Genomic DNA, 115,003 nt, shown 5'->3' on the forward strand with positions numbered 1-115,003 from the left:
TATCGTCAACAACCCCGTTCTCACTATCCCGATTGGGTTGCTGCTGGCTACGGCACTGGGCTCGGTTGTGACGGCTATCCTGTGCGCCCAGCCAGACGTAACGAGCTTTAAGTGGCTAAAGAAGAGCCCAGAAATTGCCACCAACCGGCGCGTCAATTTGCTCTTCTTCGGCAACTTCAGCAAACTCTCTCTCGACGACTTCCACTCGGGCATGAACCAAGTGATGAGCGAAAAAGATGCGCTGTACACTAACATGGTCACCGACATCTATTACCTCGGCGATGTACTTACGCGCAAGTATCGGTTGCTGCGCATCAGCTACACCATCTTCATGGTGGGCCTTATCCTGACTTCGCTTTCCTTTGGTATTGCATTGCTGTACAAAATGTAGGTATCCGCTAAGCAGGTGCGCAACAGGCTTTTTACATAAGCGCGTAACAGTATATGCGTAGCCGTTGCCTACTTGCCGCCTAGTTTTCTTCTCTTATACATTTCGCGCTACCTTTGTGCCACTTCACATTGGCCCCGTAGTTCAACGGATAGAATAAGGGTTTCCTAAACTTTAGATGTGAGTTCGATTCTCGCCGGGGCCACAACAAAGCCTCTCTACTACATGTAGAGAGGCTTTTTGCTTAAAAAGGGGGCACGTTAGGGAACAGAACACCAGAATAATCTTTAAAAGATCTTTAGGTCCTCCCTCACTCCTGTGGCAGTTAGCAAGGGAAGAGCCCATACATACAGTAAACAAGCAGTGGTCAAGTGAACCTGAAGTTTATAGCGACTAGACCATAATAACAGCTTCCACCTTCGGATGAAAAATATCGCCGACTATAAGAGTACGGCTAACGGCATATCCTGCAAGATGTATTATATTTTATTTTTATCTTTTACCGTCATTATATGATTAAATATATATTTCCTTCACTGCTTACTGCTAGCTTGCTCAGTTGTGCGTATCAGGCCTAGGCTCAAGCACCGGCCAAACAGTGGGACCGCACCTTCGGGGGCGATGGCAATGATCAGTTCTATGCTTTGCAGCAAACCAGTGGTGGAGTTTATATTCAAGGAGGGTATTCAGACTCCGATAGCAGGGGCGACAAGACGCAGCCAAATCTGGGCTATTATGATTACTAGCTGGTTAAGATTGATGCCAGCGGCACCAAGCAATGGGACCAAACGATTGGGGGCGATGGAAATGATTTCCTTCACACTATCCAACAAATCAGTGACGGGAGCTATATCCTTGGGGGCCGTTCTAAATCCGGAATTGGTAGTGATAAAACTCAAGCTAATCAAGGCGACAATGACTGTTGGATTGTCAAGATCGGCCCTGCTTCACTCGCTACTACCACCGCATCGCTTCAGCGCCTGCCCCTGACAGCATACCCCAACCCCGTCAACTCGGCCCTCACCCTATGCGGTCCCGCGGGCACACCCTACCAGTTGCTCAACCAACTCGGCCAAGTCGTGCGCACTGGTAAAGTGTCCGCCCAGCCGCTGGACGTGCAAACCCTGCCCGCCGGCCTGTATTTGCTGTACGATGCAATTAGTGGCCGCACCACTAAGCTTGTTAAAGAGTAACCTAGTAGCACGTTTCCTAGAAGCTAAGTGTACATGGTAGTAACCTGTCATCGTTATTGTCTGCGTATAGCTCATCATAGATCATGCCCACCACCCATTATGCCTTTCGGGCCTTGCCCTTCGAGCAGCAAATAGTACTGGTGTGGGACGAAAGGCAACATGTAGCAACCCGCTATGAGGAAGTAGATACCGTTGCTCCTTACTACATGGGCGGAGCCTCCTTTGTCGAGTTGTTCTACAATCCCATCTATAATGTGCTCCAAGACCGGTTGCGGACGTTTGTGAGCACGGCCTTGCTGGAACCCTATGCCTCTGTTGTTAATCTGGATGATTTAGCTCTGGAGTAGGGAGGCCTCATCCGTGTGTTATTAGTCAGCAGCAACAGTTACCTCTTGCTGCACCAGCACGTACATGTCGGCTACCACGAAGAAGTCGCTGCGGAACAGATGGGATTCCCGCTCGGCAATCGCCTCGTAGGCCGACTCGGCAATTTTCAGGTGCGCGACCTCGCCACTCGTGCCCTGCCCCCGGTCACCATGTACGCACAGCAGATGGTCGTACTAGTTAAGCGGTTTGTACTGAAAGATGCGGCTGAAGGCCTTACGCTCGGTATAGGCAGCTAAATCAGCGGGGATAGCAAGCTTCTTGGAACTCATGGTTGCACGGGAATACGCTCGAAGGTAGAGCCCCTTGCGCAAAATGCAGTAGCTATTGAGCGCAACAGCAATGATTGTAATTATTTTACTTACTTAGTACTTACTTGCAGGACTATCTCAAGCATTTATTCTATCACAAGGCGAGATACCGATGCCCCCATCCGGACCCAATACAAGCCCCGAACGAGACCCGTCAAGTCGAGTGGTATCGTCTTGCTTCCCTGCTCTAGTATAAACCAGCTTACCTGCCGACCCAGTCCGTCGAGCACCTGCACCACCTGACGGCCGGTAGTGAGTGGGCTCCGGGTGAGCACGGTACGTGTCAGAGCGGGGTTGGGAGCCAAGCTAAAGGGAGAAGCAGAACGCGGTGTATGGGTCGCTAGCCCCATATTCGTCAGGTGAGCGACAAACGCTCCGTCGCGTACACTCGACAGGGTTGTAGGACCAAAGGTAGCTGGGCTCGCATACAGACCTGCCACCACCGTTGTTCCTTTACTGACTAAAGCTGTTCCGAAATCGTCGCCTGGGCCGCCAGCACGCACGGCCTGCGTCCAGGAGCCGGTGGAGTTAAGCGTAGCGACTACAAGATCGCGTCCTCCAGCACTTGTTAAGCTAGTGGAACCAAAGAGCGCCGTGCCTGTGAAAAATCCGGTGATGACCACGTTCCCTTGCCCATCCAATGCTACCCCAAAAGCCGCATCTAATTCGGAGCCTCCGGCTTGAACGGCAAAACCCCACTCTCCGGAGGGATTTAAGCGAGCTACGAAAATATCCGCTGAGCCCATACTGGTTAAGGATGTGGCGCCAAAGCTGGCTGTGCCGCGGAAATACCCGGTGAGGGTAGCATTGCCAACATTATCGAGTACGACCTGGCCGCCATAATCACCATCGGTACCGCCAGCCCGCACCACCTGGATCCAATTTCCCGCGGCATCAACCCTTGCCACAAAGGCATCGTTGTTACCCGCACTGGTAAGCAGTGTAGTGCCAAAGGCCGCCGAACCACCGAAGTAGCCCGCGATAACGGCCGTACCGTTCCCCTCTAAAGCAAGAGAGGAAGAAGAATCAAACGCGGCTCCCCCCGCCCGCACCGCCTGGGTCCAAGTACCAGCTGCACTTAGCCTAGCCACAAAAACATCCGTACTTCCGGTACTTGTTAGATTAATCGTGCCAAAGGTTGCGGTATTGTCAAAAGTACCTGTTAGAACGGCACTGCCATTCGAATCTATGGCGATAGATTGCGCGTAATCGGGACCTGGCCCCCCGGCTCGTACCGCCTGGGTCCACTGCCCAGCTGCGTTCAGCCGTGCTACAAAAAGATCGGCATTGCCGGCGCTCGTTAGGGTGGTGGTGCCGAAGGTCGCGGTAGTAGAAGCCAGTCCTCCGCGCAGAACTCCAAAATAACCCGCCAACAACGCATTTCCTGTGGCATCCACTACTATATCATATATATAGTCGTCGCCCTCTCCCCCAGCCCGCACGGCTTGCGTCCATTCGCCGGAAGCATTCATACGAGCCACAAACACATCGGAATTGCCTGTGCTGGTGAGCACATAAGTACCTAAGGTTAGGGTAGTGGCAAAATTACCAGCCACAATGGTGTTACCAGCCCCATCAAGTGCGATTTGCACATTAGTGCCGCCAGCGCCTTCAACTTGACTGACCCTCTGCCATGTGGTTTGCGCCCATGCCGGAGCAGCACTCAGGATCAAAAAAACAACTGCCAATTGGCGTAGCGTATCGTGTAGCATATAACTGGATATATCCCCACAAAGATAACTCAACAGCAATTACAGCCCAACTTTCGCGTCTTCTAAATTGGAGAATAAGAAGTATATGAGTTACTGACAAGAACAAGACTGCGTCCGTAAGCCCTTCACTTTAGTCGCAGCGGTGCCCCACGGTTGGCAAGCCATTTGCAGTGATGATCACACCTACCCTTAATTATTATGCACGCCTCTATCACCCCCATTTATAGCGCCGATACCGAGCGCCGCCATCAAGCCTTTCTCGTCTGTGCCGTTGGCCTGGCTGAACGCCACAAGCTGTACTTGGAAGAAGAAGGCAAGAAGATTGCTGACTGCTACACGCTAGAGATTGGCAATCATAGCAGCCGCATTGAGATCCATCAGGATGTGCCGATGGACTTGTATGAGGAGATACACACGTGTTGGAAACACTGCTTCAATTGATACAAATAAAAAGCCCCGGCAACTGTCGGGGCTTTTTGGTAAGTGTGGTTGCAGATAGGATGTGACTAGAGCTTGTCAAATAGTGTACCAACACCGGATCAACTCCTGCTTCAGTGCATAATAAATCCAAGCAGGCCTGCACCTTCGTAAGTCGTCGCTATGACCAAGCGTTTTTCTTTGCCTCGTCTAGCCGAGCGCGCGCGCCGGCGCCACGCCTGCCGCACTCACTTTCCTTTGGCCAGCAGCTACTTCCCTTCTCTTTGGGACTGGTACTGCTGGTGTCAACACAGCGACATTACGGGACTCCCGGTGCTGGAAGCAAGCATAGAGCTAAGCGGCAGGTGATACCCGGCTGTGCCACGAATGGATAAAGATTTCCTGGTCTTTGCGGGCCTCGGCAATAGCTGGGCAGGTGGTCTATACAGTATGATCGGTACTGAACTACATCTTCTGTACATCTTCACGTGATGATCCAGATCTACAATGATGGGAAAGGGAAAACCGATTCTTGTGAGGCGACCTTAGCAGACCCTGAGACGTGGGGGCTACAACCGATCTATGGATTAGGAGCCTCGCGCCAGTAAGTTGCGGTAGCCCTGAAACAGGCCATCGAGCAGCACATTGCGAAGCTGCAAGCCCTCGATTATACGGCAGTCGTTTTTACAGAGTAGCTCACCTTCTGCTTGGCTGACTCCTAATCCGCTCGCGCACTCAATTGAGCCGACAGCACCTAACACTGAACCAGTACCAGAACAGGCTTCTTGCTTGCTAGAGGGGCAGTGCCTTCTATCTTGCGCCATGAGGAAAGCACTACTTACAGGAATCGTACTGGCCTCGGCCTTGTCCGCAGGCGCGTAATCGATGACCAAACGCGACCTACTGCAGAACATCGTTCATCTCTCGTTCCCTAAGACGTTTGGCAGCTATGGGGGTTCTGCTTTTCTGCTCGACAACGGCATTCTCGTCACCTGTGCCCATAACATGTATCGCAGTCCCAACCGCTACGTCAAGTGGCTAACCCTCTACGTACGGGAGGCGGTACCAAGCGCCACTCCGGAGTCACTGACCCTCTCAGCTGACTACATTAAGCGCAACACCGTCACCTCTAGCTTGTTCATCTACCCACAAGTAATTCGGCACAAAAAAGCGCGAATAAAGTATGATTACGCCTTCATTCGCATCAGCGAGACTGCTATGCAACGCTTGCGTCCAGGGCTACTACCGGCAACTATAGCAACGACTCCTCCTGTGCTCACTGACTCGCTATATCTGATAGGCTATCCAGACAGTAAGCTCACCAGTCTATCCTACGCCCCGGGGCGCTGGGCCGTCGCTCCCGAAGAGAATGACGCCACTTTAACCGATCTTACCCGAATGTGGTACGTTACTGATGCACTAACAGACGGCGCCAGTGGCAGCCCACTGCTGCAAATACGAGACGGAAAAGCTGTCTTAGTCGGGGTACACACGGACGGAGCAGCTGACCCACCTTACAAACCGGGTAACAAAACCGCCGGGGTAACGAACTGGACTAAATTTAACGAAGACTACTAAGCTGCCCTGCAAAAACCGGGACGTTAAACAGATACATTACCTAGCAGATAACTAAATCTATTGCACTTGCTCTCATCTGTTAGTTGCGCTGCTATCAACAAGGCTCATTCAATTCTCGCTCGAAAAGCCCCGCTCGTTTGGCGGGGCTTTTAGTAACTGGTACTTGTCTGCGGCTAAAGCGCACTCAACTGATAGCTCACCTGTGCTTGCAGAGTGCGATTGCGGATTCCTTCGGTCCGGCTGGTTGGGATAGTAGTAGCATAGTCGAGGGGCTGGCGAACTGACGTGAGGCCCGCGGCATAGCGCAGCTCGACACCAAAGCGAGTGGTTGCTTGATAGCCGATGCCGACGACGTAGCCCACTTCCCAGCGCTGATAATCGTTCGTCCCGCGTACGCTGGTTGCCTCGGGAAACACGAACGCGGGATCCGGTACGCCGCTAGCCAATTCCGCCCTAGAATGGCCCCGCCGCCGTGCCCCTACCAAATAGCTTAGCTGCGGCCCCGCGACGGCAAACCACTTCTCCCCGTGCACGCGCCCTAGGACCGGTAGCCCGATATAGTGCAACAAGCTTCTTTCCTGGTACGTGTACTTCACGTTCGTATCGGTGCCCCGGTACTCCTTTGTGTACGAGGTACGGGCACCGCGTTGCTCGAACAGCAATTCAGGCTGTACGTCCAGGTGGGTAAACAAGGGTAGGCGCGCCAGCACCCCCGCCATAGGCCCTAGTCGGAAACGGGGGTTCGCCACGTCGCCACCGTAGTAGGTGCTGGCATTGAGCCCGGCTTTGACGCCGAATCTAAGGTGTTGTGCCTGTAGCGTGTTAGTAGCTGCCAGCAACCCTAAGAGCGAAAGTGTAAAGTGACGGATCATAGCGTGTAATAATAAAGCGGTGAGTACTACACAGAGTAAGCTGACGCACAGAAGGTTGGCAGCTCAAGAAAGATAGAACGAACAGCTGGCAATCCCAAAGAGCCCATTCCCATAAGTGGGACTTCTTAAACGGGTATAGCGGTTTGATATACCCTTGGTGAGCCTGTCTCATTCCCAAAAGTCAATATCTCTTACGGGCCTCGCTTTATCACGGAAAAGTGGCTCGAAACTCCCGCGTCGACAGACTAGTTTTCGCTTTGAAGAGCTTGCTGAACGAGGGTACATGCTCAAATCCGAATTCGTAGGCAATTTCGCTCGCAGTGCTAGAGGTGGCCGACAACTTTTCCTTTGCTTTCGCAATCAAGTGGGCATGAATGTGCTGCTGAGTATTTTGCCCTGTCACGACGCGCATTAGGTTGCTCAAATACTTGGGGGAGAGCTGTAAGCAGTCGGCCACATAGTGCACCGCAGGCACACCTCGTTCCGGTAACTCAGGGCTGTTGAAGTGGCCGTTCATATGGCATTATCAGTACCGCCCACATCTCCTACTTGCGCCAGCTCCTTATTTACTCGTGCCACCTGCTCAGCAAGGTGTGCATTTATGCGAACTTGTTCTCACTCTAGATACGCCCACGGGCTTAACTACTGCTTCTCTCCGTCGGCTCCAATTCAGCATTTGAAGCCGATGAAAAGGGGCTTGTCGAGTCTGTTGCTAAGGCACGCGGTGTAATTGTATCTAGTTTAGTGCGCCTTTTAGCCTTCGATGAAGCTCGCCGTTTAGGTATACCATTACCTAGCAAGTCTTAAGTACCAGATAACGTACGGCTGTTCTATAAGAAGGAAGAAGCCCGGCCAATGACCGGGCTTTGTTGTGTAATGAGTAGATGAGTTTACATTGTAGACGGACATCATATAACGCGTAATACTTACTCAAATATGACTCCTACAGATATACTCTATTCTCATCATAAATAGGAAAGCTCCTTAGGTAGGGACTTTCTTATTTATGATGAGAATAGAGGCATCCAGTGAATTATACCCTTCAGGTATTTTTTTAAACCCGCCTGCTTACTCTTTCCGGAATAAGTAGCCATCAGAAAGTGTGCGTTATTGTAACGTTAGATACTATCCGCCATAAGCCGCTTGGTATGTACGCTCCCTTGCTCGCCCATATTGCTCGCTACGTAACCCTGACACCAACAGAAACCGACATACTGGTGAGCTACCTGCGTACCCAGACGGTTGCCCGCAAAGATTTTCTGCTGCGCGAAGGCCAGGTTTGCTCAGCCAGCTATTTCGTGCTTGGCGGCTGTCTGCGCACGTATTTCCTCTCCGATAAAGGCACCGAGCACATCATCCAGTTCAGCATCGAAAACTGGTGGGTGACAGATTATGCGAGCCTGAGCGCGCAGACGCCAACGCCCTTCACTGTGCAGGCCCTGGAGCCAACGGACGTGGTCGTCTTCGACCAGTCGGTGCAGGAGGAAGTGTTCCATCGCCTTCCCCAGTTGGAACGGTATTTCCGCCTGATTTTGCAGCGTACGGTCGCCGCGGCTCAGTACCGCAACCAGTTCCTGTTTGGCCTTTCCGGGGAAGAGCGGTACTATCATTTTGCCGCAGCCCAACCGGGGTTTGTACAGCGGGTGCCGCAATACATGCTCGCGTCCTACCTCGGCTTCACGCCCGAGTTTCTCAGTAAAGTCCGGGCGAAAGCCGGCCACTCTTAACACCGGCCGTACGCGCAACTGGCCGGCGTTTTCTTAACCTAGATTAAGGAGAAGCGGGGCACGGGGGTTCGACCTTTGACGCATCGTTCAACCCCTTATTAACCCCTGCTACCATGCGCGTTAACATTCAGCAAACCGAGCCCGAAGCCTTCAAAGCCGTCTATGAACTGGAGAAATACCTAAGCCAGTCCCGCCTCACGCCGATCCATGCCGAACTAATCAAGCTGCGGGCTTCGCAGCTCAACGGCTGCGGCTTTTGCATCAACCTGCACGTGAACGAAGCACGCCAGCACGGCGAAACCGACCAGCGCCTGCACTTGGTGGCCGTATGGCGCGAAGCCGGGGAACTGTTCACTCCGGAGGAAAAAGCCCTGCTAGCCCTTACGGAAGAAGTAACTCTTATCCACCAGCACCATGTGTCGGATGTGACCTACGACGCGGCTGCGGCCTTATTTGATGAGCAGTACTTAGCCCAGGTCATTATGGCTATTGCCACCATCAACGTCTGGAACCGCGTGGCTATCACGACTCATCTACCGGTGATAGTTTAGGGTGTCGCCTGTACGCGTTGCGTTCGTTTTACCTCTCCTTGTTACGTTACCTCTTATGCCCGAAACCTCCCCTTCCGCCCCTGTCGTGCCGCAGTCGCGTTTCACGCTGCACCTCGTCGAACCCCAGGCCTACGCCGGCTTGCTGCTGCTCGACCAGCATTTAACTCAATCAGCTCTTACCAAGGCTCACTGGGACTTAATCAAAGTCCGTACCTCGCAGGTGAATGGCTGCGCGTACTGCATTCAGTCGCATTCAACAGAAGCGTTGGCCCATGGTGAAACGGAGCAGCGCCTGCGCGCACTGCCCGCGTGGCGGGAGTCGCCTTACTTCACGGCGGAAGAGCGGGCCATCCTCGCCTTTACCGAGGAGCTAACGCTGCTTGTGCCGCACCACCTCTCCGACGCCACTTATGCCGAGGCCGTGCGTCTGTTGGGTGTGCCCTACGTGGCGCAGGTGCTGTTGGCCGTAACCAACATGAACGCTTGGAACCGGCTAGGCATCGCCGCTCGTTTAATACCTGCTTAACATCAGCAATATACATAATACCATATCCAGCGCAACGCTTCCAACGTTACGCTCGACACGCTACGTAATGTGTTTGCCCCGATGTTGCCGATGGGTGCGGCCGTTGCTCTTTAGTCGGTACGCCCGCCTGCACCGTTAGAACATGGGAAACAGCCCTAGCACAGTTGCGACGGATTGTACTGGCTAGCGGCCTGCGTGAGGAGTTGAAATGAAGTATGCCCTATTACACGTTTCAGAAAAAGAATGTCGTCCTGCTGCACGCGTTCAAGACCTATTGCGCGCTCAATTCTTTCAACGGCGCCCTGCTCCAAGATGCGCACGGTCTGCTGGTCCAGCAAAAGGAAAACATGCAAGCCGTGCGACAACTGCGATTAACGAGTGTGCAGGAAATACTCGCCCAGGAACACCTGATCACAGCGTGCCTCGACGAGGCTATTGCCGTGGAAAAGTCCGGCTTGAAGGTGGACTACAAGAAAACCGAAGAACTCGCGCTTCCACAGGAATTCCTCGCTAAGCTGCAAACCATACCTGGGCTCAACACGGCATTCTATGCCCTAACGCCGGGGCGGCAACGAGGCTACCTTCTGCATTTTGCGGAACCCAAGCAAACGACCACTCGGCTGGCACGAGTGGAGAAATATCTGCAGCACATTCTTCTGGGCAAGGGGTTGCAAGACGAGTGTAGCCCTTACTCGCTACGCTAGCTGCTTTACCTCTGCTCCGATTGACCGAGAGTGACTACGCTTCTTTGACACAAAGCTGAACTTTAACACCTTTCATAATCGTACGAAAACATACATTTACGAAGCCACCTTCCAGCAAGCACAGTGCCCACACAACCACAAAGAGTGTTCATTCCAACGGGCACCCTTTGTGGTTGTCATAGCACCTAAGAATAAGAAAGCCTGACCACCGGCCAGGCTTCCGTGTAGTTCAATAGATCACCTGCTCTTTACTTCTCTGCCAGCAACGGGGCTTTATGCAGAAACGCGTTGCTGGCCAGAGCGTCTACCATAAACTTGGCTAACTGCTGGCGGCTGAGGGCAAATGGCGAAGGTGTTTGCTCGTAGCGCACCACTAATTCTTGGCGCGGTGCGTTGTTGTTGAGTGCCACGGGACGGGCAATCACCCACTCCAGGGTAGACTGCCGCAACAGGGTTTCCTGTTGGTTGTGGTCGGCAAACACCAGCTTGAAGTTGGTGAGCCGAATAATCAGGCGCATGTACCATGGCGCGTAGGGTCGCGAGTCGCCCGCCCCGATGGAGGAGAGCGTGACGATGCGCTGCAGACCCTGTTCTTCCATCACCTGAATCGTGTGGCGCATGGTCGTTGCCAACGTGTGAGGCGGCACTATTCTCTTGCGCAAGAACGACTCGGACTCGCTTAAGGCGCTCAAGGCACTAAGCACGGCATCACAGCCCGGCATAGCCCGGCGCACATCGGCCAGGTTTGTGGGCGAGCCTTGGATAACGGTTAAGTGCGGAGAAGTAATAGCGAGTTTGTCGAGGTTGCGCACGAGTACCGTCACGGCATAGCCTTGTTGCAGGGCATACTCGGCAATCAAGCGGCCGGTGCGGCCGGTGGCCCCGTAGAGCAGGATTCTTTTCATGAAGTGGTAGCGGGAATTGTTCCCTGCTTGCGGATGCAAAACTACCTGCCGGGGGTAGTAGCTTTGGGGTGCGTTACCTGTTTGATACCGGTTACCAAAACAATACCCCTATGCTCGTCTGCCCCGGCTCCGAAGCCAAGAGCCAACACCAAGCCGTGCACGATACGCTGGACGTCGTCAGCGGCAAATGGAAACTCATCATCCTGGCCGTGTTGCTTGTGCGTCCGTACCGGTTCAAAGAACTCAGCCGCGAACTAGGCGTCTCCCCGCGTATTCTGTCGAAGGAGTTACAGGAAATGGAAGGGCACCACTTAGTTACGCGCACCGTGTGTAACACCCGGCCCGTGAGCGTCGAGTACGCCTGCACGGCCCATAGTCGTACGCTGCTGCCCGTGGTGCAAGCCATGGCCGATTGGGGTTACCTGCACTATGAGGCGGTTGTCGGCAGCAAGCGGCCGGACGACCCTACCCCTCGCCGCCATACAGACCGGGATTAAGATTCAGCTGGTACCGCCAGCATAAGCCGGAAGCCCCACCAGTGGCCGGGCGTCGAGGCAGGATGGCAAAAGAGTTGATTGGCTTCTCTCAGCGCTTTTATGAGCAAGCCAGTCTATACCAAGGGTTGACGCCGGTGCAGGAAGCGTTGCTTGAGCCAAAGGAAGGGAGCGCCCAGTGCTAGGATGAAGCCCCAGTCGGCACCAAACCGCTCTAAGCCCTCCACCGCTAGGTCTACCCGCCCGACGGCAAGCCCAGCTCCTACCAATGCCGCTGCGGGAATAAAAGCCATGGCAATCAGCGGACCAGCTTGAAAGCTGCGCCGAAACGCCGCCAGAATGACTATGCCGGACAGGGCTCCGGCGGCGGCCATAAGCAGTTCCAGGAGTTTCGGATGCGCTAAGTGCTGGACTTCGCCATTCGCCGCCAAGGCGTCCGCGCTGGTTTCGCCGGCCGCCACCAAGGCTAGCATGGTCAGGGCCGCTGCCCCAACCAGTACGGCGTAACCGGCCAGTACCGAAACCAGCCCCCGGCCCACCAGCGGCCAGTGTCGCAATACCAAGCCCAGGGGCACTTTGGTCATGGGGTCGAAGCCGGGAGCAATGATAGCCGAGGCGACAAAAGCCACGGCCTGCGGCACCGGTTCCGACACAAGGCCGATGGCCGCCACCACCCCACCCAGAGCCATTAGAAGCAGATAATTGGTGGTGATGCGCCCCTGATGGCGCAAACCGCTTTCCATTTCCTCCCAGATGGCTTCGTCCCGGTCGTCATCTACGGCGTGGTGGCTGGCTGGCGAAATGAAGCTGGTCGCCTCGCTGGTCACGATGCTTAAGGCCTGGTGGTCCGTCACGGCGGCGCGGGCCCGACGCAGTACCTCATTGGCCCCACGGTTGAGCACGTGCACAATCAGCACATCGCCGGCTGGTTTGAGCGAAGCTCCTCGTTGGAGGGTCAGGCCAATGACTTCATCCAAGGAGATAAGTTCGGTTTGCAGAGAAGCAGTTACGTCGGGCGGAACGGCCAGTTCAATCGTACGGTGCATACAGGCGACGGAGGATATTCCTGCTGCAACGAACAAGGAGCTTCAGGGTTACTCTATTACCTATATATACGATAGACAGCCTACGTTTGATACCCTCACGTAGCGGTGACTACCAGCGCTATGAGTAAGGCGATTGTCAACTGAAAAACCACACGTCAACCAGTAGGCACAGACTTAGAAGCAAGCAAAGAAGTAGAATCCGTCTCAAGCACAAGAGGCGTCGAATCCGGGCACGAGTATGCTTCATTGAACACACACTAGAGGCTAGTACCATTACACCAAAGCAAGCTCGGCCAGCAAGGCCAAGGCAGATACTATACACAAGAGCGTAGAGGCCCCTAATTCCTCGGTAAAACGATATGGAGTAGAGTCTTTTAGCATGTAAAACGAAGAAAGGATTATAAACTATGTACAAACATATTTACATAGTGCAAATACATTGCCAGACTTTTTCTATTCTTGGGCTAGGAGCCACGCGACAGCTAGGTCTTCTCGATCGAAATGCTGATAAACGACACCTGAGTGCTGCATTGCCTGCAGGCTTATACTGTGCACCGCGAGGCGCGCAAACAAGTGGGTGGAGTTAAGGATGGCGCCGTAGCGGTAGCCTTGTTGGGCCGCCCGCGGCAACCAGTCGAGCATGTACCACGCTGCGTCTTCGTCAGCGGGCGGGTCTGCTAGGCGTTGGTCGGTGAGTACTTTATGGCACCCCCAAGTGCGCAGCTCGAGCAGGACGCGCTCTAAGACGGCGCGCGTAGCTGCGCTCGAGATGGGTCCTGCTAGCCACGTCACGTGCAAAAAGCCGGCGGGGTGGAACACGATACTGGCAGCAGGTGCCGTCGAAAAAGCCATCAGGACCAGGGAAAGAACAGGTACATTGGCGCCTCGCTCGTTGCGGTCACCCCATGTTGTACTAGTATACGAGAGACCACAAAAAAACGCTCGCTAGGGCAGAGCTACGCTACGTGTGGTTGCGTTCTCAGCCACGCGCGGGCCTCCTCTTCGCTCACGCCCGTGTAATAGCGGGGCCAAGGCGCGGTCTGATCGTGCAGGATGTCGACCAGCGCCATATGCGAGAGCAGATCCGGCGGCTGCACTAAAGCACAGTACCGGTAGCCCGCTCGTAGAGCCCGGGGCCGCCAATCGAGTTGCAACCAGACTTGCATCTCCACGGAGAAGGGGAGCTCGGCCTGCTGGGAGACCAGCAGCTTTTGCCAGTGATGGGTTTGCAAGGCCCCCAGCACTTGCTCCATTACGTGCTGCAGGGCAGTATCCGTGTGCAGACCGGGCCCCCAGTGTAGGTGCAGGTAGTCAGCTCCGGAGTGCAGCGTGATGCGCGCGACGCGATTGTGGAAGTACACCATCGGCTTCTATACGGTCAGGCTGCTTTTGCGTAGTGGCCCCCGGTAAAACCCGTAGTTATGCGGAGTCAATTGTTCACGTGGCCTGCGTATACCTACTATGAAGAATTCCGACCTACTACGGCGGCAGAAAGCCGTCGCGTGGGTCTTGACCCTCACCGAGAACACCCGCTTTACTCCGCACCCCTACGAGCAGCACTTACTTGAACGCTTTGCCCAAGGCGAGATTGCACTCGACGACATCCCGTCTTTATTTGCGGCGCGTGTACACCACATTCTTTACCGTAGCCGAGCTACCCACCCGTTTACGCAGGAACAGCTCACGGACTTGGTTGCGCATTCGCGTCCCTACAACACGTATAGCGACATCACCGGCTTACTCTGTTACTGCGATGGGACCTTTGTGCAGTTACTCGAAGGGCCGGAAGCGTCGGTACTCGAACTCTACGCCGCCATCTGCCAAGACCCGCGGCATGAACAGATCGAGACTCTAAGCGACGCGGCCGGCTCTACCCGGTGGTTTGCCGACTGGCGCATGGCCCTGACTACTCCACCACCAACAACTTTCTACTGGTTGATCTCACACCTGGAAGCGCGTGAGCAGGCACTTGTGCAGCCTCAGTTTCCCATAACTGATCCGCACCTACTGACCTTGCTGCAAGCGTTCAGCAGGCTGTAAACGTAGATGGAATGTTGCCTAGTAGCGCCAGTAACGGGGTACTTATGAGCTCAGACTGTCTGCTTAGAATGCAGCCGTTTTCTTCTCGAGTCCTCATGTGTCGAGCAACACGCAATACAAGCAGCGTTTGCGCCCGACGCCCTGGCCAACGAGGCGTTCGGCTGGTGGAATACTACCCCTATCGGACAATCCGGTTAGATTATGTCATACTAACTCCAGGCTAATGCCTGGAGCCCTGGCATGGAAAGAGAGAATGTACTTTGCTGGCATGGTGGGGTATGTACGGCGACGGGACCAAAAGACGGCGAAGTGCCCACGCTGATTGCCTGTCTACAGCTTGTACATCTGACACACGTGCGGACTTGTCTGCTCTAGCTCTTTGTCACAAATAGCCAAACTCTTAGACTAGTGCACTACGAAAAAAAGCCTTCTAAGCTGAACAGGAGATGATTGATGGTGCTATATACTTGTGAAAGCATACTATACTAAGGATAACACCAGTCACAGTAGCGCACGAGGTGTCCTGTTGGTCGGCTAGTAGGTGAAGTAGCTTTGCAGTACTACAAAGCTTCCTCGCGCTTCTATCCACTCACACTTACCTTGCCTACTTCTATACCTTCGTGTTCTGCTCCCTTACCCATTGCGTCTCACTTGTTTACGCTCAGCGCCCTGGACGTCGCGCCGGGTTACGCTACCATTGACGGCGAGTATATTGCCCAAGAAGACGGCGAAGAAGCCTTGCGCACTGGCCGGGCTATGTTAGTTGGTGGCCTGTTCGTTGGGTTAGAGTAACGTCGAGTAAGCGCATCCGTATTCCCTACATAGATAGCCCCTGCGAGCAATCACGCGAGGTGCCTTCTCGTTCCAGACTAGCCACCGCATTGGTACGCATGCGACGGTGTTCCCACTCTTCTTCCAAGGTAGCGCCGATGGAGCGTTGCACCGTGTCAAGCACACGGTTGATCCTTTCAATGGTCTGCCAATCGAAGCAGTAACTAACCTGCATACCTACCCGTCCTGCTTCTAATGGCTGGATCTTCCACACATTAGCGCTGGCTTGTTCTAGGCCCGCCTGAATGCATCTGAATGCGTTCTGCTTGCTCTATTGAACTAGCCGTGCAGACTTCGCTGGAATTAAAGGTGGATACCGATCCTACGCAGTAAGTTGAATTCTTCACTGTTAATCATCCCGTAAGGCTGCGACGCAAGATAACTGCACAACAAGAAGCCCGGCCAGTGGCCAGGCTTTTCGCTTCTAAAACCGCAGCAGATTACATACCGCGGTAACTCACGCGCCAGATAACGCCGGCTCCGTCCTCGGCAATGAGCAGCGCCCCGTCACTAGCCACCGTGATGCCCACGGGCCGGCCCCACACCTGCGGGGCCGCGCGCTGGCCGTCATTGAGGTGCCAACCCGTAACGAAGTCCTCATAGCCCGCTCCGCGCCCATCTGCCCCGGCCGTTTCGGGTACGCCAGCCGCATTCATGCGGATGCGCACCACTTTGTAGCCACTGCCTTCGGCGCGGTTCCAAGAGCCGCGCATAGTCACGAACAAATCGCCGCGGGCATCAGCAGGAAAAGCGGTGCCATTGTAGAACGTCAGGCCCAGAGCAGCCGAGTGCGGCCGCAACAGCACTTCCGGCGTACGGGTGGTAGCGACCTCCGCCGGCACCGGGCCGGGCACTCGCGGGTCGCGGTTGGTAGGCGCCAAATACACCCAGGGATAACCGAAGAAGCCGCCGCGGGGCACCGCCGTCACGTAGTCCGGCACCAGATCGTCACCGAGCAAGTCCCGCTCGTTGGATACCGTCCAGATTTCCCCCGCTCGAGCCGGGTTCACGTCCATGCCCTGCGGGTTGCGCAGTCCCGAAGCGTAGGTGGCTTGGCCCGTGCCATCGAGGTTGAATTCCTGAATGGTGGTCCGACGGGGGTCCTGTTCTACCGTCGCGTTTTGCGACGAGCCGATGCCCACGTAGAGCTTGTTGTTATACAGCATCAGGGAGCGAGCCGGATGCTGCGCCCCACCCGGCAGGTCGGCCAACTTGGTCGGCGCCCCCGCGGCCTGGGTCTGACCGCTGGTGTACTCGTAGCGCAACAGCGCTCCGGAGCAGGCCACATAGAAACTGTTCCCGTTGAAGGCCATACCCATCGGCCGGTCGAGTACCCCCGCTGAGGCCCAGACGCTGCTGGTTTCAGCTCGGCCGTCTCCGTCGGCGTCGCGCAGCACTGTGATTTGGTTTTGCATCATCTGCGCGACAAACACGTCGCCGTTGGGCGCGATGGCCATCCAGCGGCCGGTGGGCACGTCCTCGCGAAAGATGTTGACGGCATATCCCTGCGGCACCCGTAGTTTGGCATCCGTGGGGCGCTCCATGAGCACCTGCGGGTAGTTGGTGGCGGACGGGGTCGCGTAGGGCGCCGGCAACTCGGCGAGCCGAATGGTCGTGGTGGCGGGCGTCAGCGTTTCCGTCGGGAAGTCGGCCACCTGCGGTTCGGTGTTGCTATCATCGTCGTTGTTGCAGGCATTCAAGCCCAGCAGCAGCGCTCCGGACAGTACGTAAATAGTAAGTTTCATAGCGAGTTGGTTGGCGTACAGAAGGCTATACGCAACCTCAACTAGGCCGTTATGGACCAGCTTTACCGAATGCTCCTGACGGATGACTTCACTCACTGCGCTCCGAAGGCGTAGCTTATTTGTGCTTGTAGACTGCTAGTGCGCACGTACCAGAGTTGTTGCGGCTAAAAGGGCGTATCATAGCATCATAGCGTAACTTCGAGGAAGGTTGGCGTAGCTTGGTGACCTCCGCCGCGTAGCGCAATGAGAAAGCCCTTGGCTAGAGTTAGCGTTTAGTGCCGAGCCAGTAACTAGACCAGCACAATGCGCTTACCCGGCCGCTCGGTTTCGTAGTCCTGTATTACCTGCCGCAGGATGCCCATATCCTTCGGGCAAGCTTGAGCAAATTCCTCCCAGTTCACCAGCACCAGCTGCTCGGGCAGTTCGACGATGGCGATGATGCAGTCCCAGAAGGCGTCCCAGCTCGCCCAGCCCACGCCGTACCAGTCGGGAAAGCCCAGCTGAATTTTGAAGAGCTCGTGCAGGGCAGCTTTGGTGGTGATGCCGCGTAGGTCTAGGGTCATGCGGTAAAGTAGGAAGAGTGCAGGGAATCCGGCATTTTGCCGAACTTATTTATAGCAATACTTCTATTCATGAAACAGGGTCGACTTGTTTAGGTGCTCTTTTTCTTGTCGTTGGTAGCCTCTGCACAGGTTCGCGACAGTGCTCGGGTCGACCAGACGGACACGCAGGAACAACTTCTCTCCTATCGCTACGTCAATGCTTCATCCTTAACCTTACGAGCGCTTCCCTCCGCTGCCGCACAAGCCTTAGCTCGCCTTGACGGAGCGAGCCGGCTACTGCTGGTAGAAGAGCGTGCCGATGGCTGGAGCCAAGTGCAGGTGCAAGACTATCTTGGCTATGTCAAGTCGGAATACCTCGTCGAAGAGCAGGACCAGGTTACGGCCGAAACAGTTGATTGGGAGATAGTGGAAGTTGCCGGCGGGCAGGCCTATACCAAGGTCAGCACTGTCGAATCGCCGCGGGTGGTGGCTGGGCACCCTGCCACCCGCCCAGTGTCTTCCAAGCACTCCAGGGGACCGAAAGCATACATCTGCAACAATGGCCGCACAGAAGTTTACCATAATAGTGAGGACTGCTCGGCTATGCGCCGCTGCACCTATCAAACCAAGATAGCCACCACCAGCGAGGCCAGAAACTCAGGCTTACGCGAGTGCATGAAATGCTTTTAACCACGCTCCGACTGCTTGGATAACACCTTTTTGCTGTAGTATGCTAACAAGCAAACCTCCCTTCTACCCAAACTATACTATTTGATGCACACATCTACTTCTTCTATCCTCCGTCACGTCTGCTCGCTGTTGGCCGTTCCGTTGCTGCATGTTGGCGCCTTGGCTCAATCTACACCTACCTGGCAAAATGCCCGTGCTGTAGGCACCAACCTGACTGTATCAGGCGCCGCCGCTGTTGATGCGAATGGCAACACCTATGAAGTGGGCTCGTTTTCGGGCACGGCTACTTTTGATGGCCTCTCTCTAACCAGCCAAGGCAACATCGATGGATACATAGCCAAATACACTCCAACGGGCACCATAGCGTGGGTGCGCCAATTGGGTTCGACAGGCCGAGATCTGGCGTTCAGTGTTGCGCTCGATGCGACTGGCAACACTTATGTTGCAGGAGATTTCACTAATTCGATTGCGCTGTCGGCCAGTGTCGTGCTCGATGGGGGTAGCACGACTACCTCTAAAGCCTTTGTAGTGCGCTTTTCGCCGCAAGGCACACCCGAGTAGGCGCAACAGAGCGTTCCGACACCTGACAATGCACCCACAGCTAGTGGGGTGGGTACCGACGCCCTCGGCCATGTGTATATAACCGGGGTTTTTTCCCGAACCATCACGATTGGTTCTACCACAGTTACGTTGCCTACTAATGTGAATAGCGTCTTTACGGCACGCTTATCAGCGGCTACTGGCACCATAGAGTCATTAGCATCTGCCTTTTATTACGCTACGTCTACCAGCCCAGGCACCTTTGATTACTTTTATCCGCAGCTGGCAGTCACCCCTACCGGTGAGATGTACATTCTGAATACGTTTAATCAGTCCCCTCTATTTAGCAATACGACCCTCACCAGTCGTGGCAGCAATGATGTGCTAATAGCAAAATATAATGCCCAAGGCAATTTCGAATGGGCACAACAGTTCGGCGGACCTAGTGAAGAGAACATGCGGGACGGAGTAGTTGATGCGGCTGGCAACCTATACGTAGTAGGCAGCTTCACTGGCCCGGCCACGTTCGGCAATACCACACTGTCTGGGGCTGGCAACTTCGATGGGTGCCTCGTAAAATACTCGCCGCAAGGCACGATGCAATGGGTGCAATCTGTAGGGGGACCCAACGTGGACGGACTAACCAGCGTGAGCCTGGATACCAGCGGCAATCCCTACGTAACAGGCTATTTCACGGGTACCGCTCAATTTGGTTCGGCTACGCTTACCAGCACCGGCAGCCGCGACATTATGGTGGCAGCCTATACGCCACAAGGGCAGCTACGGTGGGCGCAACAAGCTAGTGGCCCCGGCGCAGATACCGGCACTTATCTTGGCATTGATGCCACGGGGGAGGTATATGTACATGGGCTTTTTACGGGTAGTTGTAACTTCGGCCCGCTTTCTATAGCTAACTCTGCCACTGGCTATGAATCCTTTGTAGCCCGCCTTGGCAACCACACGTTCGCTACATCAGCCCGCCCTACTTTCTCGACAGGGCTTTATCCTAACCCTGCTACTACTTCCGTGCACCTTCCTTCTGTGCCCGTTGGTAATCAGGTGCAGTTACTGGATGCCGTAGGCCGCATAGCCCGCACCACCGTAGTAGCTCCCGGAGGTAGCGTGTCGTTACAGGGAGTAACCCCTGGCTTGTATGTGGTACGAGCCACCGATGCGCAGGGCCACCAGGTTAGTGGCCGGCTAGTCGTGGAGTAGACCTTATGCATTTAGATTTTCTGCTTCTTTATGTTCGTTACCCTTCTGCTGTTCATGGGTGATATCGGCGCTACCGAATTGCTCACCATTATGAGCCTGCTCCTGATTCTCATCTTGGCGGCTATTTGGCGATTGCTGCGACCAGCAAAACACACCGTCATCGTACAGCCGCCAACCGCTTCCTTCTCTGTTGCCGACGAACTGCAGAAGCTCGAACAGTTGCGGTAGCAGGGCGTGCTCACTGCCGAAGAGTTCGAAGCATAGAAGCAGCGGTTGCTACGCTAGAACCACTTCATCCTTACCGCATAGACTACGCCTCTAACTCGCACGAGGGTGTGAAATGCTAGTAAGCAGAAAACCCAGGTTACCTCTCCCTACCTCAGCGCATCAAGAGCACATTCTTTCCGACCCAATGAAGTTGCTGCTTTCTTTCCGCGAATCCCAGTATGGAATTCTCCTCCTGCTAAATAGCATTGGGTGGCGAGTAGTTCTATGGACTACAGAACAAGAGTAGGGCCTTCGCGTGGCGGAAGGATAGCGGTCCGAACTATGCTTTGTGACAGGATTGGATCTGCTTTCCGCCGTAGCTCCAGTCGTACAGGCTTCACTGGAATTAAAGGTGGATACCGATCCTACGCAGTAAGTTGAATTCTTCACTGTGTTAATCACCACGTAAGGCTGCGGCACAAGCTAATTGCACAACAACAAAGCCCGACCACTGGCCGGGCTTTATTATGCATAGGTGAATATACGTAATGCATTATATGCTTTAGTTCGTAAGCGTTACCACCACGGACTGTGCCTGTGTGCCACTCGTTAGGCGAAGCGTAGATGCGCTAAGCTCTTGAATGGAATGGGTCGTAGAGGAGCCAATACCGATTGTCCCTAGTGGCACGGGCTTGCGAAGCGTAATGGTCAACTCGAGTTGATTCCTCTCGAATTGCCACTTTCCACTCGCCGTCTGCGGGTCGGAGGGATTTTGCTTTAGCACCCCCTCATCGAACACGAGGCTATTATCGGCTTTGAACAGATAGGTGTCGTCTTTTCGATAAGCCGGCATGTTAGCCATCCAATCGTCTATCTGAGGTGGTTGCGTGTTTTCCGTAGTACTACCCGCTGCAATGTGCCACGGACGAGCAGTTAACTGGCTAGTTTTGGCATCAAGAATTGGAGCGGGGTTCGACTCCTTTTTGCAGGCCCCAATAGTACAGGCCAGCATACTCACGAGCACGCACCAATTAGCGGCAGAAACACTTATAAGGCAATTGGTGACGGGTGTACGGCTTTGTCTCATAGGCTAAACTTATTCATTTTTGGCCGCACCTGTGTATCTACAGAGCACTATTCCTTTGCTTTAAAAGCAGGATCTTCAACAGCCTGAAGTTTCGGGCCCGGCACAAAGCCAGTGGACTTAACACTATCAAACACAGTTGGACTCTGCTAGTAGGCAGCGTCTGCTACGGCTTGAACTTCATGCCGCGTGACCTGCAGGACACAGCTGGCGTGAGTGGGCAACAAGAGCGCGCACAGTTTTTTACCGGCTTTACTTTCAAGGTTACTCTAGGAAAATAGACTATTTCTACCTTTGCCCTGATAAACTGAACTTGAGTATAGACAAGTTATTTTTTGTCAGGATTACAACAATTTCTATCAAGAATTCTGAATAACAATATGTTACGCAAATACATAAATTCTATCTTATTATATCTCATACTCCTATTTCCATGTCTATCTGCACAGGCACAGTTGCCCGGCAACTGCGACTTATTCACTTTAGATGCCCCCGTCCCTAATACACGGGCCCTCTTTGGCTTCCGTGCGAGTATCAGTGAGCGATTTGCCGTTGTAGGGTCAAATTACGATGCATTCGGCACTGTGGCTGGTAAGGCCGATATCTATGAATACACAGGTGGTGTATGGGTCCACCGACAAACGCTTCGTGCTCCTGACACTGTCCCATTCGATGCCTACGCCAGCAATGTCTATATCGATGAAAATACTGCCCTGATCACGGCCAATAATTATACGCGCCCTGGCACGCCTGCTTTCGGACGAGGCGCTGTGTATGTGTACACTCGTCAAGGTACTCAATGGGTGCAAACCGGTTTTTTCACGAATCCTAGCAGCACCATTTCTGGCTTTGGCTTTTCCATAACTAAAAGTGGCACTGATGTAGCCGTTGGTAGCAACTATACGGGCACTCAAAATTTTGCGGTCTATGTGTTCCGGCAACCAGCCATTCCCAGTCAACCTTGGACCTTGGTTTCTACCCTTACTCCGCAAGGCAACAGCAATACTGGATACGACTATGGCAGTAGCTTGGCCATGGAAGGCGATAATTTAGTTGTTGGCGCACACGACCAATTCAACATAGGGCAGGCTGCCGCTCACTTCTACCGACGCACGCCATCGGGTGCGTGGGTATTCACGCAACTTGAGGTCTATCCTAATCGGAGTAAAGCAGGTATCAGTGTGGGGCTCCATGGCGATTACGCTGCCGTAAGCGCCGATGCCAACGGCGGCGTTCGTATCTATCGCCGTACGGCTACCACTTGGCAACTCACCCAAACCATTTACAAGCCCGACAACACCACTGGCCGTTTTGGCTTTGCCATCGCTTTGAATGGGGGCGTACTACTAGTGGGAGACCAACTGGATTCACGGCCGCCGGTTGGCGCTGGCACGGTATATAGGTATGCACTACGCGATGGAGTTTGGCGCTTCAACCGCCGCTACCGGGCTCCTCAACCGCAAACTTACGGCTATCTCAGTACGTGGGTAGCCTTAGACCGTAACACCAACAACTTCATTTTAGGTGCTCCGGGGCACAATTCCCTAGGATTGGTTGAAGCAGGCCAAGCCTTTGTGCAGTGGAGTCCTGCCATCGTCGCAGCCGGTCCCTTCTGTGACACTACGCCCGCTGTGCAACTCCAGGCTACCGCCGCCGGCGGCACCTGGTCCGGGCCTGGCGTTACTAACGGAACGTCTGGACTTTTCACCCCGTCCTTAGCCGGCGCTGGTACGCATCCGGTTACCTATACGCTGACTGCGGGAGGTTGTACCTTCCTCGACACAGTATTAATTACTGTCAATCCCCAATTGCGTATTACTCGCCCCAGCCTGCCCACGCTTACCTGTGCTCGCGATACCACCATCACTTTGTCCGCGAGTATAGCGGGTGGCACATGGTCTGGAACAGGTATCACGAACCCACAGACTGGCACCTTTCAGTCAGCAATAGCTGGGGCGGGCCGCCACGTCATTACTTATACTATCCCTGGCACTAACCCATGCGGCAATCAAGATACGATAAGTATCATCATTCGCCCTGCGATAGCACGTATCTTGTCTGCGCCGCCCCGCCTGACTTGCGGCCGCGACAGTACCTTAGCCCTTACGGCCTCTCCACGCGGCGGCACATGGCAGGGCCGTGGTATCATCAGCAGCGCGATGGGCACCTTCAGTTCAACTGCTGCTGGCCCGGGGCAACATGTATTAACTTACACGTTAGCAGGAAGTGGCTCGTGCAGCAGCCAAGATACGATCAGTATTGTAGTGGCCCCCCTCTCAGTGCGCATCCAATCGCCGGCGACTACTCTATGCCGCGCCGATACTGTCCTGCGGTTGGCAGCTACACCTGCCGGCGGGCTGTGGCGAGGAATTGGCATCACCAATGATCAGCAGGGTATTTTCACGGCAGCCACAGCGGGGCCGGGCCGGCATGTGTTGCGCTACGAATTGGGCAGCGGCGCATGTCGCGTTGTAGATTCTGTGACCGTAACCATAAGCCCAGTGCCCATGCCAGTACTCAGCCCAAATAGTCCCCTTGTTTTACGTTGTGGTCAGTCTTCCGAAATGTTGAGTATTGCCACTGCTAGGCCTGCTGGTGCCTCGTACAATTGGGAGTATGCCACCTCCGCAACCGGTTCTTGGCAAAGGCTGACTAATAGCAATGGGCAACCCACGTATGCCGCTACCCAGGCAGGGTATTATCGGGTACAGCTAGTGCAAGGTAGTTGCCGCGCTACCTCAGCGGCTACCGAAGTGCGTGTCGAGCCTATTCAGGCCGTATTCGTACCTAACATTTTTACTCCAAACGCAGACGGCTTCAACGACCTCTTCAAACTGGATCTGCAGCATCCGCGCACCTTCCAATTACGCATATTCAACCGCTGGGGCCGCGAAGTTTTTAGTACCAACCAGTATGGTGACTTCTGGACAGGTGCTGATGCAGCAGCAGGAGTATATTATTACCTATGGCGCTACTCTACTGACTGCGACCATGTTGAACATGTGGTCAAGGGAAACATTACTCTAGCTCGCTAGATAGTAGCAGGCGATGGTCAAGGCATCTCATACGCCTTGGCGAACTCCCGCTCAATGGCCGTCTCGGTGATGTTGACGTAGCGCTTAAAGGACTTCCAGTCCCGGTGGCCGGTAATCTTCATCACGAGCTCCGGCCGTAAGCCCCGCTCCAGACTCAGGGTAACGAACGTGCGCCGGCCGGAATGACACGCTAGTTTCTCCCACTTGGGCATGGTCTGGCTCTCGCGCTTACCGCCGCGGTATTGGATGACTTCGATCGGCTCCGTTATTCCTGCCTGCTGGCCCAGTTCCTTTATATAGTCGTTCAGCTTCTGATTGGAAACCGCTCTCACGCCGCCAGCCAGGATACGCTGCACAATAGGCAGCGCGCGGGCCTGCAGCGGGATGTATACTGTCTCCTTGGTTTTCTGGGTGGTCAGCCGCAACGTAGAGCCCCGTAGATGCTCGAGTCGAATACTCACTAGGTCGGAGTAGCGCAGGCCGGTGTAGCAGCTCAGCAGAAACAGCGAGCGGGCATTGTCCAGGTATCCTCCTTCGGGTAATTGCAACGCTTCCAACGCCTGCACCTCTTCGGCGGTGAGCGTCATGATATCCGGGTCCTGCCGCTTCCAAGTGAGGCGAGTATAGCCGACGTTCTGGTGGTAGCCCCGCTCAGCGGCCCACTTCATGAAGCGCTTGAGCCGGGTGACGTTCTTGTGAATCGTGTTGTCGGTCTGCCGAGCACTATGCAGTAGGTAGGCCGTGTATTTGTCCCCCCACACCGGCGTAATCAGATCAAAGTCAACGGCCGTACCACTTGCCTCCGAGAACTCGCGTAGGTGCCGGGCAGCTGTCGAGTACGTCTGGGCGGTTCGTACTTGCCCGGCGGCCCGCGTCAGCGCAATCCACTCGGCAAACCCATTCCAAAACGTACGCGATGCCGTCGGCTCTTCTGTAGTTTCTACCAGCGCAATAGACGCACGTAGCTGCTCGGCGGTGGGAAGGTTGCCTGCGCTAACACACGTAGCGTAGCAGTTCGTCAACTGCTCTTTGATCAGCTCCAACCGGTCATTAATGGCCCCGTTCTGTTTAAAGCCGCGCGTAAGCGCTTCCTGCTGTCCTTTTAACCACTGTCGTGGTTCAATCTTCAATCCAGTTGCTACCTTCACACGCTGGCCATAGAAAGCAACGAATGCGAAAATGGGCGTGGGCTTAGACGCGTTCGGTTCTTTGAGCAAAAAGGAGATGGCTATCATCAGATCAGAGCAGGCAAGTACGTGCGGCAGGAAAGATAGCAGTTTCCCCCTCGGGGGACGATCGGGGGACAGATTTTCCGATTACTTCCGACACCATCCGTCTTACTCCGATAAGTAATCCTGCTATAGACAGCGTAAAGTGCATAAAGCAACCAGTTGGCATCAGCAGGAATTGGCGTCAGTCGTAGGGTGTGATTCCCGCCGGGGCCACCAAGGCGCCATAAGCTACCTGCTTGTGGCGGCTTTTTTGTTGCCGAGCACATCAAGCAACCCACCATTGTGTTTTGCTAGAACTTCAATTGCCTACAGGGCGAAAACGACAATCTGAGAGGATAATAAGCAGCTTCATCTGTATAAATATTTCAATAATACGCAGCACTAATTGGGAAATATAAAAATTAATATAGACTTTGTAAGATCTAAAAAACCGCAGTTTTTCGAATTTCGTGAACTCGGTACGCCCTGATTGCCACTACAATACCTCTTGCAATTTTAGTTTTCCGTGATGGAGTCCCTTTTCCTCAGCCCAGCGCCCCAGGGTCGCCGGGTTTGCCTGTATGCGGTGCCCGATGGGGTGCCCCTATACTTCAAACATAATGAACTAATGCAGCAGCCCGGCTACCAGCCTCTGTGGCGCGGCAGTCCTGGTTCCATTTTAGAACACGAAGCGGCGCGGATGGTAGCGCAGATACCAACCCAGCATACCTCTTACCGCAATTACCAACAGCCGAACGAGCCATTAGCGGGTTTTGAGACAGCCAAGGAGTCTTTCTGCTCAGCTGTGCGGCGGCTCGGGCAGCAGCTTGAATACGCGCCAGGGACCTACCCGACGGAAGTACTAGTCGGAACGGTACCGGCGGCGTAGGGCTTACTCGCTGAGCAAGCCATTGGAAACAGCGTACTTGATTAGCGCAGCCGTGTTTTTAGCTTGCGTCTTCTCGATGATGTTCTGGCGATGCGTTTCGATGGTGCGTTTGCTGGTGAATAGCTTGTCCGCAATTTCAGCGTTGGTCATGCCCTCTGATATCAGCCGCAATACCTCTAGCTCCCGCTTCGACAATTCGCCGGATCTGGTGCGGGTGGTATCGGTAGGGAGCGTGGTGGTGCGCACTATTTTGTAGAGCATCTCCAGCCCTATCTCGGTGCACAGGAAGGGCCGGCCGGCGGCTACGGTCCGAATACCGTAGGTTATTTCGGCGATGTCGGCATTCTTGAGCACGTAGCCAGTGGCGCCGGCTTCTATCATGCGGTGCACGTAGTTTTCGTGGTTGAGCATAGACAGAACTAGCACCCGTACATCGGGATACTGTTCACGCAGATGCTCCATGGTAGCAAAGCCATCCATTACCGGCATGTTGATGTCCATCAGTACCACATCGGCGGAGGTAGTGGCCAGCAAGTCCAGCAATTCCTGCCCGTTGCCAGCTTCTCCTACCACTTCCAGATCGGGCTGCATGCTTAGCAGGGCCCGTATACCGTCGCGCAGAATGGTGTGGTCATCGGTTAATAGTACTCTGATCATGACGGCAAAACAAAGGTAAAAACAACAAAAAGCTCAGGCACCTCTGTAGTAGACAACACAACCCTGCGTGTCGTTCCTATACCAAGAGACGTAGCTGAAGCAATACAGCAGTGCGCTATCGTCTTACGTCAATCACCACCAGATTGATTCTGTTTGCGGATGAGAGAAGTATTCCCTTTGGCCCCAGGAGATTAATTAAGTAGTAATCCAAGGCGTTAAATCAGTATTTAACTCTATTTTCTTTGTTGTACAAACATAGTAGCTTTACAAAAGCGATGTGAGTATATCTCTGAAAGTGAGGTTATAATAGAGGAAGCGTTGGGGGTGCGAGTAGGAAATAGAACAGCGTTTCATACCACACGTACATTGCTTCGTTCTGCGTAACCATCCGCTGAGGGTTGGCTTTTAGCTTGGTTTATTGCCATGATGAACGTGTACCGTGAGATCCTGCCAGATAGCTATCTGTTGATTTTGACTGATAGTGAGCAGACGCTTGAGCCAGAGCCGCTACAGCGGGCTTTGCAACGAGCGAGTGGCAGCGGCAAAGCCAATGTTTGGATCGACTGCAGTGAGTTGCACCATCCATCAACCGCCATCATTCAGCTGCTAGGCGAATTTTACCTTCGGTTGCGTCATCAACACATTCAATTGGTGCTGTGCCATTTAGAAGAAGTAGTTCAGCAGGAGGTATTGCAGCTACCAGCTGCTTCGCAGCCCGTCATTGTAGCCACACTGCTTGATGCTTCGTTGTATTGCCGCAATCTGCGCACCAAACAACGGTCGGCGGCTTAGTGCGGCCAAGCTATAGACAGACAACAAGGCAAACAGCATAAGCTTTGGTCCTGTTGCCTTCACGGTGACTGTTAAGCACCAGAGCCGCTGCCAGCAGCGCAGCTCGTGCCTAGCTAGAGTATTCCTGCGAGGCCACTGATGGCAAGCGCCACTACTACGGTGTTGAAGCCGAAAGCCAACATGCCATGCAACAGCGCCAAACGCCGTAGCTGTTGGCCGGAAATGCTGACGTCGGCGGTTTGGGCCGTCATGCCAATCACAAAAGCAAAGTAGGCGAAGTCGAGGTAGTCGGGCTCGGCTTCACCGCCTGGAAACTCCAAGCCTCCTTCGGCGCGGCCAGTGCCCACGTAGTAGTAGAGGTGCGCATAACGGAGCGTGAACACCGTGTGGACTAGTAGCCAGCTTACAACAACATCTGCTATAGCCAAGCCTACGTGCAGGTAGCGCATAACTGCGGAAGTGACGTGCACCGACAACAACAAGTACAGCACGGCCAGTAAGCTGCTGCTGGCCATTAGCAGCACCAACGCAAACGACAGGCGCCGGCCTGGGTCTTCCCGGGCCACTATACGCCGGATGTGGCTGACTTCGGCTCCCGAAATAACAGCCCACGCCACCCCCAATGCCGTGAGCGAAAAAGCATCCCAGGCCGCTATTACCCGCGTAACAAGGTGCCAGGAAGCGGGAGCAATTCCCAAGACTGCTACGGCCGGAATAAGCCCAATGGCGAGGCGCACCCAGGTAGGCAGCAAGCCAAGGCGGTGCAGTAGCGGTAAGGCAGGCGGAGTAGCCGAAGAGGACATACAGCAACCGCCCGAGTGAAACGGCTGGCATAAGCTACGGTATTATCAAGAGCTCCGGCCCAGCAAAATCGTAATTCCTGCTTAAGCTTGAAGCTAGCATTGGCATCGTAGGGCGTACTAGTGTGGGTACATTCACCTGGGCCAGACAAGACAGAAGTAGTGCCGCTGTATCTCAGATATGGTTACTCCACGTACCTTGGGGCGTCCATTGTTGATCTGCCAATGAATCCTGCACCTCTTTCGGGCCTCTATGCGCCCTCCCTTAGCCTCGTCACCGACCTCTACCAGCTCACCATGGCCTACGGCTATTGGCAGCAAGGCATGCAAGACCGGGAGGCTGTGTTCCACCTCTACTTCCGGAAAGCGCCGTTTCAGGGTGGCTATGCCGTAGCAGCTGGCCTTGCGCTGGCCGTGGATTGGATGGAGAACTTCCACTTTTCAGAAGACGACCTTGGTTACCTTGGTAGCTTGCAAGGCAGCAAAGGCACGCCTATGTTTCCGGCGGCCTTTCTGCAATTCTTGCGCGAATTGAAGTTTACGTGCAGCGTAGAAGCCGTTGCTGAAGGCACTGTGGTATTTGGCAACGAGCCACTCATCCGGGTGCAGGGTCCGCTGTTGCAGGCGCAACTGCTGGAAACGGCGTTGCTTACGCTCGTCAACTTTCAAACCCTGATTGCCACTAAAGCCGCCCGCATCCGCGAGGCTGCTGGCCCCACCGATCAGGTACTGGAATTTGGATTGCGCCGCGCTCAAGGGTTCGACGGCGGCTTGGGAGCTAGCCGCGCGGCGTACCTGGGCGGGGTTGATGCTACGTCCAACGTGCTGGCGGGCCAGCGCTATGGCATTCCGGTGAAAGGCACCCACGCGCACAGCTGGGTCATGGCCTTCGAAGATGAGCCGACGGCCTTTGCCGCTTACGCCAAGGCTTTCCCCGACGACTCTGTATTCCTAGTAGATACTTACGACACGCTGGAAGGGGTGCGCCACGCCATCAGTGTAGCCCGCCAGATGCGCGCCGACGGCCACGAGCTAGGCGGTATTCGCCTCGATTCCGGCGACTTGGCCTACCTTAGCCGCGAAGCCCGCGCCCTCCTCGATGAAGCCGGCTTCCCCAAGACCCGTATTGTAGCCAGCAACGACCTCGAAGAAAACCTCATTACCAGCCTCAAGCTGCAAGGCGCCCGCATCGACACGTGGGGCGTTGGCACGCAGCTAGTTACGGCCTTCAACCAAGCCGCGCTTGGGGGAGTGTACAAGCTGGCGGCGCTACGCAACGCCGACAACTCGGCTTGGGACTTCACCCTGAAGCTTTCCGAGCAACTTGCCAAAACCAGCATCCCCGGCATCTTGCAAGTGCGCCGCTACCTCAATGACAAGGGCCACCCCCGCGCCGACATGCTCTACAACACCACGGAGCCCCTACCCGAGCAACTCACCATCATCGACCCGCTGGACCCCACGCGCCGCCGGCCTATCCGCTCCACCAATTTCCGGGAACTGCTAGAACCGGTGTTCCGCCAGGGCCGTCGCATACTCGACCTGCCTACCCTAGCCGAAAGCCGTGCCCACGCCCAACGCGAAGTGCAAAGCCTCGACCCCAGCATCCGCCGGTTCCTGAATCCGCATACCTACCCCGTAGGCCTTGAGGAAAACCTCAACACTTTCCGCACCAACCTGATTCTGGAAAAGCGCCCACAACGCCCAGCGTAAACAGCACAGCGCCCCGAGTGTATCCTAATCGGGGCGCTGTGCTTGTTAGGCCACGCCAAACTTCTTCCACAATTTCGGCAGTAGTTTGGGTAGTTGGTTTTCCGTCCAGTCCTCGCCCTTCGTGACGGAACCAGAATCGTAATCTAGTCCGCGGGCATAAGCTATACCCCGCGGAAATGTATCCTCATCGTCTTCTTCTTTCGTACCAGTACGCTTCTCGTACGCCATAGTAGCTACGTAGAGCAGTTCTTCGAAATCCTGATAAGGAGCTTGCACGACAGTCACCAGAGTATCGGGGTTGCTTAGCGCATTCATGAATACCGTTTCCCCCTGGCCAACTAGCCAGCACCGGAAATACAGGTAGGAGTCATCGGTTACGTACCCATTGAGAATTTTCTGAGCAGCCATGATGTTGAAATCATCGGCCTCAATTAGGTACTCACGCAGTATGCACTCGAATTCGACTATGTGTTGGGGCTCATGTTGAGCTAAGCTATTGATTAAGGCCTGCTCTTGCCGCGTTTGGTCACCTTTAGATACTTCTTTAGCAGCATCTATGAACTGCCAGAATTCTCTTTTATCCACTTTCTGTAGGTTATTGAACTGAAGTATACGTTGTAATGGCTGGCGGCGAAGTACACCAAAACTCTACACATCAGCAACCAAAGCGTATACCTGGTTGCACTGCCCTTGCCGCTACTTTTGCGTAGTTCTTTTGTTGAAAGTGTACTTCATATACCGCTGGCTGTATCTCGTGCAGTTAGCCTCAACCAGACCTTGATCATGCAAACCCTACAATTCAAAACCAGCATCAACTGCGCCAACTGCCTACGCGCCGTCACGCCTTTCCTCGACGCCGAAGCCAGCGTGAAGAAATGGAATGTGGATACCAACAACCCCGATAAAGTCTTGACCGTGGAAGGTGAAAACGTTATTCCTGAACTCGTGATGAAAGCCGTTGCGCAAGCCGGCTTCGACATAGAACCCGTAGCGAAATAAACCTTCACGCTTACTTTTGCGCGGTCTGATGGCTACTTCGGTAGTTATCAGACCGTTTTTCTTTAGTACGGTACTGTTGAGAAGTGCTTCCCTTCAGCGCCGTAAAGCGTCCAGCTTTCGGACACTGACTAACTCGTTAGCTGCACTTTACACCGGTAGCTCTGGCCAACTGTCTTATGGAAACCACTAGCTTTTTGTATACATCCGGCCTTGGTATTCGTAAAAAGATATAACTGCTCTACAATACAGTATATGCCCGCTCCCACCCTCTTTCCCTCTCTCACCCATGAAAGCGTATCTATTTTTCTTGCTGATGCTGCTAGGCAGCGCGGCAAGTGCCCAGGAAGCACCGTTCAACTTTTCGCCGCTTCCCTTAAATACAACAACGAATAGAGCCGTCTACACAGCCGTAATGCCCGTAGCGGACACAACCAAAGATCAATTATTTACGCGGGCCAAGCAGTGGGTTTCCCGAGTGGCACCCCATTACAAAGCTTCGGTTAGCCACATAGATCCGGAAACCGGCGCGCTGCATCTGCGGGGTAGCATCAAGAAAGGCCAAGAGTCGTTTGGGTTCCGGCTGGCGGTAGCAGTTGAGGATGGAAGCTATACGTACCAGCTCGACAACATCACGCACACCCAACCGCAAAACGCCCGCGAAGGCAAATACAGCTCACCCGATCCTCGGACCACTCCAATTGAGGCACTTGTGTATACCAGGCCTCGCAAGAGCCGAGACAAAAAGCTTTTGCAAGTTGATACGCATCTGCGAGCCGTACTTAGCAGCCTCGACGTAGCCATGCAAGGCAAGCCTACTAGCCTGACCACACAGCTGTAACCCTACCACCTCGATGCACAAAGCCAGCACTCCAAACGGAATGCTGGCTTTGTGTTGATAGCTAAGTTTGTTGTCGTTTGTAGAGTGAGCTAGGCTACACCAATTCCTTGCGGTATGTTTTCTCGAATTCTTCGTCCACGTGGTAGGTGGATTCCTCGTGCTGGCTCAGGTCGAGGCCTAGTTCTTCGTCGGCTTCTTTTACTCGCAGGCCAAACAGTGCGTCAGTCAACTTCAGAAGCACCCACGATACAACAGCGGTATAGCCAACCACGATAGCCAGGCCGAGCAGATGATAGTTGAAGACGGTTGCCGTGCCGTTCACCAGACCTACTTTGGCCGCAAACACACCCGTCAGCAACATCCCAACGATGCCGCCCAGGCCGTGGCACGGAAACACGTCTAGCGTGTCGTCGATGCTGGTGCGGTTGTTTTTCCAGTGCACCCCCATGAAGCTGATGCTAGAAGCTACCACCCCAATCAGGATGCTCTGGCCGTAATCCACATACCCAGCGGCGGGCGTAATGGCTACCAAGCCCACTACGGCCCCAATGCAAGCGCCCATTGCCGTGGGCTTGCCGCCGCGGGCCACTTCAATCAGCATCCAGGCCACCAATGCCGCCGCCGAGGCCAAGTTGGTGTTCACAAAAGAAAGCGAAGCCATTTCGTTGGCGCCAAGGGCCGAACCTGCGTTGAAACCAAACCAGCCAAACCACAGCAGGCCAGTGCCGAGCAGCACAAACGGCACGTTGGGCGTAGAGAAAGACTGCCCGCGGTGCGTTTTGCGCGGACCAAGCACCAACGCCCCAACCAATGCGGCTACTCCCGCCGAAATGTGCACTACCGTACCACCCGCAAAGTCGAGCACGCCCCACTTGCGCAGGAAACCCTCGGGGTGCCATGTCCAGTGCGCCAGCGGGCAGTAGATGAACAAGCAGAACAGGATGATGAACGCCAGATACCCCTTGAACCGCACCCGCTCGGCAAACGAACCGGTGATGAGGGCCGGCGTGATGATGGCAAACTTGAGCTGGAAGGCGAAGAACAGAATCAGCGGGATAGTTGGCGACAACGTGGGGTGCGTAGCCGTGCCTACGTCTTTGAGTAGCAGGAACGTGCGCGGGTCGCCGATGATGCCGCTAAACGAGTCGCCGTAGGCCAGCGAGAAGCCCACAAAATACCACACCAAGGAAATCACACCCAGTGCTACGAAGCTTTGCAGCATGGTGGAAATCAGGTTCTTGGGCCGCACCATACCGCCGTAGAAAAACGATAAGCCCGGTGTCATGAGCAGCACGAAGGCCGACGCCGTCAGCATCCAAGCCACGTCGGCGCCGTTGATGGTGTCGGGCGCTGCGGCCGGGTGTTCCACTTTCACAAACGCCGCTATGCACCCCAGAACGAATAAGACGATAAACGCCAGCGTCCCGTAATTGAATTTAGATGGTAATGACTTTTCCATGGTCCATGAATTGGGTAATGTACTACAGGCTTTTCAGAGGAAATGAACTGTGCTTAGGAGAGCCATGCCCGCTGCATTCGAGCACTATTCTGCGGGCTAACTAGAACTTGTAGACGGCCGCGAGCAAGGCACTCACCGTGGTTTGCTTGAGGCTGCCCGATTTATTGATAAATAAATCCGACTCTACATCGCCGTTATCGAGGCGCAATTCCGGGATGATGGTGAGGTTATCAATCTTGAAATTCGAGGAAAGCGTAGTTTCAAAAACGTTTCCATTGAAGCCTATGAGGGCCTTTTTGTCGCCGAAATACTCGCCTCGTAAGGTCATGCCGAACCAGGGCGCCGGGTCCAGATTCACATACAAGGCGCTGCCCCACCAAGAGTTGTAGTCGCCCCAGCCAGTTTCGCCGCGGAACTGCCGGTACTGCACGGTGCCGTTGTAGGAGAAGCTGAGCTGGCTAGACAGGGCGTAGGTCACCACTAAGTCGCCCTGCTGTACACGCAGCGAATCGTGTTGCGCCCCTCCTTGGTAGTTGAAATAGGCCTTTATCTTGTCGTCGGGCGTGCCGGTGGCCAGTTGCGCAATAAAGGTTTTGGGCATGCTGCTTGCGCTTTTCAGGTCGGTTGGGTTAGCTACGCCCACCATCAAATTCGTCTTCTCGCCGAGCCCGAAATCGGCCTTTATCCCCGTATGGAAGAAGGGACCATACGAGAACATATAGCTCATGCTGTAATTCCTATTCAGGTAAGGATCAACCGATTCGTACCCGATATGCGTGGCCCAGCTACCACCCGTTAGCTTGATTTTGGCCGTGGGCGAATAGGTGATAAACAGCTGCTTGATGGCAAAGCGCGTGTTGTCGTCGTTGTAAGAAAACTCTTCGGCCCGGCGCCCAAAGCCCAAATCCGCTACCAAACCTACTTTGCCAATGGTGTGCTCAGCTTTCACCGAAATCATGCCTAGCTCGAATGATTTGTGGCTATTCGTGAAGCTCGTCAGGTTGTTGTAGGGCGCCTCACCGGGGTTGTTGAAATTGTAGCGGTAGTACGCGTCGGCGTAGCCAGATATTTTGAAAGGCGAAGTCTTGACGGAATCTGGCGAGGTCTTAACAGAATCCTCCGGCGCGGAGGTAAGCGGTGCCATCAAAGCAAAGGCAGCGGTAAAAAGCAGCATACTATTCGGATTATGAGTGATTAATGGCAAAGTCTGGCGCGAATGGGCATACCGGCATAAGCCACTCATGCGTGCGGGTCACTTTTATCATTACTCCCCGAAAAAATAGGCTGAGACGTAGCAGTTGGCTGTTCTACTACCTTCCTATCTACATCGGGAAGCACACTTATTACTCTCCTTGAAAACGCTTTTGTGTTGACTCACTTAGGTGGGTAGTGAATCGGTGGCTGTCCTCTCTGGTAGTTGCTAGAAGTACCGACGCTGCTACTGTGCTTGCGTGGCTAGCTCTGTAAGGCAACTCAAACAACAGCAATCTGTACAACACATTCTGATATACCCCTTGATTCTTAAGGCCAATATATATAAATCTCGTATTAATTTCAGTACATGCCTATGAAATTTTAGGTCTATACTGGCATTTATTGAAATAAAAACTAAAAACACCCCTATCATTTAACCCCTCTTCCTAAATAATGCACCTACTATTACAGTCAATCCTATCTTGCCAAGCATGAGGTTCCAGACTATAGTACACCTCAACCCCAAACTGATTCACAGCCCAACTAGTACCCAAAAAGAGAAGCCCGACATCAATGAGATGCCGGGCTTCCTAGTTGCCTGCCTATTTCTGTAAGAGAACTAGCCTTTTACTTGCTGTGCTTGCGCTTCGTTCTTACTGAGCTCTTCTTAATTACGCTCACGCTTAATTTTCAAGCTTTTTTGCGCTTCTAGCTTGAATAGCTATCCTTCGTAGTTCAACTCGCCGGCTCCCACCCGCAAGCGGACACCCGGCTCGGCCGTGATGCGGCCAGCTACTTGGGCCTGGTAACCAACGGCCTGGAGTTGGGCAGCTACGGCAGCGGCTTGGTCTTCATCGGTTACGATAAGCATGCCATTGCCCATGTTCCAATAGAGGTAAGCTTCTGCAGGCGTGATACCGGCCAACTCGGCCAATTGCTGCATAGCGGGCAGCGGCTCAAACAAATTGGTTAGCTCAGCGCCTACACCATTCTTCAGTACGCGCTTGAAGTTGTCGGCAATGCCACCGCCGGTGATGTGCGCAGCGGCGTGCACTGGCAGCCCCGCATCCAGCACCGCTCCTACACCAGGCGAGAAAATAAGCGAGGGCGCCAGCATCACGTCACCCCAAGTCTGGCCCATTTCGGCGGCATCGGAGCCGGTGTAGAGAGCTGTGTGCCAAGCTTCACCGAAGGCTTTGGTGAGGGCACGGCGGGCCAAGGAGTAGCCATTGGAACGGAACGAAGGCGAGCGAAGCGCTACCACGGCCTGACCCGCCCGCACATTGGCCCCGCTTAGTGGGCGCTCCAAGCTAGGGTGCAACACCCCCACTGCCGTCGAGCACCAGTTGAAGTTCATGCGGGCGCCGGGGTAGCCACCGATGCGGTTGCCCAACTCAGCAATTTCACCGCCCGTTACGGCAATCTTACTGAACTGCGCCGCATCGTGTAGGCCGCGCATCAGTTCATCCACCACCTCGTAGTTGAGCGTGTTCACGTCGATGATATTCGACAGGTTGGTAGGAATGAAACCCGCCACCACCAAGTCGTCGGCCACCATGGCAATCAGGTCGTAACCGAGCGTGTCGTACCGGTCTGTGCGCTCGGCTACTTCAATCTTGGTCCCAATTCCGTCGGAGCCAATACCAAGCCGCTCACTGCCAAAACGGATTTCATTGGAGAAGCCCCCGGCCAAATCCTGAGCCGGCTCGCCTGGCTTACCAGCGCGGGTACTGAAGGTTTTCTGCGCCCAATGGTATGCATTTTTGGAAGCGGCATTGCCTTCTTCGATGGAGTAGCCGGCGGTTTCTTTGATAGTAGGTTCGGCAGACGTCTGGCTCATGGCAAAGGGAAAATCAAATAAAGCAACTGTCATCCTGAACAGGGCGGAGGGTTCATTGCGTCAGAACTAGCCTAGTTCAATAGGTATCCAGACCTACTAAGACCCTCCGCTCAACTCAAGATGACAGAGAATTTCAAGTTAGTGTTCGGTGGGTTCCGGAGCCTTCGCGCTTACCGAAGTTGTGGCTTCGTTTGGCTCTTTTTTGCGGTGGCTCTGGCGCTCTTCCTGAATGTGGCGCAGGTACTTCGTGACGTCGCCGGTGGGATAGTTACCGGTGAAGCACGCAAAGCAGCTGCCGCCGTGGCCTTTGTCTTCCGAAAACAGCTCCTGCAAATCGTCGAGCGACTGGTAGATAACCCGGTCGGCCTCGATGTATTGGCAGATTTCCTCCTCGGTATAGTTGGCCGCAATCAGCTCGGTGCTCATGGCCATATCGATGCCGTAGATGCAGGGGCTGACGATGGGCGGCGCGCTGGAAATGAAGTACACTTCTTTGGCGCCGGCTTCGCGCAGAATACGCACAATGCGCCGCGACGTAGTACCGCGTACAATGCTGTCGTCGACTACGGCTACCTTCTTGCCTTCTACAAACTCACGGATGGGGTTCAGCTTTTTCTTTACCACATCTTCGCGGCCAGCCTGGCTGCTCACGATGAAGGAACGCCCCATGTGGTTGTTCTTCACCAGCGCCCGCCGATATGGCACGCCTATAGCCTCCGCCAAACCCGACGCCGCAAAGTACCCCGACGAGGGCACGTCAATCACCATATCCGGCTGGATACCCGACTCTATCACCTTACGAGCCAGCATCTTACCTAGTCGCACCCGCTCCCGGGCCACCAGGCGGCCGTGGATAGTGGAGTCTTCGCGGGCAAAGTAGATGTGCTCAAAAACACAGAAATTCTTGGGCTGCTGATACGGGTTCTTATAGTGAACCTTGAAGTCGTTGTCGATAAACACGGCTTGCCCCGGCCCGACGTTCTTGATGAAGTCGAAGCCTAAATAGTCGAAGCAAGTGCTTTCGGAGGCGAAGGCATAAACCGGACCGCGTGGCGTTTCGCGACGGCCAAGTACCAGCGGCCGGATACCCAATGGGTCGTTGAAGGCCAGCAAGCCGTGGCCGGCAATGATGGTGATAGTGGCGTAGGCGCCTTTCACCAATTCTTGCGTGGTCTCTACGGCATCAAAAATATCTACCACCGACAGGCGGTCGAGATTCTTGAGGCGCAGCTCCGACGCAAAGGTGTACATGATGAGCTCCAGGTCGTTGCTGGTTTTGGGCAGCACGTGGTACTTCTCATGCAGGCGCTTGGCTACCTGCCGGAAGTTGATGACGTTGCCGTTGTGCACCATGCTCAGCCCGAACGGGTAGCTGGTGGTGAACGGCTGTGCCAACTCGGTGTCGTTGGAGCCTTGGGTGGTGTAGCGTGCGTGCCCGATGCCGATGTTGCCCTTCAGCTTCTTGAGCTGCTTAGGTTTGAACACGTCATTGATAAGCCCGTTGCCTTTATGTAAATGAAAGTTATCGTCGAAGGTGGCAATGCCCGCGGCATCTTGCCCCCGATGCTGGAGGGCGGTGAGGCCAATCACGATGTCCTGCACAACGTTATCGGGGCCGTAAAAACCTACTATTCCGCACATGGCGAGTTCAATTAGAAATTGAGAGTTAAAACTAAAAATTGAGGAAGCAAGAATGGCTCACTGAAGAGTAAGCCACGCGTTGCTAGTTAATTGTCATTAACTCTCAATTTTCAATTGCCCCTGAAGCAAGCGGACCAGCGTGTTGGCGTACAGTTCATGTTCCACCAACAGCCCGCGCCGCTCCACCTCCGACAACGTATCGGCTCCGCGCAAATCCACTGTGCGCTGAGCCAGGATGGGGCCCGTATCAAGGCCCTCATCAACCATATGTACCGTGATTTTGGTTTCCGAAAGTCTGTTATTAAATGCCCATTCGTAGGCGTGAAGTCCTTGGTGCTGATGCGTATCCGCAGGATGAATATTGAGGATGCGGCCCGCAAAAGCTTGAATGAACACTGGCGACAAAATCCGCATGTAACCGGCCAGCACTACATAGTCGGGCTGGTAGGTTTGCAGCAGTTTCACCACTTCGGCGTCGTATTCGGGGCGCTTGAGACCTTGGGAGGCGAGGCTGGCCGTTGAGCAGCCTAGTTCTGCCGCGGTGGCCAAGCCAGGAGCATCGGGCTTGTTGCTGAACACGACGGCTATTTCGGCCAGTCCGTGCAGTTCGCCTTGCTGCACCGCTTTCACCAAGGCCACCATGTTGGAGCCCCGGCCCGAAAGCAGGATGGCAAGGCGCTTGGGCGCGTCCGGCTGCCCGCCTTCTTTGGCGAGAAGGGAGCCGGGAGCCGACGTTTCGGTGGGGGCGCTATGATTCGGTAACTGGCTCAACGTACTTGATTGAAGGCAATTTCGGGAGCAGGCCGTTGGCCAATATCACTCCGAATATAAGCATCTTGGAAGTTAACTTTTCCTACTTCTTTGTAAACAAGCTGCACTGCCTCTTCCAATTCCTGTCCGTGAGCTACCAGCACCATCACCCGGCCGCCGCTGGTTACCAGTTGGCCGTCTTGCTGACGGGTGGCACCGTGGAAAGCGAGGATGTTGGGGTGCAGTTCATCGAGGCCAGTGATAGGGAAACCAGTAGGAAATTTTGCAGCCGGGTAGCCGCCTGAGGCCAGCACCACGCCTACATAGTAGCCGGGCCGCTGCCAAACGGTGGTTTGGGCCAGGTTGCCATCGAGCGTCGCTTCAATGAGTTCGAGCAAGCTGCTTTCTAGAGCGGGCAGCAGCACTTCTGCTTCCGGGTCGCCGAGGCGGACGTTGTATTCCAGCAGCTTCGGGCCTTGCGGCGAAAGCATAATACCGAAGTACAGGAAGCCCTTGAAATCGAATGGCTCACTTTGCAGACCAAGCAAGGTCGGGTCTACAATGTCGGTGCGGATAGCAGCCAGGATGTTGTCGTCGGCGAAGGGCACGGGGCAGTAGGCACCCATGCCGCCAGTGTTGGGGCCTTTGTCGCCGGCCAGCAGTTGCTTATGGTCTTGGGAAGGCGCCAGCAGCCGGATCCGGTTGCCGTCGGTGATACCAATAATGCTGATTTCGGGGCCACTCAACTTTTCTTCCAAGAGGAAGCTGAACCAGCCCGTGTGTTCGGCTTGCAAATCGGTGAGGGCCTGCTCGGCTTCCTCTATAGAAGAGCACACGTACACGCCTTTACCAGCAGCCAGACCGTCGTATTTTACCACCACTTGCCCGTCCAGCTCAGCAGCCTTGGCGCGGGCCTCATCCAGCTGGTCGCTCCGGTATTGCCACGACATGGCCGTAGCTACGCCGTGCCGCCGCATGAAGTTCTTGCTCCACACTTTAGAGCTTTCCAGCACTGCCCCGGCCCGGCTCGGTCCGAATACGCGGATATCAGAATCGGCGAAATAATCGACCACGCCCGCCGCCAATGGTGCCTCAGGCCCTACCACAATCAGCTTCACGCCATTCGCTTCGCAGAAGCTTTGCACAGCAGGAAAATCGGTGGCGCTAATTTCAGGGTGGCTGTTCGGGATGCCGCCGTTGCCGGGTAGCACGTGCACTGTGGCACCGTCGCGGGTCAGCTTCCACGCCATGGCGTGTTCACGGGCCCCGCCGCCGAGGAGAACTATGGTTTTAGGAGTTGCCAAGGTGTTTTGTACTTAAGATCTATCTTGAATTACCCCTTCTTCAATTTCAACCGAATCCGCAATTATGACCAGATTGTCTTCCGCATGAGGCTCTCCTGAGTTTCCGTAAGGATCTAGCGAGAGGTACCACGCATCGTTTTCCAACTTCTTGAAGACAATGTCAGAGTAAGAGTGAGAATCAAAGCTTTCCTTGATGACAACGCTCTGGACACTAGTAAAGCGAATCTGTAGTAGACAGGGTTCTAGTTTGTTTTTTTGCCAGCCGTTTACGAACCAATACTTCCACAGAAGCTTGCCGAACTAAGGAGTCGTTAACTGAAGTGTAATTAGCATTCAGCCTCAACGAGCGAAGTTCGCCATCATTCAGAGCGTATTTAGCTAGTAGTTCTTCCATCGGCTTCAACTGATGTCCTCGATGGAAAGAATCTTGCCGCCTTCCAACTCGAAAACCGACTTGCCCTGCATCTGCAAGGTGTCGCCAGGTTTCAAGCCGTTTGGGAATTCGATGGCTGCCACGCCGGTGTAGTCAATCAATGCTTCCACCCGGTTGCCGACTATTTGCCAATCGGTGACGCGCTGCTCCCGCTGAGAGAAATACTGCTTGGCCTGCTCGGCTTGCTGCCGGAAACTTTCCTTGCCGGTTGTCATCAGGTTCACTTCGCCGTTGGCAATGTTCTTGAACACTACCTCGTCATGCAGGTCCGCCACCATTCCGTCTACGTCGAAGCGGTTGTAGGCTTCAATGTAGGCTAGCACGATTTGCTTTGGAGTGGCGGCGGTTTCCATGACAACTAAAGAATTGGACTATTGCACCCGCAGTTCAGCGTTTGAGGGCATACTCATTGACGAGTTCAGGCATCTTTCATGATGCCAGCGCGCACTAGGTTGCTCACGAGGCGGGCCTGTACGTCGCCATCGGTGGTGGTTTTGTTGCCGGTTTGTAGTGGAGCCCCCGTGATACGCTCGTAGATATCGAGGTAGCGGCGGCTGGCTTCGGCCGATACTTCGGGCGTGAGGCCGCGGGGGTACTGGCCGTCCTGCTTGTTGGCAATCAGCCACTGACGCACGTATTCCTTGTCCATCTGTTCGGCCGTCTCCGGGTTCTTGGCGTAGTCTTCGGCGCTCCAGAACCGCGACGAATCCGGCGTGTGGATTTCGTCGATCAGAATCAGTTCCCCGTTCAGCAAACCGAACTCGTACTTGGTGTCCACTAGGATGATGCCGCGCTCGGCCATCCACTGCGAAGCGAAGTTGAACAGCTCCAGCGCCTTCACGCGCATCTTCTCGTACAGCTCTGCCGACACCCACCCCTCCGACACCAAGTTCTCGGGCGTGATTTCGCGGTCCGATTCCTCTTTGGTGGTAGGCGTTACAATCGGCTCGGGGAACTGCTGGTGCTTGGTCAATCCGTCAGGCACGGTTACGCCCGAGAATGTGCGCTGGCCATTCAGGTAGCCGCGCAGCATGGAACCCGTGAGGTAGTTGCGCACCACCATCTCCACCCGAATCGGCTCGGCTTCCTTGGCCAACGTTACGTTGGGGTCGAGCAGGCTGATAACGTGGTTGGGAATGATGTGCTGCGTCTTTTCGAACCAGAAAGCCGCCAGCCCGTTCAGCACCGCGCCTTTGTGCGCAATCGGCGTTTCCAGCACCGAATCGAAGGCCGACAAACGGTCGGTAACGACGATGAGCCGCTCGCCCGAGGGGGCCCGGTACGAATCACGGACTTTGCCACGGTGCAGGAGTTCGAGCTGCGGGGTATCGAAATGGTTGAGGGTGTCCATAGGTAAAGTGTCAGCCGGTCCGGAAGGCCGATGAACTGCGAGGGTGTCTTAAGATGAAAACTGGCTGGCTTCCTGTGGCGAAACGGCGGTCTGGCGCTGGCTCTGTACGTGCTCCACAATGTTGCGGAACAAACGCAGCCCGTCGCCTTCCTCACTCAAACCGGGGTTGAGGCGCTTGCGCCGGGCCCAATCGGGGTGGTTATACAAGGAGAGGAACGCCTCCGGGTGCGGCATCAGCCCAAATACCTGCCCGGTGGTATCGGTCAGGCCAGCGCAGTTGAGGTCGGCGCCGTTGGGGTTGTGCGGGTACACGTCGGTTGGCGAACCGTCGAAATCGGTGTAGGACAAGCAATTGAGCGCCTGCTCTTCGATGTGGGTCAGCGTGTCGGTGCCCGAGATGATGAGGCGGCCTTCGCCGTGGCGCACGGGCACTTCCATGGTGTCGAGGCCCCTGAGGAAAGGTGAGTTCGACTTCGGGTTGACTTTCAGGCGCACCCACCGGTCTTCGTAGCGGCCCGAGGCATTGTGCGTGAGCGTTACTTCGGGCGTCACGTTGCCGCTCAGGTTAGGCAGCAGTCCGAGCTTCACCAATACTTGGAAGCCGTTGCAGATGCCCATCACAAACTTGCCGTTGGCCACGAACTCCTTGATGTCGTCAAGCAGTGTGCGGCCTTCGGCGTTTTTGCGGTAGCGCAGCTTGTTGGCCAGTACCACACCGGAGCCCAAATCATCACCGAAGGAAAAGCCGCCGGGGAAGTTCAGGATGTCGTAGTCGTGGATGCTGACGTGGCCGTGCAACACTTGGTTGAGGTGCACGATGGTAGCCTCGGCACCTGCCAAGCGGTAGGCCGCGGCGTATTCTTCTTCGCAGTTGATGCCGAAGCCCGTGAGAATCAGGGCCTGGACTTTCTGGCTGGTATCGTTCATGTGTTGGTCGTTCATCGGGCGGCCTCCTCTCCTGCTGGCTGGCCGAAGCCAATGATGCGGTTCACCGGGCCGTTGGTCCACTCGTGGCGCAGCACGGCTGTGCTAGCGGCAACAACGGGCTGCCCCGCGTGGCGCACCGTCAGTTGGCTATCTGGCGTAACTACCCCGAGGCGCGTGGCGCGGGCTCCAAAGTGCTGCTCGAAAGCCACTACATCTTCGGGCGCTACCGTAGCCACAAATCGGGAGTGCGACTCCGAAAACAGCTGCACGTGCACCGGCAAGCCTTCCAACAAATCAACCGTGGCGCCGTAACCGTGGCCAAACGTGGCTTCCGCCAGCGCAACCGCCAAGCCGCCATCCGACAGGTCGTGGCAGGATTGGATGAGGTGCTGATCGTTGGCTTGGCCCATGAGGGTGTAGAGTTCCTTGGCCTTGTCGAAGCGCACTTGCGGCACGTTGGCACCTAGCTCGCCGAACAGCTGGTAGAACTCCGAGCCGCCAAGTTCGTCGTAGGTTTCCCCTAGTAGATAAATGACGTCGTCGGCCTGCTTGAAGTCGGAGGTGATGGTGTGGCGGACGTCTTCAATCTTGGCCGTCATCGAATACAGAACGGTAGGCGGCACGGAGATTTTCACGCCGTCGGCCTTGAAGTCGTTCTTCATCGAGTCCTTGCCGCTGGTGAGCGGGATGCAGTAAGCGGCCGTGGCGTCGCGCAGGGCTTCGCACATCCGTACCAGCTTGGCTAGCTTGAGCTTACCATCAGGGTTGGTGGTGGCATCGTACACCGAATCAGGTACGCAGAAGTTGTCGTTGACGGACCAGAAGTTGCCGTCGCCGTAGCTTAGGTTGGGCAACTTGCCGCCCACCGCTACAATCTGGCGCACCGCCTCATCAAAAGCACCAGCCGACATGTGGTAGGCGTCCAAATCACCGAAGCGAGGCAAGATTCCGTTGCTCACGGCCACGCCTTCCCAACTCTCGAAGTTGAAGCGCACCACGGCGGCGTCCTGCGGGGCTTGGCCCGTGGCCCCCATCAACGGCTTGATGATGGTGCGGCCCTTCACCTCATGGTCGTACTGCCGAATCACCGACTCGCGCGAGCAGATGTTGAGGCTGCCGAGCAGGCGAGTGAGAACATCGGTGTAATCGGAAGTGGCGGGCAAAGTCGGCTCCGAAGCTTGGGGCTTGCTCCACTCGGCTTCCAGCACCTTGCGCGGTACGCCGTTGTGCAGAAACTCCATGTTCAGGCGGGCCACCGAGTCGCCATCGAAGCGTACATCGAGGTAGCCATCGGCGGTGAAGTAGCCGATGTCGGTCAACTCCACTTCCATTTCGCGGCCCAACGCCAGCAACTCGTCCATCTTGGCGGGCTCCACGGCCAGCGAGAAACGCTCCTGCGACTCACTCACGAAAATCTCCCACGGCCGCAGCCCCGGATATTTCAGCGGTACTTTCTCCAGCTCCACCACGGCCCCGCCGCTGATAGTCGCCAGTTCGCCAATGCTGGAAGACAAGCCGCCCGCGCCGTTGTCGGTGCTGCACTTAATCAGGCCGCGGCGCGTAGCCAGTACCAGAAAATCCATGGCCAGCTTCTGCGTAATCGGCGAACCAATTTGCACGGCCGTAGCCGGCGAGGTTTCGTCTAACTCGATAGAAGAGAACGTCGCGCCGTGGATGCCGTCTTTGCCCACCCGGCCGCCGGCCATGATGATGCGGTCCTGCGCGTCAATCTTCTTCTCCCACGAGTCGAGGCCCGCTAGTTGCATCGGCATTACGGCACCAGTACCGCAGTACACCAGTGGCTTGCCCGCATACCGGTCGTCGAACACAATAGCGCCGTTCACCGTCGGTACGCCCGACTTGTTGCCGCCGTCCTCGATGCCCTTACGCACACCTTCGAAAATGCGGCGCGGGTGCAGCTGGTTGCTGAGCAGCGTACCGTTGAACTCAGGGTTGCCGAAGCACAGCACGTTGGTGTTGAACAGCAGCCGCGCGCCCCCGATACCAGTAGCCAGTGGGTCGCGGTTGTTACCCAAGATGCCCGTAATGGCCCCGCCGTACGGGTCAATAGCTGAGGGCGAATTGTGCGTTTCCACCTTCCACACAAACAACGACTCGGGGTTGATGCGCACCGCGCCGGCGTTGTCGGAGAATACCTTAATCAGCCAGTCGTTGCCGTTGGCCCGCAGTTGGCGGTCCACTTCCGACGTGGCATTTTTGATATAGGTTTTGAACAGGCCGTCGATTTCGTGCTCCTCGCCGGTGTCCGCGTCCTTGTACTTGATAACGGCACTAAACTCCTTGTGCTTGCAGTGCTCCGACCAGGTTTGGGCAATGATTTCCAGTTCGCAGTCAGTAGGATCAGCAGGCAGACCGGCAGCTTGGCGCTCGGGGGCAATGGCCACGTAATGGTCGCGCACGGCCCGCATTTCCTCTAGGTTGAGGGCGTAGAGGTTGTCCTTCGAGAGCTGCACCAACTCGCTGTCCGCCAAGTTGGTGAGCGGCACGAGGTTGGTAATGGATTCGGCCCCACCACCGGGCCGCGGCGTGTAGTCGCGGATGTCGGTTATGGGGCCGGTTTCGAAGCGGTTGATGAGCTTGTTGCCGAGCAGTTCTTCGGCCAAGCGGCGCAGGCTACTCTCAGGCAGTTCGTGCTCCAGGAAGTAGAGCCGTTTGCTGAAGATGTGCTGCGTGTGCGTGTCGAGGGGCTGGTTCAGGAAGTCGCCGAGGGCGTTCTGCGCCGATATGCCTTCGTCGTCGGTCACGCCGGGCAGCTTGGCTACCAGGATGTAGCTCTTGTACGCGGGCTCGTGGCGGAACTCATCGAGGGCGACATCGTGCAGCACCGGGTCTTGCAGGCAGTGGGTCGCGAAGTCGCGCAGCTGCTCGTCGGTTACGGGGTAACGCACCGTGTAGAGGGCGGTGCTTTGCACCCGGCCAGTCGTGAGGCCAAGGTGACGTTGGGCAACTTCTGCCACACGTTGGCCCTCGCCATCATGTTGGCCGGGCTTGAGCAGAAGCTGAATGGTTCTTTGGGTAGATTCCAAAAGGGAAGTGGGTTATCTATTTTTCGGTTTCCCACGCGCCGCAACTGGCAGCCGTGAGGAAGCATACCCGCGCAGAGTACGCCGAAAATGCCTTGCTCCTGCGCCGGTTGCGCCGAAGTAGGTTTAAGAAAACGCTTTTTCCGGCCGACTGCCGGGCTTCACCACCGGAATACCTGCCCGACACAGCGGGCAATCATCGGGTGCGTAGGTGGCCGCCGTTACCGACAGCAGTGCAAAGTTCGGAAAAGTTAGCTCAGCTTTCCCACCCGTCCGGTCAATTAAACTTGCCACGGCCAAAACTTTTGCGCCCAAGTGTTCCAACACGCGTGCTACTTCATTGGTGCTCTTGCCGGTAGTTACCACGTCTTCGGCAATAACAATTGTCTGCCCCGGCTCCACCGTGAAGCCCCGGCGCAAAGTCATTTGTCCGGAATCGTCGCGCTCCGTGAAGATGCCTGGCACCCCCAACTGGCGGGCCAACTCGTAGCCAATCACCACGCCGCCCATTGCCGGACCTACCACCACATCGGGCTGCAAGCCGGCGGCTCGCAACTGCTGAGCTAGCTCAGCCGCGGCCGGTCCAGCCAAATCGGGGCGCCGCAAGAAACGGGCGCACTGCACGTAGGTATCGGAATGCAAGCCGGAGGAAAGCCGGAAGTGGCCGCGCAACAGGGCGTCTTCCTGCACCAGTTGTTGCTCTAGCGTTTCGGGGGTAAGGGTGGTAGTCAAGAGGTGGTTAGTAGAACTTAGATGTGAGATTCAAGAAGTAAGAGTGACACGAGGCTCCGGCTGGCAGCCGGTGCTACACGCCTATTGGCCGCAGCTGGTTGATTTGAGCAGTTAGCTCTTTAGCTGCCGCCGCAGCATCCGAGGCCTGCCAGATAGCGCGCGAAGCGTTGATCAGAAGTCCCTGCCCGTCGGCGCGCAAGCCAGCGTTTAGCGTTGCCTCCAAGTCACCACCTTGAGCGCCGATGCCGGGCACCAAGAACCACTGCTGGGCGCTGATGCTCCGGATACGAGCCACGGCTTCGGCGTTGGTGGCGCCTACTACCAGCCCGATGTTGTGGTGTTGCTCGTTGAGTTCCTGTGCTACGCCGGTGGTATAGTCAGCTAAGGTGCCGCCTTGGGTGAGGGCTACGTCTTGCAAGGAATGAGCGGGTTTGTTAGACGTTTTGGCCAGCACGAACACCATCTTGCCTTCGCGGGCAAAGGGCACAATGGAATCGTCGCCCATGTAGGGGTTCACCGTCACCGAATCGGCCCCGATTACGTCGTAGGCAAAGCGGGCGTAATGGTCGGCGGTGTTGGCAATATCGCCGAACTTGCCGTCCAGAATCACCAGCGTCTCCGACGGAATCCGGCGTACTGTGCGCTGCAACAGCTCTACCCCACCCGGCCGGCTCAGAAAGAAGGCTAGGTTGGGCTTAAAGGCCGCGGCATATTTGGCAGTCTGCTCGATGACTTCGGCCAAGCGGCTTTCCACTTGCGCATCGTCACCGACGGGGTCGAGCCCCACGCAAAGCAGGGAGTTAACTTGCTGAACGCGGGCAGTAAGTTTGTTCATTGGGTGGTAACTGAGAAGGTGGCTGCTCTGAATGAGGCTTAGCGGTTTACCGTGTTCGAGTTGGGTATTACGTGAGCACACTCGTGCGCCAAGCGCGCCGAGAGGCCAGGCTCCAGCCATTCGCCACTGGCTATCTGCACAGCCGAAGCACCGCACCGCAAATAGTCAGTAACGTGGGCGGCCGTAAACACCCCACCCGTTCCGAAGATGGGCAGCGTAATCCGCTCATCGTGGGCCAGTTCCCATACGCACCGCAAGGCCACGGCCCGCAAGGCTTCGCCCGACAACCCACCTACCAGGGGCTCGGCCGTGGCATCATCGGAGAGGTGCAAACCTTTCAAAACGTTGGTAGCGGCCAGCGCGGTAGCACCGCCCTCCTGGGCTCCCACCGCGAGGCTACGGATATGCTCGGGCCACGGTGGCAGTTTCACTACTACGGCGGATTCTGGTCCTAACTCGTCGCGCACGGCTTGGGTGGCTTCGCGCACGAACTTGGCGGTTAGGTCTTGTCCGTTTGCTGTATCGGGGGCGGCTATGTATACTTCTACTCCGGCTATTTGGTCGGCTACTTCGCGGGCCAGATAGCGGGCAATCTTGCGGAAGCCCGGTACGCCTGGCGCCGTAATGCTCACGAACACGGGCACGCCAAATCGGCGCAAATGGGGTAGGTGTTCATTGGCCAGAATTTCTGCGCTTTCGGTGCGCATATTAGTGGCGTTGAGCAGGGTTTGCTCGGCTACCTGCCAGACACCTTCCTCATACAGCCCAGGCTTGGGCTCCATGGTGACGGTTCGGGTGAAAATGCCGCCTAACCGCTCATAGCCAAGTCCGTCGGGCAAGTGCCAGTTGGCCGCGGCCAGACAAACGGGATTCTGCAAAGTGAGGGAACCGAGTTGCATAGCGTAGAAACTAAAAAGCCCGTCGGGCTGCGAAGGACTTTATTTCAAATATTGTGGGAGTGAAAATCTGCTGGGGCCCGACCCAACCTAGGATGGTATAGTGGCGCAACCTGCAGCAAGCCATCTTAAGCAAACCATCTCGCCTTGCTACCGGCGTAGCGAGGTTGTTAGGTTATTACCGCCATCCGCTTGGACCGACATTCAGTTTGCAGTTGCTGGCGTAAGCTAAAGCGAGGGTGGCAGCAGCTACCTTGGGAACGATGGTGAGAGTATCCATTGAGACTGACTGGCAATGTAGGTTGAGGACTAGACAGGGCGGCAATAGGTGGTGTGTGCCGAACACTTAAAATGGGCTAAGCACAAAAAAACCGCTGCGGAAACCGGAGCGGCAAACGGGTTCAAAACCAGAAAAGCGAAAGAGTCAATGGAGGAAACGACCTTGCGGTTGTCTCGCAGGACAGCATTTTGCTCGGTCCCACGCTTCATCAAGCAAATTTTATTTAAGTGAAGCACGTCGCAAAAGTACCAAACCTTTTCCTGCTACCAAATATTCTAGTTATTTTTTTCGTAGCCTCAATGCAGTCACACGCTTACAGTAATATTGGCAAGGCAGGTAATTCAAAGTGCCAAAATCTTGCACATACTGCTGAATATCAATGTTTTTATTCATGATACTATTCTCCTCACTGCATTATTGCTTCTTTCTATAGTGTAAGAAAAATTTTGACACAGCGCAACACACATTTTGAAAGCCCAAAGCAGCCTATTAGATTTGTGCAATTTAAAATCACACTTACTATCACAGTATACTATAGAACATGACTAGAAGTGACTAAGGTGCAACTCCACCATGGAGCGCTATCAACTGAACTATTCATGGCGCATTAACAGAGTGATAACCGACTTCAATTAATTCAATGCGCTTGGTAGGCGGTAACTTTGCAGTTACAGTTTTGCGTCTTTTCGTTTTTTCTATGAAACATTCCTTACTCACTTTCTTACTTATTGGTGTGTTGCTTTTCTCGAAAGCAGCTTATGCACAAGACTCTGCCTCCGGTGGCCCCATCCAGTACAACGAAAAAGTGCTGGACGACGAGGCTGAAGCTTCTGTGCTCTACAAACGTGCTATAGAGTGGAGCGAAAGTCACTTTGCATACACTCCTAAAGCCACTCTGAAGGCTGATGCCATCAAAGGAGAGCTACGGATGACCGGCACAGTAAAAATAAAGACGGCTACTACCTCGGGCCAAGTGCAGGAGCATCCCGTTCTTTTCGAGTTTAATTTTCACGCGCTTCCCGACGGTGGCTATGACTATAGCGTAGGGTTCTTTCGAGTAATTCTGGATACGCGCAAGCCCGATGAGACAGTACCCGTTGAGGAGTACATCACACAGCTTGGCATGGATCGGAACAACAGCCGCACCCATAATGACCGCCGCGTAACAGCTCAATCTAGCTCACTTGTTAGCGAAATAGCTATGTCTTTTCGTTCCTACATGAACAGCCGCCCTGCCCCAGGCGCTATCGAGTAACCAAGCAGAACAGCCATTTTCGATAAGTTATACAGCCACCTCTCCTACGCCACATAGCCACTTAGTGTAAACTTGTGGCCGCCTGCTTCTTTTCTGCATCTCACCGCTCAAGTAAGCGATGCGTGCGGGCAGGTAGCTCGCGCGCATCTAGCAGCAAGAGGCCATCAAGTGCATTGCTGAAATTCGGATCAAGGTTGAAGCCAAGTAAGCGAGCGTTCTGTTTGAGGTATTGGCGCAACAGCACTGGGACCCCACTACCGCCGGGCTCCAGCCCACTAATAAATTGCTGTAAGTCTTGCAGATTGGACAGCCCAGTTTGAAGAAGATCTGGCGCTTCGCCGGTATTGAGTGGCTTGTATTGAAACTGCTTGCGTGGGCGCACATAAGCAGCTAATTCTACATCAAAGAAGTGACGAGACAGGTACTCTACCATCACCGCTTTGGAAGAGGCAGAAAACCGGTTGCTGATACTCACCGGTCCAATCAAATAACGATACTCGGGACGCTTCGCCAGATACTCGGCAATACCTTTCCAAAGCAGCGCCAATGGCATTGGCTGCCGCTGATATTCCACTCGTACAAAGGAGCGGCCTAGCTCTAATGACTGGCGCAACACCGGGTTCAGTTCCTTTTTCAGCCGAAACAGAGAGTGCAAGTAAAAACCTCGTCGGCCATATTGCCGCAGAATAGCTCGCCCAAGTCCTAGCCGGTACGCGCCTACTAGCAGCTTTTTTTCGCGGTCATAGAGAAACAAATGCCGGTAATACTCATCGTACGCATCGAGGTCAGTAGGTTGCTGAGTGCCTTCGCCTTCGCGCCGAAAGGTAAGTTCACGCAGGCGTCCTATCTCGCGCAACACATTCGGCAGCTCACACCGCTTGGCTACGTACACTTCCCATCGGCCGCTTATGAGTACGCACCGTCCCGGACGCAATGCCGTGATATCAGCCTCGATAAGCTCAGCTGCCGTTTCATTGATAACGGGAGGAACAGGCATAGGTGGCAGCATAGCTGCCAGATATCGCTCCGCAGAAGTCCCTAATGCGTAGACTCGCGCTCTGAGATAGGCTAGCCGGTCGTTGGCAGGAAGACGGTCAAGAACGGTCGGCGCCACAGGTAGCCCAATGCGGACCTGAATAGTTTGGCCGCGTTTGTTGAGCAGTTCAGCAGGAAGCCGAGCCGTGCGCAGCAATGGGTGCACCAAGCCTAAGAAACTGAAGCCGAGACTATTCTGCCCGCTCAGCCACACAGGTACCACTGGCACGCGAACTGCTCCCAACAACCGGCCAGCAGTAGGGTTCCAGGCAGAATCAATTGCTGGCCGGAATGGAATGGTGCTGTGGGCTACCTCACCGGCCGGAAAGAGCAGCAAAGGAATATCATTGTGTAAATGACGTAAGAGCCTCCGTACCCCTGGTACATTACGACCAGCCGCAGCCCGGTCTGGATCAACTAATACCACTTGCGCGGCCAGATGAGGTAATAGAGGAGCTAACAACTCGTTTGCGACTGCGCGCAGTTCTGGCCGCGCTTTGCCCAACACGTGCAGTAAGACCATGCCATCAATAAGCCCACACGGATGGTTGGCAACAGCCACAAAGGCCCCGGCTGGCAGCCGTTGCAGTTCCTTTGGGTCGTATTGCACAGTGATGTCTAGCTGTTGGAGTAGTGACTCCACGAAGGCAAGTCCGTTTTCGTGCTGGCACTGCTCGTAGAGCTGCTGCAAATCACGTAGCTGGGCAAACTGCTCCCACAGCGGCCGCAGCAACTTGCGTGAACGGCGCAATGCAGCTGGCAACGAGAGGTGATGAGAAGACGAAAACTCCATAAAGCTTGAGTAACATATTCCGGATATATACTAAATGGAATAGCTAACCAAACTTCAGAAAATTAGATTACTATCTTATTATGAGAGAGTTACTAGAATATTAAGATTTCTAGAAACGGGCAAGTTCCACTTCACTTATTCCTCAAAAGCAGAGAGCCGCGTTGCAGCGCGGCTCTCTGTTCTCTTCACTTTCTCATTCACTTCACTCGCCACAAAAGTACGACTTGAAGCGAGTATAAGTTGGGGTAAAAAATTGAATAATAAAACGTTAATATTCCCTGAGCTACTTAAATTGTTAAGACTGGGGTAACGGCCTTTCTATTTTCCTAAGACTCGCAAGTTACAGTAAAGCTAAAATTTTAAGAACCTACTTTACAGACTATTAACTAGTTGTGCTACTGACTTAAAGCACACTTCACACAAACACATGGCCGTTATAAGTAGACTATCATCAACATCAGTACCGACAGCCAACAGCTAGGCTTGTACCTGACGAGCTACTAGTTTAGAACAGTCAGCAACAACAGCTACAGCAATGCCAGCGGTGTGATACTTTTCAATTGGCAATTCCTCGTTAGAAGGAGCCATACGGCCGTAAGCTTCCCAAATGCGTAGTTATTTGAGCGAGGATCTATCTGTTTCAGCAATGCTTAGGTTGCCTGGCAGCGCTATTCTGCGTTTATATAAACGCAGTCCTATTTATCATCCATATTATTCTGTCTCTTATCCCGTAATAGTTAAGGTTATTATTGCGGCAAACAACATACCCGGGAGCAATATATCTGTTTCTCCCGCACTATTTTAGCCGCATTCTGCACTCTATTCACTAAAAGCAAACGCCCCCGTAACCAGCGTTACGGAGGCGTTTGCTTTTACTTCAGTGAGGTCACTTATTCTACTGTGGGGCTACCTGTAAGCGCGACAATTGGCTGGCCAATACCATACGAGCCATTGGTAGGCCTCCTGCCGTACTCTTTCTTTAAAGACTTAAGGTCAGATGCCGCTGTCAACAATTTAGCTTTGATTTCTTCTGCCATGCGGCTGTAAGGACTCCGCTTACCAGTCCACGTGGAAAACTGCTTTAATTCTTCTTCAGCGAACCGAAGCATAGTAGCAGCGTTTTGCAGGAATTCTTCTTCTACTTCCATAAAGTGAGCATGCTTGCGCGAGCAGCCGTTCGAGTTGAAAAAATACTATTAGCAAGAAAATAAACTAAAATCAAAAATCCTATTTTCTCATAAGTTATCTGTAGAGACAGTTATGTGAGATACTAGCGTTCAGCCACAACCAAACGCTGAGTTGATACACGCTGGCCTTGCGAGTCAGTTAGCACCAAATGATACAGGCCAGCAGGTAAGGCAGTTGCTGTCAGTTTTTGATGCTGTTCTGCAATTGGCATTTGACGTAGCAAAATGCCGCGCACATCATGAATCGATAGCATGGCGCCACTAACATTGGCACCGCGTAACCGTACTTGCACCTCCGACGATGTGGTAGCTGGGTTGGGATACACTTCTAAGGCCAACGTAGCGTGGTGGCCGAGTGTTACTACGGCTACCGGAGAGAAGTTTTCCTTACCATCAACATCTACCTGACGCAGGCGGTAATATAAAGTGGTGGCCGTAGTAGCCGCTTCGTCGCGGAAACTGTAAGTACGGCCCGTTGTGCTATTACCAGCACCTTCTACTTGGCCAATAGCGACAAACCCCTCCTTTGCATGCGCAGACCGTTCTACTACAAAATGGCTGTTGTTGCGCTCCGAGGCTGTCTGCCACGTTACGCTTACTGCTCCGCCTGCTACAGCAGCTTTAAATGCTTTGAGTGCTACCGGTAAAGGAGCCAGGGCGGGGTTAATAATAGTTGGAAAGCCCATGGGGCGGTCTTGAGCGAAAGCATAGTAAACCCGAGTCTGATCGAGGGCGCTAACGGCGTTGTTTACTTCGATTTCCACACGCTGAAAATTCTGCGTTGTCCGGAAGAATACCTCAGTGCGGCCATCCGGCAAGAGACCCTGTTGCAACAGACTAGCTCCACTGGCCGTCTCCAGCAATTGGTCACCATTAGGCCCTCCGTACGTCCGCAACGTGATGCCATTCAACAGCTGCGTGTTGAGCAAGCCAGCCCCTTGGCTAAGTACCATTCCTGCTGAATTTCCTGCCGTACCCGACCCATTTAAGTTCAAACGAAGTCCGGTGGAGGTGAGTGCGCCAACTAGTCCGGTACGCATCACGGCGTAGTCGTTGCTGCTCATGTTGCTGTCCGCCGCCTTTTCCGGATTCAGGACACTGGTGTTAGCGCATAGTGCACACAGCACCCCATTCGATGATACTGCAAACTGGTTGGCACCGCTAGAAAAATTTGACAGAATAGGAGTTTGGTCACGGAACACACTGGGCTCCAAACCGAAACCATAATACACGTTGAGGTCATTCAGGGCACTAGCGGCTGTTGAGCGGGTTACCTGCACCTCGTCGAAAGCCATAGTGGAAGGGAAACTTACTTGCTGCTTGCCATCCGGCAGAACGGTCAGTTGCAACAGTTGAGCACCCGTAGCCGTTTCCTGCGCCACGCCATTCTTATAAGTGGTAATGCGCATCGTGGACAACGCATTTACATCCAACAAGCTCTGCTGCCCTACTACAAACCCGGCATGATAGCCTGCTGGCGATGGTGACTCCAGTTTCACACGCAGAGTACTTGGGCAGCTTACCCCAGCTAATGTGGTGAATACAGCGTAGTTAGCAAGGTTTTGATCGACAGTCCGCTCTGGATTAAGCACTCCCGAGTTAGCACATATAGTTACGTTGTTGTCGACAACGGCAGTGCTGTAGTTCACTCCTTGCACAGACGTTGCAAAACGAGAAACTACACCAGTGGCAGTTTCTACCACGTTGGCATCAATGCCATAAGCGTAATACACTTTGACGTCGTAGCTTACATTGAGCAGCGAGTTAACTTCGATTTCAATCTTGTCGAATGATTCGGTTGCCAGGAATTCCACTCGACTAGGCTGCCCAGACCCGAGAGCAGCTAAAGCCAAGTTCGTAACATTCAGGGTTTGCTTGGGAGTGGTTCCCAAGTAAGTGTGCAGCATAACGGTTCCCACCGCGGATACACCTGTGTTGGCTCCTATTACAATACCAGCCCGGTGGTTCTTAGGTACAATCCCCGACATATCCATTTGCAATGAAACGGGACTTAACCCAAGCGTTAAGGTGGAAGGCCGCAACGTAGCAAATGTGCTGAAATCACTGTCTACCGCCCTTTCCTCATTGGCGATGCTACCACAGGCCAAGCCAAGTCCGCAGGCACGGGTGAATTTCGAACGACCTGTGCTAGAATAGTACGCTACGTTTGCTGGTTCTTGCGCCCACGTTTGGGACATTCCCAACAGGCACAAAGCAAATACGCTTAGTATGCGAGAGTAGAAATTGGGTATCATTGCAATAAGAGAAAGAGTTCGAGACGATGGGACCATCTCTTTCTTTAATACAACTGCATTGCCAAATTGCAAATATTAATTAATCCAACTGATAATCAGAATTTTACGTACATTCATAAAATACTATGTATTCCAGTTTATAGACTGAAGCTCCTAATTCGAGAAAAGGTGGCAAACACCGCTTTTCCCTCTTATACTCGCATCCCCTCCTCTTATTTCCACCACCACCCAGCTACCGAAAAATTCTGCAATCGTAACGGTCCTCAGCACTCACAAGGCTTGTCTGTCGGAACCACAGAGCCCCGATTGATTTCATCATAGCCGGTTAGGCATTTTATCTCCGCATGTCCGTTTCATCACCTATTCACATTTTTATAGTCGAGGACAACGCCTGGTATGGCGAACTACTCGAATATAAATTAGCGCAGAATCCCGACAACCAGATTCAGCGCTTCACTACCGCTCAAGCCTGTTTGGCGCACCTCAACGAGCAGCCCGATCTTATTACACTAGACTACAACCTACCCGACGGCAAAGGCGACGAAGTACTACGGCAAATCAAGGAGCGCTTACCAGATGTTGCCGTAATTGTGATTTCAGGTCAGGAAGATGTGCGCACAGCCATCGGCCTACTGCGCCAAGGAGCTTACGACTACCTAGTAAAAGACGAAGAAACCGCTGACCGTCTTTGGAACGTGGTAGGCAATGTGCGCAAGCAGTTGCAGCTCCGGCGCGAAAACGAGCGGCTACGAGAGCAAATTGGGCAGAAGTACGATCCAAGCCGAGCCATACTAGGCGAAAGCGTGCAAATGCGGCAACTAGCCTCGCTGATTGAGAAAGCCGCTCGAACCAACATTACGGTTTCCGTGAGTGGTGAAACTGGCACCGGCAAAGAATTGGTTGCCAAAGCCATTCACTACCAGTCGCCACGTCGCAACCGCGCGTTTGTGGCCGTGAACGTGGCTGCTATTCCGCATGAGCTGCTGGAAAGTGAGCTATTCGGACACGAGAAAGGAGCCTTTACGGGAGCTATCAGCCGGCGTATTGGGCGGTTCGAGGAGGCGCACCAAGGCACGCTCTTCCTCGACGAAATCGGCGAGTTGCCTCTGGACTTGCAGGCAAAACTATTGCGCGTTTTGCAGGAGCGCGAAGTACAGCGCGTGGGCGGCGGCCAACCTATTCCTTTCGATGCCCGCCTGATGGTAGCTACGCACCGCAACATGGCCGAAGAAGTGAAAGAAGGCCGCTTCCGGGAAGACTTGTATTACCGCTTACTGGGGCTACCTATCGTGCTGCCACCGCTCCGGGAACGAGGTCAAGACATATTGCTGCTGGCCGAATCCTTCTTGCGGGATTTTTGCGTTCAGAACAAAATGGCGCCTTGTGTTTTCTCACCGGAAGCTCAAGAGCTTATGTTGCATTACCCTTTTCCTGGCAACGTACGGGAACTGAAAGCAGTGGTGGAGCTAGCCGCTGTGCTGGCTGAAAACGACACAATTCAGCCCCAGGATCTTTCGCTCCGGGTTCAGAGCAATGCTTCCAATGGGACAGTTGGGTCCGTTTCGACCGGCAACGAGTCATTGCGGGTGCAAGTAGCAACCATTGTGCAGCGCTATCTTGACGCCCACCAGGGCAACATTCTGCAAGTGGCCGCCAAATTACAAATTGGGAAATCTACTATTTATCGGATGGCCCAAAACAACGAGGTTCGCTTGCGTTAAGATCTTTTTAGTGGTCTTCGGTATCCAAGCAACTACGAGCTACGTTGGGTTTGCAGCAGGTGGCAACGTATTTTTGCTACCTGCTGCTGCCTAAGAACAATTTATTTATGGGTGTTTGGCAGTGGGCTATTACTCCAAGCACGTCCCGTTATCGTATTATTAAGTGTTGATCTGATTACACTCTATTCTAAAGAAGTATGACCTCTATTGCATACCGTCAGCAGCAACGCCAACTGCGGCAGGCGCGAAGTATGCAGCGAGCCACTCAGCAGCAACTCCAAGAGCTGCAACTGCAGCTCCGGCAGCAAAGCGAGACCGCCGCTAGCCAGCTAAACGCCCTGCTCCAAACCATGAGCACAGGCGTGTTAGCCCAAGACGAGAATTTTCGAATTGTACTCGTTAATCAGCGTCTGTGCGACTTACTGAATTTGTCTGAATCAGCATCTGCCTACATAGGGCTGGAATCCAAAGACTTTTTCTCGCAGGGCTTCACGTTTCGTGATGCAGAGCAGGTACAAAAGCAAGCCCTACAGGCTATGCGAGGACAAGTTCGACTGACGGAACTGGTATCCTTAGCCAACGGCACTATCTTACAACGGGAGTACCTGCCGCTAACACAAGACGGACACACAGTCTTGCACCTGTGGAGCTACGAAGACGTAACGGAGCAGCAGAAGGTATTGGCCCGGGTGCGGGAACTGTCGCAGTTGGCGGAACAGAGCCCAGCTCCAATTATCTGTTTCGGCAACGATGGGCAGGCCCGCTACGCCAACCCTGCGGCCGAACATGTGCTGGAGGTCTTGGCATCTCCTAAATGGCACGCCACTTATGATTTCTTGCGCACTGCAGTGGCCGAAACACTGGCTACCAACACCCTCCGTTCCATAGAGCACCACCTCGACGAGCGGCATTACCTCTGGACCATAGTACCCCTAGCTGGCGAAGATGCCGCCAACGTATACCTCACCGACTTAACAGCTCGGCGAAACGCTGAGAAAGAACTGCGCCACAGCCAGCGTTTTGCTGCCCGTATCAACGACACCATTCCGGTTATTGTGCTGCTGTTCGACGTGCAGAAACGGCAGATAGTGTACATAAACCGACAGGTGGAGCGCGTAATGGGCTACACCGAGCAGCAGGTTCTGGAACTGGGCAGCGACGTTATTCCCGCTCTGCTCGATGCGGATGGCCAGCAGCAGCTGGCGAATCTGCCGCAGCAAATTGCCACTCTCACCGACGAGCAAACCATCAATTACGAGTTCTGGGTTCGGCATCAGAATGGAAGCTGGCGCTGGCTACATATTCAAGGTACCGCCTTCTTGCGCGACGCTAATGGCACAATTACGCAGCTAATTGGCAGCGCCGAAGACATGACCGAGCGGAAAGGAGCCGAAGAGTCGTTGCGCCGGATTAGGATTCGGCAAGAGCGAGTGGCGGACACTATTCCCAACCTGATTTACATATACGATTACGACAAGCGGCGCACGGTGTACTGCAACCGCTACATCGAAACCATTACGGGCTATACCGAGGCCGAAGTACTGGCCATGGGCAACGAGGCGTTTCTGAACTTGATGCCTGAAGGCGAGGCGCAAAGGCTGCGCCAGCACGTGCAGCAAATGGCAGAAGCCGCCGATGGTGAGATAGTAACCATGGAGTACCACCTAACTCACCTCAACGGCTCGGTGCGGTGGTTGCGCATCACAACCACGCCTTTTGTGCGCGATGCAACGGGCCGGCTACGTCAGCTGGTGGGTACAGCCGAGGACATCACGCGCTGGAAAGTAGCAGATGAACAACGCCGCACAGCCAACCGCCGCTTGGCCGAGCAAAACCGCTTGTTCCGCCAGGTAATTGACACAACGCCTCACCTGATTTACCTCAAAGACACGCAAGGCCACTACCTGCTAGCCAACCGAGCCACAGCGGAGCTATACGGCATGACTCCAGCGCAGGTGGTGAACACCCAGCTCGGCCAACGGCCAGTCAACCTGACGGATAGCCAGCGCTACCGCCGCCAAGACGAACAGGTAATTCGGACGGGCAAGGAGCTGGCACAGGAGGAAACGTTCACCAAGCCCGATGGTTCACTGCTTTGGTTTTACAGCATCAAGCGGCCGTTCGTGCTGGCCGACGGCAGTGTGCAGGTGCTGGGCATTGACAGCAACATTACCGAGCTGAAGCGGACCCAGATGGATTTGCGGGCAGCCAAAGAGGCGGCCGAGGAGAATGCACAGGCCAAGCAGAACTTCCTGGCTAATATGAGCCATGAAATCCGAACACCGCTCAACGGTATTCTGGGCATTGCCGGCTTGTTGGCCAAAACGCCGCTCGACGATCAGCAGAGTCAGTACCTGGGGCATATCCGTCATTCTGCCGACCACTTACTGGTGGTAATTAACGACGTACTGGCTATGGCGCAGCTCGGGGCCGGCAAAATCCGGACTGAAACCATTCCGTTTGATTTGCGCGACGTATTGCAAGCCAGCCAAGAGTCGTTGTTGCCGCGGGCGCAGGAGAAAGGCATTGCCCTTGCGCTGCAGCTTCCTCCTACGGAAGTGTCTACCACTGTGCTCGGCGACCCTTACCGGCTACGTCAGATTCTACTCAATTTACTTTCCAATGCTGTCAAGTTCACGGAGCGTGGGCAAGTAACACTCAGCTGTTCCCGGCTTAGCTTGGCCGGCGACAAGCCTTTCTTCAAGTTCTCGGTACGAGATACTGGCCCCGGCATTCCGGCTCATCAGCTGCAGGAAATGTTTGAGCCCTTCACGCAGGCGTCGGCTAGCACGGCCCGTGAGTACGGCGGCTCCGGTCTCGGACTAAGCATTTCGCGCGGGTTGGTGGAGTTGATGGGAGGCACCATAACCGCCGAAAGTGAGTTGCAGGAGGGCAGCACGTTCACGTTCACGTTGCCTTTCGGTTCCACCGACATTACGGTGTCTCCTGACTCGAACGCGCCCGCCCTCGACTATCGAAGCTTAGGCCCTCGCCGAGTGCTACTTGCCGAAGACAATGCCATCAATCAATTTCTGGTGGAATCGTTGCTCCGAAACTGGGGCTGGAGTGTGGACACGGCCAGCACTGGCCCGGAGGCCCTGACGTTGTTCAGCCGAAACCTCTACGATGTGGTGTTGATGGATATTCAGATGCCTGGCATGGATGGCATGACGGCCACGCGGCTGCTACGCCAGCACCCAGACTCTATTCGGGCTGCTACGCCTATTCTGGCCCTCACGGCGCATGCTTTACGCGGCGAAGCCGAACGGTATCTGGAATCCGGCTTTTCGGGCTACCTCTCTAAGCCATTTCGGGAAGAAGACTTGTTTCAAGCTATTGCCACTGTTTTGGGTCAACGCCCAGCCGTGCAAACCCCAGCCGCCGCCGTCAAAGACGAGCCTGCCAAGGAAGTTCCTGCGGCGGCAGCACCGCTCTATAGTTTGAGCGGCATCCGGCGCTTAGCACACGGCAACGAAGAATTTGTGCGGCGGTTGGCACAGCTTTTCATCCAAACCACGCCGCCCGCTGTGCATGGCATGGAGCAACACGCTGCCAACGGCGACTGTCAGCGCCTATCCGCTTCGGCGCACGACCTAAAAAGCTCGCTCGATGGCCTGCATATTCGCCAGTTGCATATGCCCATCCGGCGCCTGGAAGCCTGCCGCGATACTCCTCTACCCGCCGCCGAAATCCAACAGCTTATCACGCTGGTGCGAGACGTGACGCAACAGGTAATGGATGGCTTGCGCCAAGACTTTCCAGGGCTTTAAGCTGTTCTACCGTCAGTATCCTATTTGAATGACGGTAGAACAGCCATTTTCAACGACAAAGCCATATGGAAGGTAGCGTAGATACGCTGGTAATTGGAGCCGGGCAAGCCGGGCTAGCCGCTGCCTACTACCTGCAACAGCACGGAGTGGAATTTGTAGTGCTGGACGAGCGCGCCGCCCTTGGTGCGGTGTGGGCCACCCGCTTCGACGCGCTACACCTATTTTCACCGGCTTGGACAAGCAACTTACCGGGCTTTCCTTGGGCCGGTTCAGCGCTACGTTACCCTTCCAAAGACGAAGCGGCCACCTATTTGCACGACTATGCCCGGCACTTCAACTTTCCAGTGCACCTCAATCAGCGCGTGGTTGCGTTGAATAAAGACGCTGCTGGACTCGGCTACACCGTGGAAACAGCTGCTGGCACTACCTACCGCTCCCGGCGCGTTATTGTAAGCACGGGGGCTTATACGGCCCCTCATCGGCCTGCTTTTGCCACTGAGCTACCAACTCACGTGCAGCAGTTGCACAGCAGCCAGTACCAACGGCCAACCCAGCTACCCACTGCGGGGCCTGTGGCGGTGGTAGGCAGTGGCAACTCTGCCCTACAGATTGCCGCCGATTTAGCAGCAACTGGCCGACCTGTTTTTGTGGCCTTCGATGAGAAAACTGGGGCTTTGCCCAACAACCAGCTCATGTGGGTACTGCTCAAAGGAACTGGTATGCTCCGCTTGTCGCGCTACAACATGCTAGGACGCCGCATGATGCACAGCCCCGAGCCAGTGGTGAGTGGTGATTTGCGGCGTCTTCGTTCGTTTTCTAATGCTGAGTTTATAGGGCGCGCTGTAGGGGCCACGGCAGAAGGTGCCATCCAAGGCCGCCGCCAGGCCACTCCGCCCCTGGCTGCTGTTGTGTGGGCTACAGGCTTCCGGCCAGACTTTTCCTGGATCAAGTTGCCCATCTTCGACTCCATTGGTGTACCTGAGCACAAACGAGGCATCACTGAAGTGCCGGGGCTAGCTTTTCTGGGCTTGCCGTGGCTTAAAAGCAGGAGTTCGGCCCTAATGGGAGGAGCTGGCCCCGATGCCCGTCATGTAGTGCAGGTTTTACTGAAAAGCACATAATTATACTGCAACTACTTATCTGTGTTTGTGGTTAGCTTTACAATTGCCAACCACAGTGCTGCCGGATTTTGCAGACGAAGTTGGTTGTTGCATTTCTTTTTGTATCTAATTCCCGTTCTGTATGTCACTGTTGATCTTCTTGGGTATTGCTATTGCTACCGCCCTTCTTGCCCTCAATACCTTCGACCAGTTGAAAGCTTCGTTGAAGCCAGTTCCAGTACGCGCTAAAAACAACCGCTAAGCGCCCTGTTCGATACGTGCTGTTCTTCACTTGAAGGATGGCAACAAAAAGCCCCGTCTGAACACCAGGCGGGGCTTTTTGTTGTTATTGGAAGCGAGAACCTACCGGATAAGCAGCTTGCGCATTTGGCTGGCATTGTCACCTTCTAGCCGTACGTAGTAGAGGCCGCTGGCAAATTTGCTTAGGTCAAGCGTTTTGGTGAAACGGTCGTTGAGTTCGGTAATAGCTTCTTTGTAAATAACCGAACCGATAACGTTTAGCACGCGCAATTCTAGTTTCCGGCCTTCGAAGCCATTAATGGAAATATGAACAATACCGGTACTAGGGTTGGGGTATACCAGCAGGGTCCGCTCTTCAGTAGGTTTTCCACTAGGACGGTTTCCGGCAGGAATGGTAGCAGCAGCAAAGGCACTAGGCAAGCTGCTGCATAGAGGGCCAAAGGCCAGCAGAAGCGTTAAAACAAAGTAGCGTAAGAGTCTCATCATAAGGGGAATTAGAGCAGAAAAATCAGCGCGCTCGGATAGTAACATAAAACGTTGTCTATCCAAATTGGTTTGCAAAGATACCCGCTGATTTTTAATTAGACTTATAAAATATAACACTTCTTCTACCAATCACCGTTTATTCGCTACACACTCACCTCTTTTCTGGATAAAATAAGTTGGACGTTCTTGTTATCGGTGGCGGACTCGGCGGTTTGACCGCGGCACTCGACCTCACGGCCCGTGGCCACCGTGTGCTAGTGGTAGAGAAAAAGCAGTACCCGTTTCATCGGGTTTGTGGTGAGTACGTTTCAAACGAGGTGCTTCCGTATCTACGCCGCTTGCACGCCGACCCTGCCGAGTTGCATCCGGCCCGTATTACCCGTTTCCTGCTTTCGTCTCCGGCCGGACGCACGCTGGCGGCACCGCTGGATTTGGGTGGCTTTGGCGTTAGCCGTTTCGCGCTGGATCAGTACTTGTTCCAGCTTGCCGAGGCCCGTGGCGTTACGGTGCTACAACGGGCTACGGTGACGGCTGTGACCTACGACCCAGCCCAGGACCAGCACACCACCACCCTAGCCGATGGCCGCATTTTAACAAGCCGCGCGGTGCTGGGGGCTTATGGCAAGCGCAGTGCCCTAGACAGGCACCGCAGTTTTTTCCAGTCCCGCTCACCTTACTTGGGTGTAAAGCACCATTTGCGCCTCGATTATCCTGCCGATTTGATTGCGCTGCACAACTTCTCGGATGGCTACGCCGGCATCTCGGCAGTGGAAGACGGACGGTATTGCTTCTGCTACCTCACCACCCGGCAGAATCTCAAGCAACAAGGTACTATTGCGGCCTTAGAGCAGAATGTATTGGCGGCCAACCCGCTGTTGCGCCGCATCCTTACGGAAGCAGAGTTTCTATACCCGCAACCCGAGGTAATCAACGAAATTTCGTTTGCGCCCAAAAACTGCGTGGAAGACCATGCGCTGCTGTGTGGCGACGCGGCCGGCCTCATCACGCCCCTTTGTGGCAACGGCATGGCCATGGCATTGCATGGAGCCCAGCTAGCCAGCGCCCACCTCCACGACTTTCTGCACAACCGTATCAGCCGCGCCACCCTTGAAACCCGCTACCGCCGCGACTGGCACCTGCAGTTTGGCCAACGGTTGCGGGTAGGGCGGCTGGTGCAGGGCTTGTTTGGTAAGCCGCTGATGAGTGAAGCCGTGGTAGGAACGCTGCGCCATTGGCCTGGTGGCGTGCGGGCATTAATGCGCCGCACACATGGCCAAGAGTTTTAGGTGAGTTTGCTGTTATAGAAAACAGCGTCCTCTTTCAACCGATGAGACATATCCCAACGGTTGAGCTACCATTCATCGGCCACGGGCATAGTAAGAGAGTTAAGTGGCTTCGACAGCCCCTCGCTCAACTATTTCCGTATACTGCACTCAATGACCAGCTACCTCAGTGCTATTGGCACGGCAAACCCACCACACCGTCTTCCTCAAGCTCAAATCGGCGACTTCATGGCCCGCGCCCTGCAACTCGACGAAGCGGCCACCCGCAAGCTGCGTGCTTTGTACAGAGTTTCAGGCATTGGGCACCGCTATACCGTGCTACCTGACTACGGCCGTGCGAACGGAGAATTCACTTTTTTCCCGAACACACCTGACTTAGAGCCATTTCCGGCAGTAGGAACCCGGATGAAAGCGTACCGGCAGGAGGCACTGCCGTTGGCTACAGAGGCAGCGGAGAACTGCTTGCGCAATGCACCAGAAATACCAGCTGCGTCGCTCACCCACCTTATCTCGGTGAGTTGCACGGGTATGTACGCGCCGGGCTTGGACATTGAGTTGGTCAACCGGCTGGGGTTGCGGCCTAATGTGCAGCGCACCTGCGTCAATTTTATGGGGTGCTATGCAGCCTTCAATGCCCTGAAATTAGCCGACGCTATTTGCCGCGCCGATGCCGATGCGCGGGTGCTGGTGGTGTGCACCGAGTTGTGCACGCTGCATTTTCAGAAGCATCACGAAGAAGATCATCTGGTTTCAAATGCCCTGTTCGGCGACGGCGCATCGGCGGCTCTGGTGCTGGGCCGGCCGTCGGGCAGCAGGCCCCATTTGGCATTGGAAGCATTCCACTGCGGCTTAGAGCCTGATGGACACGCCGACATGGCGTGGCACGTCAATGATTTTGGGTTTGAGATGACGCTTTCCTCTTACGTACCCAAGCTGATTCAGCGCGGCATCCGGCGGCTCACCGACGATTTGTTGCGCAACCTGCCCGTCAAGCTCACGGACATAAACCATTTTGCTATTCATCCGGGCGGACGGCGCATCTTGGAGACCATTGAAAAAGAGCTGAGCCTAACCCGCCTCGATAACGCCCCCGCCTATAAGGTGTTGCGCGAGTATGGTAATATGTCGTCGGCGACGGTGCTGTTTGTGCTGCGAGAGTTGCTGAACGGCTTTACGGCCGCTGATGCCGGAGCGCCGGTGCTGAGCTTCGCTTTCGGGCCGGGCCTGACGCTGGAAGCTATGCTGCTGCGGGTAACGTTCAACGGCTAACCATTAACCGCCCTCTAGGCTACTTGCCGAATGCCTGACTTCACGCGCCGCGCCACGGAAGAAGAGTTGATGGACGACCATGCGTTGGCGACGGATGCCCTACGCCAAAACCTGGACGAGCTAGAAACCATCAATACGTGGCTTGGTGGCTATGCGCCCGTGCTGAATGCCCTGGAGCGTTTGCGCCCCCAATTCCCTACGGACCGCCCTTTGCGCCTAGCCGACCTGGGTAGCGGGGGCGGCGATACGCTTCGGCACGTAGCCCGCTGGGCCCGGCGCCGCCGCATTCCGGTGGAGCTGATTGGCATTGATATCAACCCTTTTATGCTGGAATATGCCGCCAGTAAAGCACGGGAATTCTCTGAAATTAGCTTTCGGCAAGAGGATATCTTCTCGCCTGCTTTCCAGGCGCAATCCTTCGACATCATTACGTGCAGCTTGTTCTGCCACCACTTCCCCAGCGAAACCCTGGCGCCCCTGCTAGCGCAATGCCACACTCAAGCCACAACGGCATTGGTTGTCAATGATTTGCACCGCCACCCATTGGCGTACTATAGCATCAAGTGGCTCACGCGCCTGTTTCGGGGGTCGCACTTGGTGCAGCATGATGCGCCTTTGTCGGTGGCGCGCTCTTTCAGCCGACAGGATTGGCAAAGTTTGCTGCAAGCTGCAAACATCAAGACCTACACGCTCCGCTGGCGGTGGGCTTTCCGCTGGCAGGTAGTCGCTTGGTGAGGTGGTGAAATGGTGAGTTTGACGTTCTGATGGTGCCGCTTGCGCAGTTAAAACATGAAAATCACTAGTTCACCACCTCATCAGTTCACTATCTCACCACAAGTCGGCGGCTATGCGGAAAGTGTTGGCGTGGGCTTCTATAATGTCGGCAATGCGGGGCGAGTAGCCTCCCCCCATGCATACCACCACGGGCAGGGCGTGACGATGGCAGAGGGCAAGAACAAACTCGTCGCGCTGGCGGCAGCCTTCCCGGCTGAGGCCTAGGTGACCGAGCTTGTCGGTGGCTAGTACATCAACGCCGCTGAGATAAAACACGAAATCCGGTTGTACGTCGTCGAGCAGGCGGGGCAAGGTGTGGTGCAGCAGCGCGAGGTAGGTGGCATCGTCGGTGCCATCAGCTAAGGGCAGGTCGAGGTCGGATTGCTCTTTGCGGTGCGGGTAGTTGCGGGCGCCGTGCATGGAAAATGTGAACACGCGCGGCTCGTGCTGAAAAATAGCTGCCGTCCCGTTGCCTTGGTGCACATCCAGATCCACAATCAGCACTTTACTGACGCCAAGTGCGGGATGAGCCAACAGGTAGTCGGCGGCAGCGGCTTGATCGTTGAGCAAGCAGAAGCCTTCGCCCCGGTCGCGGAAAGCATGATGGGTACCCCCCGCAATATTGAGCGCAATGCCGCTGTGCAGGGCCCTTCGAGCGCACTCCAGGGTACCACCCAGAATGGTTACTTCCCGCTCAATCAGCTGGGGGCTCCACGGAAATCCGGTGGCCCGCTCTTCCTGCCGCGTCAGGCCGCCCGTGCGCAGCCGCTCGAAATAGCTGCCGTCGTGGGTGCGCAGAATGTCGGCGGCGGGGGGTGGCACGGGGGCAAAGAAGGCGCTTTCCGGCACGGTACCTTCGCGGATGAGCTGCTCGGGCAGCAGCTCATACTTCAACATGGGAAAGCGGTGATTGTCGGGCAGCGGATGTGCGTAGAGCGGAGCCCAGGCAATAGAAAGCATTGACAAGAAGAGGTAGTTGAGCGTACAACCCGCCAACCAGTGAAATGGCTTCCGCCAAATAGAGTTAGCCGATTTCCTGCGTTTGTCTGCCGGCTAGAAGCTGCCCTTAGGTGCCCTACAAAACGATAATAACCGTCTGTGAAGACGGTTATTTCGGATTCGGTTCGATTTGCGTGGGGCGTACTGGGCTCGAACCAGTGACCCCTACCTTGTCGAGGTAGTGCTCTAAACCAACTGAGCTAACACCCCGCAAATCTGCTGGCGGCGGCCGTAAAGAGCCAAAGATAGTAACTGTTCTTAAAGATGCTAGCTTCTTCTGGCAAACTTTTATGTGATGAAAGTCGAGGCGACGCAACCTTCCGCAAGACACTTAGTATAGCGCCTTAGAGTACCACCTAAGCGCATAGGCGTATTCTTCACGCAGACACCTTACCACCCATGAAAAAACTACTTCTCTTACTTTCCATTTGCAGCCTCAGTCTTGGAGCCACTGCCCAACAAAGCGTTGACGGCGTACGCTCTTCCACTGACTACGCTCCTTCTACCAGCGACTCCCGCAACAACGGCTTCGGCATCAAGGGAGGGTTCAACCTGGCCGACCTGCGGGGTGGCGACAGAAGCACTTACGAAGACCGGCTGTCGAACCTGAAAACGTACCATGTGGGCGCTTACGCCCAGTTCGGCTTCAACGATAAAGTGTCTATCCAGCCCGAAATCCTGTTCTCCCGCAAAGGCTATGATGACCGGTTGGCTATACCCGTAGGCTCATCAGCCCCAGCCACCGTGCGTGAAACCCGCCTCGACTACATTCAGGTACCCGTGCTGTTTGTGTATAATTTCCTCGACAACGTGAGCGTGCACGTTGGACCGCAGGCTTCCTTGTTGGTGAGAGCCAAATACGCTGGCACCGACAAAAGCATTTCCGGCGCCGGACTTCATAGCCTAGACTATGGAGTAGTAGGTGGCCTCGAAGCGCGCATCGGCCCCGCCCGAGTAGGCGCCCGCTATGACATGGGCTTGGCAGACGTCTACAAAGACACCAGTGAGGCCAGCCGGTCCTTTTACAAAGATGTCAAGAATGGCACCTTCCAAGTGTACGTTGGCGTTGGCTTCACAAACTAAGCTCGGCACTAGCAACCACCAGACGAAAAAGGGAAGCCGCACGGCTTCCCTTTTTCGTCTGGTGGTTGTCTTGTAGGACCTACTCCGATGACGACCTTTCTTCTCGATGTATTGCCAGCCATCAACCAAGCCCGCGAGCTGCTGGCCGAGCGTGGCATGGCCGTGCTGGGCACTTGGGCGCTGCTCAATTTGCTAGTAAGCGGCTACCTCGTAAATGGCTCTGAGCCCCGCACGGAAACCGCCTATTTCCACCAGATGAACCTCGGTTGGAACTTGGTGAACGTAGCGCTGGCCGTCTGGGGCATGTTGCAGGCGCATCCCAACCAGGTGGCAGACCTTACGCTACCCGATAGCCTGGTGGCTCAGTTCAACGTCGAGAAGATGCTGTTGTTCAATGCCGGCCTCGATGTAGCGTATGTGTGCGTGGGAAGCTGGCTGCGGGCGCGGGCGGCCACCACACCTCGGCTCCCGCAGCGTCTGCTAGGGTTTGGACGCTCCCTGTGGCTGCAAGGAGGCTTCTTGCTGCTCTTCGATGTTGCTTTCTACTTCGTGTACCATACGCAGGCCGCACGGCTGTTGGCACTGGTACAATAGCCACGCAAAACGCCCCGCGTCCTGCATGCCCAAACAAGGCTGGCAGAACGCGGGGCGTTGTCGCTTACTGCGGAGGTTAACTCCGGGGAGCGTGGGCACCTTCAAGTATTTCCTCTACTATCTTTTTATTGAAGGCCGGAATATCATCGGGGTTGCGGCTAGTGATAAGGCCTTTATCAACTACCACTTCCGAATCTTCCCACTGAGCGCCTGCATTTTTGAGGTCGGTTTTGATGCTGGGGAAGCTGGTCATTTTCTTGCCGTGCACGAGGCCGGTTTCAATGAGCGTCCAGGGGCCGTGGCAGATGGCGGCCACTACTTTGCCGGAGCGCATGAACTCACCCACAAAATTGACAACACTTTGCTCGACGCGGAGCTTATCGGGGTTGATCTGGCCGCCGGGTAGTACGAGGGCGTCGTAGTCGGCTACGCGGACTTCCCCGATCAGCTTGTCAACGTCCACCTTGTCGCCCCAATCAGTTTTGTCCCAGCCCTTGATGGAGCCGCTTTTCAAGGAAATAACGTCCACTTCGGCGCCTTCACCTTCCAGGTATTTCTTGGGTTCGGTTAGCTCTACTTGCTCGAAACCGTCGGTGGCTACAATGGCTATTCTTTTGCCTTTAAGCTTGTCGCTGCTGAAAATACTCATGCTAAAAAGAAATTTAGAAGAAAGGGGCCACAGGGTTGTCCTCGGCCCTTTTCTTCTTACGCCGCTGCGTACAGCGGGTTCTTCTTTTGCTGCATTCAGCCCGAGTTCTGCACACCCGCTCGGCTACTCTCGGCGCAGCTGCTTGAACTCCTTACGCACCCGCTTCACTCGTTCGTCGAAACCGTCGGGGTCGTACTGCACGTCGGGCACATCCAGCTCTTCCAGCATATCCATCAGCGGCTCGGAATGCTCGATGCGGGTAGCCGTTTTTACGGCTACAAAGGCCATTTCCGACCATAATAGCGCTTTTAGGCGCTGCCCATCTTCGCTGAGCATCTGCATTTCCACTACCAGGTTGGAATTGTCGAAATGAATGAGTTGGGTGCGCACCACCACAGTCTCGCCGTGGTTGGCAGGGCGCAGGTAGCTGATGTGGTGCTTGGTGATAACCCAGGCTGCTCCCTGCTCGCGGCTAAGTTCGCCCAAGTTGAGCGCATAGTGTTGGATGGTGTGCTCTTCCCGCGCATTCAGAAAATAATCGAGGTAGCGGGCATTGTTAAGGTGCCCCATCATGTCGCAGTCCTGAAAATGGATACGATGCGTGGTTTCGGGCGTACGAAGCAAAGGCATAGCTAGGGCTGGAAATACAGAGTACGAGTGAAGACAAAGCACACGAATTGCCTGTCTGAAACGCTCAAAGGTAACGTTCCGCCACTTTTATGCGCCGCTACGGCCCCTACCAGCGCCCGACCAAGCCATACCGCCTCACCCCAAGCACCTTCTCCAACCTGCCCGATAGCAATGCAGTGCCTACAGCTTGTATGCGTCGGCTACTACCTGATGCGGGGCGGGTTTGCGGGCGTCGGTCGGACTATCGAACACAATAAGCACGTGCTCGTCGTCGAGGAGGGCCATGCCTTCGGCTTTGTCTTGGCCGGCGGTGGGCCCGAAGCCGTGCGGCACGTCAAACAGGCGCGTCAGCTTATCGGGCCCGATCAGGCTGTCTTGCTCGCACCGAAGCGCATCGGGCCAGCAATAGACGGCAATGGTGCCATCGAGGTCCATGGTGGGGCCGGCCAGCAGCAGCAGGTCGGAGCCCCGCTGGCGCAGTTCGCGCAGGCCCATGCCGCCCAGCGCCAGGAAGTGCTTTTTGTAGTATTTCTCGGTGGCGCCAGGCAACTCACCCAGCCGCAGGCGGCCGTGCTTGTCTTCGCGGGGCAGCAGTTCCAGCACCACCGCCCACCCACGCAGCACCGGGCCCCGCAACCCCACAAACAGCCGGCCATCGGGAGCCACGGCCAAGCCTTCAATGTCGAAGCCGTTGTCTTTACCGGGAATCTGCATGAAGGGCTTCAGGTGCGGGTCTTCGGCCAAGAGGTCCAGCAGTTCGTTGGAATCGTCGGAGCCGTGGAGTTGGGCGGCGCAGAGGGTGTGGCCCGGTTCGGTGGGGTGCGGGGCTTCGCGGTGCAGCTCGTAGTCGCCGGTGGTGGGGTTGAGCAACAGCGGCAGGCGCGCCAACAGGTAGCGGCTGGGTTCTTCTTTCACTTCGGCCAGCCGAGCAATTTGCTTGGCTACGTCTTCCTCGTTGGGTTTGGGCTGCTTGCGCTTGAGGCTGTGCGAACCAATCACCCACAGATAATGGTCGCTGGCGGCCAAGCCTTCGATGTCAATTTCCTCTGCCGCATCATCGCCCAAATCAAGCAGCTCCGATAGCTCGTAACGGCAATGCCCTTGCAACTCGTGCTTGCCGTTTAGGCGCAGGCGCTCAATGCTGGTTCGCTCGTCGCAGCTTACCCAGAGGTTGTCGCCGGTGCGCAACACCGTGGAGAGGCCGTCGCGGACGTGCTTGCCATCGGCATTGAGACTGAGTTTGGGGTTGAAATGCAGCAGATAAGGTTGAGGACGCACAGGCTGGGCAGTGAGTGAAGTGAGAGTGGTGTGCGAACGGCCCAGCATCTAAGAATGTTACGCCACCCGTAGCTGGCGCACTGCCGGTGCTAGGTGCTCCGGCGGCGGCGGTCAGGCGATGCTCGTGTTATGGCAGGTGGTTGTTTGCAACAACTATCTGGCATGCCACCTATAGGTTGTACCTTAAACACCTGTTATACTTTCACTTATCAGCCTATCACGTAGAAGCCACTGAAAGACAAAACACGTGGAAGCGTGCTACTCAGAAAGCACATTTCCCGTAACTGGTATTTCTTACGTGGCCCTAGTCGACTCACTGATCATGAACCGAACTACCTCGTTACGCAGCAGATACGTTGGCTTTTCTGGAGGCCGGGTGCTCTGGATACTTCTGAATATGTGCTGGCTGGTCAGTCTGCTTACCCTAGCTGCCTGCGACAAAACAGGATCCACTGGAGCGGGCAAGCCATACCGCTTGCTGGTAATCAAAGACCCCGGCAATCATACGCGCACCTATGCTGTACTGTCCAACCACCTTATGGGCATCTCAATGCGTCATTACCGCAGCCTCACACCCCAACAATTAACAAGAGAAAAAGCGTTGACTGATAGCCTGTTTAGGCGTCGTACGAGCCCCGAAGTCAGGAACCAGCTGGCGCGGCTCAAAGGCTTCAATAATGCGCTACATCAGGATACGCTAATACACCAGCTGCAATTGGCGAGGCAAGAAGTGTTGAAAACCAATCCTTCTTTCCTCGCCAAGTCTTTGCGGGCTCAAACGAAATGGCTGCTTCTAGCCCAGACCAGCAACAGAAAAAACACTACTTCACCGGAATAGGGTTGGATGTACGCTTTCAGGACATTGGCTTTGCTGCCGGCTTATTGCAAGTTACAGGAGTAACCTTCCAGGTTTGTTTGCGCGGCTTCTCACCAAAGCCATCGTGCAGTAGCTAGTGGCTGGCTAACAACTATACTATTACAAGGAGTGGAATTGAAAGCAGCCCTACCGGCTACCGGCGCGTCAGGACAATAACGCGCCGGTAGCCGGTAGCGGGCAGGGCTGCTCTTTCACTGTTCGATCAGCGCTTCAGATGCATGGAGACTGGCGCTGGAAGGCGGCTTACTGAGTGGGTCTGCGGCTTTGCGCCTGGGCTTGCTTTTGGCGCTGCTTGTTGATGAGCTGCTTGTATTGCTCGGGGGTCAGCACTTCTTGCAACTGCTTTTGAGAAGCGGTGTTGAGCCGTTTCAGCTCTGCCGTGAGAGCCGTCCGGTTGCTGCCGTACTGCTTTTGGGCGGCGTTGGCTTGCTCCGAAAAGCTGGTCAGGATGGCGCGCATCCGCTGTTGCTGGTCGGGGCGCAGCTTTAGCTCTTCGGTTACTTCGTCGGTGAAGTCGCGGGCGGCGGTGGGGGCTACAATGGGGGCGGGCGTGGCGGAAGCGGCGGCTGTGGACTTAGCAGTAGGGATATTCTTGTTGCGACGAGCACAACCCACAGTCAGAGTGGCCAATAGGCAGAGGGCAAGTAGGGAGCGGGACAGGAGCATGGTGCTGAAATAGGATGGAGGTGTGGACCCCATACGCGAAAACCGTACCTCTCGTCTATCTCAGCTGTGCTATATTCCGTGACTTGCTTTTCAGGAAGTGGCGGCCGCAAGTGGTGCCGTCCCTACTGAGGAGGCTGCTGGACCCACTACGCCGCTGGTTTTCAGGTGCTGTGCCGTGTGGTGCGCCAGCGCCATAATAGTCAGCATCGGATTGACGCCACTGCAGGCCGGAAAAGCCGAAGCATCCGCCACGAACAGGTTTTTCACCTCGTACGTTTCGCCGGTGGGGCCGATCGGGTGCGTGAACGAGTCGCCGCCCATCCGGCAGGTGCTCATTTGGTGGGCGCTGTACAGGCCGTACTGATTGGGTTTCCAGCTCAGGTGCGGCAACTGGTCGAGCACCTGCGGGTTCTGGATGTGGCTGTTCTGGATGTGCAAGGTCGGGAGTGAACCGTGTGGCAGGAAAACGGTGTGCGCGCCGGCCGCCGCATGAATTTCGGCGGCAGCCCGCGCGCCCGTGAGCATATTGCCCCGGTCATGCTCGCTCAGCGTGTAGTCGATTAGTGCCTGGCCGTGCTTGTCGATGCTCACGCGCCCGCCGTCCCGGTCACGGGTTAGCACGATGAACGAGCCCATGTGCGCGGCCTGCTGCATCAGTTGTTTGTGTTGTGCCCCCGATAGCCACGGCAGCACCATGCTCATCAGGCCGGTGTGGGCCGGCGGAGTTTCCAGTTTGGCGCCGTAGTTGGTGCCGTTCAGCATCGTGAAACAGTCATTTACCACCGACATACTCGGGCCAAACCACGGCTCCATGGCCTGCTGATACAACCCCGACACCACCACCGTGGGGTGCAGATTGAGGTGGCGGCCCAAGTGCGGGTGCCGCAAGCCGCTGCGCAACAGCAGGGCCGGCGTCTGGATGGCTCCTCCGGCTACCACCACCCGGCGGGCCCGCACCGTCACGCGAATGTGCTGGCCGCTGGCGGTAGTGTGCACCGCCTCGGCGCCGGTGGCTCGGCCACTGGCAACGGTTACGCGCTCCACGCGGGTGTCGGCCAGGAGGCGGGCGCCGTGCCGAAACGCCTGAAGCAGGTACGTGTTGAGTGTGCCTTGCTTGATGCCATACGCGTCGCCCATGGTGCTGTAGCCCAGGCCCCGGAAATGGGTTTCGGAATCGGTGAGGCCTTTCTCGTTGCGCGGAATCAGCTTCACTTCTTGGCCGAGCTTGGTGGAACCATCCCAGAGGGCTTGGTTCTGGCGGTTGTGGCGCGTGTAATCGATGTTCACGCTCAGCGCCCGGCTTACGGCGTCGAGGCTTTTCTTGAAATCAAGTGATGTAAAATGCGGCACCCTATGCTCGCGCGCCCACTCCTGCAGCACGTAGTCGGGGGTACGAAAAGCCCCGGCCCAGTTGACGGTGGTGCCCCCACCCAGGCACGAACCGGCCAGCACGCTGATGCTGCCGTCCTGCGTGCTTAGCGTGCCTTTGCCATCGTAGAGCTTGCCCAGCATGTCTACTTCGCGCTGCGTGAAGTCGCAGCCGTGGCAGTAGGGACCCTTTTCCAGCACCAGCACGTCGTGGCCCGCGGCGGCTAGCTCCCCGGCAACTACGCCCCCACCCGCACCGCTGCCAATCACCAGCACGTCGCACTCGTAGGTGACAGCCTGGGTGGGTTGCAGCGTTTGAATGGGCTTGGGCACGTCCACTACGGCGTCGGCTGGCATCGGCCCGGCGTAGCCAATGCTAGGCCATACAGGGTTGCCACCTTCCCTGGCCGAACCGCCATAGTACAGAAACACAAACAGCTTACGCAACGCATGAAAGCCCTTGCGCAGTTGCGGCAAGTTGCTCTGCGACCAGCTTTGCAGCAGCTTCTCGCGCTGCGCGGACTGCAGCCGGCTGAAAGGGCGCAACGGCCCAAACCACGTTATGCCCAAAGTAGGTGTATCGAGCAGGTTGAGCAGCTTACGGAACTCCGCCTGCGCGCTGGCGGGCTGTTCGGCCACCACTTCTGCTATCTGATTGATGTTCACTCCCTCAGAACCCCGGCGCTGCCAATACGCAGCATGCTCCGCCGGGCCATCCATGGCCGGAATGAACGTATCGGCAAGCGCAAGGAGCGTTTCGCGCTGGGCTTCGGTAAAGGTCATAGCACTGGAAAAGGCGGGGTGGGAACTATAGCGGATACAGCAGGTCAGTCTGACTGGAAAATATCGGAATTATTTAGCAGAAATACTCGGCTTGCATACAATTTAGCGCCACACTACAGTAGCGCTGCTAGGAGTGCAGCAGACTACCTATGTAGCTCGCGCCCTAGCACTTCCGACAACGCTTCTTCACTAACGCCTCGCTTTTTACTTTAACCTACAGCCAGCGCAGCAGCCAGCCAACCATGCGTTGCACCTTGGGCGTGTAAGGCGGATAGAAGCTTTTAATGCCCGTCACGCCAGTGCGCTGCTTGAGCACGGCTTTTTCATTGGAGAAGGCCAGGAAACCAGCGTAGCCGTGGGCCCGACCAATGCCGCTGTTGCCGGCCCCCCCAAAAGGCAGCTCGGGGTGGGCAAGCTGCAAGATGGTTTCGTTGACGGCCGCGCCGCCGGCCGGAATGTTGCGCAGCAGGTAGCGTTGGTTTTCCTTGTTTTGCGTGAAAATGTACAGAGCCAACGGCCGCGGCCGGGTGTTCACCTCGTTGGTGGCTTCCATGAGGGTGCGGAAGGTGCGCATGGGTAACAGCGGCCCGAAGATTTCCTCTTGCATCACGCGGCTATCCGTTGGCGCGTTGAGCAGCACGGTGGGCTCAATGAAGTGCTGGCTGGCGTCTACCTGGCCGCCCATTGCCACGGTGGCCCCTTGCAGCTGCGCATCTTCGAGCAGCCCGGCCACCCGCTCGAAATGGTGCTGGTTGACAATGCGCGCAAATGACTCGGAAGCCGCTACCCCCTGCCCGTTGGGGTTGTAGAAGCGCCGGACTACCAGCCGCATTTCCATAAGCAGCTTGTCTTGCACCGACTCGTGCACCAGCACGTAATCGGGCGCTACGCAGGTTTGGCCGGCGTTGATGCCTTTGCCCCACACGATTTTCTCGGCCGCATCGCGCAGGTCGGCGGTTTCGTCTACTATAGCCGGGCTTTTGCCGCCTAGCTCCAACGTAACGCTGGTTAGGTGCTCAGCAGCGGCTCGCATCACTACTTTGCCTACCTGCGGGCTTCCTGTAAAGAAGATGTGGTCGAAGGGCAGCTTGAGTAGTTCAGTGGCCACTTCTTTGTCGCCTTCCACCACGGTTACTTCTGCCGGGTCGAAGACCTCACGGGCCATCCGGCTCAGCAGTGCCGCGACGGCGGGCGTCATTTCGGAAGGCTTGATGATTACGCAGTTGCCGGCTGCCAACGCCGATATCAGCGGGTCGATGGCGAGGTAGAAGGGGTAGTTCCAGGGTGCAATGATCAAGCACACACCTTTAGGCTCGGCCTGCATCCAGCCACGAGCCCCCATAAGCGCCAGCGGCGTATCGACGGGCCGCAAGGCAGTCCATTTTTTGAGGTGTTTGAGCGTGTGCTTTAGCTCAGTTTGCGAGGGCCACACTTCCGTAACGTCGGTTTCGGTGGCGGGCTTGCGGAAGTCGGCGTACAAGGCGTCCTGAATGGCGGTGCGGTTGTCGGCTATCCAAGCGCCTAGCTTGTGCAGACGGTTGGCCCGCGGGTCGGTTGTTTCGCGGCGCAACGCTTCGGAACGAGCCTTTTGCTGCTCGAATACATGTTGCAACGCCCCTGCTTCGGGCGGAGAGGAAACGGGGGCAGCAAGGGTGGACATAAGGCGCTAAGAAAGAAGATGAAAGCAAGGTAACGCTGGTACGTAAGGTCGGCAGCGTTGCCTGCATTGGCAATGCTGCGCGGCTGGTCTGTGTGCCCTCGCCGTACGTTACCTCTCCTACAATACTGGCTGGGTGGCGTTTGGTTGGGGCTACAAACCCTCTATCTAACCGCTGTGCTGGCCGTTTGTGCTTTTTGACTGGCTGGTACTTTGCAGGCCCAGACACTTTTTAACCATCTGGTTCGTTAAGGCAGCTTGTTTGTTCTTTTCCGAATTCCTGTTTTGTCTTTACGCTTCCTTATTGCCCTGCGCCAGCTACCGTTGCTGGCATCGTTGCTTTTAGCTCCCCTTTCCTTGCTTGCTGGCCCACTGCCCAGCGTTAAGCTAGAGCCACTGCACCTCCAGGTGCGCCCTATTGCGCCCGATGTATATGTGCACACGTCGTATCGGCGCTATCCTGGCAACCCTGTTCCGGTGCCATCCAATGGCTTGATTATCAAAACCAAAACTGGCGCCTTGGTAATCGACACTGCCTGGGACGCCGATCAGACGCTAGAGCTTTTGCGCTACATTGCCGACAGCCTGCACCAACGAGTGCGCCTCGTGGTTGTCACCCACGCACACGAAGACCGGCTCGGTGGCTTGCCGGTTTTGCAAGCCAATAATATAAAGGTGTACAGCACGCCCCTTACGGCCCAGCGCGCCGCCACCATGGACTTTGGTGTTCCTACAGCGGCCATCAAGCCCTATACCGTTATCCGGGCCGGACGCACGCGGCTAGAACTGTTTTACCCCGGCCCTGGCCATGCGCCTGATAACCTGGTGGCTTGGCTGCCCGGCCAGCAGGTGCTCTTTGGCGGCTGCCTGGTGAAAGGCGCTGATGCCACCGCCCTCGGCAACATTGATGATGCCAACCTGAAGCAGTGGCCTAGCAGCATACGGAAAGTGGCAGCGCGTTACCCGAAAGCGGCCATTGTAGTGCCTGGCCACGGCCAGTGGGGAAACTTCAGCATGTTTCAGCATACGCTAGAGCTGCTGCACTCCCCCAGCAGCCGACCACAAACCGCTTTAAACGGGCAACCCTAACCCTCACTGCTTTAGTGACCTGCTACAAACAAAGCAGCCTACTCGAATTATCCATCGGGTAGGCTGCTTTTCATTTCGCGGGCATTCAGCACGCTCCGAATCTATTCCTTGCTGAATTTCACCAGCAGGCGCTGCTGCCCATCAGTGTATAGCACGAGGTAGTTACCACGGACCAGAGCGGCAGTTTGCATGTAGGTTTTGCGGGTGCCAGCGCTGACGGGCAGGTGTAGCACCTGGCGGCCGTCGAAGCTATACACCGCCAAGTGGGCGCCGCGGTGCGCGGCGGGGTGCGCCAGCGTGAGCTGGTTTTGAGAAGGATTAGGGTAGGCTTGCAGGACTTCGGTGGAGGCATCTGACGCTGCGGGCAGAGCCAGTACCGTGGCAGTTAGCCCGTTCAGATAGTTCTCCAACATGGTGTAGCCAGTGGCGCCGCGGACGTTGCGGTCGGTGGCGTTGTTGGGGTTGAGGCCCATGCTGGTTTCCCAGGCATCGGGCATGCCGTCGTGGTCGGTGTCGGGGGGTGCGGGCAGGGAGTTCAATACCGGCCACGCCACTTGGGAGGTGCTATAGGGCGTGCCGTGCGGAAAGCCGCCTTGCACATCAATCAACGCGCCCGTGCGGTTGATAACATCATTGACAATGCGCTGATCAAGAGCGTCGCGGACGGGCAGCACGCAACCGGCTTGTTGCAGCACAGCCATGTAGGCGTCCAGGGCGCTTTGCGGCGGCGGCGGCAGTATGGTGAAAGGCGTGGTCACTTTGGCGGCGGCCGTATCTGCGCGAGTGCCGCCGTTCATCACGGCCCCCAGCCAGTTGCGGGCCGTGACGGCAGGGTAGCCCTCTACGTAGTTGCCCGTTAGGTAATACTTGCCGTAGGGTAGCACCGGCGCCGAGTTCTGCTTGTAGGGGTTCAATACTTCACTGCGGATAGGCACGCCGCCCGAAGAACCGGTAGCCGTGGAGGGGCCGTACTTGTAGTAGTTGTTGACGACGTTGTAGTTGCCGCCTTCGCCCCCGTTCACGTTGTAGGAAGCCCAGTTGTAGAGCACGTTGTTGCGGAAGTCCACGTTTTCCTGCCCAACTGCCACGGGCGTAAGGGTGCGGCTGCCATCAAAGCGCGGCATCCGGCCCCGCATATGGGCCAGCAGATTGTGGTGCATGCTCGCGTTGCGGCCGCCCCAGATGCCGCCGTACCCGTGCCGCTCGAAGTCGGTGTCGCCGGTTTCGAAGTGGTAGGAGTAGTCGAGGGGCTCACTGATGATGTTCCACTGCAATGTAGTACTGTCACCGCGGTACACCGTGCAAGCCTCGTCCGCCGACCAGCTCATGGTACAATGGTCGATCATGATTTTGCGGCGCCCGATACCGCCAAACGCATCATCATCGCCGCTGCCATTTACCATGCCCTGGTTCTGGTTTTTGTCGCCGAGCCGGAACCGGACAAAGCGGACGATGATGTTGTCGGCGTTGAGACTAACGGGGAAGTCGGCTACGCAGATACCGTCGCCGGGTGCGGTTTGGCCCGCAATGGTGGTGTTGGCGCGACTCAGGCGCAAATCGGAAAGCAAATGAATGGTACCCGATACCCGGAATACCACGGTGCGGTGGGTGGCGGCCTGCGTAACGGCGTAGCGCAAGCTGCCGGGCAGGCCATCGTCGGTCAGGTTGGTGACTTCAAACACGGTGGTAGCTTCCGCCACTGTGCCACGGCCGCCCGAGGTGAACTTGCCGGCTCCTTCGGCCCCCGGGAAGGATGGCACCTGGGCCTGCGCGGATAGTGTACTTCCAACACCAGCTAGTACTCCTAGTAGAGCCCACCGGCTGGCACGAAGCGGCCTACGAAATGGCAGAGTAAAACGGTACGACATGGGCGGGATGGGTAAGGACAGCTTGGGAACGGAAAGGGCAGCCAGCACCCCAGAAGCAACCACAGGCAGCGAGGAGCCAGCAAAGCCATACTACTGATTTTCAGACGCAAGCTACCTGCACCCAACGCTGTTTATTTGCGCAAACGTTGCCGGCAACGTTGCCAGCAGCGGCCTTGCCTACCCCGTTCTGTTGTGGGTTAGAGCGATACCTCCGGGGTGCCCCCTTCAGGTGCCGTGCTTCGCCACGACGCTACTTCACGCAAAAGCCCCGCACCGAATCCGGCACGGGGCTTCACACAGCCAGTTAGCGGCTACTTAGTCTTTCACTTTCCGCGTACCATCGTCGGCGTCGCGCTTCACTTTAGTGCCGTTCGGATACTCCACTTTCGTGTCGCCGTCCTTGTCGATTTTCACGGTTTTGCCGTTGGCATATTTGATTTTCGTGTCGCCGTTGGCCTTGGTGCTGTACTTCTCGATGGCGGGGCCACGGCGGCGGGCCGGGGTTGCGGCAGGCGCAGAGGCGGCGGGAGCCGCCGGAGCCGTGGTGTAAGGCGTACCCGCGTAATAGATGCCACGGTTTGCGGCGTACGCATCGTATTGGTCGGGCACGATGGTGCGCACCTGCTCGTCGGTTTCGTCGTTGATGGTGCGTAGCGCGGCGTAGCGGCCGGTGGTATCGGTGGCGTAGCGAGTATTGGCCTCGTTAAGCTGCTGGTCGCGGGTGTAGTAGGTTTTCTCGATGCGCGTTACCACGGCGGTGTCGGTTAGCTGAAGGTCTTCGGCTACGCGGGCGGCTAGAGCATTGGTGTCGGCGGGGTTGTTGCTGACCACTACGGCCGTATCGGCGGAGGGAGTGGTGGCGGCATCAACGGCGGCCGGTTTATCTTGGGTGCAGGAGGCCGCCGTGAGCAGGCAGGCCGTCGAAAGAAAGAGCAGGGTCTTATTCATACAAGAAGCAGCAATAGAAACAGGATATAGCCGAATGGCTATAATGCGGGCTGTTACGGTGGAGGTCCCGCTGAGGTTGCAAGCCCGTGAGCCGCCAAGCCTTATGGCGCAACTCGTGCGTGGTAGCTCGGCACTACCCGATGCAGGCTGGGTGGCTTACGTAGTATCCGCAAGCGGACTGCGTAGCAATACTGAAAATGACAACGAAGCACCCGCGGAAGGCACCGGCTGCCGGAAGGCTTGCGTAGGGAAAGCCTGTACTTCTGTTCTCCGCTTACCGCTATGAAACGCATTCTACTCCCACTGCTGGCCTTACTAACCGCTACGCCCCTCTTCACGGGCTGCAACGACGACAACGACGACGCTCCCGCCGACCCGGCCGCGCTACCGGGCGTCACGCTCAGCCAAACGGCAACGTCTCAAGTGCAATGGACCGGGGTGGCTGTACTCCGCGACGGCCGCCTGTTTGCCAACTTCCCCCGCATGGAAACCGACACCATACCGTATTCGGTGGCTGAAATCCAGGGGCAGCAGGCTATTGCGTTTCCAGACACCACCTGGAACAACTGGAAGCCGTCGTTGCCGGCCCAAAACCGGTTTGTGTGCGTCCAAAGTGTGTATACCGATGCCAACAACTTCCTGTGGGTGCTGGACGCTGCTTCGCCGCAGATGCGGGGCGTGGTGCGCAACGGAGCCAAGCTGCTGAAGTTCGACCCCAACACCCGCCAGCTCATACAGCGCGTCGATTTCGACGAAACGGTGGTATACCCAACTAGCTACCTCAATGATGTGCGGATTGACACCGAGCGCAACTACGCCTACATCACCGACTCCAACCAAGGAGCTATTATCGTGGTGAACCTAGCTACCGGCCGCAGCCGGCGCCTACTGGGCAACCACCCCTCCACCAAATCAGAAAACCTGATTCTGACCGTGGAAGGCCGGGTATGGCGCAACCGCAGCGGCAAGCTCCCTTCCATTGATTCCGACGGCTTGGCGCTGTCGCCCGACCGGGAGTTTATTTACTACCATGCCCTCACGGCCCGTACGCTCTACCGCATTCGGACGCAGTATTTGCGCGACGAAGCCCTACCTGCTTCCCAACTAGGCCAGCGCGTGGAGCTCGTAGGCGACACCGGCCCGACGGACGGTATGCTGTTTGACCCTTCCGGCAACTTGTATTTCACCACCTTCGAGCTCAACGCCGTGACTCGCCTTACCCCGGACGGCCAGTTCCAGGTGATAGCGCGCGACCCGCAGCTTAAGTGGCCCGACAGCTTCTCCCTGGGCCCTGATGGCGCCCTGTACGTTACCACGTCGCAGCTGCACATTCCCCGCTCCCAGCGCACCGAGCCCTTCCAGATCTTCAAGATTACCCTGCCGCAATAGCGCTGAAGCATCCATAAAATGGGGCATAAGGCTAGGCAGTACACACAGCAGCAACACGGTACGGCAGTCGGACTGGGCTTAGTTCGTTGCAGGCAGCCAATGCTTTATGCCATGCTATACCAAAGGCAGTCTGTAGCTTTGAGGCTTGTTCGGAGTGCTTTATGATAGAAACGGAAGTTCGGGAAGTGTCCACGGCCCAGCAGGCGCGGATAGCTATTGCATTGTTTTTCTTTGTGTCGGGGTTCGGCTTTTCTACGTGGGCCTCCCGGATTCCAACTATTCAACACCACTTAGGCTTGAGTGAGGCGCAGTTGGGCGGAGTGCTGCTGGCCCTGCCTGTTGGCCTGATGCTCACGCTGCCCATAACCGGCTGGCTGCTCCAGCGCTTCAGCAGCCGCCAGATTATGATGGTGGGCGCAGTGCTCTACAACGTGGCGCTGGCGCTCCTGGGGTTCGCGCAGGAAACGTGGCAGTTGGTGGCACTGCTCTTCTGCTTCGGCTCCTCACGAAACCTGCTCAATATTTCCGTGAATGCGCAATCGGTGAGTGTGCAGGCACTGTATTCGCGGTCCATTATTGCCAGCTTTCATGGGGTATGGAGCGTGGCTGGCTTTGCGGCAGCGGCCCTAAGTGCGGCCTTGGTGCCGGCTGGCGTTATGCCCGCATACCATTTTCTGGCCGTGGCCGCCGTGCTTACGGCCATAGCCGTGTACTTTTTCCCGACCACGCTGGAAGTGGCGCCCGTAGCCACCGCGCGGCGCGCCGGCTTCGCGCTACCCGACAAGGCGCTGCTGAAATTCGGGGTTATTGCCTTTGCCTGCATGGCGTGCGAAGGAACCATGTATGACTGGAGCGGCATCTATTTTCAGAAAGCCGTGCACATGCCCAAGGAAAGCGCCACCATCGGGTATGCCGTGTACATGGTGGCCATGACCACCGGCCGCTTCACCGGCGACTGGCTTGCCAACCGGTTCGGCGTGAAAACCATTCTGCACTATAGCGGCCTGCTGATGACGGCCGGGCTAGCCTTGGCAGCCCTGTTTCCGGTGCCCCTGGTAGCGGGCCTGGGGTTTGTGTTGGTAGGCTTGGGCGTGTCGTGCGTCATCCCGATGGTGTTTGGCATGGCAGGCCGCACGGTAGCACTCAGCTCTGGCTCCGCTGTTGCTGGGGTTTCCACAGTGGGCTACTTCGGGTTTCTGGTGGTGCCGCCGGTGGTAGGATTTGTAGCCGAGGCCGCCAATCTGCAATGGTCGTTTGGGTTGGTAGCCTTGCTGGGCGTGGTAGTAGTGGCCCTGGTCCGACGCATAGACGAAGCCTGAGGGCACAAGCCCGCACCCCGCTCCTATTCACTGCCAAGCCTGGGTTCTCGGGCTTGGCAGTTGTGCGTTTAGAGGCGTCATGCTGCTTTCATTAACAGCCTTAATCAGGCTGACAGACTATTGCTTACTGGGGCGAGTAGTGGTCTACGGCACAACCCGCCCTGTTTTTCTCGACTTATTGCTTTTTATTCTATAGATAAACCAATATATATGCTAGTGCAGGCAACGGCTTGCAGGTACGGTGCATCTACCTAGCAAGGATCATCCTTCTCACTTCGTAAGCTTATACTCTATATGAAACCCTCACTTCTGCTCCATTCTGTAACGGCGGTAACCTTGTTGACCTTATCGGCCTGCTCCACTTCCGAAGCCCAGCAAGTGCGGCAAGTGGCATCCTTCGAAACAGTGAGTGCCAGCGGCGCCGTCGACATTTATCTGCGGCAGGGTGCCAGAACGGAAGTCAAAGTAGATGCCGCGCCCGAAGTGCTGGAATCCATTAAGACGGAAGTATCGGGCAATACACTCCGGATTTCAAGAGACAAAAAGTTCTCGTTTACGGAGCTCATGCGCGGCAAACCCGTGAAGGTGTACATTACTTCCCCCAAAATAGAAGGCATCGAGGTGAGCGGCGCCTGCGACGTGAAAGGCGAAACTCCCATCAAAGCCAACGACTTTCGCATCAATGCCAGCGGTGCTTCCGACGTAACGCTAACCCTCAACGCCAACTCGGTTAGTACCGACGCCAGCGGCGCCTCCGACATTCGCCTTGAAGGCCGAGTACAGCGCCAGCAGGTGCAAATCAGTGGCAGCAGCGACTACCGCGCCTCCGACCTGCGCAGCGACAAAGCCGAAGTAGACGCCAGCGGTGCCTCCGACGCGTATGTGTACGTAGACGAGGAACTGAAATCCCGTAGCTCCGGCGCCAGCGACGTGCACAACAAAGGCAAAGCCCGCACGCGGTAAGAGAGCAGCCCAGCCCCCCGACCATTCAGAAGCAGAAAGCGCTAGCTTGACGGCGGCCTTTCTGCTTTTTCGTTTCCAACTATATGCCCATCACTACCTATCCGCTCGATTGTGGCAAGCTCCAGATACTGGATTTAGATGCCGATGAATACGGCAACTTTATTGCCCTGACAAGTAACATGGAAGTCTGGACGAATGGCGGGCAGTTGGTGCTTCAGCAGCAGTTCCGGTACGCTTACATTCGGGAATTAGACGCCGAGCGGTTTCTGATAATCGGCCAGCAAATTGGCTCAACAGATACGGGACACATTTTCGACTACACCGGTCGTAGACTTCTGGCCTTTGATGCCGGCGAATACATTGCCGATGTACTGGTTCAAGCCAATCGGATTGTCGTTTCTTACTTCGATCAGGCGGCGGGTGAACGGTCGCCTACGGGAGAAGGTATAGCGGTATTCGACTTCATGGGCCAACTGGTTTTTGGCTTCAGGTCGAACCATCAAGACTTTATCCTGGACTGCTATTGCATGTGCAAACTGGGCAAGGATTCTATTTTAGCGTACATCTACACCGGCTTCCCCTTGCTTGAGCTTCGGCTTACTGATTACCGCCTGTCACGGCAGCCAACTCCTGCTGATTTCAAAGGAGCACACGCTGTAACCTTCGACCGTGGCAATGTCGTTTTCTACTCTTCCTACGAGGATAAAACGAGTTTCTTTTGGTGGAATAGAAAAGACAAGGTGCAACGCTTTGGGCATTACAAACAGACTGGCCGGATTCGAGGCATTGGCGCTGGCAAGTTCCTGACATACGATGTCAACAGCTTCAGCATTGTAGATGCTATGGACATGATGCGGCAGGAACACAACCGATAATAGACACTCTTGTGCGCTCTTTACTCCCAGTTGTGTAGCAGGCGGCGTAGCAGAATGATCTGGCCGGTATGGTAGGCGTTGTGGTCGGCAATGAGCATGGCTTCGCGGAGTAAGGTTTGGCCGGTACCGTGCGCAAAGGGCTCCAGCAAGTCCACCGACTCGTCGTGCAGCAGGGCTACAAATTCATCTTGGTCGTGGCGGATGGCGGCTAGGGTGGCCTGCCAGCCGGCTTCGTCGGTGGTAGCGTCCGGCGCGGGCCAGTACCCCACGGGCCACTCCGGCGACTTGTGCGCGGGGTTGCGGCTGAATTCCAGAATATCCAACTGGGCAATACGCAGGTGTTCGGCTAGCTGCCAGATAGTGTACGGCAGGCCGGGAGCCCGCTCGTTCAGTAAGGCAGTAGGCACATCGGCGCAGGCCTGCTCGAAGGTGACGTGGGCATTGGCTTCGGTCAGCAGGCTAACGAGTTCTTTCACTAACGCGGCTCTTGTTTTCTGGTCCATACGGGGTGAGATGACACTGTTTTTAACACAACTGAAACTCCACTAAACAAGCCAACAGGCTATTCGGATTCGGTGAAAAGAAGAACCAGCCAGCCCGGATTGTTTGAAGACAGAAGTTTGCTTTAACGCAGCAAAAGTGGCGGCAGCTAACATAGCCACCGCCACTTTCTGTTTCCCTTATGCTACGCCAACATAAGCTGTAGCGTCGCTGGCTGGCGCTATTTTAAAGGCGTGGCGGCCTTGGTTTGGCGGACGAACAGCAACGCGTCGTAGGCTTCGGTGAGTTGGTAGTTGGAGTAAGAGTCTTTGCCGCTGTCGGGGCGGTAGCCGACAAAGCGCAACGGACGCTCTAAGTTCTGGACGCCGAGTTGTTGGGTTTGCAGGTAAAACACGGGTACTTTGACGGCACTTAAAGAAGCTTCCCAGGAGCCGGCCAAAGGCTTTTCGAGGGGGTAGCTTGCCATGGGGCTGTCGTACGTAATCAGCCGGTCGGTGGTGGCGGCAAAGGTGCCCGTAGCGGTGCTGGTGCCTAACACGAAATACTGACCGGGAAACATCCGTTCGATGTAGCTACCGGCTCCACCCCCATTGTTGTCGGTAGGGTCCGTCGATTTGCGAGCCAAATGCGCATCGTGGGCCCACAGAATGACTTTGTCGTTTTTGCCGCGTACCAAGAACTTTGTCATTTGCGCCATTAGGCTATCGCGCGGCGCGTCTTTCTTGTTCACTTCATACTCGTAGAACACGCTGAAATTCAGCTTGGCATCCAAGGCAAAGCCCTGCGCCAACTCCCGCTGGCGACGCGGCAGCTTGGCCGTACGAAGTGCCTGTTGCAGTTTTTCTACGGTGTAGTAAGCACTTAGACCGTTGGACAGCCAGCGCTTGCGGTTGAACTTATAGCCTTTCTTGTTGAGGTTGTGCCAGACTGAGTCTTGCACGACGGCCGCTGTTTCCAGCTTGCTGGTCAGGTCGGTTAGTTTGGCGGCGGGGTAACGCGTGGCCAACGCACTCAGCTGCTGCGCGTCGGGAACTGCGCTAACCGCATCGAAGCCGCGGAGGTGGAACTGCTTGCGGTGCGTGCGGTTGTGGGTTTGGAGCCAAGTAAGAAGTTCGGCCATCTCTTGGTTCTGCCAGATACTATACAGGTGCGCTTTCATGAGGGGTGCTACAGCGGCGTTAGGCTGGCGTAGCGCTTCATCAAGCAGGTAAGAATCGGTGTAGTCGTTTTCCAAGGCTACTTGCTTGAAGCCGTGCTCCTCCATCAGGATGCGCGTCAGCCAGAAGCGGAGCGTATAGAACTCGCTGGTGCCGTGGGTGCCTTCGCCCAAGGCCACTATTTTTTTGGTGGCCATTTGTGCTACTAAGGGTTTCACGGCCGCCCGAAATGCCTCGTAGCTCTGTAGGCTGACCGGATTGATCAGGCTAGGATCGAGGACGATACGGGTGGTATCGAAGGCGGCAGCTACGGGAGCAGTGGGCTGGGCCTGGGTAGCAACAGTGGCCGTGGCGAGCAGGGCCGTAGCGAGCAGGGAGCGGAAGATCTTTTTCATGGCAGGGAACTGGTAGAAGGTGTCAGATAAGGCCGTCGGTCAGCGACTGGCAACGACACAAAGCAAGCGGCTCCCCGAGCTAGAATGAAGCATTATTAGACCAAGGCTCATCCGGCGGCGACCAAGCCAGAGCCGCCGAATTTTAGTCGAAAAAACCACCCGGTTAGTCGAAATAGCGGCGCTACGAAGCGGTGGGCAGCAAGAAAAACCATGAACTTGCTGGCATGCCACTTCCTACCGCCGACCGGCCCAGCCGCTTCCCCGTCTTCTTTGAAATCCTGGTTTGGGGATTATATGTGGGCCTGTACAAGTACAATGTGTACATGGAGGCCGTACAGCAGCGCCCTATCACCCAAGCCAACTTCCCCTACCCACAGCTGATGGTGTTTGCACTGCTGGCTACGCTGTACGCGGTGCCGTATTACCGCGGGCTGGTGCCGGTCCTGATTCGGCAGCGGCGCTATGCGTTGCTGGGCGTGGGGGCTGTGCTCTATATGTGGTGGGGCATCAAGCTGAACATCACCGTGGCCAGTTGGCTGTTCCAGTTTGTGGCCCAGCCGCCCCTGTTAGCCGACTTCTACCACCACACCTACACCGAGGCAGCCCGCCAACTCCCGGCGTTGCGCAACACCTATATCAGCCAGCTGTTCACTGATTTGCTGGCCTTCAGTTGTGTGGCCTTTGTGCGGCTGGCCTTCGAGCAAGAATACCGGCGGCGCCACCTCGAAAAAGACCATCTGGCGCTGCAACTAGAGCAGCTGAAAAGCCAGTTGCAGCCGCACTTTCTGTTCAACACGCTCAACAGCATTTACGGTCTGAGTTTGGCGGGCTCGCCGGAAACGCCGCGCTTCATTCTGCTGCTCTCAGAGCTGATGCGGTACGTGCTCTACGACAGTGGCAAGGAATACATCAGCCTGCCAGAGGAAGTCAGCTTCCTGGAAAACTACTTCGAGATGGAGCAGCGCAAGTATCCTGGCGCGCACATCCAGCTAACGACCAGCGGTACTACTACCGGCCTGCAGGTACCCCCTCTCCTACTGTTGCCGCTGGTAGAAAATAGCTTCAAGCACGGACGCCACCACTTCTCGGACGCCGCCAGCGTGCAGGCCACCCTCACCAGCCAGCCCGGCCGCCTGCATTTCCTCATCGAAAACGATATGCTACCCGAAGCGCCCGCCGCCTCTACCAAGCGCAGCGGTGGCATTGGCCTCCAAAATATCCGGCAGCGCCTGCACCTCTACTACCCTGGCACCCACGAGCTGCACCTGACCGAACACGCTGGCCGCTTCCGCGCCGAGCTAACGCTGCATGTGCAGTAGCACGGACCTGGTTTTCACACTTCCCACCTCATTACGTATCACCACTCCATGACCACTTCCGCCCCCGTTCGTTGCTTGATTGTGGACGACGAGCCGCTGGCTCATCAGGTACTCTCGCAGTTTATTGGCCAAACGCCGGGGCTGACGCTCACTGGCAAGTGCCGCAACGCCATGGAAGCCTACGAGCACCTAGCCCAACACCCCGTGGATCTGCTGTTTCTGGACATTGAAATGCCACTAATGACGGGGCTCGACTTCCTGAAAACCCTCCGCACCCCACCCAAAACCGTTCTGACCACGGCCTACCGGGAGTATGCCTATGAAGGGTATGAGCTCGATGTGCTGGATTATCTGCTTAAGCCGTTTTCGTACGAGCGGTTTATGAAGGCTATTTCGCGCCTGCCGGCTTTCCAACCCGTCTCGCCTACCGATGCTACTACCGAGAAGCACTTGCTGGTGAAGGAGCGGCAAGGTTTGCTCAAAGTGCCGCACCGCGACATTGTGTACGTGGAAGGCTGCAAAGACTACGTCAAGCTCATGACGGCCACCAAAACCTACCTGCTCCACCACACTATGAAAGAGATGGTGGAAGTGCTAGGCCCAACCTATCTGCGCGTACACCGCTCCTTCATTGTAGCTGCCGCTCATATCCGCCTGCTCCAGCCCGACCACGTGCAGTTGCAGGATGCTACCCTGATTCCTATCGGTAGTTCATACAAAGCCGAGTTGCTGGCCTTCTTCAAGAAGTAGCAGTCGGCCGTGTGATGTTTGCTGGGCAAGACAAGCTGTTTGTTAGGCTGCCGGAGTTACCGCTGCGGAGGTGTTGCACGAGCCCGAACGACAGAACGTCTGGCCTTGGAAAGCGCCGTACCTTGCGCCTCTATGTTTGAGCACCGCCATTTCATCGTCCACAAACCCTACGGCTACCTTAGCCAATTCATGAGCAACAACCCCAGCGAAGCCCGTAAAAAGCGTTTCCTGGGTGAGTTGCACGACTTTCCAGAAGGCACCATGTCCATTGGCCGCCTCGACGAACATAGCGAAGGTTTGCTCCTGCTCACCACCGACGGCAGCGTGAGTGAGCAGATTCGCCGCAAAGACGTGGAAAAGGAATACTACGCCCAGGTGGATGGCCTTATCACCGACGAAGCTGTGGCACAGCTTCAACAAGGCGTGGAAATCGGCATTTCGGAGGGGCGCTACCAGACTCTGCCTTGCGCCGCCTACCGCTTGGCCGCGCCACCGGACCTGCCACCCCGCACCCGTCACATCCGCTCCGACCGACACGGCCCCACCAGTTGGGTGAGCATCACGGTTACGGAAGGCAAGTACCGGCAGGTGCGCAAGATGACCGCCGCCGCAGGCTTTCCCACGCTCCGCTTGGTGCGGATGCGCATAGGGGGCATCGTGCTGGGTAGTTTAGCGCCAGGCGAGGTGCAGGAAGTGGAAACCTTGCTTTTCTAGGTTGCAATCGAAAGGATATTCCTGATTTTGAAGGCCGTGTAAGGCCGAGGGCAGAGTGTGCAAGCTAGCCTAGCTGTTGCATGAATATAGATTTAAGCAGCTATTTTTATTATTCAATATATTCGTATAAAAATAATATTGCCTGTATTGTTCTTATTCCTTGTGAATTGAACAATAAGACTATATATTTATACCGGCTAATGTTAACCAAGTAGTACGATACTAGTATGTAGCTCGGCTACACCACGCCAATTCTGCTAATTATTTCTTGCTGTGATCAACAAGACCGGACTCCTGTTTGTGGCTTCCCTTGGCTTCAACACCTTATTGTCTTCCGTTTTTGCTTACAAGTACTACCACAATTGGTTTGAGAACGAAGTTCTCAAAGAACCTTTTCGCACGAGTATTTTTCAGGAGCTAACAGACGAACCCAATAAAATTTATTTCGTAGGCGACAGCCACACGGAAGCGTTTGAATTGGCAGAAATACTTAATAATCCGTCGGTCAGGAATAGAGGTATTTGGGGCGACAAAACCACAGGTATTATCAAGCGCCTCGATAGAATTATCAAAAGCAAACCCCGGAAAATATTTATTATGGTTGGGGTTAATGATATATGTGCTGGCACCTCAGTGGAAGAGATAAGTGCTCATATAGAGCTGATTACGAAGAAAATCAAGTCTGAATCACCAGCAACGGAATTATATATCCAAAGTGTATTGCCTACCAATCAAAAAATATTGCACTCAGATGAATTAACTATCAGCCAGATAAAAGAATTAAACGAAAGATATTCGCAAATCAGCAAAGAAAACGGCGCAACATTTATTAACCTCTTCCCTTATTTCCAGGAAGGCAACGGCCTGAAAGCCGAGTACAGCTTTGACGGCCTACATTTAAACGGCAAAGGATACATGGCATGGAAAAAGCTGATCATGCCGTACATATAAGCATGGCCAACACAGTGGCAATGGGGTAGCTTACGACATCTCACGCCTAGAAGCTCCTCCCATCCTGTCGAGAGCAAGATGGGAGGAGCTTCTATTTTGTACTGCTACTTGCTGAGCTTACACGGAGCTGGAATTTACAGCCGCTCTACTTTCCTGGTATCACCCGTGCCGCCAAGCTGTTCAAATACGTTTCCAACATAGTATAGCCGTTCGGACCCGTTTTGGCGCGGTCGGTGGGGTCGTGGGGGTTAAGGCGTTGTTTGGTTTCCCACGCATCCGGCATGCCATCATGGTCGGTATCAGTGGGGGCTGACACTGACGCCAGCACCGGCCACGCTTTCTGCGAGACGGTGTAGGGGGTGCCGTGCGGGTATCCCCCCTGCACGTCAATGATGCGGCCCGTGCGGTTAACCACGTTGCGGATGATGCGTTGGTCTAGGGTGTCGCGCTTGGGCAGACTGGCCCCTACGTGCTGTAAGACGGCCTTATACGCTTCAGCTGCTGTCTGAGTGCTGATGGGGCCCAAGTTGAATGGCAGGGCAGCTTTGGCTTGCACTGTATCGGTGGCGGTACCGCCGTTCATAGTCACGCCGCGCCAGTTGTGGCGGGTCACGTCGGCGCTGGCGTCCACGTAGTTGCCGGCCAGATAGAACTTGCCGTAGGGCAGCGGGTTGGCACCTTTCTCAAGCTTGTACGGATTCAGCACTCGCGCCTTCACGTTGTCTTTGGTAGAGGGGCCGTGCTTGTAGTAGTTGTTGACGACGTTGTAGTTGCCGCCTTCCCCAGCATACACGTTGTTTTCGCCCCAGTTGTAAAGCACGTTGTTGCGGAAATCCACGTTTTCGTAGCCGGCGGGGTGCGTGTAGCGGCTACCGTTGAAGCGTGGCGTGCGGTTCTTGCAGCTGGCAAACAGGTTGTGGTGCATGGTAGCATGCTGCCCGCCCCAAATGCCTCCAAACCCGTGCTGCTCGAAATCGGTGTCGCCGGTTTCGAAGTGGTACGAGTAATTGAGCGGCTCACTGATCAGATTCCACTGCAACGTGGTGCTGTCGCCTTCATACACCGACAAGCACTCATCCGTCGACCAGCTCATAGTACAGTGGTCGATGATGAGGCGGCTGTTGCGCATGCCACCAAATGCATCGTCGCCCCCGGCTCCGTTTACCTTGCCTTGATTCTGGTTTTTGTCGCCCATGCGGAAGCGCACAAACCGGACGATGACGTTGTTGGCTTTCAAGCTCACCGGATAGTCAGCTACGCAGATACCGTCGCCAGGAGCAGTTTGGCCGGCAATGGTGGTGTTGGACTGGCTGATGGTCAGGGGCGACGCCAAATGGATAGTGCCTGACACCCGGAACACGACGGTGCGCGCCGCCGCAGGCTTGGTTAGCGCGTAGCGCAAGCTACCGGGCTGGTTGTCGTCTTCCAGATTGGTGACCTCAAACACAGTGGTTGGCACCGCCGCCGAGCCTCGTCCGCCCGAGGTGAAGCGGCCGGCTCCCTCGGCATCCGGAAATGCCAGCTGCTGTTCCAGAGCAGGCGTGGCCAGTGCCAAACTCAGCGCAGCCAAGCAGGCAGCAGCAGTGTAGCAGGTAGCAGCAAGGGGTAGGTTGAACTCTCGAGGCATAAAGCAGACAGATGGCGGTGCGGACGCAGTACAACTTGAAACCCAAAGAAAATCCGCTTTCAGGCTTCAACAGAAGCCTGATATTACTGAAACCCTGGCCGGCGACGTGGCGCACCCGCCGTATTTCTTTGCGCAATCGATGTCGGCAACGTTGCCAGCTAAACGTTGGGTTTCAGCTGTAGTCTGTGAGGTCGTGTTTTTCGCGCGTAAGCCTTTGCTTCCGGAATCTTGTCTGGTATGAACCAGCACTCCAACTGCACCTTTGCAGGGTGCGGCCTGTTGCCTTTCAAGAGCAGGGTTATGTTGACATTCTGCCTATCTTGGAGGTTGGAGTTGTGGGGTTAGCAGCTAATAGACAGCTATTTTGGCTTTTTCGATGAAGTATTTTTTCTTTTTCCTCTTGATGAGTTTGCCGCAGGTGCTACTCGCTCGAATGCCCATGGAGCCGTTGCAGATTGCGCAGCAATTTGTGGCCACCAAAGGCTGGCCGGAAATGAAAGACTACCTCTGTTGCGAGGCCGAGCAGCAAGCCAAAAATCAAACGCTCGGCCAGCAGATACCCGCCACGCTGGAACGCAGCTGCCAATTGCTCGACCAGAGTGACAGCACCGCCGTGGTGGCCGTGGAACTGCGCGACTCCGTAAGCCGCAACGACTTCTACCTGCACTTTGCCAGAGAAGACAATGACTGGAAGCTACAAGCCATCCGCAGCCTGTCGATGACGCAGCTTGGCCCCCCCATGCTGAAGCTGCTGACCACTATGCCTCCCGCCGAAATAGCCCAGTACAACCAGAAGCACCCCGATGCCGACCACACGTTCACAGTAGGCAACCTCAAGCTCTGGATTAGCGCCGACGCCGACATTAGCAGCCATTTCACCCAGCACCAGGCCGATTTTCAAAAAGTAGCGCGCCTCGTCAAGGCTCGGCAGTTTTTCGCTACGGACACTACGGCCGCTGCGGAAGAAGCAGCCAACGCCGACCCGGAGATACACGCCCTGCTTCGCAAGCTCTATATCAGCCGCATCACTCGGCACGATACCAATTGCGGCACCTGCTTGGAGTTTATCATCGGCGGACGCATAGACAACACTGTGGGGTTTCTGTATCAGCCTAAAGCCGCAGACGTACCCAAAATGAACCCCAACCGTCTGATTGTCGTCAAGCCCATTACGAAAGGCTGGTACCTGTACAAGACCACCCGTAGCTCCCGCTAGCTTATACTACAGCAAGCCTACCAAAGCTGTCTGGCAGCAGTAGGCAGGCTTGCGTCACTCTGTGCATGGAGTCACAGACCAATCAGGAGTATTTATGCTCTTGCAGCCGCGTGCTCCTGCAACTAGTTTATGGTAGCTCCTTGTAGCGCACCCGGAACGAGCCATTGGTAAACCTCATAAGTTCTGTCTGTTGCGTATAGACAGCTTTGCGGCGGAGAACAGCTTCGAAACGACCTTCTACAATTCTCTGAACAGTATCAAGCTTGGTAATTTGTATGGATGGCAGACCTGTCCCATCCGTAGAAGCATAGGAATCGGTTATTCCGTCGCCTCCTATCAAGAGCTTCCATTCTGCCGGCAAGGCCTGCACAGACGATAGCACTTGCTTCTTGGGTAATGCAAAGCTCAATTGCAGAACCTCTGTTGTAGTAACAGGAATAGTATCGGGGGAGAATACATAAAATTCTCTTTTCCCCATGGCAAAGTATCCTTCGCCCGTTTTATCCCATGGCTGTCCATCTTTCTGCGCCTTCACAAAGAACTCTTCTTGAGGCTCAGCTGAATCTTTCGAGCACCCGGTCGCACTCCACATTAGTAACAAACAGGCAAGTACCTTCGGGAAGATGATTTTCATATAGTTATGTAGATAGTTACCCCGAGATGATACCAAGTGAAAGCAAATGGTTGCAACCACTTCACTGCTTAGTAGCCGCCAGAGGTATTTACTGAAGATATACTTTGCACAAAGTGGCCGAAGCAACTGGTATATCAACGTACTACCGGTAGCACTGCACGGCGAACTAAGCGAGCAGACGGGTATCGTCTTTGAGGTGCACCCCCGACAGCTTACGGCGCAGTGCTTCCAGCAGCAAATAGCTGAGTCGGTTGGCAGCCACATCGTAGGGGAGCCCGGCTGGTCGGATGTTAGATACACAATTACGGGCTTCGTCGGTGAGGCCAGGACGCGGGCCGTAGGTAAAATAGGCTCCTAAGCTGTCGGGGGAACTGAGGCCGGGCCGCTCCCCAATCAGAATCAATACCATTTGAGTGTGCAGCAGTGCTCCTATCTCATCGCCAAGAGCCACACGAGCCTGCGCTGCCACTACCAACGGCCCCAGGTGCAATCCGGCGGCCTGTAGTATAGGCACCAACAGCTTTACCAGCGGCACAGCATGCTCGTTCACGGCTGCCGCCGAAAGTCCATCGGCCAATACAATCACCAAATCGGTGGGCTGGGCGCTACTTTCCTGCAGCAGGGTGTGCGCTTCCTCGTGTAATTGCCGACCTAGGTCGGGGCGCTGTAAATATTCCTGTCGGTCGGGGGCCTTGCTGCGCACCTGAAGGACGGGCAACTGTAGCGGCGCCAGCCCCGCAAGCAAGGGGTCGAGGTCCAGGGTTGAGTACACCGCGTCGCGGGCATGAGCGTGGGCCAACCGGAAGGCTAACGCCTCACGTAGGGGCACGCTGCTACCCGTTCGGCCCAGCGCTATCCGAGCGGCCGTATGCGCTTTCAGGGCCGCCCACGGGTCGGGAGCGGGGTTTTCGGGTTGATGCGACGCAGGTAGTTCAGCCATTTGCATTGATAGCAGCATATCCTCCGCAGGCGACCCAACTGAAAGGAACCAGCTGCGAACTTCTAAGAGTGGCAAGACAAACACCCACGCCAATCAATGCACCATCAGCTAGGCAGCCTCTGCGCCTATGCCTATTGATTGCTGGGCTGCGGGCGGGCGAAGCGGTTGAGCAGGTTAAGCAGTACCCCGTTGGTCCAGCCGAAGCCATCCTGGAGAGGATACTCGCCACCCCCAGCGGGAAGGTGTGTATCGGTGACGTTGTATTTCTCCAGCAGCTTACCCGTTTGCTGGAATACGCGCGAGTTCAGGCGCACCCAACGGACGGCAATGGTATCGGCGAGCGGCTTCTGGTTGTAACGAGTGAGGCCCTGCACGGCAATATACTGCAACGGCGCCCAAGCATTGGGCGCGTCCCACTGCTGGCCGCTGGTGTTGAGCGTGGTAAGCAGGCCCCCATCTTTCAGGAAATCAGCCTTGAGGCCAGCGGCAATTACGGTTGCCTGGCGCGGGGTAGCTACCCCAAAGGCCAGCGGAAACACCCCTGCCAACGTGCGAATGGCAGCGGGGCGCTTTTGCGTGAAATCGTAGTCGGTGTACCAATTGGCGGCCTTGTTCCAGTTATAGCGCTGAATGGCACTGCAGCGCTGTTTGGCTTTCTGTAGCCAGGTGCGGGCTGCTGCACTTTGGCCTTGCGTAGTGTAGGAGCGAGCCAGTGTTTCTTCCAGCACCAGCATCAGGCAGTTCAAATCGACGGGCACCAACTCGGTGGTGCGGATCGAGCCCAGCGTACCGTCCGCCCCAAACCAGCGGGTACTGAAGTCCCAGCCGGAAGCCGCCGCGGCCCGAACGTCGCGGTAGAACTGTGAAGGTGGGCGGGTGGTTTTGCGGGCCGCATCGACGTCAATGCCATACGATTCTTCGCGCGGCTCAGTGCTTTCATCCCAGTACCGGTTCAGTAGTTCGCCGCCGGGCATCCGCATGACGCGGCGTGTGGCAGTGCCCGGCTTCAGCGAGTCGGCGCCAGCCATCCAGTAAGCGTATTCGCGTAGTAATTGGGGCTGGTAGCGCACCAACACAGAATCACCTTGCTCCTGCGCCAACAACTGCACCATCAACGAGAAAAATGGAGGCTGCGAGCGGGTAAGGTAATAGGTGCGGTTGCCGTTGGGAATAAAGCCGTAGCGGTTAAGCAGGTAAGCAAAGTTGTCGGTCATGTTGCGGATCAGGACCGTCCGGTTTGCTTCGCGCAAGCCAAGCATGGTGAAGTACGAGTCCCAATAGTACACCTCCCGGAACCGGCCACCTGGCACCAGATAGGGCCGCGGCAACAACAGCAACGAAGAGTAACGAGACACCGAATCGAGGGGGCGGCGCTGGAGCACCCGCCACAGGGTATCGAGGTGCAGGCGCAGGCCCGTGGCGATGTTGCTGCGGTAGGTGGTGGTGTCGGTGGTGGGCAGCTGGAACCGAGACTTTGCAAAGGCCGCTAGGTTGAAGCCTGGCTGCGTACGTTGCTGTTCGTAGTCGGCCACAATGCGCGCGGGCGTATCATGGCGGGGCACCATATCCACGAACGTCTTATTGTCGGGGAAAACCCGGCCGAGCTGAATAGCCTCGAAAAGACCCGGGTATAGTTGCCGGGGCGTTGGCGGGAGCTGAGCCGTAGCCCGCAAACAAAGACAGCAAAAGCAGAGCAGTAGTAGATTTCGCACGGAGCAAGGTAAGGATACACCTCCGAGTACGCAACCACCCCTGGTTGTGGCTGACTTTCAGCAGATCGGCTCTGTTTTTGTGTACCCACTGCGTGTCCCGTATGCCACTTTGGGCGGGCTGTTTCGTGGGTTTCCAAGCACCAAATTCATTTCAAAGCCAGGATCGAGCTTCTTGCGGTTTCATGGATTGGAAGCGGTGCAGGCACATTGGCTGCCAACCAATTTTCGCGTGGTGCAACTTCGTTACTTTTGTATCTGTTTACAGCTAGCAGCAGCCCTGAACTAGGTTGTGAGGCTGCTCGTAAGTTCTTGCGTTTTTCACACCTTTAGCCATAGCATGCCGTCTTCCGACCGTATTTCCCAAGCGCTGACCCGGCACGGGCTCCGCCAAACCGTAGTACGGCAGGCGGTCTTGCGGGTGGTAGCCGATTCGCCGTTTGCCTTGTCTGGCAGTGAAATCGAACAGCTTCTTGCCCCCAACACCGACCGTATCACGCTCTACCGGACGCTGAAATCGTTTGAGGAAAGTGGTTTGATTCACCGGGTGATAGACAAGAGCGACATTGTCCGCTACGCAGCCTGTTCTATTGAGTGCAGCGCGCATGAGCACTTCGACAACCACGTGCATTTCAAGTGCAGCAATTGTCAGCACATCTACTGTCTCAATCAGGTAGCTATTCCGTCCGTGAACCTACCAGCCAAGTTCGAGGTCAAGACCCGCGACTATCTATTAAGTGGTGTGTGCCACGAATGCCAGCCAGTGCAAGTGTCGTAACCCGGTGTATCAGTTGTTTACACTGAATTTTGCCTCGCAGCCAGCTTGGTTGACTCACTAGTATAAGTAGGGTAGCCTTGGCGTTCAGCTGCCGTGCAAGCAGCCGCTACACACACCCGTACAACCAGCATATTTGGTTGCGCAGGTCTTAGATTGCACAACTCAAAAAACTATTCTGCTTCACAGGAAGTAATGGAGTAGCAACTAATGCGCAGCTCTATGGAAATGGAAGGACTAGCCAAAATAGAACACGTTGGCAAACCACGGGTGGTAATTGTGGGGGGCGGCTTTGGCGGACTAGAGCTGGCCAAAGCCCTACGCGATGCGCCGGTGCAAGTGGTGTTAGTGGATAAGCAAAACTACCACACCTTTCAGCCCCTGATGTACCAGGTGGCCACTGCTGGACTGGAAGCGGCCGATATCATTTCGCCGTTCCGTCAGATTTTGAAAGGGCAAAGCAACCTATGCTTCCGTATGGCGGAGGTAGAACACGTTGATACGACCACGCACGTCTTGAAAACGTCTATCGGCCTGATTCCCTACGACCACCTGATTATTGCCACCGGGGCTACCAGCAACTATTTCGGCGACGCCGAAATGGCGCGTCATGCCGTGGCTATCAAGAGCGTGGAAGACGCCGTGGAATTGCGCAATACGGTGCTTTCCAACTTCGAAAAGGCCCTGCAAATAGACGATGTCGAACAGCTCAACAGCTTGCTCGACTTCGTGATTGTGGGAGGTGGCCCTACCGGCGTGGAGGTAGCGGGGGCGCTAAGTGAATTACGCAAGCACGTATTTCCGAAGGACTACCGCGAAATCGACTTTCGCCAGATGGATATTCACTTGATTCAAAGCGGCAACACCTTGCTGAAGGGTATGTCGGCTGAGGCCTCGCAAAAGGCGTTGGAATACCTGCAGAAGTTTGGCGTGGATGTGTTGCTGGACCGTCGGGTGCAGTCTTATGATGGCTACACCGTTACGCTCAACACCGGTGAGAAGCTCATTACCCGCACGCTGATTTGGGCGGCCGGTGTAGCAGGCGCACCTATTGAAGGCATCCGACCCGAAAGCTTGCGCAAAGGCAACCGCTACGAGGTAGATACCTTCAACCGAATTGCTGGTTACACCAATATCTACGCTATTGGTGACATAGCAGCTATGGTTTCCGCTGAGTACCCCGAAGGTCATCCGATGGTAGCGCAGCCCGCCATACAGCAGGGCCGATTACTGGGCGAGAACATCGTACGCATGTTAGCCGGTAACCCACTAGAGCCGTTCCGCTACCACGACCAAGGCGCCATGGCTACCATCGGCCGCAACCACGCCGTCGCCGACATCAAGATGCTCGGCAAAGACTACAAGACGCAAGGTTTCTTTGCGTGGGTGATGTGGGTTTTTGTGCACCTGATAGCGCTGGTCGGCTTCCGCAACCGGCTGTCGGTATTCGCCAACTGGACCTGGAGCTACTTCAGCCAAGAACGCGGCTCCCGTTTCATTATGGGCAAGCGGCGTGAGTCCGTTGAAACCACAGCTAAAAGCGCCGTAGCCTAGTACAGCATTAGTCGGTGGACTCGTGCTCGTTCTATGCAGCACAGGCACAGGTTTACCTTGCTACTAAAAGTGCAGAAACACCGATAAGCCGCACAAAACACCATCAGCTAAGAGGTGCTGTGTGCGGCCTACTCGTGTACTCGAAACGCTACGTCTTAGCGGCCGAAGTCGTCCTGAACGCGTACGATGTCGTCTTCGTCGGAAGGGTTAGACGCGTCGGTGTGCTGCCAGATTTCGGCGAGCACGCCCCACGAGTCGAGGCCTACGAGGCGGTGCCGCTCACCCTGCTGAAGCGTAATCAGCTCGCCGGGCTCATACACACGCACTTCGCCTTCTTCGTCGGTTTCGCTCGTGACCACTCCAACCGGGCCTTGTAGCACCTTCCATACCTCGGCGCGCCGATGATGGTACTGCCACGACAACCGCTTCTGGGGCGCCACAATCAGAATTTTAGGGCTGAGCTTGCTGGATATCCGCAACTGCTCGATCGGCAGGCCCTCGAAATACGTGTCGGCAAAGGCCGGGGCCTGCGTCTCGTCGATTACAAAGAAGCCGCCCCAAGGCCGGGTCTGGTCTTGTTTGTCGATGGAGAAGCCCAATCGTTTAAGCCGTTGTTCCATGTCCAGAAACAACTGCTGCTTTTGATCTTCGCTATGCATACTCCGAATGATGATGTGAGGAAGCGGTGGCACAACCAAGCGCGTTCCACTGAATGAGCTCCAAAAGTACGTATCACAATTAAAATAGAATGAAAGATGCCGGATAAATGCGCGAAGACGCTTCCAGTATCCTGCATACGGCTATTTGCCTGGTATCTTGTTTCTTTCTACCCCTTACACGGGCAGTTCGATGTAGAAAGTCGTACCGACACCTTCCGCACTTTCAAACCAAATGCGCCCTTCATGAAGCTTTACAATGGTTTGGACGATAGACATGCCCAAACCCGTGCTTTTCTCGCCACGCAGCCCCGGCCGGCGTGCCTTCGTAAACTTGTCGAATAGCCCCTCTTGCAAACTATCCGGGATACCAATTCCGTCGTCGGCCACCGTAATCAGTACGTGACCAGGGCCTTCGCTCAGCCCTACCACAATGTGGCCTCCTGGTGGCGTAAACTTTATAGCGTTGCCTACTAGGTTGTTTAGTACTTGCAGAAACTTGTTTTCGTCGATGCTAGCGTAGATGGCCGGCGCCGTAACCTCTAGCTTGAAGGTTAGAGCCAGCGTCATCTCCGTCCGGATATAGTTGTCTACCATAATCCCAACCCGCTCCACCAGATTCACTCGCTCACGCTTCAGTTCCACGTTCGACGACTCCATAAACTCGTTGTCGACGAAGTCGTGAATTAAATCCACGCTTTCGCGGCAAGTGGTGAAGAGGACGCGCAGCAGCTCATCTAAATGCGGATCGGCGTGGGCTTGCAGTTGCTGGCGCAATTGGCTGGTTAGGCTCTGCATCAAGCCAAGCGGCCCCGCTAGGTCGTGGGAAATGATTTCGAGAGTGGAGTTTTTCTTGGTGTTGAATTTCTCGGTGTTCTGTTGGTAACGCTTCGCAGTGGTAATGTCGTCGATGAAACCAACCACGGTGCGGCCTCCCTCGTCAGTTTGGTGTTGGGAGAGACGCAAACAAAACCACCGTATTTCCTCGTCGGGGTAGAGCAGCCGGAGTTCTACATCTTCGTGCAGCAGACCTGCCGTAACCCGCGCAAAGCAGTCGGCTGCGTACTCCTGGTCGTCGGGGTGCAGGCGGGCCAAGAGCGCCGGCAGTTCCTCGTTCACCTTGGCCGGGGTGCCTTGCAGCACTTGCTCGTACGCCGCATTCACGTACGTAACCCACTGGCTATCTAAGTCATAGACGAAGAAGACCGAACGAATTTCTTCTAGCAGATGCTGAAACTGAACTGTGTGGGTAGGCATTACAGCCGAGGATAAAATACGATGGAAGGTAGCCCCTACACAGGAGCTTACCATGCTCACCTAGGAAACAGGACTCTGCTCCTCAAGTTACCTACTATACCCAGAAAATAAGATTTCCTCTATCTATACGAGGGCTCCTATCCCTACGTAGCGTGTCTGACAATTCATGCGTTGCGTCAGGCACTGCCTCAAGTTTATTAGGCAATAATGCCTCGTGCAACAAGCTGGGCCATAAACACAGCGGCAAAGCAAGCCGCACAAACAAAGCGCTACGTGGCGCGAGTAAGGAGCAGCCACACACGCGAATCCGTTTTACTTGGGCGCAAAATTGTTTGACTAACGAGCAGCAACAACCGTTTGGCAGCTGGCTAACCACTCCAAAGCAGTACGTTCTTCTATGAAGCGCTCCACCCGGTATGGCCGGTTATCGAAGTAGCTGAGGGATGGGATAGCAGGATCAGCTATGATATCATGGAGGTGACTAGGAGCAAATAGATAGGCAATAAACACTGGCTGACCCAAGCGTGCTACCATCTGCGGGAAAAAGGTATCCATCATCCAGCTGACGTTTTGTCCGTTGGTTCCGTTGTCGCGGCGGCGCGCATCCACCAGCCAGAACCGGCACTGCTGCTCTGCGGCACCGTTTAGCATAAGGCCATATCCGCTATACATTTCCTGTGGCAAGGTATCGCGCAGCCAGCGGCCTACTAGTACCCGTACATCAGGGCGATACACCAAGCTTAGATACTCGGTAGAAGGTAAAGCCAGCATAATCTGAACACTATAAAACTACAATATAAGGGTTTCATTCAGCATATCTAGAGCTACCAGCCCCTATGTCCAATGAATTATAGATGTTCTTAATTACATACTAATGAATAGTTTAACCACCCTCAGCTCAAGAGTAGTATTGCCGCTACTACATGAGCGCATACCTCGCTTTAGCAACTGAATAAGGGAACGTGAAGGTAAGCTCCACCAACGCTAGACTAAAGCACTCACCAAAAACGGTAATAAGTATATCCAGCACAACTACCAAGGTAACTACAGCCAATAACAACTTATTTCTATATTAACTGATCTAATATTAACTTATAATATACCCAGAAGTAGGTATTGACAACCCTTCTCCCTACTTGTAGTTTCGCATATGTGCTCTGGCAGTTATTTGGCCCAACCCAGATACCTCCACTTTCTACTCCGCCTATTGTATCACTACCATTTTTGCCGTTTCACGGCAGCTGTCTTCGCATGTCCTTACTTTACTCCTCCACTCCGCCATGTTTACCTCCCCTACCAGTGTCTGCGGCGATGCTGTATTGATAGCCGCACCACCTTCTTTGCACCGCCAAGGCTTGTTAACCACCCTGCGCGATACGTGGCCTAGCCTGGCGCTTAGCGTTACTGCGGACGCCGCTCAATTGCCTTCGTTGGTTCGACAACAAGCTTACTCTCTCCTGGTTATCGATAGTGTTTTGAGTGGACCCACGTTGTTGAACCTGCTGCACCAGCTACGCAGCATCCGCAGTTGCCAGCCAGTGCTCGTGTTGGTCAGCCATCGGCTAGCACCAGCCTTGCGCCAGCATTTGCTGCGTGCGGGAGCCAACGCGTTGCTCTCGTGTCAGGTAGCACCAGCAGCAGTGGTTGCAGCCGTTTCGTCGCTTCTGAATGGGAGCACGGGTGGCAAAGCTAGTTCCACATCTGCCCCGCGTCATTTTCAACCGCCTACTCCTTTCAGCCAGCGAGAGGCCGAAGTTTTGCGCTTGGTAATAGATGATTATTGCAACCGAGAAATAGCAGACCGCCTGTGTTTAAGTGTGCGCACTGTGGAAAGTCACCGTCGTGCCCTCTTACAGAAAACAGGTGCCAAAACGTTGGTGGGGTTGGTGGTGCAGGCCGTACGCGAAGGATGGGTAGGCGTGGCGTGAGGAAGGGCAGCAATAGGCCGCGTATGAGTGGTATGCACGCTTGCTAGAAAAAGCAGTGCAGCTAGTATTTGATCTTACCGGTGGAAGTAGTTTTCTTGATGCGGCCGTCGCGCTTGAAGCGTGTTCCGGGCACCAAGCGAAGCGCTACGTTGGGAGGCAAGCAACTATTGAGAGCAAACTCCTGCGTCTCGTAGCCAGCAGCACTGATCTTCAGGCGAACGGGGCGTAGAACAGGCTTCCTAAACACCACAATATAACGGCCTTCTGCATTGGTGCTGAACGCATCATTGATGCCTTGCACTTGCACAGTAGCTCCTGTCAGGGGCTGATAGCTTTCATCGGTGATTAATCCGGTTAATGACTCGCAGCTAGGGGGCGGGGCTGGCTGGCTCGTAGAGTCTGCGGGCAGGGTGGTGGTCTGCTGTGCCATTACCCGACTGGAGCTTAGCAATAGAACGATTCCGGTCAGAAACAAAAGAAGACAACGCATAAGAAAACGATAATACGGTGGGATACTAGTTTCCTGTGAAAAGGAAACTGATCTAATTTAGTTCGATAAGCAAGAAATAAAATAATTGGATTAGTTCGGCACAACTGGGGCAAAAAAACGAATTAAAAACCAATTATTATAACTATTCATATAATACTTATTGAATCACCGCCATGCGTGTCATCCTATTGGGCTGGTATGTTCCCTTCTTAGCGGAAGTAAAAAGACGAACTCCCATCTACTCAGCAGTTGCCAACCACTCTTTCCTGATTTCACATCAATGGTTGCAAGTTTCCGTGGGGGCAGTGCCAGCTACATCAAATAGAAAGACTCAGCGGCTACCGGCTTCGGAACCTGCTTCTCGTCTAGCAGCTGCTTAAGGTTGATTTCGATGGTGCGAGAAATGACCGTAACCGGGGTATCGGTCGGGCGGTTACGGAAGGGGTCTTGCAGGTACTTAGCCGTTTTCTCGAGCAGAAAGAACGTAGACGCCAACGCCAGCAGAATAGGTATTTCCGTTAGGCCAATCGTCTCAACGAGGCCAAGCGACAACACAATCAGGAACAAGTAAATGAAGAGGTGAATAAATAGCCGGTACGTAACCGGGAACACCGTGCTGTTGATGCGCTCAGCCATGCCCATCGAGTCGCAGAGGCGAACCAACATGGTAGCAAGCTGGACGTGCTCGTACGCCCCAAACACACCTTGCTGCCGCAGGTCCTTTAGCTCTTGGTTGTGCAAGGCTAGCAAAGCCAACGGCTTGTTTTTGTGGCCCTCCAAGTACGTTAGCTCCTCGGCGGATATGTATTGCTGCAGATTGGCAACCGGGTCGAGGCCACGCAGGCTTTGCCCCAAGCTGTAGCACCATGCAATTTGGCGGTACCCTATCCTTTTGAGTACTTCTTGCGGCGTTTCAGAAATCAGCCGGTCTTCTTCCATAAAGCCCTTCGCCTGTATCAACAACGACCGGGAGTCGTTGACGATAGCGCCCCAAACCTTGCGCGCCTCCCACCACCGGTCGTACGATTGGTTGATTTTGAAAGCTAAAATCAGCGAAATGGCACTACCAAGAATCGTAGGTAGCTGCACTGGAATAGGGGGCAAATAGCTCGAGAAATAATACTTGAGCATTTGAAAGAAGACAGAAACCAGGAATACTCTGGCGATGTCGAAGCGGATTTGCTTGATGATGTACCGAAAAGGAATCTTGGTGTCCGTAAGCATAATGGTCTTGTAAGAGAGCAAATTACCCCTGGCTATGTAGCCTTACGAAACAGGCCGTCCCTTATGTTTTGCCAGGATATAAAAGGTTTTAAACCCTGAATCCAAGGCAGAGTTTCCTAAAGCCTACAAATAACGGGCCTTTAGCGCTCAGTCTGTAACCCGTTTTCGCCATCAGCTGGCAGCATACGGGACCAGTGCTACATTGCATTACTGCAAAAATCGACTCGAAAAGGCCAGTGCGTAAGCCCACAAACTAGAGTGAGTTGTTTTGGCATACCTGCTCAGGATCCTTTTGCAGTAGCAGGCTACGCGCCAAGGGGAAATATCAACCAGATAGGCTACCTAGCGTACTGCAGCAGTACAGGTAACCACGCAAGCTGCTATTTGCGCCCAAGAAAACTTGGGTTCGAGTAGCTTGCACTCCGACAGACCGACTGTACAACTAAGCAGGGTGTGCTGCTCCTATCAGGTTGCTGCGTTGCACGCTTTGCACTTACTTTTTCTAGATGATTCGTTTCCGCCCCCGTATCAGTTTCCTTCTTGTTGGCCTGGCTGCCGCTACTGGCTTCACTCTTTCTTTCACCTCCGTAGTGCTGGCCCAAGGCAAGACAAATAGTGGCATCGTGGCAGGGGAAGCCACTCCAAAGCTGGTAGCACAACAGTTTAAATTCACGGAAGGTCCTGCTGTAGACAAAGCTGGCAACGTATTTTTCACTGATCAGCCCAACGACAAAATCTGGAAGTACAGCACCGACGGCAAACTCAGTGTATTTCTTGAAAAATCAGGCCGCGCTAACGGACTCTACTTCGACAAGCAAGGCAACCTACTCGCTTGCGCCGATGAAAAGGGGGAACTTTGGTCGATAGCTCCAGATGGAAAAGTAACAGTACTCCTGCAAGACATACAAGGCCACCGCTTCAATGGCCCCAACGACCTCTGGATTCACCCGACCAGCCAGGCCGTCTATTTCACCGACCCTTACTACCAGCGCGACTATTGGACCCGCACTGCTCCCGACCCCAACATTGGCGGCCAAAAACTATACTACTTGCCCAAAGGCCAGCCCCAGCCCCAAGTAGTTGACGACCAACTGCAACAGCCCAACGGCATCATTGGCACACCCGACGGCAAGCACCTCTATGTAGCCGACATCAAAGCCAACAAAACCTACCGCTACCAAATCGGCACAGACGGTAAGCCAACCAACCGCCAACTCTTCATAGAGCAAGGCTCCGACGGTATGACCATTGACAACCAGGGCAACGTGTACCTGACCGGCAAAGGCGTTACGGTTTATAATGCAGCTGGCCAAAAAATCCAACACATACCCGTGCCCGCTGAGTGGACCGGCAACGTCTGTTTTGGCGGCAAAGACCGGAAGACCCTGTTTATCACCGCGTCAGAATCGGTGTTCGTACTGCCCATGCGAGTAAAGGGTGTGCAATAGGCTACGGGCGTTGCAGCAGGGCAGTATCTTTTGCCATGATGATGCATACTTTCTCTGCTCGCTGACGTTTTCTGTTGCCCGTGACGCTGCTGGCCTTTGCCACCAGCTGCGACGATTCCGACCCCACCCCCGAAAACCTGAACCTGGTGCTGGGAAACCCCAGCGGCGCCACTTCCAATGCTGGCCAGCCCAACAACTACCTACTTACGCGGCCCGAATACGCGCTGAGCTACCACCACAGCCGGGGCATTCCGTTTAGGTGAGCTGGCGTCTAGCGGCCAAAGAGTCAGGTTCTGCGCCCTGGCAAGATAATTTCCGCGCCGACAACGCCCTGCCCGCCGGTTGGTACCAGGTACCGGCCAGCAGCTACCCCGGCTCGGGCTTCGATAGGGGCCACCACTGCCCGTCCGCCAACCGCATGGCCAGCAACTCAACCACATTCCTGATGATCAACATGCTTCTCCAGGTGCCTAACCTCAACCAGGGCACCTGGGCCGACCTGGAGGAATACTACCGCACCCTAGTCCGCGGTGGCAATGAGCTGTACATCATCATGGGCAGCTACGGCACCGGCGACACCGGCTCCCAGGGTTCTGTCACCACCATCGACCAGGGCCGCGTGACAGTGCCGGCTCGCTGCTGGAAGGTGGTAGTGGTGCTCCCCGCCGGGCAGCACGCCCCGGAAGAAGTAACGAGCATCACCCGCGTTATTGCCATCAACGCCCCCAATCAGAATTCGGTAGGAGCCGCTTGGGGTAATTACCGCACCACCGTAGATGCCTTGGAAGCCGCCACCGGCCTGGATTTGCTGTCGGCCGTTGCGTCCGCCATGCAAGCCACCCTGGAGACGCGGGTGGATGCGGGGCCAGTGCAGTAAAAGGTAGCGCAAAATCCAGTGGTAGCACGGAGTTGAGTGAGAAATGAAACGGTCAGCTTTGCCTGATAGCTGGTCTTTCCCAATAGCCCCTCTTCTATTCTACTGCACATGACACTACTTTTCACCCGGCACCTGACACGTGGGCTGCTACTCATCAGCGCACTTCTGGTGCAGCTTACTGCCCATGCACAATTGGAGCTGTTTTCAATCACCAAATCAGATAATTCAGTGATTCAAAAAGCGGGGTCTCTTCCACCAACCGTTAACGTATTCGATAATAGAGCACAACAGGAACGCAATTATAATATACAGTTAGTTGACACTACCCCTTCTCCTTCACCTCCTAAGTCAGAACTCCCTAAATTAAGTATAGAGGTTGCAAAGAAGGAATTACAGATTGACTCCGTTGCCAGTATCCGAGATAGAGCAAAAGATAATAAGCAGACTGAAGAACAGAACAAGCAAAATGAAGTAGTTCAAAGATTGATCAAGGAAAAGAATGAATTAGTCGCTTTCTACACCAAGAGGCAAGAAGAGGAAGCAGCATTCCGGCGTAGTCTAACACAAAATTCGGATGCCTTGAAGCGCCAGCTTCACGATATTTATGAAGAGCAACTTGGCAACCTGCGTATTAAAGCAAGAGAGAATAATAGTGCGTACAAGCTTCAATTAAATGCATATAGGACGTCACTACAAACTATAAAAAAGTATAAAGATGAGCAGAAGGCTGCCGACGACCTCGACAAGGAGGGAGCCATAGAATGGTATAAGGCGTACCGTGAATTTGATGAAGACGTACGGCTGTTAGGCGACCAGCTAGCTGAGGCTGATACGGCTTACACCATCTTTCAAAAATCTGCAAACGCCCTTGATATTTATAAAATAGGCCCCATCGATACATCAAGAGCCAACAGAATAGAGTACAACAGAATATCAATTAATCTTCAAACAGCCACTACTATTCTCTCTCAGAAGTTGGATACCGTGGGCAATAGATTACGTGCTTACAATCAGAAGATAGAGGTTTGGGAGAAGACGTTCGAAACTCAGCAAGCAACCAAAGCAGCCGCTGACGACAACATAATAGCCCAACCAGTATTAACGAGCATTACGGGAACTGGTGTGGTTATTCCGGCTGTAACCCTGATTGGCAGTCACCGGGGGGGAGATGTGAACAGTCCCAACATGTACTCCATTAGGCTCTTTACAGCCTTAGCCAGCACCGACAATACCAAGAACATCCCGAGTGAGCGGGGCTCAGAGAGGCTATTCATTCCCGAGGCCAGCACCTTTGGGTTCACCGCAAATGCCACATTCGCCATGAAGTACGCCGACCGGAAGGAACCCGTAATGGGTGTAACAATTGGAGCGGCTTACTTGGACAAGTTGATGACGCCAGACACGCTCACCAGTTTCAAAACCGGCGTGGCTACGCTTCGCGGGGGACTGGAGTGGTATCTGATTCCTGATGTGTTCATGCTCTATGGCGCGGTCAATAGCTTGTCGTTTCTGACCAGCCGCCAACAGTTAACCGACCATTTCACTACCACCCGTCCCAAAGACATTTACTTCTTTCCCGATGCCGGCGCACGGGCTATTCTTAAACTAAGCAAAGAAAAAGGCGTCACCTTTCTGTTTGACCTAGGCTTTGTGGTGAAAAATGAAGCTGTTCGAAAATTTGCTCCCAACAATGATTTCGTGATTACCACCATCCGGGCTACGTTGGCTAAGAACTTCGCGCTACGTTAGAGCTAATAAAATAGATTACCCCTACACACCTGCTGCAAAACTTGTACTACTCCGTCACCTTCCGTGCCCCTGATGGTCGAGTTGTTTTTATGTTCTTATTCTTTGTATGACTCGCAACTCGCACCACTCCAGATTCCAGCGCAGGTGCAAACATATGGTATTCAGCTGATGGGTGGTGGTACACTTATGTGCCTAGGCCGTGACCAGTAGCTTTGTCCACCTATGGGGTTGTCGCAGGCCCAGTCACACGTTTGAGCGGTGGCTACCAGAAAGGACCTGAGGGCAAAGTAGCGGCTACAACCAATATGGTACCCACCCAAACTCTTAATAAAACCTCCTGGCTCTTTGCGGCTTCCTGGAATTTGACGGGCACACGCAAGTAGTTAAGTAACAGAGCAGGGCACTGTACGACGAGAGGCCTGATACACTTCGTGCTACATCCTAAAGCCCCCTACTTGTCCGCTTACTGAATTCCTCACCTTTTTTTACATTTTTCTATGCGCCATTCCATCCGCGGCTACCACCTCTTCTACCAGCTGCAACAGCACAATGGGCACATTGATTTGTTTCTGGACAACCAGAATACACCACAACGGATTGGGTCATTACCGGCGGCCGAGTTTGCGGCTGTGGCAACGCTGCTAAACCAGAAAGAGCTTGTCTTCGACTCACAAGCAGCCATGCTCATATCATCCGCCCTGAACGAGCCACTGCCCCAGCAAAACGCACTACAGTAGCTACTGCATAGTGAGTGGCACAGCCAGTGCCACAACGAGAGCTGAGTGCCCTTACAACCATAGTCCCGGCCGCGCGTTGCGTTGCCGGGACTTATTTTACTTGGTAGCTTTCTATATTTCCCGCGGCCGCAAACAAATCCTCCCCATCACACGCTTTGCCGGCTTGCGTCCGGGCTTCGCTGCGCTTTCCAACTCTAACGGCACCACTGCCCCTTCGCTCGGCCCGGCCAGCGCCTCGCGCAAGGCGGTTTGCAGCAGCTGCCCAGATAGATTTCGCAGCTCTTTTCCACCTGATGGTTTTCCACCTGGTGCATCTTGTCTTTGAAGTGCTTGAAGTCGCCTTTACGGGTCTAGTCGAAAAAGGCGTTGCGGTCGGCCAGAAACAGAATGCGCTTCTTTACATCCGATTTTCACAGCCGGTGCATAATGTGAGAAGCCGTGAGCGTTTTGCCGGTGCCGGTGGCCATTACCAGCAGAATCTGGCTCTGGCCTTTAGCCACGGCCTCCACCGTGCGGTTGATAGCAATCTGCTGGTAGTAGCGCGGGCGGCGGCCACTACCGTCGAAGTAGTATTCCTGTTCGGCCACGCGGGTTGCCACCGGCGAGGTCAGGCCCTTGGCCAGCTTGTAGCATGCCCACAGCGCGGCCGGCGACGGAAAATCGGTAAGGGCCAGCTCGGTTTCCACGGCGCCATCGGCGCTGGCCGTGCGGTCATGAAACAGAAAACCGTCGTCGTTGGAGCTGACACAAACGGAATATCCAGAATGCGGGCGTAGTCGAGGGCCTGCATCATGCCGGCCCCCACCGCGTGCTGGTTGTCCTTGGTCTCAATGATGGCAATCGGGATATTGGGCTTGTAGTAGAGGATGTAGTCGGCCTGCTTACGGGTGCCGCGCGCCGTAGGCTTGCCCTTCACGTAGATTTTGCCATCGGTGAAGGAAACTCCCTCCAGATACTGACTAAAGCGGTTCCAGACGGCGCTTTCAATGGCTGGTGTAATGTACTTGGTGCGGATGCCGCGCTCGGATAAGGTTTGTTCGGATAGCATAAAGTAGCGACCAGGACACGAGTACCGAAGATACGGGCCAGGCAGTGGTAAGCAAGGCAGCCGGACGGCGATGGTATTTGCCAATCTGCGCGCCGGGGCCCTACCTTCCGCTGGCCGTTTGCAGGCTCCACCCTTACGCTGCTACTGATGCACGAAAAAATACTGCTGATTCTGGGGTTACTGTTTGCTATGCTGCTGCTCGTGATGCTGGGGCAGAAGCTACGCATCTCCTACCCTATTTTTCTGGTGCTGGGCGGCTTGGGGCTGAGCTTCCTGCCGGGGCTGCCGCACCTCACCGTCGACCCCGACCTGATTTTCCTGATTTTCCTACCCCCACTGCTCTACGAAGCCGCTTGGTACACCTCCTGGCACGACTTCTGGCGCTGGCGACGGCCGATTGGATTGCTGGCCTTTGGATTGGTATTTTTCACATCCACTATCGTGGCCTACGTATCCAAGTCGCTGATTCCGGGCTTTACACTGCCGCTGGGGTTTCTGCTGGGTGGCATCATCTCACCGCCTGATGCCGTAGCCGCTACTTCGGTGCTCAAAGGCATTAAGGTACCGAGCCGCATTACCGCCATTCTGGAAGGGGAAAGTCTCATTAACGATGCTAGCAGCTTGATTGTATTTCGGTTTGCGCTGGCGGCGGTAGTGTCGGGCACGTTTGCGTGGCAGCAAGCGGCTACTACATTTCTGCTGGTGAGCGGCATGGGGGTAGTGATGGGCCTGCTGGTAGCGCACGGCTTCTATTTGCTGCATCGCTACCTACCTACTACGCCCAGCATCAACACGGTACTTACGTTTCTGGCACCCTACGCCATGTATATGCTGGCCGAGGAGCTTCACTTCTCGGGGGTGCTGGCTGTGGTAAGCGGCGGGCTGCTGATGTCGTTTCACTCGCACCGCGTGTTTGATGCCAACACCCGCCTCCAGACCACCAATGTGTGGGCCAGCGTGGGCTTCGTGCTGAACGGACTGGTCTTCATTCTAATTGGTCTCCAGCTCCCGATGGCGGTGGAAGGTCTAGGCAGCTACTCGCTCCAGCAAGCCATTACATATGGCTTGATTATCAGCGTTATCATTATCCTGATTCGACTGCTGTGGATGTATCCGGCCGCTTTTGTGCCGCGCTGGTGGAGCTATACCATCCGGACTACCGAAGCTAGCCCCGGCTGGCAGGGGCCGTTGGTACTGGGCTGGGCAGGTATGCGGGGCGTGGTGTCGTTGGCGTCGGCGCTGTCGGTGCCACTGTTAGCCAACGGGCAAGCGTTTCCGCAACGCAACCTAATTCTGTTCATCACCTTTGTGGTTATCCTTGTGACGCTGGTATTTCAGGGTCTTACGCTGCCACTGCTCATCCGCTTCACTGGTATTTCTAACATCGACGAGCAGATGCCCGCTGAAGAGCAAGAAGCAGGCATCCGGCTCCGGCTCCGTCAGGCCGCCTTAGCTCACCTCGACCGGCAGTACTCCACCGACCTAGAGCAAAACGAGCTAATTAAAGCTTTGCAACAGCGCATGCAAGCCGAAGCCCAGCGCACCGGCAACCTGCTTGAAGCCCTCGACTACGACGAATCCAAGCGCCTAGCCCTGCAACGCTACCACCATGTCCTGCTCGATGTGCTCAAGGTCCAGCGCGAAGAACTGGCCGTACTCCGCCGCCAGGATGTGTTCGAGGACCATATGCTTCGTCATCAGGAAGCCCAACTCGACCTCGACGAAGCCAAAATCAGCCACATGCCGCATTAAGGAACGGGTTACGAAACAGCACTTTTCACACCATTCACTGCTAAGCACGTCTTCTCTCCCGAAAACCTTCTAGTCGTGGCCACCATTCTGGCCGCGCCGGCAGCCTAAGCTGCTGTCCCTCAAACTGAGTAAGACCGTGCGCCGCCCCGCCTAGTTCAACAATAGAATCGGCTATACGTACGCGGTAGTCGGCGTCAATGTGCAGCAAATGACGGTCAAATGCGCGGTGTAATGTAGGAGTAAGAGCCAACCCGTTGCCAATGGTATCGTCGTGGGTTACGGCCCAAGGCATAATGTGGCAAGCATCGAGTAGCGGCGCTACGGCACTCGTGCCAGTACTCAACAATTGCAGCCCAGAAATGGCGCACGTATATTCATATGCTTGCAAAACCTCTCGCTTGAATACAGCGCTACGCACGACGGTTTCTACTTCATCTTCGAGATTAAGGCGAGTTTGATAAAGTGCTGCGGGCTCCTCCAGCATCTGCCGCCCCAAGTCACGCAGAATATCGGGACCAGCAGTGGGTCGGTAGCGGAATCGAGTCTGAGGAAAATAACGATCTAGCAGCACCTCTCGAAACTGGTGGCGCGTCGCCGCATCCTGCATCAATTGCCATAAATCAGTATCTAAGGCCGCATATGCTACTGTCTGACGCAAATGCCCTAAACTACGTGGCGAACCTGAAGACGTCAGCACTAACTCCAAGCCAGGCTGTGCATGCAAATGCCAGAATCCTTCGGTTTTTAAATGGTAGAATGGCAGAGCAAAGTTATTGGCTTTGAACCGGCCTGACACACTCAAGTCACGACAATTACTTTGAAACGCCGCCAGCAATTCCGGCGTGATTACAATTCGGTTATCAAGGATGAGTCCTTCTTCAATGCCTTCCAATATGGCTAACAGTAACGCAGGCTTATAAGGAGCTTCTTCGCCATTAAGGCGACTGGTTTTAAGCTTGCGAAAACGAGTGAGATATAAGGAGGTTATCAAAGTTGAAAATAGAGTACGGGATAACGGACACTGGTTTTACCGTGAGAAGCTTTTCCTGTCCGATGACAGAAACGTTCTGGATAATTTTCATTACCAAACTCTGCCCATACTTTATAGGCTGCATAGCTAAGTGGCCTATCTGGATTAAAAGGGATGAGCACTCCCGTACGAATACAATATCCCTGTTCATCAGCAGTATGTACAGACATTGCACTTGTTAGCGGATTTGAATCGCGCAATGCTTTTGATGGCGAATAGGGCTGTGATTGATACCTTGCTTCTACCTCTTCCCTAGTAGGACGAACCTGATAAACCGTCTCCTCATACTTAATTTGCTTAGGAAATTCGATAATTCTATAAGATGGAAAATTCTGATTGTTGAGTAATTCACCTATGGCGTCGAATAGCACCATTGGCTCTAAATAATCTTTCCCACTGAAGGAGGCACCCGCTAGTTTTGCCATCAGACCAGTACGAAGCTTATAAACGGGCCGACGTACAAAAATGACATCATGTGAAGAAGCTACTTGCATAGCCTGTTCGAATGCTTGGCCATCAAGAGTTCTGCGGTCCAACAGCTTGTTGATTAGCTGAGTATTTTCAGTACATACCCCAAACTCTATGTTATTCTGAAATGAGTAGTCGTACAGATTAATTGAGGTGACTACTCCTTTAGATTCGTTACCGTAATACTTGCCGTGAAGCGTTGGCGCATAAACAAGTGTTACGTGTGAAAACTTAGCGAAGTACTCTAAGTCAATTCTACTAACACTGCGGGCAACATTACCTTCATTCTTTCCGAAGACCACTATTAATTCTAACTCCGGATTGTGAGCATGTCGGTCTAAAATTTCACGGAAATAGTCATCGAGCTTTATATAAGGCGAGACAAGCACTAGTTGTTGTTTAGCTTCGAATAGAATATCATATACCACGTCAGCTAATGCGCGGCCGGTAACAAATTTTGACATAATAAAAACAAGCCCTGAACATAAGCCAGGATATTGCAGATGGTTGTTAAACCTCAAAAATATAATACCGAGTGCAATCAATAAACC

At 55.0% G+C, this 115,003-nt stretch carries 106 protein-coding genes, 2 tRNA genes and 1 pseudogene (2 of these 109 running past the window's edge); 54 read left to right on the plus strand and 55 right to left on the minus strand.

Annotated elements, in window-relative coordinates; all coding sequences use genetic code 11:
* The 5 genes from MTX78_RS20815 to MTX78_RS20835 form a co-directional block, all read left to right on the plus strand.
* Positions 1-391: the end of a Pycsar system effector family protein gene (locus MTX78_RS20815; protein WP_243797999.1), read on the plus strand. It extends 857 nt beyond the left edge of the window; only the last 391 of its 1,248 coding nucleotides appear in the window; the start codon falls outside the window, past its left edge; the stop codon is at positions 389-391.
* A gap of 130 nt (positions 392-521) precedes the next feature.
* Positions 522-593: transfer RNA gene (locus MTX78_RS20820), tRNA-Arg, on the plus strand.
* 850 nt (positions 594-1,443) lie between these two features.
* Complete coding sequence (locus MTX78_RS20825; RefSeq protein WP_243798001.1) at positions 1,444-1,581, plus strand: hypothetical protein; 138 nt, start codon at positions 1,444-1,446, stop codon at positions 1,579-1,581.
* 83 nt (positions 1,582-1,664) lie between these two features.
* Positions 1,665-1,928 carry a hypothetical protein gene (locus tag MTX78_RS20830; RefSeq protein ID WP_243798002.1) on the plus strand — a complete coding sequence of 88 codons (264 nt, stop codon included), beginning with the start codon at positions 1,665-1,667 and terminating at the stop codon, positions 1,926-1,928.
* Between the two features lie 15 nt (positions 1,929-1,943).
* Entirely contained in the window at positions 1,944-2,204 is a 261-nt protein-coding gene (locus MTX78_RS20835) for a hypothetical protein (RefSeq protein ID WP_243798004.1), read from the plus strand.
* Between the two features lie 158 nt (positions 2,205-2,362).
* On the opposite strand, the gene MTX78_RS20840 is transcribed toward MTX78_RS20835, so the two are convergent.
* Positions 2,363-3,868 carry a T9SS type A sorting domain-containing protein gene (locus MTX78_RS20840; RefSeq protein WP_243798005.1) on the minus strand — a complete coding sequence of 502 codons (1,506 nt, stop codon included), beginning with the start codon at positions 3,866-3,868 and terminating at the stop codon, positions 2,363-2,365.
* Between the two features lie 318 nt (positions 3,869-4,186).
* On the opposite strand from MTX78_RS20840, the gene MTX78_RS20845 reads away from it, so the two are divergent.
* Positions 4,187-4,429 carry a hypothetical protein gene (locus tag MTX78_RS20845; protein ID WP_243798007.1) on the plus strand — a complete coding sequence of 81 codons (243 nt, stop codon included), beginning with the start codon at positions 4,187-4,189 and terminating at the stop codon, positions 4,427-4,429.
* 981 nt (positions 4,430-5,410) lie between these two features.
* Positions 5,411-5,983, plus strand: coding sequence for a trypsin-like serine peptidase (locus MTX78_RS20850; protein ID WP_243798008.1), 573 nt, complete (start codon positions 5,411-5,413; stop codon positions 5,981-5,983).
* A 173-nt stretch (positions 5,984-6,156) separates the two neighbouring features.
* On the opposite strand, the gene MTX78_RS20855 is transcribed toward MTX78_RS20850, so the two are convergent.
* A complete protein-coding gene (locus tag MTX78_RS20855) occupies positions 6,157-6,855 on the minus strand; it encodes a porin family protein (RefSeq protein ID WP_243798010.1) in 699 nt (232 codons plus the stop codon).
* 208 nt (positions 6,856-7,063) lie between these two features.
* The gene (locus tag MTX78_RS20860; RefSeq protein WP_317258916.1) at positions 7,064-7,372 is read right to left on the minus strand and encodes a helix-turn-helix domain-containing protein; all 309 of its coding nucleotides are present in this window, start codon (positions 7,370-7,372) and stop codon (positions 7,064-7,066) included.
* A gap of 631 nt (positions 7,373-8,003) precedes the next feature.
* Here MTX78_RS20860 and MTX78_RS20865 point away from each other — a divergent pair.
* From MTX78_RS20865 to MTX78_RS20880, 4 genes are all read left to right on the plus strand, one after another.
* Positions 8,004-8,582, plus strand: coding sequence for a Crp/Fnr family transcriptional regulator (locus tag MTX78_RS20865; protein ID WP_243798011.1), 579 nt, complete (start codon positions 8,004-8,006; stop codon positions 8,580-8,582).
* Between the two features lie 113 nt (positions 8,583-8,695).
* Entirely contained in the window at positions 8,696-9,133 is a 438-nt protein-coding gene (locus tag MTX78_RS20870; RefSeq protein WP_243798013.1) for a carboxymuconolactone decarboxylase family protein, read from the plus strand.
* Between the two features lie 55 nt (positions 9,134-9,188).
* The gene (locus tag MTX78_RS20875; protein WP_243798015.1) at positions 9,189-9,659 is read left to right on the plus strand and encodes a carboxymuconolactone decarboxylase family protein; all 471 of its coding nucleotides are present in this window, start codon (positions 9,189-9,191) and stop codon (positions 9,657-9,659) included.
* Between the two features lie 215 nt (positions 9,660-9,874).
* Positions 9,875-10,363, plus strand: coding sequence for a YdeI/OmpD-associated family protein (locus tag MTX78_RS20880; RefSeq protein ID WP_317258917.1), 489 nt, complete (start codon positions 9,875-9,877; stop codon positions 10,361-10,363).
* A gap of 248 nt (positions 10,364-10,611) precedes the next feature.
* Here MTX78_RS20880 and MTX78_RS20885 read toward each other — a convergent pair whose 3' ends face one another.
* Positions 10,612-11,268: an NAD(P)-dependent oxidoreductase gene (locus MTX78_RS20885; protein ID WP_243798016.1), complete on the minus strand. Its 657-nt coding sequence runs from the start codon at positions 11,266-11,268 to the stop codon at positions 10,612-10,614.
* Between the two features lie 110 nt (positions 11,269-11,378).
* On the opposite strand from MTX78_RS20885, the gene MTX78_RS20890 reads away from it, so the two are divergent.
* Positions 11,379-11,765 carry a winged helix-turn-helix transcriptional regulator gene (locus MTX78_RS20890; RefSeq protein ID WP_243798018.1) on the plus strand — a complete coding sequence of 129 codons (387 nt, stop codon included), beginning with the start codon at positions 11,379-11,381 and terminating at the stop codon, positions 11,763-11,765.
* 113 nt (positions 11,766-11,878) lie between these two features.
* Here the strand turns inward: MTX78_RS20890 and MTX78_RS20895 are convergent, their stop codons facing one another.
* From MTX78_RS20895 to MTX78_RS20905, 3 genes are all read right to left on the minus strand, one after another.
* Positions 11,879-12,808: a DUF389 domain-containing protein gene (locus MTX78_RS20895; protein WP_243798020.1), complete on the minus strand. Its 930-nt coding sequence runs from the start codon at positions 12,806-12,808 to the stop codon at positions 11,879-11,881.
* Positions 12,809-13,261: 453 nt separating this feature from the next.
* On the minus strand, positions 13,262-13,660 hold the full coding sequence (locus MTX78_RS20900) for a hypothetical protein (protein ID WP_243798021.1): 399 nt from the start codon (positions 13,658-13,660) through the stop codon (positions 13,262-13,264).
* Between the two features lie 104 nt (positions 13,661-13,764).
* Positions 13,765-13,974 (minus strand): hypothetical protein, encoded by a 210-nt coding sequence (locus tag MTX78_RS20905; protein ID WP_243798022.1) that lies wholly within the window; start codon positions 13,972-13,974, stop codon positions 13,765-13,767.
* A 295-nt stretch (positions 13,975-14,269) separates the two neighbouring features.
* Between MTX78_RS20905 and MTX78_RS20910 the strand changes: the two genes are divergently transcribed.
* Both MTX78_RS20910 and MTX78_RS20915 read left to right on the plus strand, forming a co-directional pair.
* Positions 14,270-14,848 (plus strand): BLUF domain-containing protein, encoded by a 579-nt coding sequence (locus MTX78_RS20910; protein ID WP_243798024.1) that lies wholly within the window; start codon positions 14,270-14,272, stop codon positions 14,846-14,848.
* Positions 14,849-15,448: 600 nt separating this feature from the next.
* Positions 15,449-15,640, plus strand: coding sequence for a hypothetical protein (locus MTX78_RS20915; protein WP_243798025.1), 192 nt, complete (start codon positions 15,449-15,451; stop codon positions 15,638-15,640).
* A gap of 479 nt (positions 15,641-16,119) precedes the next feature.
* Here the strand turns inward: MTX78_RS20915 and MTX78_RS20920 are convergent, their stop codons facing one another.
* Complete coding sequence (locus MTX78_RS20920; protein WP_243798027.1) at positions 16,120-17,424, minus strand: PQQ-dependent sugar dehydrogenase; 1,305 nt, start codon at positions 17,422-17,424, stop codon at positions 16,120-16,122.
* 290 nt (positions 17,425-17,714) lie between these two features.
* Positions 17,715-17,987 carry a barstar family protein gene (locus MTX78_RS20925; RefSeq protein WP_243798029.1) on the minus strand — a complete coding sequence of 91 codons (273 nt, stop codon included), beginning with the start codon at positions 17,985-17,987 and terminating at the stop codon, positions 17,715-17,717.
* Between the two features lie 93 nt (positions 17,988-18,080).
* Between MTX78_RS20925 and MTX78_RS20930 the strand changes: the two genes are divergently transcribed.
* From MTX78_RS20930 to MTX78_RS20945, 4 genes are all read left to right on the plus strand, one after another.
* On the plus strand, positions 18,081-18,656 hold the full coding sequence (locus tag MTX78_RS20930) for an SH3 domain-containing protein (protein WP_243798030.1): 576 nt from the start codon (positions 18,081-18,083) through the stop codon (positions 18,654-18,656).
* 84 nt (positions 18,657-18,740) lie between these two features.
* Complete coding sequence (locus tag MTX78_RS20935) at positions 18,741-19,217, plus strand: NHL repeat-containing protein (RefSeq protein WP_243798032.1); 477 nt, start codon at positions 18,741-18,743, stop codon at positions 19,215-19,217.
* 48 nt (positions 19,218-19,265) lie between these two features.
* Positions 19,266-20,411 (plus strand): T9SS type A sorting domain-containing protein, encoded by a 1,146-nt coding sequence (locus MTX78_RS20940; RefSeq protein WP_243798034.1) that lies wholly within the window; start codon positions 19,266-19,268, stop codon positions 20,409-20,411.
* Positions 20,412-20,441: 30 nt separating this feature from the next.
* On the plus strand, positions 20,442-20,639 hold the full coding sequence (locus MTX78_RS20945; protein WP_243798036.1) for a hypothetical protein: 198 nt from the start codon (positions 20,442-20,444) through the stop codon (positions 20,637-20,639).
* 541 nt (positions 20,640-21,180) lie between these two features.
* On the opposite strand, the gene MTX78_RS20950 is transcribed toward MTX78_RS20945, so the two are convergent.
* On the minus strand, positions 21,181-21,705 hold the full coding sequence (locus MTX78_RS20950) for a hypothetical protein (protein WP_243798037.1): 525 nt from the start codon (positions 21,703-21,705) through the stop codon (positions 21,181-21,183).
* A 965-nt stretch (positions 21,706-22,670) separates the two neighbouring features.
* Between MTX78_RS20950 and MTX78_RS20955 the strand changes: the two genes are divergently transcribed.
* Entirely contained in the window at positions 22,671-24,737 is a 2,067-nt protein-coding gene (locus tag MTX78_RS20955; protein WP_243798039.1) for a gliding motility-associated C-terminal domain-containing protein, read from the plus strand.
* A 17-nt stretch (positions 24,738-24,754) separates the two neighbouring features.
* On the opposite strand, the gene MTX78_RS20960 is transcribed toward MTX78_RS20955, so the two are convergent.
* Positions 24,755-25,972, minus strand: coding sequence for a site-specific integrase (locus MTX78_RS20960; protein WP_243798041.1), 1,218 nt, complete (start codon positions 25,970-25,972; stop codon positions 24,755-24,757).
* A gap of 505 nt (positions 25,973-26,477) precedes the next feature.
* Between MTX78_RS20960 and MTX78_RS20965 the strand changes: the two genes are divergently transcribed.
* Positions 26,478-26,837, plus strand: coding sequence for a hypothetical protein (locus tag MTX78_RS20965; RefSeq protein WP_243798042.1), 360 nt, complete (start codon positions 26,478-26,480; stop codon positions 26,835-26,837).
* Positions 26,838-26,840: 3 nt separating this feature from the next.
* On the opposite strand, the gene MTX78_RS20970 is transcribed toward MTX78_RS20965, so the two are convergent.
* Complete coding sequence (locus tag MTX78_RS20970; protein ID WP_243798044.1) at positions 26,841-27,494, minus strand: response regulator transcription factor; 654 nt, start codon at positions 27,492-27,494, stop codon at positions 26,841-26,843.
* Positions 27,495-27,917: 423 nt separating this feature from the next.
* On the opposite strand from MTX78_RS20970, the gene MTX78_RS20975 reads away from it, so the two are divergent.
* Positions 27,918-28,286 (plus strand): STAS domain-containing protein, encoded by a 369-nt coding sequence (locus MTX78_RS20975; protein WP_243798046.1) that lies wholly within the window; start codon positions 27,918-27,920, stop codon positions 28,284-28,286.
* 113 nt (positions 28,287-28,399) lie between these two features.
* Here the strand turns inward: MTX78_RS20975 and MTX78_RS20980 are convergent, their stop codons facing one another.
* On the minus strand, positions 28,400-29,089 hold the full coding sequence (locus MTX78_RS20980; protein ID WP_243798047.1) for a DUF1345 domain-containing protein: 690 nt from the start codon (positions 29,087-29,089) through the stop codon (positions 28,400-28,402).
* Positions 29,090-29,311: 222 nt separating this feature from the next.
* Between MTX78_RS20980 and MTX78_RS20985 the strand changes: the two genes are divergently transcribed.
* Positions 29,312-30,799: a nicotinate phosphoribosyltransferase gene (locus tag MTX78_RS20985; RefSeq protein ID WP_243798049.1), complete on the plus strand. Its 1,488-nt coding sequence runs from the start codon at positions 29,312-29,314 to the stop codon at positions 30,797-30,799.
* 45 nt (positions 30,800-30,844) lie between these two features.
* On the opposite strand, the gene MTX78_RS20990 is transcribed toward MTX78_RS20985, so the two are convergent.
* On the minus strand, positions 30,845-31,384 hold the full coding sequence (locus tag MTX78_RS20990) for a DUF4240 domain-containing protein (protein ID WP_243798050.1): 540 nt from the start codon (positions 31,382-31,384) through the stop codon (positions 30,845-30,847).
* Between the two features lie 198 nt (positions 31,385-31,582).
* Between MTX78_RS20990 and MTX78_RS20995 the strand changes: the two genes are divergently transcribed.
* Together MTX78_RS20995 and MTX78_RS21000 are read left to right on the plus strand one after the other, a co-directional pair.
* The gene (locus tag MTX78_RS20995) at positions 31,583-31,798 is read left to right on the plus strand and encodes a heavy-metal-associated domain-containing protein (RefSeq protein ID WP_243798051.1); all 216 of its coding nucleotides are present in this window, start codon (positions 31,583-31,585) and stop codon (positions 31,796-31,798) included.
* Between the two features lie 286 nt (positions 31,799-32,084).
* Positions 32,085-32,636, plus strand: coding sequence for a DUF4468 domain-containing protein (locus tag MTX78_RS21000; protein WP_243798053.1), 552 nt, complete (start codon positions 32,085-32,087; stop codon positions 32,634-32,636).
* 94 nt (positions 32,637-32,730) lie between these two features.
* Here MTX78_RS21000 and MTX78_RS21005 read toward each other — a convergent pair whose 3' ends face one another.
* On the minus strand, positions 32,731-34,095 hold the full coding sequence (locus MTX78_RS21005) for an ammonium transporter (RefSeq protein ID WP_243798055.1): 1,365 nt from the start codon (positions 34,093-34,095) through the stop codon (positions 32,731-32,733).
* A gap of 100 nt (positions 34,096-34,195) precedes the next feature.
* Entirely contained in the window at positions 34,196-35,269 is a 1,074-nt protein-coding gene (locus tag MTX78_RS21010) for an outer membrane beta-barrel protein (RefSeq protein WP_243798057.1), read from the minus strand.
* Between the two features lie 511 nt (positions 35,270-35,780).
* Between MTX78_RS21010 and MTX78_RS25290 the strand changes: the two genes are divergently transcribed.
* Positions 35,781-35,903 (plus strand): hypothetical protein, encoded by a 123-nt coding sequence (locus tag MTX78_RS25290; protein WP_262924444.1) that lies wholly within the window; start codon positions 35,781-35,783, stop codon positions 35,901-35,903.
* Positions 35,904-36,010: 107 nt separating this feature from the next.
* On the opposite strand, the gene MTX78_RS21015 is transcribed toward MTX78_RS25290, so the two are convergent.
* The 11 genes from MTX78_RS21015 to MTX78_RS21065 all read right to left on the minus strand — a co-directional run bounded on the left by MTX78_RS21015 (position 36,011) and on the right by MTX78_RS21065 (position 49,045).
* Positions 36,011-37,129, minus strand: coding sequence for an AIR synthase-related protein (locus tag MTX78_RS21015; RefSeq protein WP_243798059.1), 1,119 nt, complete (start codon positions 37,127-37,129; stop codon positions 36,011-36,013).
* A 138-nt stretch (positions 37,130-37,267) separates the two neighbouring features.
* Positions 37,268-38,770: an amidophosphoribosyltransferase gene (gene purF / locus MTX78_RS21020; RefSeq protein WP_243798060.1), complete on the minus strand. Its 1,503-nt coding sequence runs from the start codon at positions 38,768-38,770 to the stop codon at positions 37,268-37,270.
* Between the two features lie 96 nt (positions 38,771-38,866).
* Complete coding sequence (gene purN / locus MTX78_RS21025; protein ID WP_243798062.1) at positions 38,867-39,541, minus strand: phosphoribosylglycinamide formyltransferase; 675 nt, start codon at positions 39,539-39,541, stop codon at positions 38,867-38,869.
* A complete protein-coding gene (purD, locus tag MTX78_RS21030) occupies positions 39,538-40,824 on the minus strand; it encodes a phosphoribosylamine--glycine ligase (RefSeq protein ID WP_243798064.1) in 1,287 nt (428 codons plus the stop codon). Before purD ends, purN begins: the two co-directional genes overlap by 4 nt.
* 399 nt (positions 40,825-41,223) lie before the next feature.
* A complete protein-coding gene (locus MTX78_RS21035; protein ID WP_243798066.1) occupies positions 41,224-41,610 on the minus strand; it encodes a nuclear transport factor 2 family protein in 387 nt (128 codons plus the stop codon).
* Positions 41,611-41,675: 65 nt separating this feature from the next.
* Positions 41,676-42,608 carry a phosphoribosylaminoimidazolesuccinocarboxamide synthase gene (locus tag MTX78_RS21040; RefSeq protein ID WP_243798068.1) on the minus strand — a complete coding sequence of 311 codons (933 nt, stop codon included), beginning with the start codon at positions 42,606-42,608 and terminating at the stop codon, positions 41,676-41,678.
* A 48-nt stretch (positions 42,609-42,656) separates the two neighbouring features.
* The gene (locus tag MTX78_RS21045) at positions 42,657-43,550 is read right to left on the minus strand and encodes a phosphoribosylformylglycinamidine synthase subunit PurQ (protein WP_243798070.1); all 894 of its coding nucleotides are present in this window, start codon (positions 43,548-43,550) and stop codon (positions 42,657-42,659) included.
* Entirely contained in the window at positions 43,547-46,582 is a 3,036-nt protein-coding gene (locus MTX78_RS21050; RefSeq protein WP_243798071.1) for a phosphoribosylformylglycinamidine synthase subunit PurL, read from the minus strand. Before MTX78_RS21050 ends, MTX78_RS21045 begins: the two co-directional genes overlap by 4 nt.
* Positions 46,583-46,705: 123 nt before the next feature.
* On the minus strand, positions 46,706-47,311 hold the full coding sequence (gene pyrE / locus MTX78_RS21055) for an orotate phosphoribosyltransferase (RefSeq protein WP_243798073.1): 606 nt from the start codon (positions 47,309-47,311) through the stop codon (positions 46,706-46,708).
* 73 nt (positions 47,312-47,384) lie between these two features.
* Entirely contained in the window at positions 47,385-48,146 is a 762-nt protein-coding gene (gene pyrF / locus MTX78_RS21060) for an orotidine-5'-phosphate decarboxylase (RefSeq protein WP_243798074.1), read from the minus strand.
* 38 nt (positions 48,147-48,184) lie between these two features.
* Entirely contained in the window at positions 48,185-49,045 is an 861-nt protein-coding gene (locus tag MTX78_RS21065; protein WP_243798076.1) for a dihydroorotate dehydrogenase, read from the minus strand.
* A 974-nt stretch (positions 49,046-50,019) separates the two neighbouring features.
* Here MTX78_RS21065 and MTX78_RS21070 point away from each other — a divergent pair.
* Positions 50,020-50,577 carry a hypothetical protein gene (locus MTX78_RS21070; RefSeq protein ID WP_243798078.1) on the plus strand — a complete coding sequence of 186 codons (558 nt, stop codon included), beginning with the start codon at positions 50,020-50,022 and terminating at the stop codon, positions 50,575-50,577.
* Between the two features lie 100 nt (positions 50,578-50,677).
* On the opposite strand, the gene MTX78_RS21075 is transcribed toward MTX78_RS21070, so the two are convergent.
* The 3 genes from MTX78_RS21075 to MTX78_RS21085 form a co-directional block, all read right to left on the minus strand.
* Positions 50,678-52,405 (minus strand): lysophospholipid acyltransferase family protein, encoded by a 1,728-nt coding sequence (locus tag MTX78_RS21075; RefSeq protein ID WP_243798080.1) that lies wholly within the window; start codon positions 52,403-52,405, stop codon positions 50,678-50,680.
* 890 nt (positions 52,406-53,295) lie between these two features.
* Positions 53,296-53,553, minus strand: a complete 258-nt coding sequence (locus tag MTX78_RS21080; RefSeq protein ID WP_243798082.1) for a hypothetical protein — start codon at positions 53,551-53,553, stop codon at positions 53,296-53,298.
* Between the two features lie 122 nt (positions 53,554-53,675).
* A complete protein-coding gene (locus MTX78_RS21085; protein ID WP_243798083.1) occupies positions 53,676-55,499 on the minus strand; it encodes a T9SS type A sorting domain-containing protein in 1,824 nt (607 codons plus the stop codon).
* Positions 55,500-56,191: 692 nt separating this feature from the next.
* Here MTX78_RS21085 and MTX78_RS21090 point away from each other — a divergent pair.
* From MTX78_RS21090 to MTX78_RS21100, 3 genes are all read left to right on the plus strand, one after another.
* On the plus strand, positions 56,192-57,568 hold the full coding sequence (locus MTX78_RS21090; RefSeq protein WP_243798085.1) for a sigma-54-dependent transcriptional regulator: 1,377 nt from the start codon (positions 56,192-56,194) through the stop codon (positions 57,566-57,568).
* Between the two features lie 197 nt (positions 57,569-57,765).
* Positions 57,766-61,338, plus strand: a complete 3,573-nt coding sequence (locus tag MTX78_RS21095) for a PAS domain-containing hybrid sensor histidine kinase/response regulator (protein WP_243798086.1) — start codon at positions 57,766-57,768, stop codon at positions 61,336-61,338.
* Positions 61,339-61,403: 65 nt separating this feature from the next.
* A complete protein-coding gene (locus tag MTX78_RS21100) occupies positions 61,404-62,459 on the plus strand; it encodes a flavin-containing monooxygenase (RefSeq protein ID WP_243798088.1) in 1,056 nt (351 codons plus the stop codon).
* 342 nt (positions 62,460-62,801) lie between these two features.
* On the opposite strand, the gene MTX78_RS21105 is transcribed toward MTX78_RS21100, so the two are convergent.
* Positions 62,802-63,185, minus strand: a complete 384-nt coding sequence (locus MTX78_RS21105; protein ID WP_243798090.1) for a T9SS type A sorting domain-containing protein — start codon at positions 63,183-63,185, stop codon at positions 62,802-62,804.
* Positions 63,186-63,361: 176 nt separating this feature from the next.
* On the opposite strand from MTX78_RS21105, the gene MTX78_RS21110 reads away from it, so the two are divergent.
* From MTX78_RS21110 to MTX78_RS21120, 3 genes are all read left to right on the plus strand, one after another.
* The gene (locus MTX78_RS21110; protein WP_243798091.1) at positions 63,362-64,471 is read left to right on the plus strand and encodes an NAD(P)/FAD-dependent oxidoreductase; all 1,110 of its coding nucleotides are present in this window, start codon (positions 63,362-63,364) and stop codon (positions 64,469-64,471) included.
* 150 nt (positions 64,472-64,621) lie between these two features.
* Positions 64,622-65,737: a type III polyketide synthase gene (locus tag MTX78_RS21115; protein WP_243798093.1), complete on the plus strand. Its 1,116-nt coding sequence runs from the start codon at positions 64,622-64,624 to the stop codon at positions 65,735-65,737.
* Between the two features lie 30 nt (positions 65,738-65,767).
* Complete coding sequence (locus MTX78_RS21120; RefSeq protein ID WP_243798095.1) at positions 65,768-66,472, plus strand: methyltransferase domain-containing protein; 705 nt, start codon at positions 65,768-65,770, stop codon at positions 66,470-66,472.
* Positions 66,473-66,565: 93 nt separating this feature from the next.
* Here the strand turns inward: MTX78_RS21120 and MTX78_RS21125 are convergent, their stop codons facing one another.
* Both MTX78_RS21125 and MTX78_RS21130 read right to left on the minus strand, forming a co-directional pair.
* Positions 66,566-67,471, minus strand: a complete 906-nt coding sequence (locus tag MTX78_RS21125) for a histone deacetylase family protein (protein ID WP_243798096.1) — start codon at positions 67,469-67,471, stop codon at positions 66,566-66,568.
* A gap of 174 nt (positions 67,472-67,645) precedes the next feature.
* Positions 67,646-67,720, minus strand: a tRNA-Val gene (locus tag MTX78_RS21130).
* Positions 67,721-67,909: 189 nt separating this feature from the next.
* Between MTX78_RS21130 and MTX78_RS21135 the strand changes: the two genes are divergently transcribed.
* Positions 67,910-68,593, plus strand: coding sequence for a porin family protein (locus tag MTX78_RS21135; protein WP_243798098.1), 684 nt, complete (start codon positions 67,910-67,912; stop codon positions 68,591-68,593).
* Positions 68,594-68,680: 87 nt separating this feature from the next.
* Complete coding sequence (locus tag MTX78_RS21140; RefSeq protein WP_243798099.1) at positions 68,681-69,187, plus strand: DUF6992 family protein; 507 nt, start codon at positions 68,681-68,683, stop codon at positions 69,185-69,187.
* A 76-nt stretch (positions 69,188-69,263) separates the two neighbouring features.
* On the opposite strand, the gene MTX78_RS21145 is transcribed toward MTX78_RS21140, so the two are convergent.
* The 3 genes from MTX78_RS21145 to MTX78_RS21155 form a co-directional block, all read right to left on the minus strand.
* Entirely contained in the window at positions 69,264-69,836 is a 573-nt protein-coding gene (locus tag MTX78_RS21145; RefSeq protein WP_243798101.1) for a type 1 glutamine amidotransferase domain-containing protein, read from the minus strand.
* A gap of 123 nt (positions 69,837-69,959) precedes the next feature.
* Complete coding sequence (locus MTX78_RS21150; RefSeq protein ID WP_243798102.1) at positions 69,960-70,466, minus strand: acyl-CoA thioesterase; 507 nt, start codon at positions 70,464-70,466, stop codon at positions 69,960-69,962.
* A 180-nt stretch (positions 70,467-70,646) separates the two neighbouring features.
* Positions 70,647-71,792 (minus strand): DUF3616 domain-containing protein, encoded by a 1,146-nt coding sequence (locus tag MTX78_RS21155; RefSeq protein ID WP_243798104.1) that lies wholly within the window; start codon positions 71,790-71,792, stop codon positions 70,647-70,649.
* A 274-nt stretch (positions 71,793-72,066) separates the two neighbouring features.
* On the opposite strand from MTX78_RS21155, the gene MTX78_RS21160 reads away from it, so the two are divergent.
* Positions 72,067-72,582, plus strand: coding sequence for a hypothetical protein (locus MTX78_RS21160; protein WP_243798106.1), 516 nt, complete (start codon positions 72,067-72,069; stop codon positions 72,580-72,582).
* Between the two features lie 282 nt (positions 72,583-72,864).
* On the opposite strand, the gene MTX78_RS21165 is transcribed toward MTX78_RS21160, so the two are convergent.
* The 3 genes from MTX78_RS21165 to MTX78_RS21175 all read right to left on the minus strand — a co-directional run bounded on the left by MTX78_RS21165 (position 72,865) and on the right by MTX78_RS21175 (position 77,098).
* Positions 72,865-73,287, minus strand: coding sequence for a hypothetical protein (locus MTX78_RS21165; RefSeq protein ID WP_243798107.1), 423 nt, complete (start codon positions 73,285-73,287; stop codon positions 72,865-72,867).
* Positions 73,288-73,377: 90 nt separating this feature from the next.
* A complete protein-coding gene (locus tag MTX78_RS21170; protein ID WP_243798109.1) occupies positions 73,378-75,438 on the minus strand; it encodes a GMC family oxidoreductase N-terminal domain-containing protein in 2,061 nt (686 codons plus the stop codon).
* 214 nt (positions 75,439-75,652) lie between these two features.
* Entirely contained in the window at positions 75,653-77,098 is a 1,446-nt protein-coding gene (locus tag MTX78_RS21175; RefSeq protein WP_243798110.1) for an aldehyde dehydrogenase family protein, read from the minus strand.
* 282 nt (positions 77,099-77,380) lie between these two features.
* Between MTX78_RS21175 and bla the strand changes: the two genes are divergently transcribed.
* Complete coding sequence (gene bla, locus MTX78_RS21180; protein WP_243798111.1) at positions 77,381-78,184, plus strand: subclass B1 metallo-beta-lactamase; 804 nt, start codon at positions 77,381-77,383, stop codon at positions 78,182-78,184.
* A gap of 101 nt (positions 78,185-78,285) precedes the next feature.
* On the opposite strand, the gene MTX78_RS21185 is transcribed toward bla, so the two are convergent.
* Both MTX78_RS21185 and MTX78_RS21190 read right to left on the minus strand, forming a co-directional pair.
* On the minus strand, positions 78,286-80,052 hold the full coding sequence (locus MTX78_RS21185; RefSeq protein ID WP_243798113.1) for a T9SS type A sorting domain-containing protein: 1,767 nt from the start codon (positions 80,050-80,052) through the stop codon (positions 78,286-78,288).
* A 315-nt stretch (positions 80,053-80,367) separates the two neighbouring features.
* Entirely contained in the window at positions 80,368-81,000 is a 633-nt protein-coding gene (locus MTX78_RS21190; protein WP_243798115.1) for a T-complex 10 C-terminal domain-containing protein, read from the minus strand.
* A 282-nt stretch (positions 81,001-81,282) separates the two neighbouring features.
* Here MTX78_RS21190 and MTX78_RS21195 point away from each other — a divergent pair, with 282 nt between their 5' ends.
* The 4 genes from MTX78_RS21195 (at position 81,283) to MTX78_RS21210 (ending at position 85,546) form a co-directional block, all read left to right on the plus strand.
* A complete protein-coding gene (locus MTX78_RS21195; protein ID WP_243798117.1) occupies positions 81,283-82,389 on the plus strand; it encodes a major royal jelly family protein in 1,107 nt (368 codons plus the stop codon).
* Between the two features lie 161 nt (positions 82,390-82,550).
* Positions 82,551-83,708 carry an MFS transporter gene (locus MTX78_RS21200; RefSeq protein WP_243798119.1) on the plus strand — a complete coding sequence of 386 codons (1,158 nt, stop codon included), beginning with the start codon at positions 82,551-82,553 and terminating at the stop codon, positions 83,706-83,708.
* 294 nt (positions 83,709-84,002) lie between these two features.
* Positions 84,003-84,671, plus strand: coding sequence for a head GIN domain-containing protein (locus MTX78_RS21205; RefSeq protein ID WP_243798120.1), 669 nt, complete (start codon positions 84,003-84,005; stop codon positions 84,669-84,671).
* Positions 84,672-84,754: 83 nt separating this feature from the next.
* The gene (locus MTX78_RS21210; protein ID WP_243798122.1) at positions 84,755-85,546 is read left to right on the plus strand and encodes a hypothetical protein; all 792 of its coding nucleotides are present in this window, start codon (positions 84,755-84,757) and stop codon (positions 85,544-85,546) included.
* A gap of 20 nt (positions 85,547-85,566) precedes the next feature.
* On the opposite strand, the gene MTX78_RS21215 is transcribed toward MTX78_RS21210, so the two are convergent.
* Positions 85,567-86,049, minus strand: a complete 483-nt coding sequence (locus MTX78_RS21215; protein ID WP_243798124.1) for a DinB family protein — start codon at positions 86,047-86,049, stop codon at positions 85,567-85,569.
* A gap of 218 nt (positions 86,050-86,267) precedes the next feature.
* On the minus strand, positions 86,268-87,599 hold the full coding sequence (locus MTX78_RS21220; protein ID WP_243798125.1) for an erythromycin esterase family protein: 1,332 nt from the start codon (positions 87,597-87,599) through the stop codon (positions 86,268-86,270).
* A 224-nt stretch (positions 87,600-87,823) separates the two neighbouring features.
* Here MTX78_RS21220 and MTX78_RS21225 point away from each other — a divergent pair, with 224 nt between their 5' ends.
* From MTX78_RS21225 to MTX78_RS21240, 4 genes are all read left to right on the plus strand, one after another.
* Positions 87,824-88,918 (plus strand): sensor histidine kinase, encoded by a 1,095-nt coding sequence (locus MTX78_RS21225; protein WP_243798127.1) that lies wholly within the window; start codon positions 87,824-87,826, stop codon positions 88,916-88,918.
* A gap of 48 nt (positions 88,919-88,966) precedes the next feature.
* Positions 88,967-89,668: a LytR/AlgR family response regulator transcription factor gene (locus MTX78_RS21230; protein WP_243798129.1), complete on the plus strand. Its 702-nt coding sequence runs from the start codon at positions 88,967-88,969 to the stop codon at positions 89,666-89,668.
* Between the two features lie 132 nt (positions 89,669-89,800).
* On the plus strand, positions 89,801-90,382 hold the full coding sequence (locus MTX78_RS21235) for a pseudouridine synthase (protein ID WP_243798130.1): 582 nt from the start codon (positions 89,801-89,803) through the stop codon (positions 90,380-90,382).
* A 273-nt stretch (positions 90,383-90,655) separates the two neighbouring features.
* Entirely contained in the window at positions 90,656-91,333 is a 678-nt protein-coding gene (locus MTX78_RS21240; RefSeq protein ID WP_243798132.1) for a GDSL-type esterase/lipase family protein, read from the plus strand.
* Between the two features lie 145 nt (positions 91,334-91,478).
* Here MTX78_RS21240 and MTX78_RS21245 read toward each other — a convergent pair whose 3' ends face one another.
* Positions 91,479-92,960: a pectate lyase family protein gene (locus MTX78_RS21245; RefSeq protein ID WP_243798133.1), complete on the minus strand. Its 1,482-nt coding sequence runs from the start codon at positions 92,958-92,960 to the stop codon at positions 91,479-91,481.
* Positions 92,961-93,336: 376 nt separating this feature from the next.
* Here MTX78_RS21245 and MTX78_RS21250 point away from each other — a divergent pair, with 376 nt between their 5' ends.
* Positions 93,337-94,176 (plus strand): hypothetical protein, encoded by an 840-nt coding sequence (locus MTX78_RS21250; RefSeq protein WP_243798135.1) that lies wholly within the window; start codon positions 93,337-93,339, stop codon positions 94,174-94,176.
* A 127-nt stretch (positions 94,177-94,303) separates the two neighbouring features.
* On the opposite strand, the gene MTX78_RS21255 is transcribed toward MTX78_RS21250, so the two are convergent.
* The 3 genes from MTX78_RS21255 to treF form a co-directional block, all read right to left on the minus strand.
* On the minus strand, positions 94,304-94,810 hold the full coding sequence (locus MTX78_RS21255; protein ID WP_243798136.1) for a hypothetical protein: 507 nt from the start codon (positions 94,808-94,810) through the stop codon (positions 94,304-94,306).
* A gap of 166 nt (positions 94,811-94,976) precedes the next feature.
* Positions 94,977-95,750, minus strand: coding sequence for an ethanolamine ammonia-lyase subunit EutC (gene eutC / locus MTX78_RS21260; protein WP_243798138.1), 774 nt, complete (start codon positions 95,748-95,750; stop codon positions 94,977-94,979).
* Between the two features lie 131 nt (positions 95,751-95,881).
* A complete protein-coding gene (treF, locus tag MTX78_RS21265) occupies positions 95,882-97,423 on the minus strand; it encodes an alpha,alpha-trehalase TreF (RefSeq protein ID WP_243798140.1) in 1,542 nt (513 codons plus the stop codon).
* Positions 97,424-97,799: 376 nt separating this feature from the next.
* On the opposite strand from treF, the gene MTX78_RS21270 reads away from it, so the two are divergent.
* Together MTX78_RS21270 and MTX78_RS21275 are read left to right on the plus strand one after the other, a co-directional pair.
* Positions 97,800-98,237 (plus strand): Fur family transcriptional regulator, encoded by a 438-nt coding sequence (locus MTX78_RS21270; RefSeq protein ID WP_243798141.1) that lies wholly within the window; start codon positions 97,800-97,802, stop codon positions 98,235-98,237.
* Positions 98,238-98,444: 207 nt separating this feature from the next.
* Positions 98,445-99,788: an NAD(P)/FAD-dependent oxidoreductase gene (locus MTX78_RS21275; RefSeq protein ID WP_243798143.1), complete on the plus strand. Its 1,344-nt coding sequence runs from the start codon at positions 98,445-98,447 to the stop codon at positions 99,786-99,788.
* Between the two features lie 155 nt (positions 99,789-99,943).
* Here the strand turns inward: MTX78_RS21275 and MTX78_RS21280 are convergent, their stop codons facing one another.
* The 3 genes from MTX78_RS21280 to MTX78_RS21290 form a co-directional block, all read right to left on the minus strand.
* The gene (locus MTX78_RS21280) at positions 99,944-100,447 is read right to left on the minus strand and encodes a cupin domain-containing protein (RefSeq protein WP_243798144.1); all 504 of its coding nucleotides are present in this window, start codon (positions 100,445-100,447) and stop codon (positions 99,944-99,946) included.
* 174 nt (positions 100,448-100,621) lie between these two features.
* Positions 100,622-101,701, minus strand: a complete 1,080-nt coding sequence (locus tag MTX78_RS21285) for a PAS domain-containing sensor histidine kinase (protein ID WP_243798146.1) — start codon at positions 101,699-101,701, stop codon at positions 100,622-100,624.
* Positions 101,702-102,037: 336 nt separating this feature from the next.
* A complete protein-coding gene (locus tag MTX78_RS21290; RefSeq protein WP_243798148.1) occupies positions 102,038-102,472 on the minus strand; it encodes a hypothetical protein in 435 nt (144 codons plus the stop codon).
* 509 nt (positions 102,473-102,981) lie between these two features.
* Between MTX78_RS21290 and MTX78_RS21295 the strand changes: the two genes are divergently transcribed.
* Positions 102,982-103,629, plus strand: a complete 648-nt coding sequence (locus MTX78_RS21295; RefSeq protein ID WP_243798150.1) for a helix-turn-helix transcriptional regulator — start codon at positions 102,982-102,984, stop codon at positions 103,627-103,629.
* Positions 103,630-103,690: 61 nt separating this feature from the next.
* On the opposite strand, the gene MTX78_RS21300 is transcribed toward MTX78_RS21295, so the two are convergent.
* Together MTX78_RS21300 and MTX78_RS21305 are read right to left on the minus strand one after the other, a co-directional pair.
* The gene (locus MTX78_RS21300) at positions 103,691-104,059 is read right to left on the minus strand and encodes a carboxypeptidase regulatory-like domain-containing protein (RefSeq protein WP_243798152.1); all 369 of its coding nucleotides are present in this window, start codon (positions 104,057-104,059) and stop codon (positions 103,691-103,693) included.
* Between the two features lie 372 nt (positions 104,060-104,431).
* On the minus strand, positions 104,432-105,343 hold the full coding sequence (locus MTX78_RS21305) for a bestrophin family protein (RefSeq protein ID WP_243798153.1): 912 nt from the start codon (positions 105,341-105,343) through the stop codon (positions 104,432-104,434).
* Positions 105,344-105,849: 506 nt separating this feature from the next.
* Here MTX78_RS21305 and MTX78_RS21310 point away from each other — a divergent pair.
* From MTX78_RS21310 to MTX78_RS21330, 5 genes are all read left to right on the plus strand, one after another.
* Complete coding sequence (locus MTX78_RS21310) at positions 105,850-106,791, plus strand: SMP-30/gluconolactonase/LRE family protein (protein ID WP_243798154.1); 942 nt, start codon at positions 105,850-105,852, stop codon at positions 106,789-106,791.
* Positions 106,792-106,871: 80 nt separating this feature from the next.
* Entirely contained in the window at positions 106,872-107,054 is a 183-nt protein-coding gene (locus MTX78_RS21315; RefSeq protein WP_243798155.1) for a hypothetical protein, read from the plus strand.
* Positions 107,051-107,668, plus strand: a complete 618-nt coding sequence (locus tag MTX78_RS21320; RefSeq protein WP_243798156.1) for a DNA/RNA non-specific endonuclease — start codon at positions 107,051-107,053, stop codon at positions 107,666-107,668. The genes MTX78_RS21315 and MTX78_RS21320 overlap by 4 nt, the downstream gene beginning before the upstream one ends.
* Positions 107,669-107,776: 108 nt before the next feature.
* A complete protein-coding gene (locus MTX78_RS21325; protein WP_243798158.1) occupies positions 107,777-109,417 on the plus strand; it encodes a hypothetical protein in 1,641 nt (546 codons plus the stop codon).
* A gap of 497 nt (positions 109,418-109,914) precedes the next feature.
* Complete coding sequence (locus MTX78_RS21330; RefSeq protein WP_243798160.1) at positions 109,915-110,154, plus strand: hypothetical protein; 240 nt, start codon at positions 109,915-109,917, stop codon at positions 110,152-110,154.
* 263 nt (positions 110,155-110,417) lie between these two features.
* Here the strand turns inward: MTX78_RS21330 and MTX78_RS25500 are convergent.
* Positions 110,418-111,202, minus strand: a pseudogene (locus MTX78_RS25500) (DEAD/DEAH box helicase family protein); the annotation flags it as partial.
* 147 nt (positions 111,203-111,349) lie between these two features.
* Between MTX78_RS25500 and MTX78_RS21345 the strand changes: the two are divergent.
* Positions 111,350-112,954, plus strand: a complete 1,605-nt coding sequence (locus MTX78_RS21345) for a Na+/H+ antiporter (RefSeq protein WP_243798166.1) — start codon at positions 111,350-111,352, stop codon at positions 112,952-112,954.
* 40 nt (positions 112,955-112,994) lie between these two features.
* Here MTX78_RS21345 and MTX78_RS21350 read toward each other — a convergent pair whose 3' ends face one another.
* Entirely contained in the window at positions 112,995-113,945 is a 951-nt protein-coding gene (locus MTX78_RS21350) for an HNH endonuclease (RefSeq protein WP_243798167.1), read from the minus strand.
* On the minus strand, positions 113,942-115,003 hold the 3' portion of the coding sequence (locus MTX78_RS21355) for a phospholipase D-like domain-containing protein (RefSeq protein WP_243798169.1). Its footprint extends 12 nt past the window's final position; only the last 1,062 of its 1,074 coding nucleotides appear in the window; its start codon lies off the right edge, out of view; its stop codon occupies positions 113,942-113,944. The genes MTX78_RS21350 and MTX78_RS21355 overlap by 4 nt, the downstream gene beginning before the upstream one ends.

The organism is Hymenobacter tibetensis, from assembly GCF_022827545.1.
Taxonomy (GTDB): Bacteria; Bacteroidota; Bacteroidia; order Cytophagales; family Hymenobacteraceae; genus Hymenobacter; species Hymenobacter tibetensis.

Coding starts and splice junctions, on each gene's coding strand:
- MTX78_RS21135 (WP_243798098.1), top strand. CDS start 67,910: ATGAAAAAACTACTTCTCTTACTTTCCATTTGCAGCCTCAGTCTTGGA.
- MTX78_RS21105 (WP_243798090.1), bottom strand. CDS start 63,185: ATGATGAGACTCTTACGCTACTTTGTTTTAACGCTTCTGCTGGCCTTT.
- MTX78_RS21170 (WP_243798109.1), bottom strand. CDS start 75,438: ATGACCTTTACCGAAGCCCAGCGCGAAACGCTCCTTGCGCTTGCCGAT.
- MTX78_RS21080 (WP_243798082.1), bottom strand. CDS start 53,553: ATGGAAGTAGAAGAAGAATTCCTGCAAAACGCTGCTACTATGCTTCGG.
- MTX78_RS20905 (WP_243798022.1), bottom strand. CDS start 13,974: ATGCAAGTCTGGTTGCAACTCGATTGGCGGCCCCGGGCTCTACGAGCG.
- MTX78_RS21140 (WP_243798099.1), top strand. CDS start 68,681: ATGACGACCTTTCTTCTCGATGTATTGCCAGCCATCAACCAAGCCCGC.
- MTX78_RS21210 (WP_243798122.1), top strand. CDS start 84,755: ATGCCCATCACTACCTATCCGCTCGATTGTGGCAAGCTCCAGATACTG.
- MTX78_RS20970 (WP_243798044.1), bottom strand. CDS start 27,494: ATGATCAGAGTACTATTAACCGATGACCACACCATTCTGCGCGACGGT.
- MTX78_RS20880 (WP_317258917.1), top strand. CDS start 9,875: ATGCCCTATTACACGTTTCAGAAAAAGAATGTCGTCCTGCTGCACGCG.
- MTX78_RS21310 (WP_243798154.1), top strand. CDS start 105,850: ATGATTCGTTTCCGCCCCCGTATCAGTTTCCTTCTTGTTGGCCTGGCT.
- MTX78_RS20925 (WP_243798029.1), bottom strand. CDS start 17,987: ATGACCCTAGACCTACGCGGCATCACCACCAAAGCTGCCCTGCACGAG.
- MTX78_RS21185 (WP_243798113.1), bottom strand. CDS start 80,052: ATGTCGTACCGTTTTACTCTGCCATTTCGTAGGCCGCTTCGTGCCAGC.
- MTX78_RS21120 (WP_243798095.1), top strand. CDS start 65,768: ATGCCTGACTTCACGCGCCGCGCCACGGAAGAAGAGTTGATGGACGAC.
- MTX78_RS21075 (WP_243798080.1), bottom strand. CDS start 52,405: ATGGAGTTTTCGTCTTCTCATCACCTCTCGTTGCCAGCTGCATTGCGC.
- MTX78_RS20985 (WP_243798049.1), top strand. CDS start 29,312: ATGAATCCTGCACCTCTTTCGGGCCTCTATGCGCCCTCCCTTAGCCTC.
- MTX78_RS21325 (WP_243798158.1), top strand. CDS start 107,777: ATGACACTACTTTTCACCCGGCACCTGACACGTGGGCTGCTACTCATC.
- MTX78_RS21010 (WP_243798057.1), bottom strand. CDS start 35,269: ATGCTGCTTTTTACCGCTGCCTTTGCTTTGATGGCACCGCTTACCTCC.
- MTX78_RS20980 (WP_243798047.1), bottom strand. CDS start 29,089: ATGTCCTCTTCGGCTACTCCGCCTGCCTTACCGCTACTGCACCGCCTT.
- MTX78_RS20845 (WP_243798007.1), top strand. CDS start 4,187: ATGCACGCCTCTATCACCCCCATTTATAGCGCCGATACCGAGCGCCGC.
- MTX78_RS21215 (WP_243798124.1), bottom strand. CDS start 86,049: ATGGACCAGAAAACAAGAGCCGCGTTAGTGAAAGAACTCGTTAGCCTG.
- MTX78_RS20920 (WP_243798027.1), bottom strand. CDS start 17,424: ATGAAACTTACTATTTACGTACTGTCCGGAGCGCTGCTGCTGGGCTTG.
- MTX78_RS21035 (WP_243798066.1), bottom strand. CDS start 41,610: ATGGAAACCGCCGCCACTCCAAAGCAAATCGTGCTAGCCTACATTGAA.
- MTX78_RS20875 (WP_243798015.1), top strand. CDS start 9,189: ATGCCCGAAACCTCCCCTTCCGCCCCTGTCGTGCCGCAGTCGCGTTTC.
- MTX78_RS21175 (WP_243798110.1), bottom strand. CDS start 77,098: ATGTCCACCCTTGCTGCCCCCGTTTCCTCTCCGCCCGAAGCAGGGGCG.
- MTX78_RS21165 (WP_243798107.1), bottom strand. CDS start 73,287: ATGCTCCTGTCCCGCTCCCTACTTGCCCTCTGCCTATTGGCCACTCTG.
- MTX78_RS21255 (WP_243798136.1), bottom strand. CDS start 94,810: ATGAAAATCATCTTCCCGAAGGTACTTGCCTGTTTGTTACTAATGTGG.
- MTX78_RS21125 (WP_243798096.1), bottom strand. CDS start 67,471: ATGCTTTCTATTGCCTGGGCTCCGCTCTACGCACATCCGCTGCCCGAC.
- MTX78_RS21245 (WP_243798133.1), bottom strand. CDS start 92,960: ATGCCTCGAGAGTTCAACCTACCCCTTGCTGCTACCTGCTACACTGCT.
- MTX78_RS21270 (WP_243798141.1), top strand. CDS start 97,800: ATGCCGTCTTCCGACCGTATTTCCCAAGCGCTGACCCGGCACGGGCTC.
- MTX78_RS21225 (WP_243798127.1), top strand. CDS start 87,824: ATGCCACTTCCTACCGCCGACCGGCCCAGCCGCTTCCCCGTCTTCTTT.
- MTX78_RS21230 (WP_243798129.1), top strand. CDS start 88,967: ATGACCACTTCCGCCCCCGTTCGTTGCTTGATTGTGGACGACGAGCCG.
- MTX78_RS21275 (WP_243798143.1), top strand. CDS start 98,445: ATGCGCAGCTCTATGGAAATGGAAGGACTAGCCAAAATAGAACACGTT.
- MTX78_RS20865 (WP_243798011.1), top strand. CDS start 8,004: ATGTACGCTCCCTTGCTCGCCCATATTGCTCGCTACGTAACCCTGACA.
- MTX78_RS20870 (WP_243798013.1), top strand. CDS start 8,696: ATGCGCGTTAACATTCAGCAAACCGAGCCCGAAGCCTTCAAAGCCGTC.
- MTX78_RS21045 (WP_243798070.1), bottom strand. CDS start 43,550: ATGAACGACCAACACATGAACGATACCAGCCAGAAAGTCCAGGCCCTG.
- MTX78_RS21300 (WP_243798152.1), bottom strand. CDS start 104,059: ATGGCACAGCAGACCACCACCCTGCCCGCAGACTCTACGAGCCAGCCA.
- MTX78_RS20950 (WP_243798037.1), bottom strand. CDS start 21,705: ATGAGACAAAGCCGTACACCCGTCACCAATTGCCTTATAAGTGTTTCT.
- MTX78_RS20935 (WP_243798032.1), top strand. CDS start 18,741: ATGCACACATCTACTTCTTCTATCCTCCGTCACGTCTGCTCGCTGTTG.
- MTX78_RS21250 (WP_243798135.1), top strand. CDS start 93,337: ATGAAGTATTTTTTCTTTTTCCTCTTGATGAGTTTGCCGCAGGTGCTA.
- MTX78_RS20850 (WP_243798008.1), top strand. CDS start 5,411: ATGTATCGCAGTCCCAACCGCTACGTCAAGTGGCTAACCCTCTACGTA.
- MTX78_RS20910 (WP_243798024.1), top strand. CDS start 14,270: ATGAAGAATTCCGACCTACTACGGCGGCAGAAAGCCGTCGCGTGGGTC.
- MTX78_RS21220 (WP_243798125.1), bottom strand. CDS start 87,599: ATGAAAAAGATCTTCCGCTCCCTGCTCGCTACGGCCCTGCTCGCCACG.
- pyrF (WP_243798074.1), bottom strand. CDS start 48,146: ATGAACAAACTTACTGCCCGCGTTCAGCAAGTTAACTCCCTGCTTTGC.
- MTX78_RS21065 (WP_243798076.1), bottom strand. CDS start 49,045: ATGCAACTCGGTTCCCTCACTTTGCAGAATCCCGTTTGTCTGGCCGCG.
- MTX78_RS21085 (WP_243798083.1), bottom strand. CDS start 55,499: ATGCTGCACACTTACTTGGGAACCACTCCCAAGCAAACCCTGAATGTT.
- MTX78_RS21190 (WP_243798115.1), bottom strand. CDS start 81,000: ATGAATAAGACCCTGCTCTTTCTTTCGACGGCCTGCCTGCTCACGGCG.
- MTX78_RS21295 (WP_243798150.1), top strand. CDS start 102,982: ATGTTTACCTCCCCTACCAGTGTCTGCGGCGATGCTGTATTGATAGCC.
- MTX78_RS20890 (WP_243798018.1), top strand. CDS start 11,379: ATGCTCGTCTGCCCCGGCTCCGAAGCCAAGAGCCAACACCAAGCCGTG.
- MTX78_RS20995 (WP_243798051.1), top strand. CDS start 31,583: ATGCAAACCCTACAATTCAAAACCAGCATCAACTGCGCCAACTGCCTA.
- eutC (WP_243798138.1), bottom strand. CDS start 95,750: ATGGCTGAACTACCTGCGTCGCATCAACCCGAAAACCCCGCTCCCGAC.
- MTX78_RS21160 (WP_243798106.1), top strand. CDS start 72,067: ATGAACCGAACTACCTCGTTACGCAGCAGATACGTTGGCTTTTCTGGA.
- MTX78_RS21285 (WP_243798146.1), bottom strand. CDS start 101,701: ATGCCTACCCACACAGTTCAGTTTCAGCATCTGCTAGAAGAAATTCGT.
- MTX78_RS25290 (WP_262924444.1), top strand. CDS start 35,781: ATGAGGTTCCAGACTATAGTACACCTCAACCCCAAACTGATTCACAGC.
- MTX78_RS21155 (WP_243798104.1), bottom strand. CDS start 71,792: ATGCTGGGCCGTTCGCACACCACTCTCACTTCACTCACTGCCCAGCCT.
- MTX78_RS21200 (WP_243798119.1), top strand. CDS start 82,551: ATGATAGAAACGGAAGTTCGGGAAGTGTCCACGGCCCAGCAGGCGCGG.
- MTX78_RS20975 (WP_243798046.1), top strand. CDS start 27,918: ATGATGAACGTGTACCGTGAGATCCTGCCAGATAGCTATCTGTTGATT.
- MTX78_RS21040 (WP_243798068.1), bottom strand. CDS start 42,608: ATGGACACCCTCAACCATTTCGATACCCCGCAGCTCGAACTCCTGCAC.
- MTX78_RS20945 (WP_243798036.1), top strand. CDS start 20,442: ATGTTCGTTACCCTTCTGCTGTTCATGGGTGATATCGGCGCTACCGAA.
- MTX78_RS21145 (WP_243798101.1), bottom strand. CDS start 69,836: ATGAGTATTTTCAGCAGCGACAAGCTTAAAGGCAAAAGAATAGCCATT.
- MTX78_RS21005 (WP_243798055.1), bottom strand. CDS start 34,095: ATGGAAAAGTCATTACCATCTAAATTCAATTACGGGACGCTGGCGTTT.
- MTX78_RS20965 (WP_243798042.1), top strand. CDS start 26,478: ATGGAGTCCCTTTTCCTCAGCCCAGCGCCCCAGGGTCGCCGGGTTTGC.
- MTX78_RS21100 (WP_243798088.1), top strand. CDS start 61,404: ATGGAAGGTAGCGTAGATACGCTGGTAATTGGAGCCGGGCAAGCCGGG.
- MTX78_RS21290 (WP_243798148.1), bottom strand. CDS start 102,472: ATGCTGGCTTTACCTTCTACCGAGTATCTAAGCTTGGTGTATCGCCCT.
- MTX78_RS21305 (WP_243798153.1), bottom strand. CDS start 105,343: ATGCTTACGGACACCAAGATTCCTTTTCGGTACATCATCAAGCAAATC.
- MTX78_RS20830 (WP_243798002.1), top strand. CDS start 1,665: ATGCCCACCACCCATTATGCCTTTCGGGCCTTGCCCTTCGAGCAGCAA.
- MTX78_RS21280 (WP_243798144.1), bottom strand. CDS start 100,447: ATGCATAGCGAAGATCAAAAGCAGCAGTTGTTTCTGGACATGGAACAA.
- MTX78_RS20885 (WP_243798016.1), bottom strand. CDS start 11,268: ATGAAAAGAATCCTGCTCTACGGGGCCACCGGCCGCACCGGCCGCTTG.
- MTX78_RS21000 (WP_243798053.1), top strand. CDS start 32,085: ATGAAAGCGTATCTATTTTTCTTGCTGATGCTGCTAGGCAGCGCGGCA.
- MTX78_RS21235 (WP_243798130.1), top strand. CDS start 89,801: ATGTTTGAGCACCGCCATTTCATCGTCCACAAACCCTACGGCTACCTT.
- MTX78_RS21070 (WP_243798078.1), top strand. CDS start 50,020: ATGAAACATTCCTTACTCACTTTCTTACTTATTGGTGTGTTGCTTTTC.
- MTX78_RS21090 (WP_243798085.1), top strand. CDS start 56,192: ATGTCCGTTTCATCACCTATTCACATTTTTATAGTCGAGGACAACGCC.
- purF (WP_243798060.1), bottom strand. CDS start 38,770: ATGTGCGGAATAGTAGGTTTTTACGGCCCCGATAACGTTGTGCAGGAC.
- MTX78_RS20855 (WP_243798010.1), bottom strand. CDS start 6,855: ATGATCCGTCACTTTACACTTTCGCTCTTAGGGTTGCTGGCAGCTACT.
- MTX78_RS21115 (WP_243798093.1), top strand. CDS start 64,622: ATGACCAGCTACCTCAGTGCTATTGGCACGGCAAACCCACCACACCGT.
- MTX78_RS21205 (WP_243798120.1), top strand. CDS start 84,003: ATGAAACCCTCACTTCTGCTCCATTCTGTAACGGCGGTAACCTTGTTG.
- MTX78_RS21015 (WP_243798059.1), bottom strand. CDS start 37,129: ATGAGCCAGACGTCTGCCGAACCTACTATCAAAGAAACCGCCGGCTAC.
- MTX78_RS20960 (WP_243798041.1), bottom strand. CDS start 25,972: ATGATAGCCATCTCCTTTTTGCTCAAAGAACCGAACGCGTCTAAGCCC.
- MTX78_RS21150 (WP_243798102.1), bottom strand. CDS start 70,466: ATGCCTTTGCTTCGTACGCCCGAAACCACGCATCGTATCCATTTTCAG.
- MTX78_RS21095 (WP_243798086.1), top strand. CDS start 57,766: ATGACCTCTATTGCATACCGTCAGCAGCAACGCCAACTGCGGCAGGCG.
- MTX78_RS21195 (WP_243798117.1), top strand. CDS start 81,283: ATGAAACGCATTCTACTCCCACTGCTGGCCTTACTAACCGCTACGCCC.
- MTX78_RS21345 (WP_243798166.1), top strand. CDS start 111,350: ATGCACGAAAAAATACTGCTGATTCTGGGGTTACTGTTTGCTATGCTG.
- MTX78_RS21330 (WP_243798160.1), top strand. CDS start 109,915: ATGCGCCATTCCATCCGCGGCTACCACCTCTTCTACCAGCTGCAACAG.
- MTX78_RS20895 (WP_243798020.1), bottom strand. CDS start 12,808: ATGCACCGTACGATTGAACTGGCCGTTCCGCCCGACGTAACTGCTTCT.
- MTX78_RS20900 (WP_243798021.1), bottom strand. CDS start 13,660: ATGGCTTTTTCGACGGCACCTGCTGCCAGTATCGTGTTCCACCCCGCC.
- MTX78_RS20860 (WP_317258916.1), bottom strand. CDS start 7,372: ATGAACGGCCACTTCAACAGCCCTGAGTTACCGGAACGAGGTGTGCCT.